Origin of the sequence: Pseudoalteromonas sp. L1, from assembly GCF_021728095.1 — a bacterium.
GTDB lineage: Bacteria > Pseudomonadota > Gammaproteobacteria > Enterobacterales > Alteromonadaceae > Pseudoalteromonas.
In genome coordinates, this window is the sequence record NZ_JAKKCT010000001.1 from 1 (window position 1) to 115,343 (window position 115,343).

The following is a 115,343-nucleotide window of genomic DNA, read 5'->3' on the forward strand; positions in this document are numbered from 1 at the left end:
TGCGGACATTAGGCACTTTACTAGCAATGGCTATCGCAATAGCATCGTTTGCATCTGTTTTTTGACCTTGTCTAAATGCTTTAACAAATAAAGGGTCAAGCAACATGACTTTATGACCAAAGGATTGTGCAGTACGTGCAAAATATTGAGCGCTTGCGCATGCTTCCATAGCAACAACTGACGGTTTTGTTTTAACTAATAACTCAAGCAATGCTTTGCGGTTGGTTTGTTTATTAAATTTAAGTTTATTACCTTGAAACTGCGCGACTTGAAAAATATTTTTTGCTAAATCAATAGCAATTAAATTAGACTGTGTCATGTATGGGCTCCTTAATTGGTAAAAGATTTTCTGCAATTTCTTTATACCGCACTCTCCCGTTTATGGGGAGGAGTCCATACATCTGCTACAAGATGGCGTAGTCACGATTTTATATCGCGTTTCGGGATTTGAATGCTCGTGGGGTAAACCCGCAGCTACGGGGCGTAGCTGCGATTTTATAGCGCGTTTAATAGGATTATTAAAAACGCTAAAGTTAGATTATAGCTGCCAGTTTAATGACATAGCATAACCGCGTGGTGCACCGTAGTAACCTTGCTCCCAGAACAAGCTGTGAAGGTATTTCTCATTGGTTACGTTGTTGATATTAAAGTTAACACTCACATTATCATTAATGTCATAGGTTGCCATCAGGTTTAGTAAGCCATAGGCATCTTGTTTTGTAACCGGTACCACACCTGAAGGTTGTGTCGGTTGCACACGTTGCGTGTCATCCTGCCATTGGTAATTTAAACCAAAAGTTAGGCCATCTATTTGAGGTACTTTCTGGGTTAAAGCAAGTTTAACTTGATTCTCTGGTGTGTAATCTTTTACTAATTCATCACCATCGATATTTACGTTACTATAGCTAAAGCTAGCACTAAGCGTGTCGTTGAGTCGGCCACTCATTTCTATTTCAAAACCGTCACTATTGATGCCATCTGCACCATAGTAGCGTGTGTCATCTGGTTGAGAACCAGGAACAGCGATAGCTAGGCCTTCTTGCTTAGCATCGAAATACGCAAAGGTGACGAATAAGTTGTCATCAAGTAATTGTGCTTTCAAGCCGATTTCGCTGCTTTTACCTGTGATTGGATCTAGGTAATCTCCGTTAATATCACGCTCTGTTTGTGGTACAAAAGTTTCTGTGTAGCTTGCATATGTAGAGAAACGTTCGTTAATGTCATACACTACACCGTAATAAGGTACAGTTTGATCACTGTCTTTATCTTTCGCTTTTCCATATGACTCGCCCTCAGTTTCCCAGTTTACATGGCTAACACCCGCTAAGAAACTCAGTGAGTCTGTGGCACGAATTCGTGTAGAAATATAAGCAGAACGCTGACGGCTTGTAATATCAGCACCTGTTAAACCATCATCAAATGTCGGTGTGGGTGCTGTGCCATCCCAACCACCTAGTTCAGGCATGCGAGGGAAGCCATTTTCATTATCATAAAGAGACATATCATCGTTATCCATATCCGCTTGATTTACACCAAACGATAGGTCGTGCTCCATGCCAAATAAATTAAACTTACCTGTTGCATAGATATCTAAAATATCGTGCTTATCTTTATGGTCATACTCGCTTGCGTAACCAATTAAGCCTAAACCTGTTTCTCTATCAGGTGTTTTATAGACATAAAAAAGCTCTGAATCTTGCTCATTTTCTAAGTGCGCATAGCTTGCTTTTAAGAACCAAGTATTCGTAATTGCTTGTTCAATTGATAAGAACAACTGCTCTGTTGTGTTGTTCCAGTAAGACCAGTCAGATGCTGTACTGGTTGATTCATCAAAATTAGTTGCCGAGCCATCGCTATAATAAAGAGGGAGTGCCCCCCATAATGGGCTATCTGCATCTTTTTTCTGGTTAACGTAGTTAGCCGTTACTACCGTGCTATCCGTTAACTGGCCTTCGTAAGCAAGGTAGTAAATTGTTTTATCTTGCTCATAGCGGTCAAGATAAGACTCTGCTTTATGTTTGGTAAATACAGCACGCACAGCGTGATTTTCATTTAGTGCAGTTGATGCATCAAGCTCTAAGCGTTTGCTATCCCAAGAGCCGTACGATACAGATGCATTGACTTGTGTTTGATAAGTTGGGCGTTTTAAAACCATATTAACAGTTGCAGATGGGTTACCAGCACCTGTCATTAAACCATTGGCGCCGCGGACAATTTCAACGCTATCGAAAATTGAAGTATCTAAAGTTCCCTGGATAGAGCCGTTGTCTTGTGGCATACCCATGCCGTTAACCTGAAAGTTTGTTATCTCAAAACCACGTGCTTTAAAGTAGGTACGGTCAGTTTCAATTTGCTCAACAGTGACACCTGGTGTACTTTCAAGGACTGAGTTCAGATCATCAAGTGAAAAGTCATTCATTAATGCACGAGATACAACAGAGATAGACTGGGGAGTTTCTTTTATTGTTAGCCCAAGTTTTGTTGCAGATTGCGCTTCTTCAGTGATGTAGTTTTTATGGTGCTGACCATAAACAGCTATTTTTTCAATAGGTTGTTCTTTTTCTTGTGCAGCGAAAGCGTGACCACTTAATAGTGCTGAAGTCACTAAGCTCAATTGTGAAAGGCGCAAAAATTTAGTTGATGACATGCAAATTCCCAAATAGTTCAATTCAGATTGTAAATTAATGCGTAATGTAATCTAAATGAAAATGGTTTGCAATTAGGTTTGTCGGTGTTGGCTTAAAATAAACAAAAAAAGCGGCCGAAGCCGCTTCAGGAAGTAAAACTGATTAGGGATTAAAAAACGTATTTTGCAGAGAACTGCAAACGATCCATATCGCCATCTGTGCCACTTTCTAGTTCACGCTCAGCATGTTTATATTCAACACCAAACGTAAGCTTTTTAACAGGTGAGTATAAGATATTTGCACTATAGCTTTGACTCGTTTCTGTAGGGTCGCCAGAGATTGCAAATAAGTCACTATTATTGTCAGCAGAGAAGAATGAATAAAGGAATGTTGAACGCCATTGGCTATTCCAATGTTGCTGATAGGCAATAAAGCCTGATGTTGAATCAATGGCATCAAGATCATCACCATCAAGCACGGCACCATGAGCAACATTTAACCCCACGTAGCGACCTAAGCCTGAACCCTGTGTAAGCATAAATTTAAGGTTGTTTTGACCAAAGTTTACTTTACCAGACGCGCTAATACCAAATGAAGACTCATCGGCATCAATACCATTCTTTTTATAGGTTAATTGGCGTGCAAGACCTGTCACAACTAACTCACCCCAGTCCGCTTTGTGAGTATAACGGGCTGTAAAATCAGGCATTGCGGCATCATCGGTTGCTACGCGAGCACCACCTTGAGTGGTAATGGTACTTTCAGGGTTTTCGATTGAAAAAGACCAACTACCCGTTGTGTACCTTGCCTGAGCTTGGCGAGCAAACACAGTACCTTCTGCTGGGCCAACAAAATCAAGGGTTTCTGGAAGAGCTCCTACGTTTTGGAAGTTCGACCATGCTTGACCGAATAACCAACCGTCATACGTGACATAGGCTTGTCGGATACGTGGTGCATATGAATTAGTAACGCGCTCATTACCACCTGGTGCAGATGCTAAAAAGTCGATCTCAATTTTTGTATTTATCGTTTTTCCGTTATCTAATTTGGTTGCGGTACCAAAGTTGAAGCGAGATTGGCGAGCATGCATATCAAAGACAGCATCATTGTCTGTATCAGGTCCAACAGGAGTCGTACTTGGCACGTAAAAATCGCGACCAACGCTTGAACCATCAGGGATACCTGATGAGTAATCACTCCACATTGCATCGAGTTTTACATAACCGCCATAGGTGATATCAGTATTACCTATGGTGGCTGCGTGTGCTGTGCCTGTCAGCGCACAAAGTACTGCTGATGCAGTTAATGTCTTCAGGGCTGTTACTTTTGTTGTTGTCATAATGTGTATTCCTGTCAAAGCTACTTGTATGTTGTTGTATCACTGTTGTTTAAGAAGTGATTTCTCTCAATTATCTATTGGTCTATTAGACTAAGGTGGTACTAATACTAAGTGAGCAACAAAGTTTGTTTAAATTAAGGTAGTTAGTCAGATGTATTAGTACATTGGACTTGATTATAGAAGGTGATTACGAAGTTTTTTGTTTATTGGTGAGATATACAACTAAGGTCTAATATTTTAAGTCGCTTTGCTGAGTGATCCTTGAAGTAAGCCTTTGGCAAGTAATTAACATGGAGACGACAACAATGTCACAAAGTATCTATCCAGTTCCAGCGCATATCAAGAATGCAGCACTCGTTGATAACGATAAATATAATACACTGTATAAGCAATCTATTGATGACCCAGAAGGATTCTGGCGAGAGCACGGTAAACGTCTTGATTGGTCGACCCCTTATAATAAAGTGAAGAACACGTCATTTGATAAAGGTCACATTAATATTCGTTGGTATGAAGACGGACAATTGAACGCCTCTTATAACTGTATCGACCGTCACCTTGCTAAAAATGCAAACAAAACAGCCCTAATTTGGGAAGGTGATAACCCTGAACAAAGCGAAAACATTAGCTATCAAAAGCTGCATGATGAAGTAGCAAAACTCGCCAATGGCCTTAAAAAGTTAGGTGTTTCTAAAGGTGATCGCGTCGCGATTTATATGCCAATGACTCCACAAGCTATTTATGCAATGCAAGCATGTGCGCGTATTGGTGCCATTCACTCTGTTGTATTTGGTGGTTTCTCTCCGTCAGCAATAGCTGATCGAATTAACGACTCAGGCGCTAAGGTTGTAATTACATCTGATGAAGGTCGTCGCGCAGGTAATTGTGTACCACTTAAAGCAAACGTTGATGAAGCTGTATCGCAAGATTCGGTAACCAGTGTTGAGCATGTCATCGTGCATCAATTAACAGGTGGCGACGTTGAGTGGAATAGCCATGATGTTTGGTGGCATGACCTAGTAGCGGATTTACCACCAGAGTGTGAACCTGAGCCAATGAATGCAGAAGATCCACTTTTCATTCTTTACACTTCAGGTTCAACGGGTCAACCTAAAGGGGTTGTTCATACCACAGGCGGTTACCTTGTGTATGCATCAATGACCCACGAGTACGTATTTGACTTAAAAGAAGATGATATCTTTTGGTGTAGTGCCGATGTGGGCTGGATCACAGGTCATAGCTACATTGCATATGGTCCATTAGTTAACGGTTGCACACAGGTTGTTTTTGAAGGTGTGCCGACTTACCCAACAGCGGGCCGTATGGGTGAAGTAATTGATAAACACAATGTTACTATTCTATACACTGCACCAACGGCTATTCGTGCTCTGATGGCGAAAGGCGACGAGCCAACGGCCACATCAAAACGTACCAGTTTACGTATTATGGGATCTGTTGGTGAGCCAATTAACCCTGAAGCGTGGGCGTGGTACTACGAGCATATTGGTAATGAAAATTGCCCAATCGTAGATACGTGGTGGCAGACCGAAACTGGCGGTATTATGATCACACCATTACCGGGTGCAACAGATATGAAGCCAGGTTCGGCGACGCGTCCATTCTTTGGAATTGCTCCTGCATTGTATGATGCCGAAGGTAATACGCTTGAAGGTGCAGTTGATGGTAACTTAGTTATTTTAGATAGCTGGCCTTCACAAGCGCGAACAGTTTATGGCGATCATGAACGTTTTGAGCAAACTTATTTCTCAGCATACCCAGGTGTGTATTTTACAGGTGATGGTTGTCGTCGAGACGAAGATGGTTACTACTGGATCACTGGTCGTGTTGATGACGTGCTTAACGTATCAGGCCACCGTCTAGGTACAGCTGAAATCGAAAGTGCATTAGTTGCTCACGAAGCAGTTGCCGAAGCGGCTGTTGTTGGCTATCCACATGACATCAAAGGTCAGGGTATTTACGTGTATATTACACCAAATGAAGGCGTGACTGTCAGTGATGAGTTAACAGCAGAGGTGCGTAACTGGGTTCGTAAAGAACTAAGCCCAATTGCATCACCAGATATGATCCAATGGTCGCCAGGCCTACCGAAAACACGTTCTGGTAAAATCATGCGTCGAATTCTACGTAAAATCGCGGCAAATGAGCATCAACAATTAGGTGATACTTCAACATTGGCCGATCCGAGTGTGGTTGATGAGTTAATCGAGAACAGATTAAATCGTTAAAAATGCGTTAAAAACTTGATTAGAAGTTGATTCTAAACGTAGTATATCGGCTGTCACTTAGAAATAGGTGTCAGCCGAATTTATTAGGAGTGAACCATGAGTCAGTTTTTAATAGCGGACGATCATCCGTTATTTCGTGAAGCGCTGAAAGGGGCATTGAGTGCTAAGTTCGCTGATTTAGAAGTGTTTGAATCGGAAAACTTTGATACCACATTGCAAGTGCTTAGCGAACAAGAAGATCTTGATATTCTACTGCTAGACCTTCACATGCCAGGTAATGGCGATTTATACGGCCTTATTCGTATTCGCGAAGACTATCCAAGCTTACCCATAGCTGTGGTATCAGGTAGTGAAGACATTAATATTGTTTCTAAAGTGATGGGATATGGTGCGATGGGGTTTATACCTAAATCATCGTCATCAGATGACATTGCAATAGCTATTAACCATATTCTTGAAGGGGATGTATGGTTACCCACAGAGCTTAAAGATAAAGTCGCCGCGGTTGATGGCGAAGACAAAGAAATAGCCGCTCAGGTGGCATCGTTAACGCCACAACAATATAAAGTGTTGCAGTACTTACACGAAGGCTTATTAAACAAACAAATCGCTTATGAATTACATATTTCTGAGGCCACGGTAAAAGCACATATCACCGCTATTTTCAGAAAACTTGGTGTATATAACCGTACTCAAGCGGTCCTTATTGCCTCAAAACTTCAACTTGATCCTATTGAGTCGAACTCGTAATTAGATAATAAAAATAATAAAGAGGCGGTTAGCCTCTTCATTAAAATAACTTAAGCAAATACCACGGTGCGATTACCGTTAATAAACAGTTTGTGCTCAGAGGCTAACTGTAAGGCTTTGCAAAAAACAGTTTTTTCTACATCTTTCCCCATTTTTGCCATCATTTCTGCGGTATCAGCATGACTAACATGGGTTATATCTTGCAAAATAATTGGCCCTTCATCGAGTTCATTATTAACAAAGTGAGCTGTTGCACCAATGATTTTTACGCCACGCTCAAAAGCCTGATGATAGGGTTTTGCACCGATAAATGCCGGTAAAAATGAGTGGTGGATATTGATTATTTTCCCTTCAAAGCGAGCGACAAACTCAGGGCTTAAAATTCGCATATATTTAGCAAGGCCAATAATATCAGGTTGGTAGCTGGCAATTAGGTCACCCACTTGCTGATCGTGCTCTGCACGGCTCAACCCTTCATGAGAAACAACATGAAATGGTACATCAAAACCGGCTGCCAAAGGGGCTAAGTCTGGATAGTTTGCGATAACGGCCAATACTTCAATATTCAAAGCTTTTTCAAATTGTTTGAGTAAAACACCACCCAAACAATGTGCTTCTTTAGTGGCAAGCAGTACAACTTTGGTTTTCTCGCTGCTATGCAGTGCAAGCTCAGCACCATCTGGAAGTAAGGTTGCAAGGCTAGGTAAAAAGTTATCTGACACAGTGCCACTTAACTCAGTACGCATAAAAAAGCGCTTGGCGTCTTTATCAACAAACTCATTATTACGTGTGATGTTTAAATTATGCTCATGACAAAGGCCTGTGATTTTGGCAATTAAGCCAACATCATCATCGCATTGCGTGGTTAAAATCGTGTTCATAGTCCTCATTCTAATCCCGTTTGTGTGGCCTTTATTATTTGCTAATTTTTAAGTGCTGCATAGCGCAATTTTAACTATCTAATAATTAATTTAAGAAAAGCCGAACTCTCTTTGCTGTATTACAAAGTGTAATGATTATTGGTTATTTGTGGAAAAGTGAAGTAGTTATTTTATAAGTGTGATTTTTTGTCCATAATTTTTATTAAATACGTAGCTTTGCACATCTTTCTATACGTTTTTTAACGGTTTGGTAAGTAACTGTAAATCAAGGTAATAGTTTGTAAAATATGAAATTTTCCTGATTTTTTCTAGTCCAAAGGGAGCATTAAAATAATAAGGAAAAACTTCATGAAAAGCACTTTGCTTAAAACAATAATGGCCTCTAGTCTCATCTGTGTACTTACTGCATGCTCAAGTGACGATAGTAGTGGCAGTGATAGTGGTTATGTACAACTTTATAATGGCTCATATAACAGCCCTTATACTCGCTTATTTGTAGATGATACCGAGCGATCGGGGACTAATTTTGGAGATGTATCAACCCGTCATAATTACAGCTCTGGTGAATATGAGTTGAGCTTTGAATATATTGATGCGAATGATAGTTACATCACAATTAATGAAGACACGATTAATATTAAAAATGACTATACTCAGTTAGTTGTTATGAATGGTGATTTTGCAGAGCCAACTTTTACTGAACTGAGTATTCCAACATCTGCCGATGAAGACGACTTTAATCTCGGCTTTTTCAATATTGTGGGTGAAGATAATTTATACGATGTTTATATTGCAACGGACGATGGTCTATTCGATACAGCTGAGCTCATTAGTACCTCGCCATATCTTACAGTACCGGAACTTTCGACCCTAGAGGAGGGCTACTACACACTTTATGTTACCTTGAGTGGCAGTACAGATGTCATTTTTGCCTCGCCTACAGTGTATTTTAATGATGAAGCCAGCTATGTTGCGATGATACGCCCAAGTTATGCGACTGAAGAGGATGGTATAACCCTTGATGTTGTAACAGCAAGTAACTCTGTTACTCAGCTTAATCACCAAGACGCCGAAGGTCAGCTGCGTTTTATAAATACAATTGATGACTACCCACAAACACAATTTAAGATAACGCGCGGAACAACAACCAACAACACAGAGGTTGTTGCAAGTGATCAGTATTCAAACTACATCAATATGTCACCTAATAGCTACAGTGTCGCTATGCTAGATGAGGCCGGAGATAAAATCGTTGATAACTTTTTACTGACTCTGGAACGCGAGCAAAGTGCTGTGGGCGTATTTTATAAAGATAAAGAGTACGGCCCGCGTATGATGACACTTGAAGAGAACTTAACTCCAAGTAGTTACAGCCATGCTGTGACAGTCGTGAATTTGATTGACAGTTACGCAGGGCAGAATATCGATGAGGTTGACGTGTATTTCACGCTCAATGGGGAAACAGTTGAAGGCACGAGTAATGTTATTGATGGTATCGATCAATATGATCAAGAAGAACAAGTCGTAGATAATGAGATTTACACCACCTATGTTGTATTTGAAGATAATGGGCAACAAATTGTTTTACTCCAACAAAGTGATATGGATTTTACCAAAGAAGGCAATTACATTTTGATTATAGAGCATGATGATGCCGCAGATTCAGGCTTTAAAATGACATTAGAGCGAACTGTCACCGAACAATCTTAACAGGTTTGACGCAGTACCTTCGTTGCTTTACTCACGGCAAATGTTTATTGTATAAATAATTAGAGCGTTTGCTTTATGGAAACAAGGATGATGTATGGATGAAGGTATTGCGTTAATAGTGTTACTGGTTGCAGTAATTCTGTTTGGATCAGTGGCGGGTATTGTTGCCCTGTTTCAGCTTTCAAATTTAAGAAAAGAAGTGATAGCGTTAAGGAAGACGATCACGTCAAAGTCGTATCAGCCGCATCTTGCTGATGAAGCTAAAGTATCAGCTCATGTTGAATCGCAATTAAGAGAGCATGCACAGCCTTCACCCACTAACACAGAGCCCGATTCAACCAATCTTGAACAGCCTAAAGTTGATTCTCATAATGTTAAACTCAGCGTTTCAAAACAGCCCAAGCCAGATTATCTTTCGCCAATTATTGCTCAATTTAAAGCCAATTGGTTAACTTGGGTAGGAGCTATAGCGCTGGCGTTTGGTGGGATTTTCCTTGCCCGTTATTCACTTGAAGCAGGTTTATTATCAGAGTCTATGCGGGTTATTTTAGGGGCCGTGTTTGGTGTAAGTTTAATTACAGTCGCCGAGGTGTTGCATCGAAAAGGGATTGTTTTTGAAGGGTTTAGTAACTATATACCTGCGGCACTTGCTAGTGGCGGCTTTATAAGCTGTTTTGCTTTAACTTTACTTGCTTATTCACATTACGGGTTATTACAGCCTTTACCTGCTTTTGGTATTTTGACCTTTGTATCTCTGGCTGCCAGTTGGATGGCATTAAGGTTTGGCCCACTGCTCGCAGTTATTGGCATAATTGGCGCCTATAGTGTACCGGTATGGGTAAGTACAGGAAGTAACGACTTTATTGCCTTACTGACCTATGTTGGTTTTGTTACTGTATCAGCCTCTTTAGTGGCTCATTATGTGAAACGCCATTGGTTATGGTATTTGCTATGGGCTGGCCACTTAGGTTGGTTTTGGTTAGCGGCTGTCACTGCATCAAGCCAATTTTTATGGTTTATTAATCTGTATGCAGCTTTGAGTATTCTACTATTGATTGCGATACCGCGTTTAGGGTTAAAGCTCAGGCAGGTAGAGCACCGCCCTTATCGCTTTACAAAAATGCTAGGGCAACTGCCAGATACTCCCTTACTGCTGGCAATTATGTCCCCTGTGCTTTTATTAATGAGCACTACCAATGCATTGCTTGTCTGGCAGCTTAGCACTTTGTTATTTGTTGTTTTATTACTATTTTTGATTTTAAAAAATAGTGTATGGGATAACTGGCTACTACTCGCTTTGGCATGTGTTGTAATGCTATTGATTGCACAAAATAACACCGTTGATTTTTCAGAGCAGCTTTTTGTCTTTAGGCAAAACTACGGGGCAGGGCTGTTTTTCAGTGCGTTGTTTTTAAGTTATGGGTGGTACTTTTCAAGCAAGTATCCAAAACGTTTAGGGTTTACATTAATAGCTTCACTATCAACCTTTGTAATTGTAGCAAGTTTATATTTAATTACCCCAGACCATGCTTTAATGAGCGCTTATCCGTTATGGTGTGTTGTGTTGTTAGCGGTCAGTGCGCTGTTATTTAAACTCTCAGTAAATAATAACCATCCTTTACAGGTATTCTGCTACTGGCTTGGTGCTAATGCTAATATTAGTTTAGCGCTAACTATGCTACTTGAAGGAAGTAGTTTAACTCTCGCATTAACGGTGCAAGTGTTATTGATTAGTTTTTATGTGAACAAGCACAGCATCACAATGCCAAGTTGGCCATTAAAAGCATTAGTTGCAGGTTTACTCGCGCGCTTGAGCGTAGCCCCTTGGTTAGTGGATTATAATGACACAAACCTGTTTGGTGTTCACTGGAGTCTCATTGTTTACCCTGTCAGTGCATGTTTGTTTTACTGGGCCGCAAGGTTTTGGCATCAACAGCCTCTTCGAGTATGGTTAGAAGGCGCCACTTTACATTGTATCGCTTTGTTTATAACGACTGAAACAAGTTATCAATTAGTGGGACGTTATCCTGATTTTGATAATTTATCGGTGTATGAACACATTCTACTTGCCTGTAACTGGGGCGTGTTAGGCTGTGTGTATTTATTGCGTTCGAGGTTTACTCAACATTTGGTAAGGCTTTATCAGGCTAGTGCGATTGTACTTTTAACACTAGCTGGTTTATTCGCATTAAAACTACTCACTGCGTTGAATCCTTTCTTTGAGCCTATAGACATAGGTCAGTGGCCAATTATTAACTGGTTATTACTGCTCTGGTTTGTGCCTGCATTAATAACCTTATGGGTTGCAAAGTTAATAAAGCCTATTAATACTAAATTGGTTAAGCCATTAATTTGCCTCGCAGGTGCTTTTCTTGCTCTTTATATTAATGCTGAAATACGTCACAGCTGGCAAGGTGAGCTTATTAATTTAGCGCAGTCGACCTCAGATGCCGAACTATACACATATTCGTTAATATGGTTATTGATAGGTGCATTAGTGGTGATTGCGGGGCACTTGCGCTCTATAGTTGATCTGCAAAAGCTTGGGCTAGGTTTACTGGTTTTAGTGGTGTTGAAGGTGTTCTTGATTGACATGGCAAATCTAACGGGGCTGCTAAGAGCGGTGTCATTTATTGGCTTAGGTATTTCATTGGTTGCACTAAGTTGGCTGTTTCAAAAATTTAAGGCAAAGCCACATGCTTTGCCTTAAATAGAGAGTAGGTTATGCACTGTGATTAAGCAGTGCTTTTAACTTCGCTGGTTTTACCGGTTTGCTGAGATAGTGGATGTTCTCAGCTTTTGCTTGTTGTTTAAGTGCTTCATCACGTACAGCGGTAATTAAGATTGCCGGAACAGGGCTTTGCCAAATTTCACGTAATGTTTTAATTAACGTAATGCCGTCACAGTCGTGACCAAGCTGATAATCCATCAGGATTACATCTGGGGCACGATGATCTTTAGCATATGCCATTATCGCGTTTACGTTATCGAATAATTGATAATTAGCTTGCCACTTTTGTAGAAGACTTGCCATCGCATTAAGGTTTTCAGGGTCATCATCTACCGCGACAATATTCATAGCAGAGCGGCTTTCCATACCTTTTTTCGGCGTTTGTTTTTGTTGTATAAATTGTTTCTCTCCATAAGGGACTTCAATACTAAAGCGGCTTCCTTTACCTAGGTTTGAGCTTACATCTAAGCGTAAAGACAGTAAGTCTGCCATTCTTTTTACCACGCCTAAGCCAAGACCGACCCCTTTATTGTCACCTGCTTCAATACGATAAAAGTCCTTGAAAATTTTTGCTTGTTCCAACTGTGATATGCCAGGGCCTGTATCCCATACTTCAATACGAAGATGATGTTTTCGTTTACGGCACGCAATTAATACTCTTCCTTTATCGGTGTACTTCACTGCATTGGAAACAAGGTTTTGAATAATACGGCGTAGGTAAGTTATGTCGCTATGTACAATGATCCCTGTAGAGCGTACTGTGAGTTTCAAACCTTTTTCGCTCGACATAATTGCGTACTCATTTTTAAGCGGAGCAAGAATATCGTCAATACTAAAATGGCGTGGAGTTGGCGTCATCGCACCTTGTTCTAACTTAGCTATTTCAAGTAATGCAGACATTAGGTGGACGGTTGAATCTAAACTTGCACCGAGTTTTTCAAAATTATTTAAGTTATTACTCGAGAGTGTTTTATCATCAATGGCTGCTAAATAAAGTCTAGCAGCATTAAGCGGTTGTAAAATATCGTGACTGGCCAGTGCCAAAAAGCGAGTTTTACTATCATTAGCTTGCTCAGCTTCTTTTTTAGCCAAAGTGAGTGCTTGCTCAGTTTGCACACGACTGTCAATTTGCGCTTGCAGATCTTTGTTAATCGTTCGAATTTCTTGCGTTCGTGCTTCGATACGGTTTTCAAGATCCATATTGACTTCCTCAAGAGCGTTTTGGGTTTCAATATGCGCTGTTATATCTGAAAAACTGGTCACAAACCCGCCATCAGGCAGTGGGTTACCTATCATCTCAAAGACTTGGCCATTACGACGATGACGAATAAAGTGATGTGGGCTGCCATTTTTAAGGTGTTGTACACGTTTTTCTACATGCCGTTCTATTTCGCCAGGGCCGCACTCTCCGCGTTCTGCGTTATAACGGATCACCTCTTCAATCGCTTGGCCTACTTCCAAAAAGCCTTCGGGGTAGTGAAACATTTCTGCGTAGCGCTTATTCCAAGCAACCAAGTTGAGCTCTTTATCAACAACTGAAATGCCATGACTGAGATTTTCAAGCGAGGTGAACAACAGGTTTTGATTAAATTGCAGTGCTTGCGTTGTTTCGTCAAAGAAATTGACGACCTCTTCAAACGCCATGCGCTTCCCTGAGGCGACAGTATGAATAAGTGCTTGTGCAGACGATGCGCCTAGTACGCCTGTTAAAGCGCGCTCACAATAGGCAATAAACTCTGGCTCTGGGTGAGCATTATTGTCATCAAGTTTATTGCTTAATGCAAAGTGCGCAAGTACCTGTTGACTGCGTTGAATACCTAAGAAGGTTTGTAATAGTACTTTAAAGTCGTACACCGTGGCTTTAACGTTCTTATTTAAGCGTCTTGCAAATACCGCTTGCTCTTTCGGGTTTACAAATGCAGCGGCTTGAATCTTATCTATTAAGCGCTCATCGGCACCCAGTGAAAAGCTAATGTAGCAGCCGATATTCGCAAATAATGCGATTAGCGTACCTCGGGTTATAAGTGTTTGCTGTAACTCGGCATCTAGGCTGTTACCCGCATCTAAAATAGGCAGCATTAAAAATAGAATCCAGCAAATAACACCTGCAAGTAAACCAGCATAAACACCATAAGCATGACCTTTACGCCAGTATAGACCGCCGACGATAGCAGGCAGTAATTGTGAAACCAGTGAAAAGGCAACCAACCCCATACTTGCTAGCGCTTTACCATGGCCAAACCATTGCTGGTAGAAATAAGATAAGATCAAAATGCCAGCAATAGTGAAGCGTCTCACAAGTAAAATCTGTGATTTATAACTACTTGTTATGAGGTTACGTTTAAACTTACGGCGCAACATTAAAGGTAAAACCACATCGTTTGAGATCATGGTACTTAAGGTCAGTGTAGCGACCACTATCATCGCTGTTGCAGCAGATAAACCGCCAATAAACACAAAGGTGGTTAAAAACGCATTTTCATGTATTAAAGGCAGTGCTAACACAAAGCTATCGGGTGAAAAGCCACTACCAATGCCTGGATGAATAGCCGCTGTCGCAATCGGAAAAATCATTGCCGCCGTTAAGAGTAAGTAAAGTGGAAACGCCCAACGAGCCGTATAAAGGTGACGTTTGTCTTGGTTATCAACGACGGTTACATGAAATTGCCTTGGCAAACAGATTATAGCGGCTGCGGCCATTAAAGACTGGCCAATAAAATTGAAGCTCAGAAAATCAAAGTTATGCCAATGCTGCCAAATAGAGCCTGTTAATTGCTCGGCTTGCAACGTACTTAAATTAAATAATGTGTATAAAGCAAGCCCCGCAACGGCAACTAAAGCCAGTAATTTCACCATAGATTCAAATGCAACTGCGAGCATCAGCCCTGAGCGATATTCGGTTACATCCACTTTTCGTGTGCCAAAAAAGATAGCAAACATTGCCATGATTAAGGTCGCCGACAGTGCCAGCATAGAACCCGAAATACGGCTGTCATTTTGCAATAATAAAAAGCTGCTACTAAGCGCTTTGAGTTGTAAAGCGATGTAAGGAATAGTCGCAAGTAAGGCTATGATAGTAACCATAATTGCAGTAGTTTGACGTTTGCCATAGCGGGCTGAAATAAAGTCGGCAATAGTGGTGATATTTTGTTTTTTACTGACTAAAACGAGTTTACGTAAAAAGCCCTGACCGAAGAAAAACAGCAGCGCAGGACCGATTAAAATAGGGAGGTAGTTCCAACTACTGGTAGCAGCTGTGCCCACTGAGCCGTAGTAAGTCCAAGATGTACAGTAAATCCCTAAAGAGAATGAGTATACAAAGGGGTGGTGGCTAATACGTTTTGCTAATGGAGTGGTTTTATCCCCCCAGTTAGCTAGCCAGAACAACACGCCAATGTAGGCGAGTGCAACAAAAATAAGCGCAGCTGTCATGTCTAAATTCAGTAATTATTGTAATAACTCTACCTTATCAGAATTATGAATAATTTCGATGTGTTGATTTTTTCTATATACAAAGTTTTATATTTAACTTATTGAAAAATATTGTCTTTAGTGTTTTTTTGTATTTTTATTAGACTAATGTCGCAGATCATTCGTTTTTGCTATTTTCAGTATTTCGCAGATTTATAATTACAGGTTAACTCTTTGTTAAATATTGCTTTTTACTGGTTGTTTACAAATGCGATTTTGCAGTTTACGTAAACGTAAACTGGTTGTTACGACTATGGTATCAATTCCATATTGCTGAACCCTTGCTAACTTAGTTTATGACAACTAATACCACTCATTACATTGGTAATGTATAAGGGGATAAAAATGGCTTTTAAAGATGAAGAACAAGCAAAAGCTTATTGGGCGGAAAATATTTCACTGCTATTTAAACTGTTAGCAGTGTGGTTTGTCGTCTCATTTGGTTTTGGCATTTTATTGGTAGATGTACTGAACGAAGTACGTTTTTTTGGGTTTAAACTCGGCTTCTGGTTCTCCCAGCAAGGCGCAATTTACACCTTTGTTGCTTTGATTTTTGTTTACGTTTTCAAAATGAATACGTTAGATAAAAAATACGGCGTAGACGAATAGGAGCTAAGCAATGGATGTTCAAACACTCACGTTTATTATTGTCGGTTTAAGCTTCGCGCTTTACATCGGCATTGCAATCTGGGCCCGTGCAGGGTCAACAAATGAATTCTATGTTGCTGGTGGCGGTGTTCCACCACTGGCCAATGGTATGGCAACGGCCGCTGACTGGATGAGTGCAGCATCGTTTATCTCAATGGCGGGTATCATCTCGTTTGCGGGTTATGATGGTGGTGTATATCTAATGGGTTGGACAGGCGGTTATGTACTTCTTGCTTTATGTCTTGCGCCTTACCTTCGTAAGTTTGGCAAGTTTACAGTGCCAGATTTCATTGGTGATCGTTATTACTCACAAGCAGCACGTATTGTGGCAATATTATGCGCTATCTTTATTTGCTTCACATACATTGCAGGTCAAATGCGTGGTGTAGGTGTGGTTTTCTCTCGCTTTTTAGAAGTTGATATTGAGACCGGTGTTTACATTGGCATGGTGATTGTTTTTTTCTACGCTGTATTAGGCGGGATGAAAGGCATTACATATACGCAAGTAGCGCAGTATTGTGTACTGGTATTTGCTTACCTTGTTCCAGCAATCTTCATTTCAATGATGATGACGGGTCACTTCTTCCCACAAACAGGGTTTGGTGCAACGCTTAGCGATGGCTCTGGACAGTTTGTACTTGATAAACTTGATGGGCTCAGTACTGAACTCGGCTTTGCGCAATATACCGAAGGCTCGAAGAGCATGATTGATGTATTCGCAATCACAGGTGCGTTAATGGTTGGTACTGCGGGTCTACCTCACGTAATTGTTCGTTTCTTTACTGTTCCTCGTGTGAAAGACACGCGTATCTCAGCGGCATGGACGCTTGTTTTCATTGCTATTGTTTATACAACGGCTCCTGCTGTTGCATCGTTTGCCCGTGTAAACATGATCGATACAATTAATGGTAAAGATGGAAGCGGTACAGAGTATGCTGAAGCGCCAGCGTGGGTTAAAAACTGGGAAAGAACAGGCCTTATTACCTTTAATGATAAAAATGGTGATGGCAAAATGTTCTACTCAGCAGGTAAGATTGATGATCCAAACAGCGCTAATGAAGTGAATGTTGACCGCGACATCATGGTACTTGCAAACCCTGAAATTGCAGACTTACCGGCATGGGTGATTGCATTAGTTGCAGCGGGTGGTATCGCAGCAGCGCTATCAACAACTGCAGGCTTACTATTGGTAATCTCGACCTCGGTATCCCATGACTTATTAAAACGTACCTTAAAACCAGATATTAGTGACAAACAAGAGCTCCTTGCAGCGCGATTAGCGGCAATGATAGCGATTGTGATCTCAGCTTACTTTGGTATTAACCCGCCAGGATTTGTGGCCTCGGTTGTTGCCTTTGCATTCGGCTTAGCAGCGGCGAGCTTCTTCCCAGCTATAATCATGGGTATCTTCTCTAAGAAGATGAATAAAGAAGGTGCAATTGCGGGTATGGTGACAGGGATTACTTTCACTGCGGCTTATATTATCTACTTCAAGTTCGTAAGCCCTGAGTTAAATGCGCCTGCACACTGGTTATTTGGTATCTCTCCTGAGGGGATTGGTCTAGTTGGTATGATTGTTAACTTTGTAGTGGCAGGTATCGTACTTAAACTAACGGCTGAAACGCCAGTTGAAATCCAAGAAATGGTTGAAGGTATTCGTAACCCGAAAGGTTCGAGCGCAGCACACGCGCACTAAAAATGCCATTTATAAGAACACACTCTTGAAGGTTAAAAGCCCGACTTAAGTCGGGCTTTTTATTTATTTAAAACGGGAGTAGTGTAGATATTGCCCCATCAAATAGCGAGAATGACCATGAATACCGAGCAACAGGAAGTCGCCCAATTTGTGATGCAGCAAACCCCCTTTAATCAGCTTGATATGGCTGCCTGCGAGTACTTTGTTAACCATCTCGATATTATTTACCTTACCCGTGAGAATCAAAATCAGTGGTTAAGCTCAGAAAATCCAAAGTTGTTTTTGATTCGCTCTGGTGATTACGATTTGGTTGATGCAAAAGGCGATGTGATTGCTAAGTTGGCAGCTGGCGATTACTTTGGCTTTCCCTCATTGCTAACAGGCGAGGCCATTCAAAATAGTATTTCTGTGCAAAAGGAAGGCATTGTCTACATGTTAGGCCAAGCGGCATTTGACTATTTGCGTCGTGAATACAAAGTATTTGAGCAATACTTTGTGCGAGCTCACAAGAATCGCCTGCTTTCATCTCACTATAAGAGTCAAAATGAGAGTTGGTCTGAAAAGAAAATAGCGGAGTTGATGAATCGAAAAGCAGTCATCTCAGCGCCTGATGCAAGCATTCGACAAATCGCTAAGAAAATGAAAAAACAGGGTGTCTCGTCGATTATGCTCACAGAAAATGAGCGTTTAGTGGGGGTCGTTACAGACAGAGACTTGCGTAATCGCGTATTAGCCGATGAGGTTGACCCACAAGAGTCTGTCAGCAGTATTATGACTGCTAAACCAAAGTTTATCTTTGAGAATAATCGGGTGTTTTCAGCGTTACACTTGATGCTCAAATACAATATCCATCATTTACCTGTGCTTGATGAGCACCATAAACCATTGGGTATGCTAACCAGCACTGATTTATTGCGCCAGCAAAAAAGTGACCCTGTGCAACTGATTGGTCGTATTTATAAAGCGCATAGTGTGGTTGACTTAAAACGCTACTCGCAAGAAATTCCGAGCTTATTAAAAGGTTTTTCGAATAATATCGATGATATTTCACTGATTGGTAAATTATTAAGTGGTTTAACCGATGCCTTGACCTCGCGCTTAATTCGTTTGTTTCAAGAAGATAATGGTGCTGCGCCAACCAGCTTTAGCTTTATTTGTTTTGGCTCGCAGGCCCGCGAAGAACAAACCCTGCATTCAGATCAAGACAATGGCTTACTGTTGCCTGATGGTTTAACTGAACAGCAGCAAGATTACTTCAGGCGTATGGGCGAATTTGTATGTGAGCAGTTGACTGAGTGCGGTATTAAACGTTGCCCAGGTAATATTATGGCGAGTAACCCACAGTGCAGAATGGGTATAAGTGCATGGACTGAAAAATTCTATAAATGGATTACCTCACCCACGCCAGAGGCCATGCTCAATTGCAAAATATTTTTTGATTTACGGTTTATTGAAGGCTCAACAACCTTATATGCAAGCTTCTGTGAACAATTAAAACGTATTTCTAAAAATGACTTATTCTATGCGGCTATGGCCAGTGATATTAAAAATACACCTGTACCAATCGGATTGTTTAATCAATTTAAGCTAGAAAAAGATGACAAGCAGCATAAATACCTTGATTTAAAAAAACGTGGTGTGGTGATCATCAACGACATAGTGCGTTTATATTCTCTCAAAGCAGGTATTCAGCGGGCTAATACGCAAGAGCGAATCGATGCCTTAATGAAGTTTGCATTACTCAACAAAAATGACTTGTATAACCTAAAAGATTGCTGGCGTTTTTTAACGCAGCTGCGCCTAGGCACGCAAATAAATGAAGAAGGCCTACCGAGTAACTGCATTAACCCGAATGCCTTAAACTCCCTAGAGCGTCACCAATTAAAAGAAGCGTTTTACTTGGTTAAACAAGCACAGCAAGCTGCTGCCTTTAAATTTGCTCGCGGAAGTTTATAGGAGATCACAATGGTAAAACGCTGGTTAAGTCGGTATTTAGCACGCAAGCAATTATTGGCGTCTAATGCCTATAAAGAACGCTACATTGTGATCGATATGGAATTAACAGGTCTTGACCCTCGCAAGCATGAAATCGTCTCTGTGGCGTGGGTGATGATAGAAGATCAATGTATTAAACTCAGCGGCGCTCAGCACTTAATAAATAAAGACGTGCAAAGTTTAGAGCAAAGCCCGATTTATCACGGTATTGCTAAGCAAGATATAGATACAGGCGAAAGCCTAGAAGTGATTGTGACTAACTTACATCAGTACTTTGATGACTGTATTTTAGTATTTCATAATGCGGCGTTGGATTGGGGGTTTTTAAAGCAAGCGTGTCGTAAGTTTGGTTTAAAGGCGAAAGCGCGTCTGATTCTTGATACCTTTGTGATTGAAAAAAAGCGCCTCCATAAACAAGGCCATGAAATTGGCCATGATGATTTAACACTTAGCGAATGTCGCAAACGTTACAACTTACCCCATTACAGCTCGCACCATGCCCTTACGGATGCCATGGCGACTGCCGAGTTATTCTTAGCGCAGTGCCATCAAATCAGTCGTGGCAAAGCACTGAAAGTAGGGGAGTTGGTTTGATTAGAAGGCGTTACTTGAAAAGGGTTAATCTTGAGGGAATTTTTGTTTTTTATGTAGAACACGCATGACACGTATTATGCCATCCTCGACCCAATAGGAAATAATCATCGAGATTTCAAGGATAATGAGCAGTCGCCCTTTGATGCCTGTACGCTCTACGCCCATCAAAGGCTGAGCTAATAAATTTTCTACCTTAGCTTCGATGAGCTCATCGGTTTTGTCTGCAGCACTTGGGTTAAAGTGATAAAGATAGTCGAAGATTTTTTCACGATCATTTAAAGATTCATCTTCCCATAGGATCATAGATTGCCTCTATTGCGTATTTTTTCTTTACGCTCAGCCATGCGGGATTTAGCAGTTTTGTTGTCGATAAAAGTACTTTCACCAGCCTCATATTTATCGAAAGCTTGATTTACTTGCTCTGTTAACCAAGCGTCGTGAGACAGCGATTTTCTTTGCTGTTCAGCTAATTGCTCTGTGAGCTCTCTACAAGCATCACTAAGTGTTTTACCTTGGCTTTGTGCCATTTGCTGAGCAAGTCGTTTAGTTTCTTCATCAACTCGAAATTGAATTCTGGTATCCATGCTAGACTCCTGATTTTTGTGTGTACAAATGTTAGCACTAGAGTGAGGGTTGGGCAACTAACTTACTTTTTAATTAGAGTTAAGGTGAGTGGTAATTTACTAACGAAGAAATTCTTTTTACTTGGCCCTCTTATAAACTCTTCAGGTCGATTACCAAAATTGTGCCATCTAGGGTTGTTAAAGTAGTTTTATTTACCTCGCCCTCTTATAAAAACTTCAAAGGTCGATTACCAAAACTGCGCCATCTAAAACATGCTAAGCAATTTTTATTTTTGCTGACCTCTTATAAAAACTTCAAAGGTCGATTACAATACCGCCATCTAAAAGGCAGCTGCCTTTATCTGCAAGCAACTAGAGTGGATTTTCTTCTTCATGGCAATCAAACTTGCAATTAACGGTTTTGGTCGGATTGGGCGCAACATCGTCCGTGCTTTGTACGAATCAGGGCTTGAAGATCAGATTAAAATTGTCGCTATAAATGAACTAGCCGACCCAAAGGGCATTGCCCATCTCCTTAAATACGATACATCTCATGGTCGTTTTTCATTTCCTGTTAATCTAGGTGAAGATACGCTAACAGTCGCTAATGATTCTATAGCACTGTTTGCTGAAGAAAACCCCGCTGAGTTGCCTTGGCAAACCCTTGATATTGATGTAGTGCTTGAATGCACAGGAGTATATCACTCACGAGAGCATGCTGAGCTACACATAAATGCCGGTGCAAAAAAAGTATTATTTTCGCAGCCAGCTGATGCCGATGTTGATGCCACCATAGTATATGGCATTAATGACGATGAATTAAAAGCAGAGCATACTATCGTTTCTAATGGCTCATGCACGACTAACTGTATTGTGCCAGTTATCAAAGTATTAGATGACGCATTTTCAATTGAATCTGGGGCAATTACGACCATTCATGCGTCGATGCATGACCAACAAGTGATTGATGCATATCATCATGATTTACGTCGTACACGCGCAGCTAGCCAGTCTATTATTCCGGTAGATACAAAACTTGCTCGCGGTATTGAGCGTATACTACCTAAGTTTCATAGTCGCTTTGAAGCCATTGCAGTGCGTGTGCCTACAATCAATGTGACGGCTATGGATTTGAGTGTTACCGTTAATTCTGATGTTGATTTAGCGGCTGTTAATCAAGCACTTAAACTGGCAGCTAAAGACCGTCTTGAAGGTATTTTAAGTTACACTGAAGAGCCTTTGGTGTCGGTAGATTTTAATCATGACCCACATTCTTGTATCATAGACGGCACACAGACACGTGTTAGTCATAAACGACTGATAAAGTTGTTGGTGTGGTGCGATAATGAGTGGGGTTTTGCAAATCGTATGCTCGATACTGCGCGTGCGATGGTGGCTATAAGTCAATAATTTATAAATATAATATTAGTATCGTTAACTAAGGAGAAGTCCATGTCGGTCATTAAAATGGCAGATTTAGATTTAAACGGCAAACGCGTGTTAATTCGTGAAGATTTAAATGTGCCTGTTAAAGAAGGTAAAGTGACCTCTGATGCACGTATCCGTGCAGCATTACCTACTATCAAATTAGCGTTAGAAAAAGGCGCTAAAGTAATGGTGATGTCACACCTTGGCCGCCCTACGGAAGGGGAATATGATGAAGCATTTTCACTTGCCCCAGTGGTCGATTATTTAAATGATGCCCTTGAGCAAACTGTGCGTCTTGAAAAAGACTACTTAGAAGGCGTAGACGTTGCTGATAATGAAGTGGTTGTTTTCGAAAACGTGCGTTTTAACGTGGGCGAAAAGAAAAATGACGAAGCACTGTCTAAAAAGCTCGCTGCATTATGTGATGTATACGTAATGGATGCATTTGGTACGGCTCACCGTGCGCAAGCATCTACTCACGGTGTGGGTTTATTTGCTGATGTTGCATGTGCAGGTCCACTACTTGCGGCAGAGCTAGATGCACTAGGTAAAGCGCTTGATAACCCAGCACGTCCTTTAGTGGCGATTGTAGGTGGTTCTAAAGTATCGACTAAGTTAACTGTACTTGATTCATTATCTACAGTCGTTGACCAGCTTGTAACGGGTGGCGGTATCGCTAATACCTTCATCGCAGCAGCAGGACATCCTGTAGGTAAATCTTTATTTGAAGCTGATTTAATTGATGAAGCAAACAAATTAAGTGCAGCGGCAAAAGCAAATAACGGTGAAATTCCGGTACCAACTGATGTTGTTGTTGGTAATGAGTTTTCAGAGTCAGCGGTTGCAACATTAAAAGATGTTAATGAAGTAACAGACGAAGATATGATCTTCGATATTGGTCCTGATACAGCAAAGCAGCTTGCAGATATTATTGCTAAAGCTGGCACTGTTGTGTGGAATGGCCCTGTTGGTGTATTTGAATTTGACCAATTTGGTAACGGCACTCGTGCTATTGCTGATGCGATTGCAAATTCAAATGCGTTCTCAATTGCGGGTGGCGGTGATACGCTTGCAGCAATTGATAAATACGGCATTGCCGATAAAGTATCTTATATTTCAACTGGTGGTGGTGCATTCCTTGAGTTTTTAGAAGGGAAAAAGCTGCCAGCGGTTGCTATGCTTGAAGAACGTGCTAAGTAATTAGTGCGAAGCCAGCATAATCAGTCGTCTGGTTATGCTGGTTAGCTGTTAATAAAATACCTCTCACCTTCATTTTATTTTCAGCTATAACGGTCAGCGATAGTAAATGCTGTGGCTTTCCGTGATGCAGTGATGCATCAAAAACTAACATATCCGTTCAAACTAGATAGTAGGAAACTACTGTCGATACAATTTGGAGAATACCAAATGGCTTTAATCAGTATGCGACAACTTCTTGATCATGCAGCTGAAAATGGTTACGGCGTTCCTGCGTTTAACGTTAACAACCAAGAGCAAATGCGTGCAATTATGGAAGCGGCTGATAAAACAAACAGCCCAGTAATTGTACAAGGTTCTGCTGGCGCACGTGCTTATGCCGGTGCCCCTTTCATTCGTCATATGATTTTAGCAGCCGTTGAAGAATGGCCTCATATTCCAGTTGTAATGCACCAAGATCACGGTACTTCACCAGGTGTTTGTCAGCGCTCAATTCAGTTAGGTTTTTCATCAGTGATGATGGATGGCTCATTAATGTCTGATGGTAAAACACCTTCAAGCTACGAATACAACGTTGATGTAACACGTCAAACAGTTGAAATGGCACATGCTTGCGGTGTGTCTGTGGAAGGCGAGCTAGGTGTTTTAGGCTCGCTTGAAACAGGTGAAGCAGGTGAAGAAGATGGCGTAGGTGCAGAAGGTAAACTTTCTACAGAGCAAATGCTAACTGATCCTGAAGAAGCGGCTGACTTCGTTCGTAAAACACATGTAGATGCACTTGCTATTGCATGTGGTACATCACATGGTGCGTATAAATTTACTCGTCCGCCTACAGACGATATTTTAGCGATTGATCGTATTAAAGAAATTCACGCGCGTATCCCAAATACTCACTTAGTAATGCATGGATCGTCTTCAGTGCCACAAGAGTGGTTAGAAGTTATTAACCAATACGGTGGCGAAATTCCTGAAACCTATGGCGTACCAGTAGAGCAGATCATCGAAGGTATTAAATACGGTGTTCGTAAAGTTAATATTGATACCGACCTTCGTTTAGCATCAACAGGTGCGATTCGTCGTCACTTAGCTTTAAACCCTGCTAACTTTGATCCACGTAAATACTTAGCTGAAGCAACCAAAGCTATGACAGAGATCTGTGTAGCGCGTTATGAGTCATTCGGTACTGCTGGACAAGCAAGTAAGATCAAAGCTATTTCTTTAGATGATATGCACCTTAAGTATTTATCAGGTGAGCTCGATCCAAAAATTAAGTAATTGATACTAATTGAATAAAGCCGGCTTCTATGCCGGCTTTTTATTGTCTTGATCAAGTTGGATCAGCGATTTACTTACTCAAGCTTGTTAGGATCAGCGTTTTACTAACCTTAAACTACACAGATCATTATTTTACTAGTTCAATACTGATCTCAGCCTGTTCTCTGCTCAGCTTTTAAACGAAATACTAAGAGCCTTAACATTAAATCAATAAGTTAGCCTGATATGTAAGTATAAAATTGATCTGAAACTGATCAACTTAGTAAAAACCTGATCCTGATCTGTTTCAGTTAGTAGATCAGTGATCTGAAATATTTATATTAAATATTTGCTTATATCTTGACCAATAACAGTTTATGTTCGATTTTTAAGTTACTGCTTAAATTAAGGATCGTCCTATGAACAAACCAGTCATTATGTTGTCGAGCTTTGCTATATGCTTATTTTCTTTTGATAGTGCAGCCGAGGCGATTGATATTTATGGCCGAGCCCATTTAGGTATTGCAAATAGTGACACAGGGGAGGGGAGTGACACTTCCGTTGAGAGTTACAGCTCTCGCATAGGAATTAAAGGAAGCGGTGATATTAGTGATGGTTTTAAAGCTATCTATAAGTTTGAGTTTGCTGTAAATGCCGCTGATCAAGATAGTGATGGCAAAACAGAAGAAAATATTACAGCACGTAATCAGTATGTCGGCTTGCAAGGGCGTTATGGACAAATAGTCGCAGGGCGTCACGATACCGCGCTAAAAGTATCACAGGGAAAAATCGATTTAATGAATGATTTTAATGGTGATGTAAAAGCCCTTTTTAATGGTGAAAACCGCCTTGGAGATGTACTTCATTACAACTCGCCTGTTGTTGGAAATATGCAATTTGTGGTCACCTATATTGCCGAAGATAACTCAAAGCAAAAAGATGAAACAGGCGTATCTGCAGCACTCATGTACGGCGACAGTAAATTTAAAAAGACACCTTTTTTCGTTAGTGTAGCCCACGACAGCAAAGTGGCAGGTTATGACACCACACGGTTTACTGCACAAGGTAAGTTAGGTGATTTCACGTTAGGTGGAATGTACCAACAAAGTGAAAAAATATCAGACTCTGATAGTGAAGATGGCTTTCTATTTAGCGCTTCCTATAAGCTAAATAAATATAAGTTACTAGCGCAATATCAAGATGCGGAAGGTGAGTTTGGTAAGTTAAAAGATTCAGGCACCGGTACGTCTATTGGTATTGAACGAAGTTTGTCAAAACAGGCAAGGATGTACATGTGGTATACGCAATTCTCACTAGATAATAACGCCGATCAAGACCATCTAGCTGTCACATTGAGGTATGACTTTTAGTTATTAAAGCTCATTTAAAGTTAAAAAATACAGATTTATACTTTGATTTTTTGGTACTTTTTGAATTACTCGTTAGACTTTCATAAAAATGTCATACTTAGTCATAATAATGAAACCAGTTCGCTAACGAAAGAGATAAATTGGAATGTCACGTAAAGTACTAGTCGTCGATGACGAAGCACCTATCAGAGAGATGCTGGTTTTTGTTTTAGAGCAAAATGGTTTTCAAGCAATTGAAGCAGAAGATTACGACTCTGCCATTGAAGCGATGGTTGAGCCATACCCTGATATGGTTTTATTAGATTGGATGTTACCAGGTGGGAGTGGTATTCAAATTGCTAAAAAATTCAAGCAAAACGAATATACGCGTCAAATCCCCATTATTATGCTGACAGCACGTGGAGAAGAAGAAGATAAAGTGCGTGGTCTTGAAGTGGGTGCTGACGATTATGTAACTAAACCATTTTCTCCTAAAGAGCTCATGGCGCGTATCAAAGCGGTTATTCGCCGAGTGTCTCCTACTTCTTTAGAAGAAGCCATTGAAGTACATGGTTTACGCCTCGACCCAATTTCACACCGCGTTACATCACAAGGGAGTGAATTAGATATGGGTCCGACTGAGTTTAGATTACTTCACTTTTTTATGACTCATCCAGAACGTGTTTACAGCCGTGAGCAATTACTTGATCATGTATGGGGAACAAATGTATATGTAGAAGACCGTACTGTTGATGTGCACATTCGTCGTTTACGCAAAGCGATTGCACCACTTGGACATGACCGTTTGGTGCAAACCGTTCGCGGTGCAGGCTATCGTTTTTCTAGTAAATTATAGTGCCTTAGCCGACAACAGTTAGCTAATTTACATACTTAAGGTTAAGTGAGTGTATGTATCGAGTAGTCAATAAACAGGCGTTAGCAAAACGCCTGTTTATGTATTTCTTACCCTTGTTATTAGTTGGCGTACTAGTTGGTGCGCCTTTTTTGCTTTTATTTTTAGGCTCTTTTGCACTACTAATTTGGCACTATCATCAATTATATCGCCTTAGCGATTGGCTCCTAAATCAACGTAGTTTTAACCCACCTGAAGGGGAGGGAGCGTGGGAGCAGGTCTTTGAAGGGATCTACCATTTACAACATCGTAATCGTAAAAAACGTAATGAGCTGGCTGATTTAATTCGTCGTTTTCGTGACGGGGCAGAAGCCGTTCCAGATGCAGTGGTGGTGTTACAAAAAGACCTTAGCATTATCTGGTGTAATCAATTGGCACTTAAGGTATTAGGTTTGCAGTGGCCAACCGATCACGGACAACGTTTAGATAATCTTATTCGCGATCCTAAATTTGCAAAGTACATGCATAAAGCGTGTTTTGATGAACCGCTCGAACTGGATGGTGGCCATAGCTATGATCAAACGCTAGAGTTTCGTGTTATGCCCTATGCAAGTTCACAGCTGATGATGGTGGTACGTGATGTCACCCGCTTAAAGCAACTTGAGCAGATGCGTAAAGATTTTGTGGCTAATGTGTCTCACGAATTGCGTACACCACTCACTGTTGTGACTGGTTATTTGGAAATGCTTGATGCTGACACATTACCGCCACCGGCTATGTGGGAAAAAGCACAAACAACCATGCTTGAACAATGTAAGCGTATGGATAGTTTGGTCAATCAATTACTTTCACTGTCGCGTATTGAAGGGGCGCGTCGTCAAGATAACGACAAGCCTGTGAATGTGCCGCAGTTACTTATCTATATTCAAACCGAAGCTAAGTCACTTAATCAAGACAAAGGCCATGAGCTCATATTTAATGTGGATGAAACTCTGGATATTAAAGGTGCTGAGGATGAGCTACGCAGCGCATTCTCAAACTTAGTTTTTAATGCTATTCACTATACCAAGCCTGGTGGGAAAATAGTGGTTAATTGGCAGCTAAAAAATAATCTGGCTGCGTTTAGTGTGACGGATAATGGTGATGGTATTGCCAGTGAACACATTAATCGTTTAACCGAACGGTTTTATCGTGTTGATAAGGCGCGTAGTCGTACGACTGGTGGCTCAGGCTTAGGTTTAGCCATTACAAAACACGTGCTTACACGTCACGATAGTCACCTAGATATTAAAAGTAAACTCGGTGAAGGTTCAACGTTTTCGTTTGCATTTGGCAGCGATAAAGTTGTTCGTTTGCTAGGCTCTTCAGAAAATAACTCAAAGTCATAAAAGTGTCATTTTAGGGTAATCTAACTGTCATCTTGTGTAATTAAAGTAGGTGGCAGTTAGGAAATGGGACGAACAAATCGGAGTAACCCCTATGAAATTCAAAAACCTCGTTGCCGCAATGGGTGTGGCTGTAACAACATTTGTATCAGCTCAAGCAGCTGCAGTTGATAAAGATATGCCTGAATACACTAAGACAAGTGGTATTTCGGGTAACTTCTCATCTGTAGGCTCTGACACACTTGCAAACATGATGACGTTCTGGGCTGAAGAGTACAAGCGCTTCTATCCAAACGTAAACATTCAAATTCAGGCTGCGGGTTCTTCAACTGCGCCTCCAGCACTGACTGAAGGTACAGCAAACTTTGGCCCAATGAGCCGTCGTATGAAGTCAAAAGAAATTGAAGCATTCGAAAAGCGTTACGGTTATAAGCCTACTGAAGTACGCGTAGCAATCGATGCCCTTGCTGTTTTTGTACACAAAGATAACCCTATTGAAGGTTTACGAATTGACCAAGTTGATGCGATTTTCTCTTCTACTCGTAAATGTGGTGCTGACGCACAAGCAAACCGTTGGAGTGATGTAGGTTTAACGGGTGACTGGGCTGCTAAAGACATCCAACTTTATGGTCGTAACTCAGTATCAGGTACTTACGGTTACTTCAAAAAGAAAGCACTGTGTAAAGGTGATTTCCGTAACAATGTGAATGAGCAACCAGGTTCTGCCTCTGTAGTACAATCAATTTCATCGTCACTAAACGCGATTGGTTATTCAGGTATCGGTTATAAAACATCAGGTGTACGTACAGTACCCTTGGCGAAAAAAGGGTCTAACTTTGTTGACGCAACCCTAGAAAACGTTGCTACTGGTAAATACCCATTATCTCGTTTCTTGTATGTTTATGTGAACAAGCACCCTAACAAGCCACTTGCACCTATTGATGCAGAGTTCTTAAAAATGGTTCTTTCTGTAGATGGTCAAAAAATTGTTGAGAAAGATGGTTATGTGCCACTTTCAGGCAAAATGGCAATGGCTGAACTTAAAAAGCTAGGCCTTCTGTAACAACCAACAGACATAGTAAAAAACCGCTCAGTGAGCGGTTTTTTTTCGTCTTCAGTTTAGAGCTTAGCGAGTAGTTTTGCTTTTAGCCGCTGTTGTGCGCGGCGAACTTGCTTACGCTTTTTACCTGAAGGTGCCTTAAAGCTTTGAATAGGCATGACCGTTGGTGACTCGTCAGGTAAAGCTGGCACATCAAAACTTGCCTGTGAGTCCTCAGGTAAGGCAATCTCTTGCTGATGAACACGCAGTGCTGCGAGAGTATCATCATCAATTACCTCGCTAGGGCAAAGGAAAATCCCCATTTTGCGCATTTTAACACCAAGACCTATACTGCTTGAGTATCGAACAATTGGTGCAGCTAAAATTAGACCGACTAAAATAGGCGATAACCACCAAAAGAAAGTCGGTGTGTAGTAATACGCAACACCGCCCCAAATAAACGCAGTAATCGTAGAGAATAATGTATAGCCAATTGCTTCTTTCCACGGCACCATACGTCCCTCACGTGGTTGTGCATCCCAGCTTACTTTTTTGCCAAGAAATACACACACTACAAAGTAGCTATGAAACACCATCATAAGTGGCGCGATGATAATGGCAAATACAGTTTCAATGAGTGCGCCAGCAACGAGTTTCATTGTGCCACCAAATGCTTTATTGCGGTGTACGAGTGTGACAATGATACCTAGTAGCTTCGGCAGTAACAGCAAACCAATTGTGATGAATAATAACGAGTCAATTAATTCAGTTTTTGCTATTTGCCATGTTGGGAAAAGCTGGTACGCATGGTTGAAATACACATCACTGTTTACAGCACGTGTTACCGCATCTAAGGTGCTTAATGCCAACATTGATAGCCAAATTAATGATGAAATATAGGCCGTAGCACCAAATAAAAAGTGCATTTTACTCATCAGCTTCAAGCCCGACTTAGGGAGCAGGCCTAAGTGTTGAATATTACCTTGTACCCAGCGTCTATCACGAATTGCGTAGTCTAAGATATTACTGGGTACTTCTTCGTAACTACCTTCAACGTCGCTTAGTAATAGCACATCCCAGCCACTGCGGTGTAACAGTGATGCCTCCACAAAGTCATGGCTTAAAATCTCACCGCCAAAAGGCGCATTACCTTTTAACACTGGAAGGCCACAGCATTGTGTAAAGGCTTCTACGCGAATAATCGCATTGTGTCCCCAGTAATTAGCTTGATTTGTTTGCCAAAAAGCAGACCCCGTCGCGAGCATTGGGCTATATAAGATTGATGCAAACTGTAAAAAGCGACCGAAAAAAGTATCTTGGCGAACCGGAATCGGAATCGTTTGGATAAGACCTGTGTTAGGGTTATTGATCATGCTTGATGTTAGCTCAAGCATACATTGACCCGTCATGATGCTGTCAGCATCAAGTACTATCATATGTTCGTATTGGCTACCCCAACGCTCACAAAAGTCAGTTAAGTTACCTACTTTACGATGCTTGTTATCTTCACGGCGACGATAAAATGTGTGTTTCGCTAAATCACCCAAGCGCGTTGTAAATGCATTCCATGCTTTTAGCTCATTGCGGGCAATGTCTGGATCTTGCGTATCGCTGAGTAAATAAAAATCGAAATGTGGCATTTGACCTGTTTTTTCAAGCGAGCGAAGGCTCACTTCAAAGCCTGCAATAACACGCTCTGTATCTTCATTATAAACAGGCATAACGATGGCTGTTTTCGTTTGGGCAATAGCATCAGCATTTACATCGATTGGTTTTTGACGTTTCAATGTTAATGGGTCAATGCGTAGAAGCTGTAAAATAAAGCCCATACAACCGCTACAAAAGGCAGTAACAATCCATGCAAAGGTTACAGAGAATAATGCTAATAATGCGTACTCAAGTAATGTCATGCCGTTTGAATTTAAAATATCGAACATGATCCACACGCCATACGCTGTTATGGCCAGTGCTAGGCACGTAAAAAGCCAAGCACGTGTCTTTTTAAACGGCATTGCAGTTGCAGTTAGTTTTTTACTATTGGACGTCATTTGGATACCAGACATAGCTCCATACCTCGCTAATTTCTTTGTCACGTAGTTTTAGCGATAAGCGCATATCAACGGGCTTATCTCCCTCAGGCGCCACCTTAAATGCTACGCGCCATCCTTGATTATTTGGTAATTGCTGCACTGTTTTATCGCTGATTTGGCCAGCTGAAATATTTAAATCAGCCATTAGAGCGAAGTTTGCAGACAATTGGTTAATATTTTCGCCACTAAAGTCGACGGTGAATTGGCGATGACTTTTAGGCGGTGGATTCTTCTCACCAGGTAATGCCGCGCTACCTATGCGGGTTCTTAGCACACTCGCTTTATCTTGCGTTGCAAGGGTTGCATTGAAGGTTGATAGCTTATAGCTGAAGCTTAAATTATCGCCAGCCTTCATAGCTTGCTCTGGTACCCAGTAGCTAACAATGTTGTCGTTAGTTTCGGTGTCTGTCGGAATTTCAACAAGCTCTACACGTCCTTTGCCCCAATCATTGATAGGTTCAATCCACATGCTAGGGCGATTGTGGTAGTGCGCCTCTGTGTCTAAGTAATTGTTAAAGTCACGGTCACGCTGCGCGAGTCCAAAGCCTTTCGGGCTATCATAACTAAAAGAGGTTACGCTCAGTTTTTTCGGATTATTAAGTGCACGCCATACCCATTGACCTTGTGCTGATTGCATTAATAAGCCATCTGAGTCATGAACTTCTGGGCGGTAGTCATCAAAGAACTTGGTACTGTTTTCACCGTGATAAAACATACTTGTAAGCGGTGCAATACCTAACTTTTTAATATCTTTACGAGCAAAAATTTGCATCTCGGTTTTTACTTCAGTATTGGTTGAAGGAGTAAGCTCAAAGCGATATGCTCCTGCAACTGAAGGGCTATCCAAAAGCGCATAAAGTACGATAGTCGTGTCCTCTGGCGCGGGTTTAACTAGCCAGAACTCTTTAAAAACAGGAAACTCTTCGCCTGAACTTAAGGCCGTATCAATCGCTAAGCCTCGCGCTGAAATACCGTATACCTGATGTGGGCCAACTAGACGAAAGTAAGATGCGCCTTGAAAAACAGCGACTTCATCTTTGTACTCATTGTTATTCAAAGGAAAGTGTAGGCGAAAACCGGCATGACCTAACTGCGCATTTTCTGTGGCTTTACTGATTTCTTGCTCTAAAGGGGCTGCCGTTGCGTCGTAGCGGTAATAATCCGTTTTAAATGGCAAGCTTTTAACTTCGGCATTTTTTTCTAGGGTATTGATCGCAACAGGTGATTTATATAAAAAACCTGGGTGAAATAATTGGATTTCATAAAGGCTTTCATCTTTCCAAATAGCTTGTTCAGTACGAAAACGAATTGCGCGATAATCTTGATAACCAATACTTGTTAAAGCTTCAAGTTCTAAATCTTTAGGTGCAACATAAGGCTCTGAAGCTAATTTTTTCGCACGTGCAGTGATAACTTCAAATAGCTTTTCTTGTGGGATAGTAATCATCGCAGGCTTTTGCTCAACAACCGCTTCCTCTGCTTTGGTTGCTTGTGGTTGAGTTTGTTCTTCAGTAGCGTATGCATTGCCTGCACAGATGGCTAATAATACGCCCAAGTAGGTCTTCTTTTTAAATGCACTGAAGAGCTTAATCTGGGTTTCTGGTTTCATTCTGTTTTCCTTTAGCCTTAAAATAATCACGTCGAGCTGTTGTAATTGCATTAATGTTCTCAGCAAAAAGCGGACCTAAAATAAACACTTGTTTATCAATGATTTTTTTGTTGGTACTGCTAATGTAAGAAGTAATTTTGGGATTAGTGGGAAATAATTACACTGTTAGCTAACCAGTTCGTCACTAATATGGATAAGTTTAATGAACGAAAGCTTGCTCTAATATGAATAGCTTAAAGGATGAGCAAAAATATGAACAAAATTAGCAGACGCTTAATTTGGGTTAAAAAATTGTAACCGAGGAAGTTTTTGAGAGTAAGACACTGATTGTAAAGGTAATCAGTGTCTAAAAAGGTGAGCTATTGTACATCACCAAGCTTTTCTGCATTCGCTTTACACTGATTGTAAGCTTCAATACATTTATTACTACATACTTTATGGACTAGTCCATCTGCGGTACTTTGTTGTTCACAACTGCTTTCACATTGATAATTCTGTTGTGCGCATTGTTGCATTTCTGGGTTTTCGATTTTATTTGAGCAAGCTGATAATAGCGTCAAAGCGAACAATGATGCTGTAATTGCAGGTAGTTTTTTCATGCTGATCCCTAGTATATTGTGTTCTTTTAAATCCATCTTACCCAGATTAAGCGTATTTAATCCAGCTCAACTTGCAAATTATCAATTAAACGCACTGTACCTAAATAGGCTGCTGCTAAAATAACGAGTTGTTTATCCTCGCTTGTTGCAGCTTTTAGCGTTGAGCGCTCGGCAATTGCATAGTAGTCAGGTTTTAACCCTGCTGCTTCAAGCTGTGCTTTTGCTTCTACCTCAAGTGTTGCGATGTCTACGCTGCCTTGTTTGAGTGCCGTTGCTGTATTATTTAACGTGGCAAACAGCACTTTTGCAGTGTCTTTTTGCTCATCAGATAAATAACCATTACGAGAGCTCATGGCAAGGCCTGAAATTTCACGGCATGTAGGAACGCCAATAATTTCAACGGGTATAGATAAATCACGCGTCATGGTTTTTATGACTTGCAGTTGTTGAAAGTCTTTTTCACCAAAGCAGGCAAAATCAGGTTGAACAAGGTTAAATAATTTAGTGACAACCGTTGCAACACCTTTAAAGTGTCCAGGGCGAGAGCCTCCACAATAGCCCATAGATACGCCTGGCACATCGACAAAGCTTTGTTCACCTAAGCCATTAGGATAAATGGTTTCCACAGATGGGGTGAAAACGATATCAGTATTTAAATCGGCTAACCCCTGCTTATCCGCACTTAGTGTTCTTGGGTAGTTATCAAGATCTTCGTTAGCGCCAAACTGCATTGGGTTAACAAAAATACTGACCACAACCTTATCAGCTAATGTTTTTGCTTTTTCAACTAGCGAAAAGTGGCCTTGGTGCAAGTTGCCCATAGTTGGCACAAGCGCAATGCTCAGGCCCGCTTGACGCCAAGCTTTGATCTGACTACGTAACGATTTAATTTCGGTGATTGACTGCATTTATTTAAACTCATGTTCGGTACTTGGGAAAGCACCACTTTTTACATCTTCACAATACTTTTGAACAGCTGCAGGCATATTGCCCGTCTCTAATAAGAAGTTTTTTGAAAACTTAGGAATGTAACCGGCTGAAATGCCTACTAAGTCGTGCATTACTAAGATTTGCCCGTCAGTTTTATTGCCTGCACCTATGCCGATGGTTGGAATGTTTAGTTCATCAGTAATACGCTTAGCCAGTTCACTCGGAATACACTCTAAAACGAGCAATTGCGCCCCCGCAGCTTCAAGCGCTTTTGCATCACTAACCATTTTATCTGCTTGAGATTGCTCACGACCTTGAATTTTAAAGCCGCCAAACACATGCACTGATTGCGGTGTTAAGCCTAAGTGACCACATACAGGAATGCCTTGCTGAGTCATGGCGCGAATGCTGTCATGCAACCATTCACCACCTTCAAGCTTAATCATATTTGCACCCGCACGCATTAGCTCAGCTGCGTTGTTACAAGCGTCTGTTGGGTTGGCATATGTCATAAACGGTAAATCAGCAATAACGAATAATTCGCGGCTGCCTGCACGCACACAACGGGTATGGTAGGCAATATCAGTATTGGTGACGGCAAGGGTGTCGTCGTTACCTTGTAATACCATACCCAGTGAATCACCCACTAAAATCACCTCGACGCCATTATCATGAAACAATTTGGCAAAACTGGCGTCGTAGGCTGTCAATGCCGTGATTTTTTGTTGTTCTTGTTTCATTTTATTAAGTGTAGAAACGGTAATTTTAGACATAATTTCCTCTGAGGCTTTGCCTTGGTTAATTACTGCTGAGGGAGTTGTTGTAAATCGTTTAAGGGCAACGTGTTTTTTATATCAGCAAGTGGTTGGCTATTTGGTAATAGCAATGTTGGCGCTATTTCTAATAGTGGATACACAACAAATTCTCGCTCTGTTAAGCCATAATGCGGCACAGTCAAACGAGGTGTATCAATTACTTGGTCGCCAAATAAAAGAATATCAATATCAAGAGTTCGCGGGCCCCAACGTTGCTCTTTTCGAACACGACCGTGCTTAAGTTCTATACTTTGTGTTAAATCGAGTAGTTGTTCTGGGGCTAGCTTTGTTTTTATGCATACTACAGCATTAACATAATCAGGCTGGTCTTGTGGACCCATAGGTTTACTCGCGTAATCATGAGAGGCACTTATAAACTCGATATCTGAGTGTGCTTTTAACTCAGTGATAGCGCGGTGTATTTGTTCTCGTGGTGCATTTAAGTTAGCACCTAAACCTAAGTAAACTTGATTCATCATTGCTCTGTTTTTTTCTTACGTGGACGGCGGCGACGTTTTGGACCACCTTGATGACCAAGCGCTTTGACCATTTCTTTTTGGCCATTAATGTCTTGTCCTAAATAGTTTGTCCACCAGTTAGCAAGCTCTTGAAGTTCAGTTTCACCTGCTTGAACACGTAATAGTAAAAAGTCATATGCAGCTTTAAAACGTGGTTGTTGAGTTAGTCGGTAAGCACGTTGTCCACCCCGTTTATCAAGGCGTTGTTGAATATGCCAAATATCGCGAGCACCGAGCGTGAAGCGTTTTGGTACAGCTACATGCTGGGCGTTTTCACTCAGTACTTTGTTCATCGCTTGTGCAAATGCATCATACTCTGACAGTTGATCGCGCTGTTGTAATTTTTTAGCAATGCTCAGTAATGGGAACCACAGCAAAGCTGCAAAAATAAAGGCCGGCGTGACTTTTTTATCTGCATTAATACGCTTATCGGTGTTTTTAAACATTTGCAGGATAAACGCATGTTCAAGGCCATTAGGATTGGCATCTAAGATTTTATCAAGTGCTGGAAACAGTGCTTTAAATAAACCATATTGGCGTAGCATAATGAAGTTTTCTTCAGCTTTGCCATTTAAGAATAGCTTGAGTGACTCTTCAAATAAACGCGCTGGTGGAATGTGGTCTAATAAATTAGCCAGTCCTGCAATAGGTTTTTCGGTTGCAGGCGCAATACTCATCCCTAATTTAGTGGCGAAGCGAACAGCGCGCAGCATACGTACAGGGTCTTCTCTGTAGCGTGTTTCTGGGTCGCCAATTAACTCAATTTGCTTCGCTTTAATTGCGCTAATGCCGTTGGCGTAATCATAAATACAAAAATCATTAATTGAGTAGTAGAGGGCATTGATAGAAAAGTCGCGGCGCTCGGCGTCTTCTTCAATGCTCCCGTACACATTATCACGCAGCAGTTGGCCATGTTCGCTTGATTGACTAATTTGATTTTTAACTTCGTCGGCTTCGTGGTGTCCACGCATGGTCGCGACTTCGATAATCTCACGACCAAATACTATATGCGCCAAACGGAAGCGTCGGCCAATCAGTCTGCAATTTCGAAACAGTTTTTTGATTTGCTCAGGTGTTGCATTGGTTACTACGTCAAAATCTTTTGGTTGTTGACCTAACAATATATCTCGAATACAACCACCTACAAGGTAAGCATCAAAGCCACCTTCTTTTAAGCGGTACAATACTTTGATTGCATTTGGGCTAAATTGTTTACGTGAAATCCCATGTTCACTACGTTCGATCACCAAAGGCAATTCGCTGGCTTGTACGGCATTGTGTGTGTCAGTGGCATTTGGGCCAATAATTTGCCGACAAAATTGAAAAAGCTTGGAAATAATAATCTGTCTCCTACGACATGGTCTTTGCAACTCATCAAGTATAGCGTTTGTTTTTTCACTTCGTCGGTGTGAGATTGACGTGTAATCAGTGTGTTTAAAATGGCGCTAAATTAAGGTGCTGATGAATCGCACACTTTGGGTCGCTATCATATACCAGCGTGGCATAAAAATTAAGTTACTCGACCTTTTAAATTGGCAATTTATTTTGTGATGGATTGAAATTTACTAAAAGATGAATGTGGATCCTCACTTACTTGAATCTCTTTTACTTTGGGAACACATTCAAGATGGTAGGCCGCAACAGCCCATTTTAGCATTTCTTCGACCGTTGCAGACAAAAGCGCAGCTTCGGGGTTTAAGCCTAAAAAGCGAAAGGCATCAAAAAGCGCAGGCTTAGGTGCTGTTTTTGAAATGGCAGGGGCATAATTTTGTTTTGATAATTTAAAGCCCGGCTTTGCCACTGCTAAGGGCAGGTGAGCGTATTGTGGTGCTGTTTGGTTAAGTTGTTTAAATAAACTAAGTTGTCGTGCCGTGGGTTCTAATAAGTCGGCACCACGCACAACATGACTAATATTTTGAGCAATATCATCGACCACAACAACTAGTTGATAAGCAAATAAACCGTCACTACGCTTGATAAGGTAATCTTCTTTGGCTAAAGCTTGGTCAACTTCTACCTTTCCCTGAATGAGATCGCTGTAGTGGCTAGTGGCAAATTGCTGGGATAATCGAAGTGCCGAATTTACGAAGGAATGACCTTTTAACTTACACTGGCCTTGGTATATACCACCCATTGCTTTAACTTGTTTGCGGGTACAATGGCAAGCATAAACTAAACCTTGAGCAATAAGTTGCTCCAAGACGGATTGATATTCTTGTAGGCGGTTAGTTTGGTAGATGACACGTTCATCCCAATGCAGACCATAAGCTTCTAATGTACGTAAAATATCATCACTAGCGCCAGGGACAACACGTGTTGTGTCAATATCTTCAATACGAACTAACCATTTACCCTGATTAACTTTCGCATCAAGAAAACTTCCCACAGCCGCTATTAATGAGCCAAAGTGTAAGGGCCCAGACGGGGATGGCGCAAAACGGCCACGATATATACGCGCTTGCGTATTAACGGCTGTGGTAGACATGGGTTAATTTAAAAATAATTAACCGCGGCCTGATTGTTTTTCTTTTATTTCTGCAAGTGTTTTGCAGTCAACACATAGATCAGCAGTTGGACGTGCTTCTAAACGACGAATGCCAATCTCGATACCACATGATTCACAGAAACCAAAGTCATCTTCTTTGATTAATTGAATTGTTTTTTCAATTTTCTTGATCAGTTTACGCTCACGGTCACGAGTACGAAGCTCTAATGAAAATTCTTCTTCTTGTGCAGCGCGATCAACTGGATCTGGAAAGTTAGCAGCTTCATCTTGCATGTGCGATTTAGTACGGTCTACTTCGTTACGTAAATCGTTACGCCAAGCTTCTAAAATTTTTTTGAAATGAGCACGTTGTGCATCATTCATATACTCTTCACCTGGCTGTTCCTGATACGGCTCTAACCCGGCCTGAGCCAATAACCCTAGTCTTTTTTGGTCTGGCATAACTTTCTCCTAAATCCTTAATATATTGCCCAGCGTTAGCCGGCGGCTATAAATAGCAGAAACGACAGGTTGAGGCAAATTTATTTTTAATTAATCCTGTGTGCCTAAACCAAGAAGTGAATGAAAAAGTAATTACTTGGTTTGATTAACGCTTGCTGCTAGTCAATTTTTTATAAACTTGCCTAGTAATATGGGCAAAAAAAAATAATACAACTTAAAAACTATGTTCGTTTAAAAACTTCTTTGGTGTTGTTTGATACCAGCGCTTAAATGCTCTTTGTAGCGCGCTTTGTTCTGAAAACCCTAACTTATTGCTGACTTCAAGCACTGAAAAACCTTGTAGTAGCATTTGTTTTGCGTGCTGCTTCCTTTGTATGTCAATTATTTTTGAAAAGCTTAATTGTTGGTGAGTTAAGTAACGTTGTAAGGTGCGCTTTTTAAAGCCAAGTTGATGTGCTGCTTGTTCAACTGTTGGAATATAGGGGAATTGGCTGGCGATAAATGCATTTAATTCGTTAATGTAATCAGTATGCGGGGTAACGTCACCTGCTTGAGAGAGTAAAATCTGCTCAAGCTCTGGGTTAGGAGACAGTAAAGGGCTGCTAAGAAGTTTCTCATCAAAAATCAGGCAGTTTATGGCAGCATTAAACTCGATAGGGCAATTAAAAGTATGTTGATAAGTTTGCATACACAAAGGTGAAGGAGGCTTTCTGGTAAGCTGTACCTTTTCGAGTGCAAGCTCTGCGTTTTGCTGGCAGCAATGCTTAGCAAAGGATAACCAGCTACTGAATAACTCATCAACCATGTAGTGATTTATTGTCTCTTTTGCATGCCAGCTAAGTCGGCATTGTTGGTTTTTATGTACTAATTCAATTTGGCCAATATTTCTCACTAAAGAATTTAGCTTTTGCGCGTGCTGTAGTGCTTTTTCAAGGTTTTGACTGACAAGTGCAACATGACCAAGTAATCCCCAATTTTGTGCCTTCAGAGATTGGCCAAATAACAGGCCAATATGCTCTTTACTAAGCTGAGTATCTGCAAAGCACATTAACGATTCATAGTCAGAAACAGGGAACCGATAGCAAGTATCATCTAAATAATGAGCTCGCCCTGCCAGTAATGAGTTTAGCTTTTCTGATTCAAGTCCTTGACGCTGAAGAAAATAGAACAACGAGCGAATTATTTGACTACTGACATAAAACATAGGATTTCATTTTTTATTATTAGAAATATTAAGCTGCATGAGTTGGCGCGCAAAGTCAATATATTGCGTAGAGAGTCAAGATTTAGTGAATTAATTAAGGCAAGCTGGTCAATGGATACAATAACCATAATAAGGATGCACAATGAAACTCCACCCTTTAGTATTCAGTATTGCCGCAGCATTACTCACTGTAGGTTGCAATTCTGATAGCAATAATGATGTTACAGAACCACCTGTCACGACAACCCCAGAACCTGAAGAGGTTGTAAAGGTGGCTATTCCGAACTTTGCCGAAAATAGTGTACTTGAGGCCAATATCCGTTGGACAAGTTACGGTGTGCCGCATATTACGGCAACAAACCTTGAGAGCTTGGCATTTGGTAGTGGCTATGCATATGCCAAAGATCATGCTTGTTTATTGATGGATCAAATCATTAAAACTCGCGGCGAACGTGCCAAATATTATGGCCCTGACCAAGTCGCAGGTAGCGGCGACTCTAAACACTTAATTTCTGATTTTGGTTACAAAGCATTAGGGGTTAATGAATACGCATTACAGCATTATGGTGAGCTGGATGAAACCAGCCGTGCTCACTTTGAGGGATTTGTGCAAGGCTTTAATAAATATGTCAATGACACTGGGGCTGCGAATCTAGCGCCTGAATGTGCGTCAGCACCTTGGGTGATAAGCTTAACCGCACAAGATATGCTGGCATATTCAATGGCAACTGTGCAGTTGGCAAGTTCAGCAAACTTTTTAGAGCTCGCATTTTTTGCAAATCCTGGTGACGGTGATGAGTATTTGCCTGTGCCAAGTAGCAATGCGCCAAGTGCTGTTTCCAGTTTGGTTAAAAATGTCAATCAACAAGCAAAGCAATTTAAATTAGACAAAAAATTTAAGCATTTAGGTTCTAATGGTTGGGGTTTGGGTAAAGAGATGATGGCCAATGGCAAAGGTGGATTATTAGCAAACCCTCACTTTCCCCATGAAGGAAATCTACGTTTTTGGCAGTCACATTTAACCGTACCCGGTGCAATGAATGTGATGGGAGGGAGTTTGCAGGGTATGCCGGGGGTGATTAATATCGGTTTTAATGAACATGTTGCATGGACACATACCTTCTCAACAGCACGTCACTTTTTAATTTATCAACTGGCATTAAATGAAGATGATCGTATGAGTTACCGTGTTGAAGATGAGCAGCATACGATAACCAGTAAAACAATTTCAGTTGAGGTTGCCATTGGCCCCAACACGACCATTGAGCTTCAAAAACCATTTTATTACAGCCACCATGGTTTGATGTTGGAAACACCCGCCGCTAATGGTTTAGGCTGGAATGATAGCCAAGCATTTACGATTAAAGATGCGAATGAATTTAACATGGATGTGGTTGCTCAGTGGTCTGCGCTTAATCAGGCGGTGAGTCTTGATGATATGAAAGAGTCGTTCGCTAAGTTTGATGGGGTGTCATTCAACAACACCATGGCGGCAGATAAAGCAGGGAATGTATTTTATGTGGATGACAGTACCGTTCTCAAATTAGATGACACAGCCAATTTAGCCATCCGTCTGCAACCTGAACTTGTGGCCTTAAGAGAATCAACTGGATTTGATTTAGTGCCTGGAAATATGAAGCTATTTGAAAGTCAGGGTAAGGTGCCATTTACCGAAGCTCCTCAGCTTACCCGCACCGACTATGTACAAAATTCAAATGATAGTTATTGGGTTACAAACCTAAACGAGCCACTTGTTGGCTTTGCGGCTCAGTATGGTGACGTTCATAAACCACTCTCATTACGTACGCGGATGGGTCTAAAACTATTGCAAGATGGAGGTGGCGAAGATGCGAAGTTCACTCTTGATGAATTAGAGCAAGCACTGATAGGCAACCGTATTTATTTAGGCGAACTTGTATTTGCAGATCTTGCTATGCAGTGTCAGGCACAAGGTGATGTACCTGTACAGATTACAAGCGATGTTGCGGTTGATGTAAGCCCTGCTTGCGATATTTTATCGAACTGGAATGGGGCTATGAATTTAGAGACTCAGGGGGCAGCATTAATTCGTGAATTTGCTCACTTGTTTAATCCGTCTGCTCATTTATACACTAATTTTGATGTTACAGACCCTGCAAATACTCCCCATACTTTACGCCAAGACAAAGTTGCATTAAAAGTATTGGCGCACGCGATGCTTAATTTACAGTCAAATGGTATCTCATTAACAGATACTTTAGCGGATTTGCAGTTCGTCGAAAAATCATTGGCTGGTGGTCATGCTTCGGGTGAACAATTGCCATGGGCTGGGCCGATGCATGTTGAAGGAGGGTTCAATGTCTTTCGGTTTGACAGAAGTAATCTAACTCGTTCTACATTAATTCCTTATGCAGACTATCAAACATTACCTGATGCAATAACGGGTAAGCCTTTGGCTTCTAATTTATCATCACAAGGTTACCCAGTGAACTATGGTTCAAGTTGGATGTTTGTGATGAACTTTACTGAAGATGGGCCGGTTGCAAAAGGATTACTGACTATGTCGCAAAGTTCTGACTCACGTTCAGAGCATTTTGATGATCAAAGTCGTTATTATTCACAAACGGCCAAGTTGAGGCCTCTATTTTACAAAGAGGCTGATATTGCACTTAACTTAATTGATGAAATAGATATTTCAATGACTAAGCAATAAATGGAATTTGCTCGGTCAGTGTAATAGCACTGGCCGAGATATCAGCTTTATAAGCATACACCTCAACACCGCAATCAATGGCTTGTGTTAATAACGAACAATACGTTTCATCAATATGCTTGGCACCACTGACTTGGCTAATTCCTTCGTGTAGCACAGCAAAAAGTAATACGGCGCGATGCCCTTGTTGCACCATTTCGATAAGTTCTCTGATATGTTTTTGGCCACGAACTGTTTGCGCATCGGGAAAATAGCCTTGTCCTGATTGAGGGTTATCTTCACTTAGTAATGTCACCGATTTTACTTCAACGTAGCAATTTGCTTTGTCATTAGCGGTGAGTAAAAAATCGATACGACTGTTCTCTTGCCCATATTTTACTTCAGCTTGAATTGTGCTGTAGTCGCAAAGCTCTTTTATTACATTATGTGTTAATGCTTCATGCACCACTTGATTGGCTATTGCGGTATTAACGCAAATTAACTGTCCGAAATGATTTTTAGTAAGCTGTAAAGAGTGTGGGTATTTTCGTTTTTTGTTATCACTGGTTGAGTAATAAGCGCTAAACCCAGACTCAGCACAACCAGTCATCTTTCCTGTATTGGCACAGTGAGCGGTAAATTGCTCGCCAGTTTCTAGCTCAAGATCCGCTAAAAAACGTTTATAGCGTTTGAGCAATTTAGCAGATTGTAAAGGTGGTAAAAAATGCATAATTTTGTTTTGATTAAACGCGTTCGTTCATTGTAAATGAATAGCGACATAGAATGCACCCTTAGTCTGTTTAGTAAAGGTTATTTATCGCAAGCGGTTGGGATGTCGCGTTCGCTGTAGTAAACTCGATAAACAATTTTCAGCGCAAAGAGTATTCTAACATGTCGGAAAAATTTTTAGTTCAACTTAGCGAGCAGGGTGCTGCCGCGCATTGGGGTGAAAAAGCCTCTCTTTCTTTTACTGAACAAGGCGCAACCGTTCATTTAACTGAGCAAGATACACTTAAAAACGTACAAAAAGCAGCGCGTACGTTAGCGAATCAAGGCTTAAAGAATGTTGCTCTAACGGGTGATGTTTGGTGCACTGAAACACAATGGGCTTTTTATCAAGGCTTTGTATCGCCAAAAAATTTAGATGCAGTTGAGTTTGCCGAAAACGCAAAAACAGATAGCAATGAACTGGCTGCATTAACAAAATCAGCGACATGGGCTCGCCAAATGATCAATGGTACTGCCGATGATATTTTTCCTGAAAGCTTGGCAGGTAAAGCGGCTGAGTTTATTCAGTCATTAGCGCCTGAGCACGTTAGTTACCAAATCATTAAAGGTGATGCACTTTTAGAACATCAATGGATAGGTATTCACGCTGTAGGTCGTGGTAGTGAGCGTCCACCTGTATTATTAGAGCTAGATTACAACCCAACGGGCGACGACAATGCCCCTGTTGATGCTGCTCTTGTGGGTAAAGGGATCACATTCGATTCGGGTGGTTATTCAATTAAAGCAAGCGAGGGCATGCTTGGTATGAAGTGCGATATGGGCGGTGCGGCGACGGTTACTGCTGGTTTAGCGCTTGCTATTAGTCGTGGTGTGAATAAACGCATTAAGCTGTTCTTATGTTGTGCTGAAAACTTAATTTCAGGTCATGCTTATAAATTAGGTGATATTCTTACTTATAAAAATGGCACAACAGTTGAAATTGTTAATACAGATGCTGAGGGGCGTTTAGTACTCGCTGATGGCTTAATGGCTGCGGGTGAAACTGGCGCACCATTAATCATTGATGCGGCAACGTTAACAGGGGCTGCACTTGTGGCTGTTGGTCAAGAGTACAATGCGTTATTTGGCCTTGATAAAGACTTTGTGCGTGAAGTACAAGATTTTGCAGAGCAAGAAATGGAAGCTGCATGGCCACTTCCTCTTGAAAAGTGGCACCAACAAAACTGCCCATCGCCTTATGCTGATACAGCAAATAGTCGCCCACAAAAAGGCGGCGGTTATGGCGGTGCGTCAAATGCTGCTGGCTTCTTATCGCGCTTTGTTCCTAACGATGGTAAAGGGTGGGTGCACATTGACCTTGCTGCAGCATTTAATATGGGCAGCACGAGTGAGTGGGCCGCGGGTGCTACAACGCAAGGTATGCGTACGGTTGCTAGAACGTTGCTTGAAAAAGCTTAATTGAGTACTACGCATAGTAAATTACCAAAAGCGCCTTTATTAGGCGCTTTTTTGTTTTTTAATGTGATTTACAAACTGATACAAGATTTTTGGCATCATTTAGTATAAAATCTCGCCCCACATTTTCTCATCAGGTGGTTAGTTTAAATTTCATTAACTACACTTGAATGATCAATTCACACTGGGGTCTCTATTTATGTCAGATAAGTGCTATATCACTGCGCAGCAGTTACTTGAAGATTCGTTTCGCGTTGCTGCAAAAGTTTATGAAGATGGTTTTCGTCCTGATTTCATCATTGGTATTTGGCGTGGTGGTGCTCCTATCGGTATCGCAGTACAAGAGTACTATGATTACAAAGGCATAGAGACAGATCATATTGCTGTGCGTACATCGTCTTATTACGGTATTAATCAGCAGTCAAAAGAAATTAAAGTACACGGTTTGCATTACATCATCGAAAATGCCAATGCAGATGATTCGTTGTTGATTGTTGATGATGTATTTGACTCTGGACGTAGTATTTTCGCTTTAAAAGAAAAACTTTCTGAATTAATGCGCTTGAATCTGCCACGCGATATTCGTGTTGCTTGCCCATATTACAAGCCTAAAAACTCAAAAGTAGATATGGTGCCTGAGTATTATATTCATGAGTCTGATGAGTGGTTAGTTTTCCCTCATGAGCTATCAGGTTTAACGCCAGATGAAATTATTGAAGGCAAGTCAGACTTAGCAAATATCCAAGACTTATTATTAAATAAGTAAATTGCTACTTAAATAAAGTGAGTATGTAGGCACATACTCACAATTGTGAAAAGCTATCAACATAGTTGCTTAGCTTTTCTATATCAACAACCTTAAGTCCTTGGTTGCTTCTTACTATCAATCCTTTTTCTACCAGCTCTGTCACTACGCGGCGATAAGCACGTTCAGTGGTTGCGAAGCGTTCAGCCTCTGCATTAACCGTAGGGTAGGCACGTAGCAGTGTTGGATTATTATTCTCAGCCCTTAATAAACAGTCTTTTGCTATGTTGTAACTCAGTGGCAATAGGAGTTTATCGAGATTAATTTTCTGATTCTCTTGAAACTTAGCGGCGATAGTTTGTGCTGTGTACAAGCTGAGTTCTGGCTTTTCTAGCAACAGTGAGCGCCAATGTTTTAGCTCGATTAAGTTATAACTTACATCGCTAAAGCAGGTCACGGTGTAAATACAAGGTAAGTTATTTAGTGCCTCGATCTCGCCAATTAAGGTGTTATTACAATCAAGCTGGCCGAGTAATAGTCTACGCCCATTACCCACGTCATAACTGAGCGACACCGTTCCGCTTCTGACTAACACGAGTTTAGACAGTGGTTGATCTTGATGGATCAGCACTTCTTTTTTTGCTTGTTGGTATCGACTTCCTGCAAAAGTAAGTAATTGCTCAACTAGATAACTTGAAAAATGATATTGAAACATTAACGCCGCTCTTCGGACAATTGTCCTATTTATTACACCTTAATGACGCTAGCATTAAGATTCTAAGAATTCACGCTAACTTGCTAGCGAGGCCATGCCTTGCTTGTACCTTCATTTCCCGTGTTAATGATTTTAAGCAAAGTATTTACTGTGCTTTAATAAGGTTTTTAGTAAGTTAGCTTTTTTATTTTCATTGTTAAAGTAGCAATGAGTAAGTCAAAAAAAATGACAAGCTCTAATGCTAACCTAAAGCCTAGGAGAGAACAATTGAGTTGGGAATATTTAGGCTATTTAGCGTCTGCCTTGTTGGTCGCTTCTTTAACAATGAGTGATGTGGTTAAGCTGCGTTGGTTTAATTTGGCTGGATGTATTGCATTTACTTGTTACGGTATAGCGATTGATGCCATTCCTGTTGCATTCACAAATGGACTTCTGACGTTTGTAAATATCTACCATATTATTAAATTAAAGCGTCAGTCATCGACTGACGCTAAATAGTGACCATTTAGTTTTCTTGTTGATATTTTAGTTCGCCACCAATCCATGTTTGCTTTACCTTGATGTCATGAATCTGTGATACCGGAACAGTAAAGTAGTCTTTGTTTATTAAAATAAAGTCAGCCCATTTACCTTGCTCTAAACTGCCTAATTTAAACTCTTGATGAGCAGCATAAGCGCCGCCTAAAGTGAACGCTCGTAAAGCTTCATCTCTCGATAATAGTTCTTTTGGTCGCCAACCACCTTTTGGTAACTGGTTGTGATCCATGCGAGTAATGGCTGAATATAAACCATCGAATGGGTCAGCTAGTTCTACAGGAAAGTCAGAACCCGCAGCCACAATTGAGCCTTGATCTAAAAATGTTTTCCAAGCATACGCACCGGTAAGCTGTTTATCGGTCAAGCGTTGTTCAGCCATATGCATATCAGACGTGGCATGCACAGGTTGCATTGAGGGAATGATTTTTAGTGATTTGAAGCGAACAATATCGTCGGGCGTAACAATCTGCGCATGCTCAATACGGTTACGTAATAAAATTCCCCCAGATTTTTTAAACACTTTTTCGTAGGCATCTAATACGATATGGTTCGCTTTATCACCAATAGCATGGGTATTCGCACTAAAACCATTTTCAAAACTTAAGGTGAAAAGCTGTTCGAGTTTTTGTTGTGTTTCAAGCATTAAGCCATGATAATTTTTACGATCAGCATATTCATCAATTAATGCAGCACCACGGCTCCCTAGCGCACCATCGGCGTATACTTTTACGCTTCTAATTGACATGTAGTCATGCATATCTTTATAGCGACCCGCTTTTAACATGGTGTCTAGTTTCGGGTCGCTTGCGCTTAACATAGCAACAATTCTCAGCGGTAGAGTGCCTTGCTCTGCACGTTCTTTGTAAACTTGCCACGTATCATAATCAATACCCGCATCGTGGGTTGATGTAATGCCTAAGCTAAGCAAATGTTTACCTGCATTATCTAAAGCAGTATTAATGCTAGCGTGGCTTGCTTTTGGTACATGCTGAGTTATTAGTGTTTCGGCTTTATCAATGAAGACACCTGAAGCTAGTCCTGAATCCAGTTTTAATATTTCACCACCGGCAGGAGAGCGAGTGTCTTTTTCGATACCAGCAAGTGCCATGGCTTTCGAATTAACCCACACTGCATGGCCATCAACTCGAGACAGTATCACAGGCTTATCTTTTACATAGCGGTCTAAGTCTGCTGCCGTAGGAAATTGTGCGCCTGGCCATTGCTCTTGGTTCCAGCCACGACCAATGATCCAGCCTTGTTTATCTTTCGCAAATTCTGCGAGCTTCTTTCCGACCTCATCAACTGATCGGGTATTTCTAACATCCAGTTGCGATAGGTTGTTACCAAGGCCAATAACATGGCCATGGGCATCAATAAGGCCGGGTAGCAAAGTCGCCTGCTCACCATCAAAGGCTGTTGCATCAGGATAGCTGGCTTTTAAGGAGTCATTACCTGTTTTAACCACCTTGCCATCTTTGATGACCAATGTTGAAAACTGTTTGGTATCCCCTTTATAGGTCGGTGTGTAGCCATTGACGTTATAGATAACCGTTGTGTTTGCAAAACAGGATAGTGATGCTGATGCGAGTAAGCCGATGATGAATTTCATAATTGTCTTGTTTTTATTGATTTATAAAAACAGTATCAGAGTTGTAATAAACTGCAACTACTTGAACAAAAATGACAGGGGAAGGGTGCTTGGCACACCCTTAATTTATTTGCTAGCGTAAACTTCAAACTCTGCGAGTGATAACTTGTTATCTTTGTCTTTATCGTAACTTTGAAAACGAGACCAAAGTGCTGGGTCTCGTGCTGATTCAGAGCGACTTAAGTAGCCGTCATCATTGCGATCAAGTTGTTTAAACTTCTCACCAATACTGCCAGAGGCTAAGCTCATAGTACTAAAAAGAAAACATGAAACTAAGCTGGTGATGGTTAATCTTGTCATTGTTTGTTAGCTCTTACTTGTTAAATAATTTTTAAACTCAAGGAGTGATATGCGCTTGTCATTATCTGTATCCCACTGACTTATACGCTTTTTAAGATGAGGCTGAGGCGTAAGTTCGTCAGGGCTTAAATAGCCATCTTTATTCTTGTCGAGATGATTAAAACGTTGTTTTACATCTAATGCAAAGCTATTAAAGCTAAAAGTCATAAGGATTAGTGAAATAACTGAGACTATTTTCATACTGCGCTCCTTGTTAGTGAAAGTGCTTGCCATAATTTAATTCCCAAAATTAAATCCGTTTACACACTCCCTCAGGGATTATGGCAAACACTTTAAGTCGTTAAAGTTTGAATTTCTCAAACTCTTGCTCTGATAAAACCTGATCGTCATTTTTATCTAGATCAGCAAATTGCTTCAGTAAGTCATCATGTTGTGTGGCTTCTGTAAGCGAAATTTCACCATCGGCATTCGTATCAAATTTAGCGAAACGTACGTCCATTTGTGATGCTAAAACGGTTGCGCTGATCACTAAAAACATCAGCGAGAAAGCGGCAATAAGTTGTTTCATTACAATCTCCTATTGAACAAACAATTGAAATTCTGAAAAAGAAATTTGGCCATCTTGATTCGTATCAATTTGTGAAAAGTTGTCGTGTAACAACGCGTCTTCCGATGCCTCTGATTCACTTAAAGTGCCGTTACTGTCTTTGTCCAGTTCTTTAAAAGAATCATTTAAGTTAAGGGCATACGTGGTTGTTGAAATACAACACACAACCGTCAGCATAGTAAGGGCCAATTTCTTCATTTTAATTCCTAAGAAAATTAATTATTTACTCTAATACAAAAACAATGCCAAAGTTAAAAGTTGTTGATTATCATGTTGTTATGTGTTTTTTAGCGTGTGTCGGTAGAAATTCTTACATGGTTTTGTGTCTTTTTTGCAACGGGAAAATAAATTTTTAAATTTAACCTTTTAAAATCAGTTGTTTAGTTTGTCTCCAAATTGCAACGATATTGATTTTTTAGTGAAAATAGTGCTGAATTTCAGATAAAATTCAGCCAGTGTATAACTTAACTCATAGATAATTTATACCTGTCACACCTTGAAGGAAACCTATGCAAAGGCAAGCTAGCAATAAGTTTAAACATCTACTCGATTGGCGTCCCAATTTAATCGGGCAATTTGTGTTTAGTACTCTTTTATCATTATTGCCTTTATCTTTGGTTGTGATCCTATTTTTAAATGCGCTCAACAAGCAGCTTGCTGTCACACAAAAAATAGTGAGCGATAACTACTTAGTAACCAAAACATTTAATAGTCTTAAGCAGGACCTAAATAGCCTTGAGAGAGCAACAAGGCAAAACTGGGTGTTGAAAAGTGAATCACTTGACACCTTAATTGCAAATAAATGGCAGTCATCTTTGCAAAGCATTGATGAACTAATTTTTTTGAGTCCCTCACCTGATTACGTTAACCAATGGCAGCAGCTAGCCGATGTGTTGAGTTTTGCTCAGCAACACTTGGTACATGAACAAAAACAAGATGGTGAGCTGTTTGCACCAGCCAGTAAACTGATTGCAGAGCAAACGGTGTGGCTACGTGATCAGAATGAATTACGCATCACGAAAAACCAACAACATTTAAAAACCTTACAAGCGTCATTTATAAATTGGCTATTGGCATTGATCCCTATTACTTTGCTGGTGAGTGGCGGGTTTTTATGGCGGATCAGTGGGCGTTTACGCGAATTGACATCTGTTATCGATAAACTGGGACAAGGTCATTGGCAACAAAATATTTCTGTTAAAGGTTCTTCTGAGCTTATTGAGTTAGGCAATAAGTTACAATGGGTACAAGCACAACTTCATATGCTTGAGCAGCAAAAAGATACATTCTTACGCCATGTTACACATGAATTAAAAACCCCATTGGCTTCTATGGTTGAAGGAACAGATCTCCTCGCTGATGAAATTGTGGGGCCTATCAATGCAGAGCAGCAAGCTGTATTAGAGCTTATTACACAAAGTATGGCGCGGTTACGCATTATGATTGAAAGCCTTTTAAATTATAATGCAATTCGCACCAGTAAGGAGAGCATCACCGAATTAGACTTTTCGGTGATGATGGGCAAAATAGAGCGACATTTTGAACATCGCCTCATAGCGCGAGATCAATCGTTGCTTTGGTTAAATGAATTACCTAGCCGCTCTCTTTATATTTCAACGGAATTATTAGAAATGATTTTAGTGCAGCTTATTTCCAACGCATTAAAATTTTCACCAGAAAAAGAAGCAGTTACCATTAAGGTGACATTTAAACACAGTAAGCTTATGGTGTCGGTGAGCGATCTTGGCATTGGTGTTGATGAATCCGAAAAAATGTCTATTTTTGGTGCATTTTATCAAGGTAAAAATGCCAAAAGCCAAGCTGAGATGGGCAGTGGCTTAGGACTTACTATTGTGAAAGAAACAGTTGAACAACTAAACGGTGAGCTAAAGCTCGAAGACAATGACCCCCATGGCTGCTGTTTTACCGTAATATTACCAATTCAATTAACCCAGGGAGTTAACTGATATGGGCTTAGCTAATAAAGCCAGTTTTATGATGATTGCTGCACTAATGCTCTCGGGCTGTTCGTTGCTAGAAACTAAGCCCGTAACAGAGCAAGCGCAGCAAGTAGTTAATAAAAAACATGTAACACCCGAAGAGGGAGAGCCTAATCCCAAGCCGCGTCCGAAAAGTGAGCCGATGTATCCACCTGCAAATATTGTTATTGCTTGGCATGCCCAGCAATGTGGAGGCTATAAGAGCACACATAAAAAAGTAAGTTATGTAGGTGAAAAAGAAATCAAAGCGTTGTTTAAATCACTGTGTTTAGAGAGCGAAGCAAATCCAGAAAAAACGTTGGCTTTACTAGACAAAACAGACCAAGCTTACTATTGGCCAGATGATATAAAGCAGTACCTTTGGCTTCAAAAGCAAAGTGTTAAGCAGCATTTAAAAGCGAAACAAGCAAAGCAAGCATTAACCGAAAAAATGGAAAAAACATTGTCGTCACTGGCTACGATTGAGCAGCAACTTCTTCTTCGCGAAGAGACTAAGGAGCAGTAAGTATGAATGAAGTAAGTAAACCTCGCGTGTTACTAGTGGATGATGACGCGAGTTTATTAAAGCTGTTAGCAATAAGAATCGAGTCTAAAGGCTATCAAGTGAGTACTGCTGAAAGTGGCATTGTGGCTCTTCAAGAGCTTAAAAATAAAACCTACGACGCGGTAATTACCGATTTAAGAATGGACGAAATGGACGGAATGGCGCTGCATCGTCAGTTGCAAAGCCGCTACCCATCTATGCCTGTCATTATGATGACAGCGCATGGTTCGATTCCAGATGCAGTCGAGGCGACAAAGCAGGGAATTTTTGCATTTATCACAAAGCCCGTTGATAAAGATGAGTTATTTGACAGCTTAGCAAAAGCAATAGAGATCCATGGAGTGCATGGCGAAGAAGCGCCAACTCAAACCAATATCGTGACGCGAAGCGGGGCGATGCTGCATTTACTTGAACAGGTTAAGCTACTAGGGCCGACACAGGTTAACGTACTCATATCTGGTGCCAGTGGCACAGGTAAAGAACTACTTGCGCAAGCGATCCATCAGCATAGTCACGTTAGTGACGGTCCATTCGTGGCGATTAACTGCGGTGCAGTACCCGGTGAGCTACTAGAGTCGGAATTATTCGGGCATAAAAAAGGCGCGTTTACAGGGGCTGTGAAAGATCATCAAGGTTTATTTCAGCAAGCACAAGGCGGCACACTGTTTTTAGATGAAATTGGTGATATGCCACTGAACTTACAAGTGAAGTTATTACGCGTATTACAAGAGAAAACGATTCGCCCTGTTGGCTTCCAAGAAGAAATTCCAATTGATGTCAGAGTTGTATCTGCCACCCATAAAAACCTTCCCGAAGCGATAAATAACCAACAATTTAGGGAAGATCTTTATTATCGATTGAACGTTGTTAATTTAAAGCTACCACCTCTGTGTGAACGCCGTGAAGATATAAGCTTGTTGGCACAGCATTTTGCAGGGCAGATAGCAAGGCGCATGAATCAAGACGAAAAACGCTTTGCAAGCGATGCGATGCATGCGCTAGTGAGGTATGATTGGCCAGGTAATATTCGCCAACTACAAAACGTGATTGAACAAGTTGTAGCCTTGACGCCAGGCGGAGTTATTTCTGCTCAACTGGTGGAGTCTGCACTCAATAGTAATGTAAGTATTGCGGAACCACTTTCGCTGAATGATGCGAAAAAAGAGTTTGAACGAGATTATCTAATCAATACCTTAAAGATGGCAGCCGGCAATGTCGCAGAGGCCGCTAAGCTTGCAAAACGGAACCGTTCAGATTTTTATAAGTTAATAAAAAAACACAACATTAATGTCGAAAACTTAATGTAGAGCTAGCATAAGGAAAATTCATGTCGCTTTTTTTAGTCTACCTTGGTGGACGTATTCAAGGTTGCCACATAGAAATGCATGATGTGCGATTTGTTGTGGGAACTACGATTGAACAAACATACTCAAAATTAAAAGCACAGTGGGTCGGTGATAAAAACAATGTGCACATGGATAGTTACATGCAAATCCAGCACATTGATGGATACAAGGTAGAGGTTGTTGAAGAAGCGCATTCACAACCTGAAAAACTATATTTTGTGAATCTAGGTGCCTATCGTGCTGATAGGTTGGCAGAGCAGCATGATTTTGCACTTTATGTTGCACGCAGCAGTGAAGAAGCTAAACAACGTGCAAAAGAGTCTTTACTTGCAGGGTTAAGCCACCTTCATAAGGATGATTTATACGATGTCGATGATTGTTTCGCGATTGACTTGCTCGATAGTAACTTATCAATCAAATTAACCCCAAGCGGACAATCACAAGCAATGAAACCGGATTGGTTTGGTTATCACGTTTTATAAACTAATCCTGATTATCGCTTTTACTAGCAATTTTAAAGGCGATAATCACTAGGCCAAATAAAGCAAAAGGCAATGCCGCAAGTAAATACTCTACTGTATGATTGTCTTGATAATTTGGCTGAAGTAAGAAGTGTCCTACGACACAAAGTAGAATAGCGACGAATAAAACAGGTAGTAAGATCAGTTCTTTTTTTGGAGAGTGTTTTTTCATAACAAAGCGTCACATTGCAAAGGTGCGCTATTGTAATGAGCTAAGATTGATTAGGTCAAATAACTTGGTGACTTATATTGCGCTGCATCAATTTTTTTATTGGCCGCTTTTTTTACTGGCTTTTTAGGTTTTACTGGTTTGTCGGCTGTATCATTACAATTATACAGTCCCATAATAAACTCTATTTCCTCGCGTTGTAATCCAGACTGCATGATACCCCCCTCAATGTCGAATTTGCCATTTATACGACAAATACTAAGCAGTTGAAGCTGAATTATCGGTGAATAATGCGTCATTAAACTGTAATCATATGTAACACAAATTTGCTTATTTAATAGGCAGCTCCACAGTAAACACAACACCCGTGCCATCATCTAAATTTTCAGCGGCTACTTTACCGTGATGGTAATCGCAAATAAGCCTTACAATATAAAGACCTAAGCCTAAGTGAGGCTGCTGTTGATGGTGCTGACTTCTCACCGAGACCATTGAGTCGAAAATGTGTTCAACTAAACCGTCAGGTAGCAGAGGTCCTTGGTTGCTAATTTTTAATAATGCATGTTGCTCTTGCTTGATTAAGCTAACGGAAATTGTGCTTTGTGGAGTTTTAAACTCAAGTGCATTGTTGATGAGCTTATCAAGCAATTGGGCAATAAACTCTGGTGCGCCACTGACATTTAACGGCTCTTTACAAAGCGACAAGGTAAATAGACTTTCACCGTAGGTTATTTGATAGCCTTGCATGCAGCCGGTGATCACCTTGGTCAGATCAAATTCTTCAGCTTCGGCGCTTTGAATACTTTGTTCAAGACGCGTTGCTTCGCTCATGGTGGTAATAATTTTACCCAACCGCTCAACCCCTTCACTGGCACGGTCGAGATATTTTTGACTTAGTTCAGATTGTGGCTGCATTTGTAAGTTTTCAAGTGATGAGCGAACAACAGCCACAGGCGTGCGTAGTTCATGGGAAAGTCGTGATGACATATTTTCTAAGTAATCAGTATAACCACTTAAACGACTAACAATATTGGCAAAGCTACGAGAAAGGTCACCAATTTCATCATTCGAATCGGCATAGGTTATTTTGCCGGTGATCCGCCCTTGGGCATCAATGGCTTGTTCGGCATTATCACGCAGGCGGCGAATACGGCTGGAAATTCGTGACGCAAAAAAGAACAGTGTCACAGTGCCAACAAGCATCACCGCTAAAATGACATTAAAGAGCTTCTCTAGCGACTTATTACGCAGAGTGCGCACGCCATTGGTGGTTTCTTCTGCGATTACTGCACCAATCACTTTATCTTGGATCCAAATAGGGTAGGCGGCAGATAAAATAACGGCTTTGTTATCTGGGGTTAAACGCCATGATGATGCGGGTTTACCATTTAAAGCACTGGCTATGTGAGTGCCTTGCATCGCGGCGACATCATGTAAGGTATCAATAAATTCATTTTCTGGGCGAGTTAATATTTTATAGTAAAGAGGATGCAAATAATCTTGCTCAAAGCGTTGCCACCACGTTGTTGCAGGCGCATCTTTAAGGCCATCTGCCCAAACGCCATCAGCATGATGAATTGAGCCTGATTGCGCAAGTACACGATGATGGTTATCTACGACCCATATTCGACTACCACTGTGACCCATGCCTTTCAAAATACGGTTAATTTCTGGTGACGGCACTAAAACTGAGCCGATATCATTGGGGTTTTGTAGGTTTGAGGTCGACATAAGCTGAGGCTCAGCTTTGCCTTCATCCCAATCTTCAATCGCAAAACCGAGCTTGTTACCTAACATCGAAAGCGGAAAACGCAGCTCTATGTTATACCCCGTGTCGGTGCTTTTAAAATAGCCTTGGATTTTAGTAACCGGCTCTTGTGTTATAGCATCAAAGGCATTGACCCAACCATCTTGACGAGCAGCTACCACATAACGTTTAAATTCACCTTCAGGTGTTTTTAACATGATCTGTAAGTGATCATTGCGGGTAAAGCTAAGCACATTTTTAGCACGATATACAAGGGAACTGTCTGCGACTTTAAACACCGCATAAAGGTAGTTTTCGTATTTGCCTACCATGTGATCAAAACTTAGATCACTATCTTGATGATCATTATTTAACCCCTGTAAGTAGCGCTTGTCGTAATGCCAAAATAAGCTTTGATAAGGCTGCCACTCCGACAGTTTGCCATCAAGTTGAATGGGGTTATTTAGGTTGTAAGCATATAAGTCTCGGCCTTTTACCACTTGATCTAAAAAGTTGGTTTGCGAGTCAAACAAAGCAGGGCGCTCATGTAATGCGGTGGCGAGTGCACGGGTAGTGCCCACTAAGGTTTTTTCTTGTCCTTGCCTTAAGAACTTTTCCATTTCCCAAACATATTCATAGCCAAGCCAAGGCAATAAAAATAAAAAGCAGGATAAGAAAATAAACTTAGTTCTAAGCCCCAAACGCAGCATTAAGCTTGCTCCCAGCGATAACCCATACCGTAAACGGTATCAATGCAGTCAAATGCATCATCTAAAGCAATAAACTTTTTACGAATGCGTTTTACGTGTGAGGTAATAGTACTGTCATCAACATAAATTTTCGCATCACTCATTAATTCGTTGCGGCTTTTTACATGGCCTGGACGCTGTGCAAGTGAATGTACCATCCAAAATTCTGTCACAGTTAAATCAACCAGTTGCTCTTGCCAAAAAACCTGCATGCGCTGGGTATCTAACTTTAACGGGCCGCGATGTAAAAGAGCGGTTTGATCAGCGGGTTGATCAAAGGCATCAAGGCGTCTAAACAATGCGCCAATGCGAGCAGCAAGATGCGCCATGCTGATGTCTTTGGTTAAGTAATCGTCGGCACCCATGCGCAGGCCACACACGGTATCAATTTCGCTATCGCGGGCGGTTAAAAATATAATCGGTAAGGTTTTAGAAAGGCTGCGTAGGGTTTGGCAAAGTAAAAAACCACCATCTACTTCATGGCCAAGGCCAATATCAACAATGGCTAAATCTGGTAAAGATTGATTAAATGCCAGTTCAGCACTGGCTCTGTCAGCAAAGCCTACAACCTGATAGCCCTGAGCGCTGAGCATTTCTGTGTAGTTTTCGCGGATTGCTGTTTCATCTTCAACGATTGCTATTTTCTTCATTGTTAATACTTACTTAAATTCTTTCTACAGCGAACTATACCTAATTTTTTGCCTTGCGTACTGGCAAAAATGCGATTGCCATTTTTCTGCCACAATTGCTCAGCAGTTTGCCTTTTTTGATCCCCTTTATTGCCATTTCGACTTGTTTTAATAGCTCCATACCAAGTTCGCAACACCAACCAATGTTGCCAAGCAATTAAGTACAAAAAGGATTAAACCATGAAAAAATTAATTATTGCCGCTGTCATTACCACTGCTTTATCAACAACACAGTATGCGGTTGCTGCAAATCAAACAAAGCAAGATACACCAAAAGAAACAGCGATAGGCCTTAGTGCTGGTGCCGTTGTTGGCGGCTTAGTAGGTGGTCCAATTGGCGCGTTTGTGGGGGCATTTGCTGGCGGCTTAATTGGTGAAAAAGAAGCGGCAGAAAACACCATTGATGAACAAGCTCACGCATTAGTCGTAATGAAAGAGCAAACCGCTGATTACCAACAAGTGATTGCTGATAACGCCGCCCTAAGTGAGCAGCTTGAACTATTAGCGGATGAAAAAGAGCAGTTATTGCAAGCCCAGCTTAATACTTTACTAGCCATGACGGTGCAGTTTAAAACTGGCTCTAGTGAAATTGCCCCGCACTTTGCTAATCAACTCGACAAAGTAGCTCAGTTACTGATTGCCCAGCCAAATCTGGCTATCGACTTAAATGGCTTTGCAGATCAGCGTGGTGATGAGTTGGCTAATTTAATGCTTTCAAAACAGCGTGTTAATGCTGTGCAAAGCTACTTAATTAAACAAGGCGTGCCGCATATCCGCTTAACCGCAACCGCCTTTGGTGAGCAGCAAAGTGTTGCTGATTCAAATAACTACGAAGACAACATCTTTGACCGCCGCGTAACATTGACGACGCGCCCTGTGACACAAAGTAGTTTGCGTACAGCGCAAAGTAACCACTAATTCATCGGTCGATGGAGTGACTAATTATGTTGAGTAAACGCACCAAAAGGCTCATGTATATGAGCCTTTTTATCCTGCTGTTAGGTTATGCTGTTAACCCTGTGTTCGCTGCTAATGCCAGTGCCGAACTGCGTTTTTATGATGACTCAAATAGCCAAGTGTCGTCGGGTTTATTAGTGAAAAACGATGTCACTATGACACTCACGGGGCTGATTAATCATGTTTTTGTTAAACAGCGTTATCAAAACCCGCATCCATTTGCTGTCAATGCTCGCTATGTGTTTCCGTTACCTTATGAAAGTGCTGTGCATGCCATGCAAATGCAAATAGGTGATCGCATTATCACAGGCAATATTGCCCTTAAGCAGCAGGCTGAACAGCAATTTGTACAAGCTCAAAAGCAGGGTAAACGCGCCGCTTTAGTGCGTCAGCAACGTGCTAATATTTTCTCTACTGATGTGGCAAATCTTGGAGCCGGTGAAGAAATTGAAATTACTTTGCAATACCAAGAGATCATCGGCTTTCGTGATGGTGTGTTTTCGTTGCGTTTTCCGACCACTATTACGCCGCGATACGAACCTTTAACGGCAGAATTACAGCAAAAAACGTATCTAGAAAAAAAAGACACAGAACAACAGAGTGAACCAGCGGCTAATAAAGCGCAAGTGGCATCAGCGTGGCTAAAACCTGTTTTTCACCATGCTAAAAGCCAAGAGTCTGATGCGAGCCTAAACCTTGCTATTTCGATGGATATTGGCCTAGAGCTTAGTTACATCAACGCCAACTTAGACGGTATGCAAGTCGATAACCCGAGTTTTGGCCGTTATCAATTATCGCTTAATCGTGACATTCCGATGGATAGAGACTTTGAGCTAACATTTAAGCCCCTTGATAAAGCTCACTCACAGGCTGCATTTTTTACCGAAACAGTCGCAGGGCAAGAGTATGGCTTATTAATGCTAGTGCCGCCAAGCGATCACTTTACCTCGCAAGCACGGCTGCCTCGCGAAATGGTGTTTGTTGTTGATACTTCAGGTTCAATGCATGGTCAATCTATGGAGCAGGCAAGGCAGGCCTTGTTTTATGCCTTATCGTTACTGGATGAAAACGACAGCTTTAATATCATAGGTTTTGATAACGAAGTCTCGCGATTAAGTGACACGCCGATGATTGCTAATGATTTTAATATTCGCCGCGCTGAGCGCTTTATTTATGGTTTACAAGCCGATGGTGGCACCGAAATCGCAAAAGCACTGACGCAGGTACTTGATGGTAAACAGCATGATGGCTTTGTACGCCAAGTGGTATTTTTAACCGATGGCAGTGTGGGTAACGAAACGCAGTTATTTAAGCAAATTCAATCTGACTTAGGTGATAGCAGGCTTTTTACTGTGGGTATTGGCAGTGCGCCTAATAGCTTTTTTATGACAAGAGCGGCTGATATTGGCCGTGGTACTTTCACTTTTATTAGTAGCACCAGCCAAGTACAGCCAAAAATGCAGCTGCTTTTTGATAAGCTGGCACATCCTGCTGTTACAGAGCTTGCTCTTGAAGGCAACAACGCTGCACTTGAATACTGGCCATCGCCATTACCTGACTTGTATTTTTCAGAGCCGGTTTTGGTTGCCATAAAGCTTGATGGCAGTCAGCACTTAACGTTAAAAGGGCAAACAAACTCAGGACCCATGACCATTAACTTAGCAACGGCCAATGCCGCAAACGGCGAAGGTATCGCTAGGCTCTGGGCAAGACAAAAAATTAAGTCACTACTGCTTTATAATGAAAAGGATGCGGTACGCGCAGAAGTTGAGACATTAGCACTTCTGCACCATTTACTTAGCCCTTTTACTGCCTTTATTGCGGTTGATAACTATGCGGGTAATGAGATTGCAGAGCGTTCAATGCAAGTACACAACAAACTACCTAACGGTATGACGCTACCGCAAACCGACGGACAAAGCCGCGTGTTTATGCTAGTCGGGCTACTATTACTCGCTTTTTCGTGGTTATGGCAATGGCGACGCTAAAAAAAGCGCTGCCAGTATGCAGCGCCTTACTTGGCATCGCATTGTTTGTGAATGGTGGATATATGCAGGCGAAAGCTTGGCTTGCTCAGGCGCTAATTGAGTCGGCTTGGCAGCAAGCTTTGCAAAGTCCTAATGAGCAAGTAAGGCCATGGTTTTACGCCGATGGTTATGTCACCGCACAGATAAATTGGCCAAGCCAGCAGCAAGAGTTAACAGTACTTGCTGGTGCGTCGGGGCGAAACCTTGCGTTTGCCCCTGGGCATTTTTTGCCAAGTGGAGAGCTTGGCAGCACAAAAGGGGTGTTGATTGCGGGCCATAACGACACCCACTTTGCATTTTTAAAACATGTCGCAGTAGGTGAACAATTCTCTATGCAGTTGCAAAATGGCCAGATTGAACACTATCAAGTTCGCAGCATTGATGTTATTCATCAAAGCGAACAGGGCTTTTTAGCGCAATCAGGCCTTTATTTATTAACCTGTTACCCTTTTGACTCGTTAGCGTCAGGCACTGAGTTTAGGCTATTGGTATCGGCTGATAAATTATCGTCGTCTACTTCAACTTTGAGCTCTTGATGACGTTGGCTAACAATAACACCTGCAAATACCACTGCAATACTCACCCATTGCCAAACAGTCAGCACCTCGCCTAGTAGAATGGCTGACAAAATTAACGCAAAAATTGGAATAAGATTAGAGTAGGCGGCAGCGGTTAACACCGACACTTTACTGATGGCGTAATTGTACATGCCATAGCCACCTAACGTGACACATGAGCCTAAATATAAAATGCTCAGTAGGGCACTTAAATCGTGCTGATTTTCGCTCGGTAGTTCGATGAAAAATAAAAAAGGCGCAAAGAACAAACTACCACTAAACCCTTGAATTGCAATTAAGGTAAGCGGCGAGTAACGAGCGACTAAGTGTTTTACACTCACGGTATAAAATGCCGCGCACACCATCGCCATCAATTCTAAAAAGTTACCAAGCAGAGGGTTAGGGGCTTGCTCAGTGCTTGGTGATAATAGCGTTAATAAAATACTGCCACCAATACATAAGGTAAAACCAACGACAATGGCTTTACTGATGTACTCTTTTAATATTAAGAACGCCAAAATAGCAACGATAATTGGTAAACAAGAGACAATAACCCCAGCTTGCGATGCTGACGTGTACTCTAGGGCATGCCCCTCAAATAAATAATAAAAGCAAGGCTCAGCCAGTGACATCCCAATTAAATACTTCCAGTCACCTTGTTTAAACTCAAAGCGGATCACATATCGCCATAAACATAAGCAAATCAGTAATGTGGTTAGCATTCTTAAAAAAATCACTAACACAGGGTCGTAAATATTGATTGCGTGCTTTAACGCAATGTAAGAGCTACCCCATAAAAAGGTCGCGATAATTAAGCATATACTGGCTGGCATAGGTGTCGATATTGAGTAAAAAACGAGAGCGTGATCCTAGCATGAATTTTTTTTACTTGTTCAAAAACTGTTAACTGGTATATATAAATTCCCTATTATTTATTACAGACTTTAAAACGCACATGCAAAGGCCACACGTCGTTGTTGTTAAGCTAGGTACGAGTGTATTGACTGGCGGTACAGACAAATTAGATAAAGCACACATGGTTGAACTTGTTCGCCAATGTTGCGAATTAAAAAAACAGGATTATCAGGTTGTTTTAGTATCAAGTGGCGCGGTTGCTGCTGGGCGTGAGCAACTAGTTACTCCCTGTGGCCGTTCTTTGATTGAAAAACAAATGCTGGCCGCAATTGGTCAAGGGCAGCTTATTCATATTTGGCAGAGCTTGTTTGCTTTATATGGTGTGAATGTTGGGCAAATGCTACTGACTCGCGCCGATGTAGAAGACCGTGAACGTTACTTAAATGCCCGCGATACCTTAAATGCGCTACTTGCGCATGATGTGGTGCCAATTATCAACGAGAATGATGCCGTGGCCACCGCCGAAATTAAAGTCGGTGATAACGATAACTTATCTGCTTTAGTCGCGATTTTAGCGAATGCAGAAAAGCTGTTACTGTTAACTGACCAAGAAGGGCTATTTACAGGCGATCCTCGCTCTGATGCCAATGCAACACTTATCAACGAAGTTGAGCATATTAATGATGAACTCAGAGAGCTTGCTGGTGGCAGTGGTACAACACTTGGTACCGGAGGTATGGCAACCAAGCTGCAAGCTGCCGATATTGCACGTCGCGCGGGTGTTGAGGTGATCATTGCCAAAGGTGCTGGTAAAAATGTGATTTTAAATTGCATGGCCGACAAGCTTCCTGGTACACGTTTTTTAAAGCTCACTGCACCAAAAGATGGCCGCAAAAAGTGGTTACTTGCAGGGCCTAAAAGTACGGGGCAATTAGTGATTGATGATGGTGCAAGCCTTGCGCTTAAAGAGCGTGGCGCGAGCTTACTAGCAAAAGGTGTAAAGACTGTGCGAGGACAGTTTGAGCGCGGTGATGTGATAGAAGTAGTGTCTAATCAAGGACAGTGTATTGCTAAAGGTCTTGTTAATTTTAATCACCAAGAAATTGATCAAATTAAAGGCTGCCATTCATCGCAAATTACTCAGTTGCTTGCATTTGCACCTAGCAGCGAAGTCATTCACAGAGATGATATGATTTTACTATAGTTTTTTAGTAATTTTTATAAAGTTAACTAGACTAAAGTTATAGTTAGTTTAGAGGGCTTTCTAAATGCCAGCAAACGCTTGCGGACATGACTGGATAATCTCAATAACGCAACAAGAAGAAGAGCCTGAACTTGATCAGGCGCTTATCAATGCGGTGACGGAGCTTGAAGAGTTTTCACGGTTCGCTATTTATGTGAACAAGTTATTCAAACCAGGGCTACCAGCTCGTTTACTTAACAAAGACTCAGTTATTGAAGAGTTAAATGAGCATGAAGTAAGTGAGTTAATAGAGAAAGTCAGTCGCAACAAAATTCGCATTAGCCGCAATTATGGGGTTATTTCTACCTATGTGCCTATTTACCATATAGGAAATGTGATGGGGGTGCTGGTGATAGAGTCTGAAAAAGAGCTTTCAGAGCGTTCAAGTATGTTAGCCATTTATATGCTAAATATCTATGCTAACCAATTGTCATTGCTACACAAGTCTAAATTAGATCCCCTTACTGAGTTATTAAATAGACAAACCTTTGATAAAAAGGTGATTGATATCGCAGCAGAAGCGACACTTGAGCCAAAAGATCATCAATACCATCCTCACTGGTATCTGGCGATGGTGGACATTGATCATTTTAAGCGTGTTAATGATAATTTTGGTCATGTTATTGGTGATGAAGTTATTTTACTGGTAGCCCAATTGCTTAAAAATAATTTTCGCATTGAAGACTATGTTTTTCGTTACGGTGGTGAGGAATTTACTGTTTTGTTTCAAGCGTCTGATGAAACTGATGCGCGCAATGCACTTAATCGTTTTCGTGCTTGTGTGGCAGAGTATCCTTTTCCTCAAGTTGGAAATCTAACCGTCAGTTGCGGTTTTTTACCTATTTGTGAGTTTGAAATGGTCGCAAGCCTTGTTCAAAAAGCAGATGTTGCACTATATCATTCTAAAAATAATGGTCGTAATCAGGTGACATCGTACGCTGAGCTTGGGATTCAAGATAGCAAACGCTCTGATGACTCAATAGAGCTTTTTTGAATCTGTTGTCGCGATTATTGCTGTGTTAAAATTGCCCACCATCAATTTTAATCAGTATGAGATTTTACATGAAGTTTGTTCGTTGGTTACTCGGTCGCATTATTTTATTCTTTGATTTTATTTTTACACCACGCAGTAAAAAACGTCCTGCGGCTGAGCAAGCTGCACTTGATTCAGTGACATCGCAATTTAAATTATACCAATTCAAAGCATGTCCTTTTTGCGTAAAAGTACGCCGTGCTATTAAGCGTCAAGGCCTAGCCATTGAAACCCGTGATGCGAAAGGTAACCAGCAATTTCGTCAAGAGTTACACGAGCAGGGTGGAAAAATTAAAGTACCTTGTTTACGTATTGAAGAAAACGGCCAAGTAACGTGGTTGTACGAATCAAACGATATCATTGCTTATTTAGATAAAGTCGCTGCGTAAAGCGGCTTTTCACTTCGATTATAGCCCGTGCTGTGCTAGCATTTGGGCAAATTTTTAATTGTCTTTTGAGAGATATAACCATGACAATTCGCACCCGTGTTGCTCCGTCGCCAACAGGTGACCCGCACCTAGGTACTGCATACATCGCATTATTTAACTACTGTTTTGCTAAGCAGCAAGGCGGTGAGTTTGTGTTACGTATTGAAGATACAGACCAAGTTCGTAGTACGCCAGAATCAGAGCAAGCTATTATGGATAGCTTACAATGGTTAGGCTTAAACTGGGATCATGGTCCAGATGTGGGCGGTGAGTTTGGTCCATACCGTCAATCTGAGCGTAGCGATTTATATAAGAAATTTGCGCATCAGTTAGTTGAACAGGGTAAAGCATTTTACTGTTTTGCAACCAGCGAAGAGCTAGACCAAATGCGTGAAGAGCAAATGGCCGAAGGCCTACGCCCTAAATACGATGGTCGTGGTTTAAATCTTTCTGAAGACGAAATCAAAGCGAATCTTGAAGCAGGTAAGCCTTACGTTATACGTATGAAGATCCCAAGTGAGGGCACGTTTAAGTTTAACGACTACTTACGTGGTGAAATTGAGATCCCATGGGAAAATGTAGACATGCAAGTGCTACTTAAAGCAGATGGCTTCCCAACTTACTTCCTTGCTAACGTTGTTGATGATCACCACATGCAAATTAGCCACATCTTCCGTGGTGAAGAGTGGATCAACTCAGCGCCTAAGCTTTTAAAATTATACGAAGACTTCGGTTGGGAAGCGCCTGTACTTGGCCACTTACCGTTACTTCGTAACCCTGATAAGTCAAAATTATCGAAGCGTAAAAACCCAACGTCAATCAATTACTATAAAGAAATGGGTTACCTACCAGAGGCGCTATTAAACTATCTAGGCCGTATGGGTTGGTCAATGCCAGATGAGCGTGAAAAGTTCACCTTAGCAGAGATGATTGAACACTTTGATATGAAACGTGTGTCGCTAGGTGGCCCAATTTTCGACGTGGATAAGCTTAGCTGGTTAAACGGTATGTGGATCCGTGAGAACTTATCTGACGAAGAACTAATGCAACGTTTTGTTGATTGGAAATTTAATACTGAGCTATTCGCTAAAGTATTACCAGAAGCAAAAACACGTATTAATACGCTTTCTGACATGGTTGACCTTGCGGGTCACTTTGTGGGTGGTATTCCAAGCTATGACCCTGCGCTATTAACAGCGGGTAAAGCGGGTGAAGATGCAACTCGTCAAGCATTACAGTTCTTTATCTGGCAACTAGAAGGCTTACGTAGCTGGGAGAAGTCAGAGATTTTTGCGATTGCAAAAGCGGTTGCAACTTTCCATGAATTGAAGATTAAAGACTTTCTTGAGCCAATCTTTGTGGCTATCACAGGGAAGACTTCATCAACATCAGTACTTGATGCGATGGAAATTTTAGGCTCTGACCTATCTCGTGCTCGCTTACGTGTTGCATTGGCGCATATTGGTGTATCGAAAAAGCAAGCGAAAAATATTGAGCGTGCTTATCGGGATTATCCGCAAGCATAGTTTTACTAGGTAATCTATTTTAAGCCGAGCATCGCTCGGCTTTTTTGTATCTAAATCAAACTTTCTTCTTTTTTTCATTGAAATATAATACTACTTGTTTAGTATTAAATATGAACAATTTATCACTTGTAGAAACAACTTAAGTAGCAGTATAAGGTGGCTGCAAGCGAGGATTTAAATAATTACTGGTTATTAAAATCAGTTTATTTTCAAGGAGAAAGTGATGTTTAAATATCTTGTGGTCTGTATGACCATACTGGCTTTTAGTCTACCCAGCTACGCCGCCGATAAGCCCAATATACTCGTTATTTGGGGGGATGATGTTGGTATGTGGAATATCAGTGCCTATCATCGCGGTATGATGGGAGGCAGTACCCCTAACATAGATAGCATTGCCAATGATGGCATGATATTTATGGATCACTACGCACAAGCCTCTTGCACCGCAGGGCGTGCAGCATTTATCACAGGTCAGTACCCGATGCGTACAGGACTTAGTACGGTAGGCCTTCCTGGTGCACCGCAAGGCTTGCAAAAGAAAGATCCAACACTTGCAACTATGCTTAAATCCAAAGGGTATGTAACAGGTCAATTTGGTAAAAACCATTTAGGTGACCTTGATGAGCACTTACCAACTAATCATGGCTTTGATGAGTTCTTTGGTATTTTGTATCACCTCAATGCTGGTGAATATGTTGAGCAGCAAGATTATCCGCAAGACGCTAAAACACAAGAGAAATTTGGTTTAAAAATGCGTGGTGTGATCCACTCAAAAGCGCTTGCTAATGGTAAGCAAGAAATTAAAGATCTAGGACAGTTTGGTAAAGAGCGTCAGCGCAACTTAGACCAAGAAGTACTTGTCGAATCAAAGCGTTTTATTCGTGATGCAGTCAAACAAGATAAGCCTTTCTTTGTTTGGCATAACACCACACGTATGCATTATCAAACTAACTTAAATAAAGCGTATGATGGTAAGACTGGCTATGGTTTATACGCTGATGGTATGGCCGAAATGGATGACGATGTGGGTGAATTACTTAACTTGCTTGATGAGTTAAAAGTCGCAGATAACACGATCGTGATGTTTTCGACTGATAATGGCGCGGCATCAAACTCTTGGCCTGATGGTGGTAACCAACCATTTCACGGTGAAAAAGGTGTTGGTGGCTGGGAAGGGGGCTTCAGAGTGCCTTTAGTTGTGAAGTGGCCTGGTCATATTCCAAAAGGTGTAAGCACCGGTGAGTTCATGACAATGGAAGATTGGATGCCTACAATTATGTCATGGGTGGGTGATAAAGATCTCAAAGCTAATTTATTGAAAGGCACCAAAATTAATGGTCAAAAGTACAAAGTGCATTTAGACGGTTTTGATCAAAGTGATATCTTACTAAATAACGGTAAAACAAAGCGTAAAGAGTTTTATTATTTCACCGAAACTACTTTCCATGGCATGCGTTATGGTGATTGGAAGCTTATTTTCACTGAGCAAAACCACTGGTTTAGATCAACACAAAATGCACTTACTTCTCCTTACATTATTAACTTAAAAATGGATCCATTTGAGCGTTTTATTGATGCTCGGGGTTATGATGAATGGGCTGAAAACCGTAGCTGGATTTTAGGCCCTGCGGGCAATCAAATTGCAGAGTTTGTGAAAACCTTTAAAGCTTTCCCACCAAGCCAAGAAAGTATGTCGGTACAGGTTGGAAGTGTCGCTGAAATGATTTCAAAACAAGCACTTAATCGTTAGTAATAGTTTAAAGTGTCGTTTACAGCTAAGAAGGGCCTACGGGCCCTTTTTGTATTTTTGGTAATATAAAATGTTGAAATAGCTATGTAGCAAAATGTACAAGGTATTTCATATTTTCTTTAGTGTGATAATTTCATTAACGGGTGTGTGAATAAGTCGCTCACCTTGAGCTAAAGAAATATACAAAGGTGTATTCAAACGTTATGATCGCAAGGGTAGAGGCGCTTTTTAGTCGCATTAATTGTTGCCATATAAATACATTTTGATACCAACAGGGTGAATAAAGTTGATAAAAAACTTACTTGGCATAGCATGTTGTTTAACCTCATTAGTCACATATGCGCAGACAGATTTAGAGCAACCTCACTACATCGAAAAATCTACCTTGAATGCCAGTATAACGCTTGGCTATGGTGGCATAGAAAACCCAGTCATCAATGCTGACAATATTACCTCACCTGTTTTACCAAGCTTGGCTTACTATGGAGAACATTGGTATTTTGATGATTTTTCAGTTGGCTACAGTCTATTAGAAACGCCTAGTTACTACCTTGATCTCTTTGGTCGTTTTAATGACGATGGTTTTTTCTTTGAGTTGGATGGCATCGACAAATTATTTGCGGTAAGTGCAGTCTCTAGTAAATCAGGCGGTAGGCCGAGTATCCCTTCAGCAACACCAATAAACCTGACGGCGATTGAGCGTGATTTGTCTTACATGGTGGGGTTATCTTCTGCTGTTCAGTTGTATGATGATGTGTGGCTGAACACGGCATTTGTGCAAGATGTAACTGATGTACACAATGGCCATGAGTTCTTTGTTAATGTGTATCGTAATTTCGAGATGCTTTTTGGACTGGCTAGCTTTGAAATAGGTGCTGTTTATAAAAATAGCGAGTTAATTGAGTATTATTATACAGTGGCAGCTGGGGAAAGTAAGACACGTCTGCCTCATTATAATTTAACCAGTGCTATTAATTACCATGTTAAAGCAAGTTATAGTTACCCAATAAACGAGAGTGTAAGCATTGATTTAAAACTTAAGCATACTTGGCTTGATAGTAATCTTGCCCACTCACAGATGGTAGACAAAGGGGGATATTTCTCAGGTTTTGCAGGAGTTACTTACCACTTTTAGGCCAAGTAATAGAGATAGCAGCTCCGCCAGTTGGGCCGTTATTATTTAAAGAAACCTTTCCTCCGTGCCAACTGACGATACGATAAACTATATATAATCCAAGACCATAACCACTGGCTAACTTATCACCTTCGCCTTGCTTAAAAGGCTCTATGAGTGCATCAGCGTTAACAGGTAAGCCTGGGCCGTCATCTATTACACGGATAACATAATAGCCTTGCTCACTTTTGCTTTGGATAGTAATCGTTTGTCTTGCATATTTTGTTGCATTTATAAGCAGGTTTTGTACTGCAATTGCCATAAAGCTGCTTTCGCAATATGCACTCGTTTCGTGCAGTTGGAGATCGAATGTGAACTCTTTATAGAGATCAAATTTACTCACTTCATAACTTATTAATTCATGAAGATTGGTTTTTTCTTGAGTAAAGACGCTTTGTTGATGCTCTAGTCGTGCAAATGAAAGATATTGCTCTAAACGCAGCTCAATTTCATCAATGTCTCGTTCAATTTGACTACTTTGTTCTAACTCTATGTCGGTGATTGAAAGTGCAAAGCGCATACGAGACAGAGGCGTACGAATTTCATGTGAAATAATGCGTGATAAATCATTATGCAGTTGTACAAACCGGTTTATTCGCTCTGACATATGAGTAAACGTATTAGCCAGTGGCGCTATTGAGGAGCTAGGCTTGATATCTAAAGTAATGGGGTGTGGTTTTTTACTAAAGCGGTAGGCTGCCTGTTGTAATAGGCTTAAGTCCCTAAACACAGGGCGTATAAAGACTAGGATCATTGCAGCTAATAAGCTGTAAAAAGCAAAAAAAGCCAACCAATCAGTTGAGCTTTGCGTCATTAGCTCGACAGGACCTATACGTTGAATACTCCCATTGTTGCTCTTTAAATAAATAAACTGCTGGTCGTTTTCTGTAACACTAATAATGCCATCTTTATTAAAAGCAATTTGCAAACTCTCTGGGAGTATTAATTCACTCACATTAAACGATTGAATGCGCGCGTCTTTATCTTGTGCAATTTGAGCCAGTTCATCTACGCTGATTTGTATACTCGGCGAATGCTCTGAAAAAAACTCATTGTATAATTGGCCAAATGCAAGCACCAAAGCGATTAGACTAACGGTAATGATCAGATAGAGCTTAAAGAATTGCTGTTTCATTTTTATGTTATATCCAAGCTATACCCTTTGCCGCGAACAGACTTAATATCAAGAGAGTTACTGTGTTGGTTGATAGTGTCTTTTAGTTTTTTTCGTAAGCGACTAATTTTTAAGTCTATAGCACGGTCTAAACCATCATATTCTCGGCCTATAACATGCTTAAAAAGGATTTCTCTGGAGACGGGTAACGGGCTGTTTTTTGCAAGATAGGCGATAATTTCAAACTCGCTTTCATTAAGGTTAAGTGCCGTACATTGGAAATAAATGTCCTTCTTAAGATTATCAATCCGCAAAGGACTATGTGTGTCAGAGTTATCACTTTGACCTACTGTGTGGGCAATAATTGTTTTAATCTTTGCTAATAAAAGCTCCGGTTTTATTGGCTTAATCAGGTAATCATAAGCGCCGAGATCAAGGCCTTTTATCTGAGATTGTACTGAGTCTAAAGCGGTTAAAAAAATCACAGGACAACTATACTTTTCTTTTAATTGAGTAATTAACTCAAAGCCATTCCCGTCAGGTAGCATGATATCGCAGATAATTAGAGAGGGTAGAAACGTGATCTCACCATTGTGATAAGCTTGAGCGGTGTTGAAAACATCAATTGTATAGCCGTGCTTTAATAAAAATTTTTGGATTAAGCTGGCTAGCTTAATATCATCTTCAATTAAAAAAATATGCTGCATCATAAACTCCAGCCAAAGCGTCGTTTTATACGGAAATCTTTAGCTTCATAACTTGCTATCGATAGAAGTTGTTGTTGAACAATTTTATTATTTAATGGGTTGATTAACTTTATTGTTAGTGGGTGCTCTGTTTTGATATTCAGCTTTTCAATGATCAAACTTGTTTGTGTGTAACACTGAGTGTGCTGTGGACGTTGTGTTATTTCTAAGCAAAGCTCACGGTATGGTGCAATTCTAAAGTGTATTTGTACTTTAAATTCACACATTTTTTGTTTTACATCAGTAATACACAAAACCGGTGATACCTTAAAAAAAGGAGCATCGATTTTTTGTGCCTGAGAGTTTGTTGATATTACTGATAAACATAAAAGCAGTGATATCCAACTTAATTGGTTGATCATTTAATCAAACCTTTCTCTTTTTGATGTGTTTGTGCAAAGTGATATAAACCATTAAATACTGTTTTTTCAGCCAAACTCAATGTATGAGCCCAATTACTTATGTTGTTATTTTAATTTGTAGCAGGGAGAGTGTGGTGAATACATAATAAAAAAGCATGTTTATCATACCTTATTTTAAACTTTTGCAACAAATTGACGCTTGTTATATATGACCTCACTTAAGGGGGATGTTGCTGTAAAAAATAGGGGATTGTTTTTTATAGAAAAATGAATATCAATTTATTCTTGGCTAGTAATTTATCATTAAATTACTTTGTGTGAAAATTGTTCATCAGTCTTTACTTGTTAACAGTTGTGTACAAAAAGATACAAAATACCCTTGGTTGTTTTTCAAGCATTCTTCGTAATCATTCATATACATTTTGCTCTCAAAAGTTGAATTATGAACAGATTCGACCTCTCAACATGTTTTTTCTGGTAGTATAGTCAGGTTATGAGTAGTTTAAGCAGTGAACAATTATGTTAAGTCCTTATTATCAGCAGCACGCTGATTACGTTTCTATCTCTCGTGAGCAGGGAAGTCGTTTTGCTAAGTCTGTAGCGGATGATTTCAATCCTCTTCACGACATCGATGCAAAAAAGTTTTGTGTACCCGGTGATCTTCTTTTTTCACTTGTATTAAACCAATACGGCATCAGTGAGAAAATGGAATTTACTTTTGCAGGCATGGTGGATGAAACATCGCAATTAACTTTTCCTGCTGGGGCTGATGAATTTGCCATTACTGATGGTGATAAAATCATGCTTAAAGTGAAGCGTGAAGGGGCTGTAAGCCAATGCGCTAAACTTACAAATAGTTTGATTAAGAACTATGTTGAGTTTTCAGGTGCCGCATTTCCGCATGTTATTATCCCATTAATGGCGAAACAAGATGTAATGATTAACCCTGCAAGACCTATGGTTATTTATGAATCAATGCTAATTAATCTAGAGCGTCTTGATATCGAAGAGCCAGAGCTTGAGTTTGTTGAACCTGATTTTACTTACACAGGCAAGCGCGGAAAAATTATCTTACGATTTAATTTACTAGAAAATGGTGAGAAAGTCGGCTCAGGTGAAAAACACATGGTTGTTTCTGGCATTCGCGAGTATTGCCAAGCAACGGTTGATGAATTAATTAGTTTTTATAATCAACGTAAAAGTACATTAAACCACGCTTAATAGTACTGTTTTAGATAAAAGGCGCATTTGCGCCTTTTTTGTTTGTGGCCATGTGCGTACAATACTCGTTTTATAGCCAATGTACTTCATATCATGTCAGTAGCGACTTTTTCAGAATTAAACCTTGCCCCCGAACTTTTAGAAGCTCTGCAAGCGGAAAATTATCAAACCCCAACTGCAATTCAAGCGCAGACAATCCCGCTTATTTTATCGGGCGCTGATGTGATGGGCAGTGCACAAACAGGAACAGGTAAAACAGCAGCGTTTGTGTTACCTCTGCTGCATAATTTGTTATCTGAAGAGACACTTCCTGACACGGTTAAAATACTTATTTTAACGCCTACTCGCGAGCTTGCTCAGCAAGTATTTGCAAGTGTAGAGCGCTATGCTGCGCATACTGAGATAAAAGCAGCACTTGCTTATGGCGGTGCCAGTATTGGGCCACAGATCAAAGCCATAAAAGGCGCACAGCTTGTGGTAGCAACACCTGGGCGCTTACTTGATCATGTGATTAAGGGCAGTATTAAGCTTTCAAACATTAATGCCTTGGTGTTTGATGAGGCTGATCGCATGCTTGATATGGGGTTCATCGACGAGATAAAACGTATCTTGCGACATGTGCCAAAAGCGCGTCAAACCTTACTTTTTTCAGCCACATTTGACGACAGCATTTTTAACCTTAGCAAACAGCTCTTAAATGACCCTAAGCTGGTTGAGGTGAATAAACGTAATTCCGCTGCGACAGAAGTAGAGCAAGTTGTTTATGCGGTTGATGAAGACCGTAAGCGTGAACTGGTGTCACATATGATAGGTATGAAAAACTGGCAACAAGTGCTGATATTTACCCGTACCAAACAAACCGCTGATTTACTTGCTAAAGAAATGTGCAAAGACGGCTTAAAAACCGAATCCATTCACGGTGATAAAAGCCAAGGCGCACGTGACAAGGCACTACAAAACTTTAAATCTGGCGCAACGCGTGTGCTTGTGGCAACAGACGTTGCTGCACGTGGTCTTGATATTGCCTCTTTAAGGTACGTGATAAACTATGAGCTGCCTTATGTTGCAGAGGATTATGTGCACCGAATTGGCCGCACAGGGCGAGCGGGTGAGAAAGGTTTTGCAATGTCGCTGGTGAGTATTGATGAACAATACCTGCTTGATGAGATTGATATTTTGCTCGATACACGCCTTACACCGCAATGGTTACCAGGTTATGAACCTGATTTAAGCAAAGAGCCGAAACAAATCAGAAAAAACACCAATAAAGCACGTCGTTCACGAGATAAAAAACGTATTTTAGGAAAAAAAAGTCCGAGACGTCGTTAAATTTGGCGTATATTTAAACTATCCACTGGTTAATTTGAGTGTGTAGTATGTTTGAAGCCAATAAATGTGCATTTCGTCAACCGGACAACCAGTTTTCGCTACAAAAGTGGCAAAAAACAATTGATTTAATGACAGAGCTATTTTCTGCCCCAGCTGGTTTTATCGTGCAAAAAAACAATGATGCGTATCGCATCATTGTGTCAAGCAAACAACAAGAAAACCCCTATGATGTGGGGGCAGAATCAAATGCTGACGATAATATCTTTTGCAAGCAAGTTTTGCGCGACTTAGCACCGCTTTATGTTCCTCATGTGAGTGAGGACAGTCAATGGCATGACAGTCCTTATAGTAAAGATGGCATTGAATCATATTTAGGTGTGCCAATTTGTTGGCCTAATGGAGAACCATTTGGCACATTTTGTGTGATGGATTTTGAACAAACTGATTATCAACCAAGCCTAATAGAACTCATAAAGCAACTCAGAGACATGGTTGAAGATGATTTAGCATTGTTAGATAGCTTCGCACAAATGCGTGAAATTGCCATGCTAGACCCATTAACGAATATTTATAACCGTCGCGCCTTGGACTTACTCTCGCAACATAAATTAAATCTAGCAGCTCGTCTAGGCTTTGAAGTATGCTGCTTATTTATTGATATTAATAACTTTAAACCGCTTAATGATAATTTTGGTCATGAGGTGGGAGACCAAGCTCTAATTAGCCTTGCTGACTCAATGAAAGGCACCTTACGAGAGGCTGATATTATCGGTCGACTAGGTGGTGATGAGTTTGTTGCCCTTCTTCAAGCAACGAGTGGTGATTGTATCGATACGATTATGAAAAAGCTTGAGACCAAGTTTAAGGCAAACCTGCAAAGTCAGGGCTTGCCAGAACTTAGCCTCAGTATCGGCTATGCGATGCTTACTCAACATAATGAAACATTTGCTGATCTTCTAAAACGTGCAGACGAAGATATGTATGAGAAAAAGCAAGCCTATAAACGTGATTAGGCTATTTGCTTCTCTGCCAGGTTTAATTCCATCGTTGCTTTAAGTAAACGGTAAAGATTGATAGATGCATCAATTTCTTCTTTACGGTTAGTTAAACTCTCAATATTTAAGCCAAGCGGTACATTTAAATGAGCGCAACTTTGCAATATTAGGTCGAGGTTTTCACGGCAAATACGTACAGACTCGCTCAGTGGGTTAGCGGAATCAAGCATGCGCCATTTTGTTGCCTCTGGTACAGATATCCCCAACCACTGCATAAACTCAAGTGTTTTCTCACCACCACAGGGTGTGAAAGTAAGAATGATTCGTTTCGGTGAAATGCCAAGTGCTTTACAGCTACGCGCATAACTGGTGATTAAGTCGATTGTAGCCTGTGCGTTATACACAGCTTGGGAGATAAAAAACTGACACCCTTGCTCAGTTTTTTCAAGCAGTCGCTCATGCTCATTGCGTTTGCTAGCATGACGCTCTGCTATGGTAACGCCACCTAAAAATATATCATTATCTTGTTTTTTAAGTGTTTTATAAGCATCTGGCAGGCTCAGTTTGATATCGCCATGAGATGATGGGCTACCAACTAACACTAAGTTTTTTAAATCAAAATCATTACGAGTTTCTGCTAGCCATTCGTTAAACTCAGCTTCACCGCGTTGAGCAACGCTTTTGTACGTAATAACATCTTGTTGAGATAAGTTACGTAACAAATGAGAGTACTCACGTGGATCGACGGTTTCTTTGAATGGAAATGGGCGTGGTTTTGCCGTACGACTACTTTCATCTTGAATGTCATAGATAATCACACCATCGTATTCAATTTCGTGTAAACGACCTAATAGCTTTTGCGCAATGGTTTCAAGCTGAGCTTTATCAGTGCCAGATTTAGGCGGTGTGGTACCAATAAGGTAAACACCTTGATTGGTGTCTTCAATTTTCTCTTGTAATGATAAAGCCATAATCCTCATTCCAGCTGTAGTTGCGTCTATGAGGATAATATAGCAGCCATTTAGACGTCTAGATAGATTTTTTTCGTGAAAGTTTTTCAATGACTATGAATTTTGCTCAACTTAAAAGGCCGTTGTTCGTAAAATTGACACACCTGTTTACATTAATTCTGCCTTCAACCCTCATATTTTCTGGTACTTTGGTGCATAATCAACGGTTAATAACTATGAGAAAAATAACTAACAAGGGAACATAATGAAATTTAGATTATTAGCAACAGCCGTTGCTGTCACGCTAGCGCTCGGCGGATGCGCAAGTAATTCACAGTCAACGATGGTTAAAGAAGTCGAGGTTGAGCAGTCAGTAAGCCAAGATGATAATCGTGTATTTAGCCAAGATTACCTATTAGAAGAGCTTGAAAACGGTCTTCGTGTAATGGTGGTAAAAACAGATTACCCAGATGTTGTGTCACTGCAAATTCCAGTATCGGTTGGTTCACGTAATGAGGTTGAAGCAGGTAAAACCGGTTTTGCACATTTCTTTGAGCATATGATGTTTAAAGGCTCTGAAAAATTCCCGCAAGATGTGTATTCAGATATTCTAAAAAACTCAGGTGTTGATAATCGCGCATACACAACCAATGATTACACTAACTACCACTTAAACTTCTCAAAAGAACATTTAGATAAAGTACTCGAAATTGAAGCGGATATTTTTCAAAACCTGACGTACAGCGAAGAGCAGTTCCGCACTGAAGCGCTTACCGTAAAAGGGGAATATCTAAAGAATAATGCCAGCCCAATTCGTAAGTTACTTTCTGCTGTTCGTAACGAAGCATTCGAAAAACATACGTATAAACACACCACCATGGGCTTTTTTGAAGACATTGAAGCTATGCCTGATCAAATGGCGTATGGTAAAGAGTTCTTCGCTAAGTTTTATAAACCTGAATATGTATCTTTAGTTATTGTTGGTGATGTTGATCCACAAGAAACCATAGCAATGGTGAAAAAGCACTGGGGCAACTGGGAAAAAGGCGATTACCAAGCTGATATTCCTGTTGAGCCAAAACAACAAGCAGCAAAATATGTGCATGAAAAAAATGATGGTTTACCAGGTCACTGGTTGCTTGTGTCTTACAAAGGCACAGCATGGGATCCAACTCAAAAAGACCGTGCAGCCCTTGATCTGATCTCACAGCTTTATTTCTCAAACAACTCGGCACTTTATCAAGAGCTTGTTGTTGATAAACAAATTGCCAGCCAAATGTTTACCTATAACCCTGATACTAAAGATCCTGGATTATTACATGTGTTTGTAAAGGTCGAAAACGAAGCGGACCTTGCAAAAGCCCGTGATGCGATTAACCGTACTTATGCACAAGCACGTACTGAATTAGTTGATGCACAAAAGTTAGCTGATTTAAAATCTAACTTAAAATACAGCTTTATTAATGGTCTTGATTCATCGCAGTCAATTGCCTCAACGCTTGCAAGCTACATGCACTTTGAGCGTGACCCTGAAGTGATAAACCAACTGTATGCAACTGCTGATAGCATCACTCCTGAGGATATCAAAGCGGTAGCAAACAAATATTTTGTTGATTCAAGCCGCACCACAGTGACAATGTCGGCGCTCGATAAAGTGGCAGGCTTTGATCACGAGGTTGACTTAAACGCGGCAGTGGCGAGTATTGAGCAAGCCCCAACAGAGCGTCATTTTAAAGTACTTGATAAAACAAATAGCTCGCCACTGGTTGATGTTAACTGGTTATTCAATACCGGTGCAGCGGCTGATCCACAAGGCAAAAAAGGCTTAGCGGCACTCACTGCTGCAATGCTAGCGCAAGGTGGCTCTGAAACGATGAGCTACAAAGATATTCAAAAAGCGTTATACCCACTGGCGGGAAGCTTTGGCTATCAAATCGATAAAGAGATGATTTCACTACGTGGTCGTGTGCATAAAGACAATGCTGCCAAGTGGTATGCACTTGTTAGCGATCAATTGTTAAATCCTGGCTTTAGAGAAGATGATTTCAAGCGTCTGAAAAAAGAGCTTATTGATAGCATTAAAGCGGGGTTGAAAGCGTCAAATGACGAAGAGTTAGGTAAAGAAGTGCTTTATCATCAGCTTTATAAAGGCCATCCATACGAAAGCTATAACTATGGTGATTTATCAGATCTTGAAGCGTTGACGCTTGACGATGTAAAAGCGTTTTATGCTAATCAGTTTACCCAATCTAAGCTAACTGTGGGTTTAATTGGTGCGATTCCGAGTGATGTTAAATCAACTATGCTGAAAGACTTAACATCGCTTCCACATGGTAAAGAAAGCCGCTTAACGATCCCAGATGCGCCAGTGCTAAAAGGGCATCATGCAACGATTGTTGAAAAATCAGCGCAATCTACCGCTGTGTCATTTGGTTTCCCTATCGATACAATTCGTAGCAGCGATGACTGGACCGCACTTTGGTTAGTGCGCTCTTACTTTGGTGAACACCGCAGCTCAAACAGCTTCTTGTATCAGCGTATTCGTCAAACCCGTGGTATGAACTATGGTGACTATGCATATATTGAGTACTTCCCGCGTGGTATGTTCCAAACTAAACCTGATGCTAACTTAGGTCGTTCAGAGCAAATTTTCCAAGTGTGGTTACGACCGCTTCGTTCTAATAACGATGCGCACTTTGCAACGCGTACGGCGCTGTTTGAGCTTGATAAGCTAATTAAAGAGGGTATTAGTAAAGAAGACTTTGAAGCGACGCGTAACTTCTTAATTAACTTTGTGCCACAAATGGTTGCAAGCCAAGATCGCCAATTAGGCTATGCGCTTGATAGTGAGTTCTATAACACAGAGAGCTTTGTTGACTATGTGCGCGGCAAGCTTGAAAAGCTAACCCTTGATGATGTGAATCGTGTTATTCGCGATAATCTGCAAACAGAGAATATCCACTATGTGTTTATTACTGGTGACGGCAAAGATATGCAAAAACGCTTAGCATCAGAGCAAACATCGCCTATGGTGTACAACGCTGAAAAACCAGCAGAGCTTGTAGCTGAAGATAAAGTGATTGCAGACTATAAACTTGCGATACCGACGAAAAATATTAAAGTGCTTGATGTCGAAAAAGTATTTCAATAATAACTAATCAATGCCCCTGTCTAGGGGCATTTTTTATGTTTAATAGCAAATAACGATGACACTCTGGTTATTAGATATAACCAGAACAAATAAACAACGGGTTAGTACATCTTGCTACAAATCCGTTAAACTTAAGTAATAGCAGTTAGGTACAACCAGAAAGGCAAAATTATGCGTCATGAAATTTGGCAAAAGCTTCGCGAAGAAGCAAACGAAGTCGTTACTCGTGAACCTCTTTTAGCAAGTCACGTTTATTCGTGTGTGTTAAATCATGAGTGCTTGGGTTCGGCGCTGAGTTTTATTGTTGCTAATAAGTTGGCGGATGCAGTGGTTTCAGCATTCACAATTCGTGAATTGTTTGACCAGGCCTTTGTTAAGTGTGATTTGATGTTGACCCATGTCGCTCATGATATAAAAGCAGTAAAAGATCGTGACCCTGCCGCAGATAGCTACTTAACGGTGATACTTAACTTAAAAGGCTTTCATGCAATACAAGCACACCGACTTGCAAACTGTCTTTGGTTACAGAACCGAAAAGAACTTGCTCGCTTTATTCAAAGTAGAACTTCTGAAGTGTTTGGTGTTGATATTCACCCTGCTTGTAAAGTGGGTCATGGTATTATGTTTGACCATGCAACAGGGATTGTAATCGGTGAAACAGCGGTTATTGAAGATAATGTATCGATTCTTCAATCAGTTACTTTAGGTGGTACGGGCAACGAACAAGGTGATCGCCATCCTAAAATTCGTGCGGGTGTGTTGATTGGTGCCGGTGCGAAAGTGTTGGGTAACATTGAAGTAGGAGAGGGCGCACGCATAGGTGCAAACTCTGTGGTATTAAGCCCTGTTCCAGCACATACAACCGTTGTTGGAGTACCTGCTAAAGTGGTGGGTAAACCGAGCTGCCCTTGTCCAGCGGAAAGTATGAATCAAAACTTTCTGGATGACAGCACCACAAGCGCAAGCAATGCATCTCATACCAGTGCAATGCTGTAGTTCTTTATAATAAAGAGCAAAAGTACCTTGTCTAAATTAGCGTTTGGTTTGTCGATTGTAGCGTCATTTATTTGTGGCGCTATCATCATGTTTATGCTTCAAACTGCTAACACCGTTTTACCAACTTCAGAGCGGACGCAAATAAGTGTTATAGAGCCTGCTATTTCTGAGCAAGCAGCGCCAGTTGCACCTATTAGTGTGAGTGGAGTTCCTAATGTTGGGCATCAAACTTCACCTGAAGAATTAACTCAAGAAGCGCTTAAGCAGCAAATTGCTGAGCTTGAATTACAAGTCGAGAGCCAGCAGGCTGTGATTGCAAGTTATCGTACTAACGCACTTACATCCGATGAAATAGACTCCCACCTTGATAAGCTTTACACGCTTTTAGCACAGCAAGAACGCAATGAAGCATGGGCCTATCAAGTTGAAACAGCTATGAGTGACTTTTTAATTATGGCTGACTTACCTATACAGCCAAATGTTAGCATCTCTAAGTGTAAAAGTTCTGTTTGTCAGTTTAAGTTACAACGCCCAGATGACGTTGCAGTACTTCCTGAGCATTATTGGCGAAATATAACAGATGATTTAATGCTGCAAAGCTGGTGGAAACAGTTTAAATATACTTCCACCACATCGAGTGACGATGAGCTAGTCATCGTTGTAAGTACAGACTAATCAAACCACTTTTGATTGCAACTGGCCATCAGCCAATTCAGTGGTGAGCAATTCTCCGCTATTAACCTGTGACACTGATTTCACCACCTGACCTTGTTTGTTTTTAGTAATGCTATAACCACGTGCTAATACACTTAGTGGACTGACTGAATCTAAGCGGCTCGCCTGCAGTGATAGATGATTACGGGATGTTGTAAGTTGGTGCTGTATAGCTTGTGTTAAACGACCTTGAAGCTGTGTAAGCAAGTGCTCATAGCGAGTAAGTTGTTTTTCTGGTGAGCTTTGCATTAAACGAGGAGTAAGGTTGCCAAGTACTCGTTCATGGCGCTGAATTTTACTTTGCATAGCACGATGTAAAGCAAGGCTTAATTCATCCAGCTTTTGTGCCTGCTGATTGAGTTGATTTCGAGGGTGACAAAGTTGTAAGCGATGCTCAAATTGCGTCGCTGTAGTACGTTTAACTGCCAAAGCATGTTTAAAGGCATGATTTAAATGCCTAACAAGCTGATTTACTCTGCTATGTAACTCTTCACTATTTGGACTGACCAACTCGGCTGCTGCAGAAGGTGTGGCTGCGCGTATATCTGCAACATAGTCACTGATAGTGGTATCTACTTCATGGCCCACAGCACTGACAATAGGCAGGTTGCTGGCATAAATGGCGCGTGCCAGTAACTCATGGTTAAAACACCATAAATCTTCTAATGAACCTCCACCACGACCTAATATTAGTACATCTACTTCGTTACGTTGATTGGCGATGTTTATTTTTTCTATTAGCTGGCTGTGAGCATCAGCGCCTTGCACCATGGCCGGATAAATCACCACTTCAAGTTGGGGAGCACGGCGTTTCAAAACGGTTAAAATATCGCGAATGGCCGCACCTGTGGCTGAGGTAATTACGCCAACGCGATTGATATTTGTTGGCAATGGCTTTTTATAAGCCGAGCTAAACAGGCCTTCGGCGGCAAGGCGCATTTTAAGCGCATCGAACTCTTGTTTTAATAAGCCTTCACCAGCAGGTGCCATATGCTCAACAATCAGTTGATAATCACCACGCGGTTCATACAAAGATACACGGGCACGCACAGTGACTTGTGCGCCATTTGCTGGGCGAAATGTTTGGCCACGATTATTACCGCGCCACATAGCTGCTTTTACTTGTGCGCGATCGTCTTTTAATGTGAAATACCAATGTCCTGAAGCAGGCGCAATAAAGTTTGAAATTTCACCACTTAACACTAAAGAAGAAAAGCCGCGTTCTAGCACACTTCGGATCTCTTTATTAAGGCGTGATACGGTATAAATGTCTTGTGAATTACCCATTGCAGCTAAATTTAATCTCTTTGCCATAAACTAAGGCTACTTTATCATAAATAATTGCACAATTTTATTTACTCGGGTTTAGAACGCTGATAAAATTTGGCCGCAATTCCTTATACTCAGATCCACATGTGAGAAGTTGCCAATATGCTTAGAATTGCTAAAGAAGCTCTTACCTTTGACGACGTACTACTAGTACCAGGTCATTCTACTGTTTTGCCACACACGGCAAATATTTCAACTCGCTTAACGCGTGGTATCAATCTTAACTTGCCGCTAGTTTCAGCATCTATGGATACTGTAACTGAAGCACGCTTAGCGATTGCGCTAGCGCAAGAGGGCGGTTTAGGTTTCATCCACAAAAACATGACAATTGAAGAGCAAGCTAAAAACGTACGTAAAGTTAAAACGTACGAAGCGGGCATTGTTTCTTTCCCTGTTACTGTGACTGCGGATCTAACAATTGCTGATGCCATGGCATTAGCAGAAGATAAAGGTTTTTCAGGTTTCCCTGTAACCGACGCTGACAATAACCTTGTAGGTATTGTTACAAGCCGTGATATGCGTTTTGAAACGAAACTTGAGCAGCCTGTTTCTACAGTGATGACGAAAAAAGATTCGTTAGTAACTGTTAAAGAAGGTGCAGACCGTGATGAGATCTTAGGTCTAATGCACGAGCACCGTATCGAAAAAATTCTTGTTGTTGATGATGCATTTAAACTAAAAGGCATGATCACTGTAAAAGATTATCAAAAAGCGCAAGACAAGCCACACGCATGTAAAGATGAACAAGGTCGTCTTCGTGTAGGTGCCGCTGTTGGTGTTGGCGCAGGTACTGACGAGCGTATCGCAGCTCTTGTTGAAGCAGGTGTTGACGTATTACTTATCGATACATCACATGGTCACTCACAAGGTGTAATCGACCGTGTTGCTCAAACACGTCAAGCATATCCAGATCTACAAATCGTAGCAGGTAACGTTGCAACAGCTGAAGGTGCGATTGCCCTTGCTGATGCGGGTGTTGACGCTGTTAAGGTAGGTATTGGCCCAGGTTCTATCTGTACTACTCGTATCGTAACAGGTTGTGGTGTACCACAAATTACAGCGATTTCTGACGCAGTTGAAGGCTTAAAAGGCCGCGATATTCCTGTTATCGCTGACGGTGGTATTCGTTTCTCAGGTGACATCGTAAAAGCACTTGTTGCCGGTGCATCATGTGTAATGGTGGGTTCAATGTTAGCGGGTACTGAAGAAGCACCAGGTGAAGTTGAGCTATACCAAGGTCGTTACTACAAGTCTTACCGTGGTATGGGTAGCCTTGGCGCTATGAACCAAAAAGAAGGTTCATCAGACCGTTACTTCCAAAAATCGAACGAAGCAGACAAGCTTGTTCCTGAAGGTATCGAAGGCCGTGTTGCTTATAAAGGCCCTATCGCGACAATCATCCATCAACAAGTGGGCGGTCTTCGCAGTGCAATGGGCTTAACTGGCTGTGCAACAATTGAAGAGTTAAATACTAAACCTCAATTTGTTCGTGTTACTTCAGCTGGTATGGGTGAATCACATGTTCACGATGTGCAAATCACTAAAGAAGCGCCAAACTACCGCTTAGGTTAATAACCTTAAGGTATTGAAATTACAATGGGCTAGCTTTTGCTAGCCCTAATTTATTTATCATCTCCCTTTGGGAGAGCAGTTCCTGACTAACGAGATACTCCATGAGCAAAGACATTCACGATTCACGAATTCTCATTTTAGATTTTGGTTCGCAATACACACAGTTAATCGCACGTCGTATACGTGAGATTGGTGTTTACTGTGAGCTATGGGCATGGGATGTAACTGAAGAGCAAATCCGCGAATTTAATCCACAAGGTATTATTTTGTCGGGTGGCCCTGAGTCTACAACACTTGAAAACAGCCCACGTGCTCCTGAGTATGTATTTAACGCAGGCGTGCCAGTACTTGGTATTTGTTACGGCATGCAAACAATGGCAACGCAACTGGGTGGTAGTGTACACAGCTCTGATAAGAAAGAGTTTGGTTATGCGCAGGTTGAAAAAGTAGGTGATTGTGCGTTATTTGACGCTATCGAAGACCACATTACTGACGGTGGTGCAGGCGTACTTGACGTTTGGATGAGCCACGGCGATAAAGTGATGGAAGTACCAGAGACTTTCAAAACAACGGCTAAAACGTCAACATGCCCACATGCTGCAATGTCTTGGGAAGAAAAGCGTTTCTACGGCGTACAGTTCCACCCTGAAGTAACTCATACGCATCAAGGTCAACGTTTACTTGAGCGTTTTGCAATTGATATCTGTGGCTGTGAAAAGCTATGGACACCAGCTAAAATCATCGACGATGCGATTGAGCGTATTAAGGAAACTGTAGGTGATGACGAAGTTATCTTAGGTTTATCAGGTGGTGTTGATTCATCTGTTGTAGCCATGCTTATTCACCGTGCAATTGGCGACAAGCTGACGTGTGTATTCGTTGATAACGGTCTTCTTCGTTTAAACGAAGGTCAGCAAGTTATGGACATGTTTGGCAACAAGTTCGGTCTAAACATTGTTAAAGTAGATGCTGAAGAACAGTTCTTAGCAGATCTTGCTGGTAAACACGACCCTGAAGATAAGCGTAAAGCAATTGGTCATACTTTTATTAAAGTATTCGATGAGCAAGCTAAGAAGCTGAAAAGCGCTAAATGGTTAGGTCAAGGTACTATCTACCCAGATGTTATCGAATCTGCTGCATCAGCAACAGGTAAAGCACACGTAATCAAGTCTCACCACAACGTAGGTGGTTTACCAGACGACATGGAAATGGGTCTTGTTGAGCCGTTACGTGAGCTATTCAAAGATGAAGTACGTAAAATTGGTCTTGAGCTTGGCCTACCTTACGACATGCTTTACCGTCACCCATTCCCAGGTCCTGGTTTAGGTGTTCGTGTACTTGGTGAAATCAAGAAAGAGTACTGTGACTTACTACGTCGCGCAGATGCTATCTTCATTGAAGAGCTACACAAAGCAGAGCTTTACCACAAAGTAAGTCAAGCCTTCACTGTATTCTTACCAGTTAAATCGGTAGGTGTAATGGGTGATGCGCGTAAATACGACTGGGTTGTATCACTACGTTGTGTAGAAACAATCGACTTTATGACGGCACGTTGGTCACACCTACCTTATGAGTTCTTAGGTGTGGTTTCTAACCGTATCATCAACGAAATCGATGGTATTTCACGTGTTGTTTACGATATTTCAGGTAAGCCACCGGCAACAATCGAGTGGGAATAATTCACTTTAAGCTAGTCACTTGTACTGAATATTTATAAAGACACAAAAGCCCGCTTTTATAAGCGGGTTTTTTGTTATTTAGTCGTTATCATTTGGTATAACACTCTAGTCCTTGCATATAGAGTTGACTGAGCTCTTCTGCGGATATACTTGGTGCATTTGTGGCCGAATTAGATGATTGTTGAAAGATATGCTGAGCGATTAGTCTACCCATGTTTTGGGCGCTGGAGGTTTTATGAATACGAGTTTCATAAAACTTCTTCAAAATAATCTTGAGGCTAAATTCGGTCTTAAATAATTGAGCTAGGTGCCAAGCATCTTCAAGTGCTTGGCTAGCACCTTGCCCCGATGTGGGTAAGGAAGCATGTGCAGCATCTCCGATAATAATGAGATTCTCCTTGTGCCAATAGGGAAGTGGGTCAATATCATGTACAAATATGCGTTTTAAGCTGCGTGGATTATAACTATTGAGTACCTGTTGAACTTTTTTGGGCCAATCTTGAAAACGCTCATGCATTTCTTCAAACCACTGCTCCATTGGTTTCGTTTTATCAAGGTTACTAGGCCATGCAGCAGCCCAGTAACAATGTTGGTTTGCTACAGGTACTATACCAAAGCGTTCATTATTATCTCTAAAGTCATGAATTGTCTGCTCAAAAGGAGTCAGATCAATTTCACTGGTGCCTATTACATTAATGAAGCCTTGGTATTTAGTTGGCATAGGCACTTTATATAGATACTCTCGAGCTTTCGATTGCATTCGTCCATCACATCCCACCACAAGATCAAACTTATCTTTTAATTGCGCAATGTCTTGAGTATTGACGGCTTGGTTGAAGTGAATAGTGGCACCCAGTTTCTCTAGTCGCTCAGCAAGTATCTTTATTAAGTCACGACGTAATATGCTAATAGTTGAAAAGCCACACAGAGAGTTTAGTGTTTGAATATTAAACTCACTTTGCTGAATAGCTTGTTTGTCGTAATGTCGCATAGCAACTGGTTGACCACCATGCTGGCTGAAATCATCTATTAAACCTAGCCGCTCAAGCACAAAGGTCGCATTAGGCCATAACGTAACACCGGCACCGATTGTAGAAAAGCTGTTGTTTTTTTCGAATAAGGTAACCTTGATACCTTGTTTTCTTGCAAATATCGCTAACGCAAGGCCAGCAATACCTGCACCTATAATGGCTATATGTTTAATTGAACTCATTTAAATCTTCCCAGTTTTTAAGAAAAAAATGATTATCACTGGTCCAATAGATAGGATAAATATGGTAATTTTGGTTTGTAAATCCCATTTTTTGAGATAGTTTTGCTAAACAATATTGAATTACAGTGGCTCCTTAGCTTCCAGAAAGTATTTGAACAATTAAGTTTTAAGCGGGCCGCAGAGCTGTGCCAAATTCCCAAATCAAATGTGAGCCGTCATGTTGCACTTTTAGAACAAGCGTTGAATGTACGGTTATTGGAACGTACAACACGAAAAATGGTTGCGACAGAAGCGGGAGAACTTCTTTACCAAAACTTAACTCCGCTGCTTGTTGCGATGGGGGATGTTTTACAAGAAACCTATCAAAATAGTGATTTAGTTTCAGGGCATTTAAAAGTCATTACACCTGATTTACCGTTTTTGGCAGAGGCTATGGCTGAGTTTTGTTATAAACACCCTAACATTCAGTTAAGTTGTGATACTCAGCTTAATCCTGAAGAGGGGCTATTAGAAGGGTTTGATGTAGTGATACGTTTTGGACGAGGCCCTGTGGAGGACTCTGGATGGGTTGCAAAAGAGCTAGTGCGTTGGCCAAGTTGTGTCGTAGCTTCTCCTCATTTACTAGATAAACACCCTAAACCAAATTCAACGACTGAACTTGGTAAGCTTCCTTGTATTACAAGCTTATCAGTCTTACAAGGAATGCCATGGAAATTCAAACAAGCAGGCACAGTTAATGTTGCATCCCGTTACAAAGTAAATAGTGGGCATATGGCAAAGTCTGCTGCACTTAAAGGGGTAGGTTTTGCGATACTTCCTTATGATGCGTGCAGACAAGAGTTAGAAGAAGGGCTGTTAACTAAAATAGATTCCTTAGCAGATGAGCCTGAAGATTTGGTTTTGTATGCTTTTTATTCTGGGCGTAGATATCCTTTCAAAAAAGTAAAAGCATTTCTTGAGTATCTTCAACTTGTTATTCAGCAACATTATCTTTCAAGCGAATGAAGCGCTTTAAATTATTATAATTGTGTTTGGCTCTTTTAGTTTCTGCAGTAGCTTGGGTATGTTTAAAAAGAGCTTTGTTAGCCTGCTAATTCGCCGTTTTGTTTATTTTGGAAGCAATTGAACTGCAAACCGTGTTTTTTTACTTTACCTTTATAAAAAGCTCTATATAATTCATCGTCATTGCAGGGGCGTAGTTCCAATTGGTAGAACAGCGGTCTCCAAAACCGACGGTTGGGAGTTCGAATCTCTCCGCCCCTGCCATTTCTTCCTACTTTACTTTAATCGCAAATCTTCTTATATTACTTGCTCTTAATCATGATTGAGTTGTTATGAACCCAAGTTACGCTGCGATATTTTCTGTACAACCTTTAGAATTAAATCAACACTTTCAAACTGTGTCTGACGCTTCGCTTGAACACATACCTACGCCTCAACAAACGCCTATAACGCTGCCGTTACAGCTTCATCAAGATCTTGAAAAAGCGCTGTCTCCTTTAGTAATAACGCAAATTGTTAAGGCTACCAGTATAAGTTGGCAAGAGGGCTGTTTAAGCTTGCCAAGCGATAAGCTTACTAGTGAGCAGAAAAAGCAACTTTGGTCTTTAATTGGTGAACAACTTGATAAACTTTAAATCTGTTGATGCAAACGATATTGCACAGCTAATGGTCATTGAAAATGCCTGTCATAGTCATCCGTGGACAGAAAAAACCATGTTATCGTGTTTAGCGGGTCGTTATTTTAATTTGGCTGCTTTTCAAGGCGATGACATGCTGGGTTTCTATATTGGTGAGAAGGCAGGCCCTGATTATACCTTGATGGATATTTGTGTTGCGCCTAAATACCAAGGGCAGGGGATAGCAAGGCAATTACTAACGGCGTTTATTGAATATGGTGAACAGCATGAAGCTGAGAACCTATTTTTGGAAGTACGCGAATCTAACAATCGTGCAATTACTTTATATGAACGTGCGGGCTTCTCACATATGTCAGTGCGAAAAAATTACTACCCAACTGCAACAGGCAATGAAGACGCTATTTTAATGGGGTTAACGCTGAGCTTTTAAGCCCATTAAGCGGCGTTTTCAAGTGCACTAATAAGTGATTCATAGCTTGCATCAACCTGCTCAGTATCATTACTACGTAGCGCGCTTTCAAGTTGCCCTGCGGTTTTATGAATAGCTTCAAAGCCAAAACATCCCGCACTGCCTTTTAAGCTGTGTGCTAATGAGCGCAGTTTTTCCCATTCCTTAGCACGATAAAGCTGAATAACTTGACTCAAATAGTCTGGTAATTTTGAACGATAGTTTTCGTTAATTTGTTGGAATTTCTCACTTTTTAGTAAGTTTTCCCACTTATTCTGGCTGTCTTTTTCTATATTTAAATAACTTACTAAAACTTGTTCTAGGGCACTTTTGTCAATGGGTTTTGCCAAAGCTTCGTTGCAGCCAGCTTTGATATACCTGTCAACATCGGTTTTCATTACATTGGCTGTTAACGCGATGATAGGGCCATCATAGGCTGCGTGTCGAAGCATTTGGGTCGCTTCTAAGCCACCCATCACAGGCATTTGCATATCCATTATAATTAGTTGGTAGTCATTAACTAATGCCATTTCTACAGCTTCTGCGCCATTTTTGGCTATATCAGGCTCAAGCCCCCATGTCTGTAATAATAGCTTGATCAGTAACTGGTTATCGGGATTATCTTCAGCAACCAAAATACTGGCATCAAAGTTATTTTCAGCAAATGATAAGAGTAAATCTTTTCCAGGCGACAGCTGTTTACTATCATAAATAAAGGCGTCATCCTGTAATTGCTTAGCGTTTAGGTGGCAAGCTACTTGAATTGTGAAGCAACTTCCATTGCCAGGTTCACTAACAAGATGGACATCACCTCCTAATAATTGCGCTAAATTCTTTGAAATACATAACCCAAGTCCTGTACCACCAAAGCGGCGAGTTGTGGTGGCATCGGCTTGTTCGAATGGCTTAAATACCCTTTCAACTTCACGCTCAGACATGCCAATACCGGTATCTTTAATTGCAAACTCTAAGAATTGTTTGCTGCTGTTATAGCAAATACTAATAGAGATAGAGCCTTGTTCGGTAAATTTCACTGCATTACTAGCAATATTGATCAAAATTTGTTTTAAACGAGTGGTGTCGCTGTTGATGATTTTGGGGATAGGTAAACTGTAATCGATATCAAATTGCAGTTGTTTTTCATTTGCCAGAGGGCGAATAATTGAGTCTATGTCATGTACAAGCTGCACAACGTGACAAGGACTACACTCTACGGCCAGTTTTTCGGCTTCAATTTTAGACAAGTCGAGAATATTATTAATCAGTTCAAGTAGGTGTTTTGAATTACGTAAAATGGTGCTTAAGTGCTGCTCATCATTGACTGCATTTTTATTATGTAAAAGTTGCTCTGTAAAACCCATAATTGCGGTGAGTGGTGTACGAATTTCATGACTCATATTAGCTAAAAAGCGGCTTTTTAATTGGTTTGCTTGTTCAGCTTGCGCAATGGCCACCTCAAGCTTGCTGTTCATAGCTTCAAGGGCTTTTGTACGGCTTTCTACCTTTTCTTCTAAGTGATGTTTGTATTCTTCAAGCTCATCTTGATAATGACGAATTTGATTCACCATGTGGTTAAAGTCGTTGAAAAGCACGCCGACTTCATCGTTTGTATGGGCTGGCAAATACACGGATAAATCGCCATCCCCAACACGGTGGCTCGCTTCACCAAGTAACTCAACAGGGGTGAGGAGTAAGTTGCGAACAACAATATAAATAAGAATGGGTAAAGCGATCACTGAAATAATGACAATTAAAGCTGTGATCAGGCTAATCGCTTTGCCAGACTGGTAGAGAAGGTTTTTAGGTGTGGTTGATACAAAGTAATCACCATCAGTCATTTGTACTGCGTAAATAATACGCTCTTCTTTATCAATGCTAGAAAGTTCAATACTGGCAAGTTTGCCATAGTCAGCAAGACTCTTAATTTGCTCTAGCTCATATTCACTTAAATAACTACCCCGTAAATCATAGTCAGAGCTAAAAAGAATTTGCCCTTTAGTGGTTAAAAACAAATTTAAGGTGTTATTAAAAGGCGCTTCTAGAATGCTGGTGTTTAAAATCGAGGGCTCAACATGTACAACAATAAAGCCTAGTTGCTGCGGGCGTTTCAAATAATAGTCTATGTTGTAAATTGGATGCACAAAATACAGGCTGGTGGAGCCATCCTCTTTTGGGATCATAAACTGTTGTTGTCGTAAGTTTGACTGCTGTACTTGTTTAAAAAATGGGTACTCTTTTGGAGCGGGTGTTAATTGACTCGAATAGAAGGCATCACTTGTCCCATCTGGCGCTAAGTAGTTAATACTTACAATATCAGGATAGGCCTCCGAATAGCTTGCAAATACATTCATTAACTCACCCAAATGTTCAATATATTGGGTTTTTGAGTCTGTATCGCGAGCTAAAAAATCAGCAAGCACAGGGGATGTTGATAAAAGTCGGGTGATCGAGTGGAAGGAGTCAATATAGTTAAATATTTTTTGTTGTTGTTGCTCAACAAAGCGGCTGACAATAAGTTCAGCTTGTTTTTTTGTGGAGTTAGTTACATTGGTCAGCGTAAACCCGCCTAAAAATAACAAAGGTAAGATCACAAGCGGCGTGATATACCATAATAATCGAATGCTGAGTTTACTGGTTTTCATGACCTAACTTTATTTCCCTCCGTGTAATTTACCAATAGTATGCGTTACAACTTGATTACACAAGCTTAGAAAAAGATGAACAACTAAAACAACAAAAAGGTTGAATAATTACTTACAATCGCTGCTTTTTTGGCTAAGACAAACAGGGTATAATGCCCGCAATTCTATTTTATTTTTACAGTGTGCACTGCTTACTTTTTATGGAGTGAGTATCAGTGGCACTTTGTTCTGACTAAAAGCGGCTTACATGTCTAATTTAACTACCGAAATTAATAAACGACGCACCTTTGCGATCATCTCGCACCCAGATGCGGGTAAAACCACTATTACAGAAAAAGTTCTGTTATTCGGACAAGCGATTCAAAAAGCCGGTACCGTAAAAGGCCGTGGCTCAAACCAGCACGCAAAATCAGACTGGATGGAAATGGAAAAAGAACGTGGTATCTCGGTAACTACGTCTGTTATGCAATTTCCTTACAATGAGCGTCTAGTTAATTTACTTGATACTCCAGGACACGAAGACTTCTCTGAAGATACTTACCGTACATTGACTGCGGTTGACTCATGTCTAATGGTCATCGACGCAGCGAAAGGTGTTGAGGATCGTACTCGTAAATTAATGGAAGTAACACGCTTACGTACCACACCTATCGTAACTTTTATGAATAAGTGTGACCGTGATATTCGTGACCCAATGGAGTTATTAGACGAAGTTGAAACTGAGCTAAACATTGCCTGTGCGCCGGTAACTTGGCCTATTGGTTGTGGTAAAGAGTTTAAAGGTGTGTACCACATTCACCGTGAAGAAACGATTTTGTACAGCACAGGTCAAGGCCACACAATTCAAGAAGTGCGCGTTATTAAAGGTTTAGATAACCCTGAGCTTGATACTGCGATTGGTAGCGAACTTGCTGAGCAGCTTCGTGAAGAGCTAGAGCTTGTCATTGGTGCATCACACGAATTTGATTTAGATCTGTTCTTAGCTGGCGAATTATCACCAGTCTACTTTGGTACAGCACTTGGTAACTTTGGTGTTGACCATGTTCTTGATGGCTTAACTGAGTGGGCTCCTGCGCCATTACCACGTGAAACAGAAGACCGCCAAGTTGCGGCAACAGAAGATAACTTCTCTGGTTTCGTATTTAAAATCCAAGCGAACATGGACCCTAAACACCGTGACCGTATCGCCTTTATGCGTATTGTATCTGGCAAATATAGCCAAGGTATGAAGATGAACCATGTGCGTATTGGTAAGCAAGTGAGTATTTCTGATGCGGTAACCTTCATGGCCGGTGACCGTGAGCGAGCGCAAGATGCTTACGCAGGTGACATCATTGGTTTACATAACCACGGTACAATTCAAATTGGTGATACCTTCACGCAAGGTGAAAAAATGAAGTTTGGTGGTATTCCTAACTTCGCACCAGAATTATTCCGTCGTATTCGCTTAAAAGATCCATTAAAACAAAAGCAATTATTAAAAGGCTTAGTTCAGCTATCTGAAGAAGGTGCTGTGCAAGTATTCAGACCGCTTATCAATAACGACCTTATCGTAGGTGCGGTCGGTGTACTACAGTTTGATGTGGTTGTTGCGCGCTTAAAAGCAGAATACAACGTTGATGCGATTTACGAAGGTGTGAGTGTTAACACTGCACGTTGGGTAAGCTCAGACGATACCAAAAAGCTTGAAGAGTTTAAGCGTAAGTGCGAAAGCAACTTAGCGCTTGATGGTGGCGATAACCTTACTTATATCGCGCCAAGCCGTGTAAACCTAAACTTGTCGATGGAACGCTATCCAGATATCAAGTTTAACCATACGCGCGAAAACTAATACGCTAAGTCTGCTTCAAATTTAAGTGCCCGTACCGCGGGCCATAAAGGTAAAAATTACAATGAATATTCGTACTCTTTTAATCGACAAAGCAATTGCTGCTATGGTTGCAGCCGGGTTACCTGAAGACACTAATCCAGCGGTAACACAAAGCACACGTCCACAGTTTGGTGATTACCAAATCAATGGCGCAATGGGCGCGGCTAAAAAATTAAAATCAAACCCGCGTGAACTTGCACAAAAAATTATCGATAACCTAGACCTTGCTGATATCGCAGAAAAAACTGAAATCGCGGGCCCTGGTTTTATCAATATTCACCTAAAGCCTGAGTTTTTATCAGCTAGCTTAAAAGCAGCAAACGAAGACGAAAAGCTAGCAGTTGCGCCTCATGCAACAGCGCAAAAAGTGGTTGTTGATTACTCATCACCTAACCTTGCTAAAGAAATGCACGTAGGCCACTTACGTTCAACCATCATTGGTGATGCAGTTGTTCGTGCTCTTGAGTTCCGTGGTGATGAAGTTGTTCGTCAAAACCACATGGGTGACTGGGGTACTCAGTTTGGTATGTTAATCGCGCACTTAGAAGATCAAATCAATCAAGGTGTAGATTTAGAGTCTGTAGCGCTGGCCGATCTTGAAACCTTCTACCGTGATGCGAAAAAACGCTTTGATGATGAAGAAGGGTTTGCCGACAAAGCCCGTAATTACGTTGTTAAATTACAAAGCGGCGACGCACACTGCGAAAAGTTGTGGAAGTTATTCATTGCCACTTCTGTAAAGCACTCTGAGGAAGTTTATAAGCGTCTAAACGTAACACTTACGCAAGATGACATCATGGCCGAAAGTGCTTACAACAGCGAACTTGCAAACATCATAGCACTATTAAAAGACAAAAACATTGCCGTTGAGTCTGACGGTGCGCAAGTGGTGTTCTTAGACGAGCTTGCTAACAAAGACGGCGAGCCTTCAGTATTTATCGTACAGAAATCAGGTGGTGGTTTCTTATATGCGACAACTGACTTAGCTGCTTGTGATTACCGCTCAAATAAACTGGGTGCGGATCGCATCTTAATCTTTGTAGATGCACGTCAAAGCTTACACTTCAATCAAGTTGAGCTAACAGCACGTAAAGCAGGTTTATTACGTGATGAAACAAGTTATGAATTCTGCCCATTCGGCACCATGATGGGTGAAGATGGTAAGCCATTCAAAACTCGTACTGGCGGTACCGTTAAACTTGCTGACTTACTTGAAGAGTCTATCACTCGTGCCGCAGCTAAGCTTGCTGAGCGTGAGTCAGACTTAAGCGACGAAGAGCGTAGCGAAATTGCCCGTAAAGTAGGTATTGGCGCAGTGAAATATGCGGATCTCTCTAAGCATCGTACTAGCGACTATATCTTCAACTGGGACACTATGCTGAGCTTTGAAGGTGCGACAGCGCCTTACCTACAATATGCATACACACGTGTTCGCAGTATTTTCCGTAAGTCAGGTATCGATGCAGCGTCATTAACAGCCGACGTTGCAATCAACGAGCCACAAGAAAAAGCGCTGGCGCTTAAACTGCTTCAGTTAGAAGAAGTACTTGATCTAATGATCAGCGAAGCGACACCGCACGTATTATGTGGATACCTATACGAACTAGCAAGCCTATACATGACGTTCTACGAAGCATGCCCAGTTCTAAAAGAAGGCGTAGAGCCAAGTGTTCGTGACAGCCGTTTAGTACTGTGTAATTTGGTTGCGAAGACACTGCACTCAGGGTTGGATCTGTTAGGTATCGAAGTCATGGAGCAAATGTAATCTGCTTCGTGTAGTTCGCTTTAGCTGCGTTAATGAGTTTATTTAGCCTAAGTCACATACAAAACACGTATGCTCCTTGGCATAAATAAACTCATTGCCTTGCTAGCACTCCTACACTTGCAGGAGGCTTAAGTACTCAACGATAAGTCGGTTTTCCGTCTTGTCTTAGGCTAAACTACTTAGGTGAATTCTGCTTCGTGTAGTGCGCTTTGAAAGTACTCTTCCACTTACAGATGATGTGCAGCGTAGGTTGGGTAGAGCTAAGCGAAACCCAACAAAATTGACAGCTCAATAACCTTGATTAATCTTTAGCTGATAGCGATAGAGGGAATTTTATGAAACTTGAAGATATTCGCCGTGAATATTTACAGGATGGTTTATCTGAAGAGATGCTTGATGCATCTCCAATCAAGCAGTTTGAAAAATGGCTTGAGCAAGCTGTTGCAACTAATTTGCCTGATCCTACGGCGATGGTCGTTGCAACGGTTGATGAACATGGTCAGCCTTCGCAGCGTATCGTGCTGTTAAAGCATCTTGATGAAAATGGCTTTGTGTTTTTTACCAATACCGGCTCGCGCAAAGCGCAGGAGCTTAAAGGTAATAACAAAATTTCTCTGCACTTTCCGTGGCACCATATGGAGCGACAAGTCATTGTTTACGGTGAGGCTAAACCCTTACCAACAACGGCTGTGGCGAAGTACTTTTTATCGCGTCCAAAAGAAAGCCAGTTAGCTGCATGGGCATCAGAGCAAAGTCGTCCTGTTTCATCACGCAAGGTGTTGATGGAAACATTCGCGAAAATGAAGCAAAAGTTCTCTGAGGGTGAAATTCCACTCCCCGATTTTTGGGGAGGCTACTGTGTTGAGCCGACTAAAATCGAATTTTGGCAAGGCGGTGCACATCGCTTACACGACCGCTTTATGTATCAACGCCAAGCCGATGGCAGTTGGCAGTTTGGTCGTTTAAATCCTTAAATGCGTTTTATTGATTCCCACTGCCACCTTGATTTTAGCGAATTTGATGAGACTCGCACAGAGCTTATCAAAGCATGCAAGCAAGTGGGGATCGAGCATTTTATTGTGCCGGGTGTGAGCTTGGCACAATCTACAAAACTATTCTCTTTTGCTCAATCAGAGCCAAGTATTTCAGTTGCTCTAGGCTTGCACCCTTATTTTTTACCTGATCACCAAACTCATCACCTTGCTGAATTAGAGCAGCTAGCAAAAGCCCATTTAGGGCAATTTATCGCCATTGGTGAGTGTGGCCTAGATCGTAGTATTGATGACCTTAATAAACAAACGCAGCTTTTTGAAGGACAAATAGAGCTTGCCAACCAACTTGCTTTACCACTGATTGTGCATCACAGACAAAGTCATGATTTAATTGCTCGCTCATTTAAGCGCTGTAAACCCAAATACGGTGGTGTTATTCATGCCTTTTCAGGCTCTGAACAACAAGCCCAGAGTTATATAAAACAAGGGTTTAAGTTGGGGGTCGGTGGTGTGATAAGTTACCCGCGAGCGGGTAAAACTCGTAAAGTTATAAGCGCAATTGAGCCACAGTATTTAGTGCTTGAAACCGACTCACCATCAATGCCGCTAGCTGGTTTTCAAGGGCTGGTTAATACACCACTTAAAGTGCGTGATGTATTCACGTACTTATGCGAACTTAAAGGTATAACGGGCGATGCACAAGAAGAGTTTGCTCAGGCACTTTATGAATCTTGCTCCGCACTTTTTCGCATATAACGATTGACTTGCCAGCGTTTTACCCCTCGGCCAAGTTGCCAAGTAAAAATACAAGTAATTACTAGCATAAGAAGCACTTGGCGGCCTAAATCATGAAAGCTGCTGTGGCTTGTCGCTATTGAAGCTTGTGTTAAATAAGTAATAGCAACAAAGCCAATAGGGCGCTCGTCATCACTTATCACAGGTTCTACGAAAGGGGTTTTTAAGCGGCTAATGCCAGGTGTTGAATCTGGCAGTAAGCCAAAGGTGTGATGGCTTTGCCAGTTATCACTTGCGGCTATTTGTATCCCTTGTTGATCATAAATCGTTGCTGCTAAAACAAACTCATCTTCAGCTATGTTATTGCACAGCATATTTAGCGCAGGCTTATTCTTCTCCTGTAGAGGGGTCTGAGCATTGAGAGCCATAAATTTAGTTAGGCTGATAGCGGTGCTATTTGAGCTGTCATAAAGTAGTTGATGAGACTGAAAACTACTATTAACCGCAACCCAACTTAAAAGCACAAAACATGCGGCCGCTAAGCTTAATCGCACAAGTCGTTGGCGATAGCTGGCGGAAAAAGGAGGCTTAAGATGGTTATTTTTCATAGTCACCGAATGCGCTGCTGACAGCTTTTATGATTGATGATACAACTAAGTCTGTATAATAACCTTATTAGTTAATTGATTACGAGTAGCAAATACGCGTTTAATCACAGACATAAGTCTAATTGGAGCCACTATGTCACAGCTTAGCTTAGCTGCAACCAGTTCAGCAAATTTAGCCGAAGAAATAATACTAAATTGCTGGTATGAAATTAAAAATAATCATCTTATTCAAACCAATTTACTACCTAAAGCAAATCATGGCGTAGCAAGTGTTGCATTTGGTTGTGACTTCTCAGCGGCTAAGTTGCTTAATCTTGTAGAGTTTTTGTCGCAACATGGTTTTAGTAATCTATCTATTTGTTGCTACCAGCCTACAGAAACATTGTTACCAGCATGGTGCCTATACAGTGATTCACAAAAGCCATTGAGTCCTTTGTTATTGCAAGCGTTTTCTGCTGAGCAAGGTTATCAGTTAGTGCAACTTACAAACCCTGCTAACGTGAATGAAGCAGGGCTTTTATTAATGGATATGGACTCTACAGCGATTACGATTGAGTGCATTGATGAAATAGCACGTTTAGCTGATGTGTACGATGATGTTGCAGCTGTAACTGCGCAAGCGATGGCTGGTCAACTTGACTTTACACAAAGCTTAAATCAACGAGTAGCAAAGCTTGCAGGTATCGATGTAGCGTTAATCAATGAGCTAAAACTAAATCTACCTCTGATGCCTGGCATTACCGAATTGTGCCAGTATCTAAAAGCGCACAATTGGCACCTTGCTATTGCTTCTGGCGGTTTTGTACCATTTGCAGAACACGTTCAATCACTTATTGGTCTTGATGAAGTACACGCAAATACACTCGAATTTAAAGATAACCGCCTGACAGGTAAAGTAACCGGAACGATTGTTGACGCCGAGCAAAAAGCACGCGTTCTTGAGCAAATTCAACAGAGACTCGGGCTTGATAACCGTCAAACCGTTGCCATGGGTGACGGCGCTAATGATTTAAAAATGATGGCTAAAGCAGGGCTTGGTGTTGCTGTTCATGGTAAACCTAAAGTAGTTGAACAGGCAGATACAGCTATCAATGAAGGTTCTCTGTTACAAGTTGCATATCTACTTGCAATCCCATTAGATTACACGCTTTAACCATATTTTTTTACGCTTATTCATTTCAGTTTTGAGTACCTCATCAATATCAAAATGAGTAAGCGCTTCATCCGTAATGTCAATTACATCACCAACCCCTGCAACAGCCCAGAGTGCTTCTTCAAGGTCTTTTGCTTTATGTAGCGCATACTGGCTTACATATTTAAGCTCATTTGATAAATAGTCTATATCTGGGCGGCCGGTGCGAGACACATATAAACGAAAGATAAACACTAAATCATTTTTGAGTGCTTTTTTTATAAACAAGGTTTGTGGCTGATAGTCATCTTCACTAATACAGCGGCTGGTTATTGCTTCGTTGATTGTTGCTTTACGTGGATCAAAACGTACAAATAAAGTAAATGGTAAAGGCGGATCTTGGCGACTACGATCTTTAATCAGTGGTGTGATCACCTCTGTGATCTGATCGGTAGATAAAAAGCCATCGATCTGAGTTTGCTCATTTAGCAGGGCAAAGTTTTGTAAAAGTATATGTAATGGCGTCGGATATAAGCCAAGCCCGATCGCGCCAGCTTTAAAATGAGCGGCTTCTTTATGGAAGTACAACGGAAGCTGGCAAACACTTTTAGTCACCATGTTTCTTAGTGCTGTAGAAAGCCCTGGAATTTTTGGGGACTCTTCACAGGCGTGCAACTTATCTTTATTGTTTTCAATTAGAGCCGTAAAAAATTGAATGCCCATATGGGGTAAGTCAGTAAGACGGTGTACTTTTAAGTTAACTGTTGTTAGTGATTTGCTTATCGCCATCACTTCATAAGCAAGGCTTGATAAGTCATGTTTTTTAGTTATTTTTTGTAAATCGGGAAGGCCTAACTTAATTATATCGCCTTTTTTAAACTCAACAGGGTTATCACACTCAATTTGTAGGCCCATGACCGATAGATCACGAGTGTAGCCTGAAATTAATTTGTCATTATGAGCAACAGAGACCGCTGTTTTATATAAATAGCGTTTATGAGCGCGTAAATTGACGTACTCAAGTGCGACAGGTGTAAGTGGTGGCGGTGTTTTATGTTTAGTATGACCAAACTGCTTTAATTGATTCACTAAGCGCTTGTCGAATGTACGTTGCTGGTAAGTGTGTTGCTCATACTTCGAACCAACAGCGGTTAGAATCAATAAGTACTTAACATCTTTAATAAGTCCCTGAACTCTAGGGCTTGGTGGCTTATTTAGCTTTTCGATATCCTTACCTGCACTACTCGGTAAAGATAGCGGAATATATGAATCTTCAGGGTGGCTTGGCATTAATTGTAACTTAAAGCATTGCCAGCTCTCTTTTTGACTACCAAAACCAAAAAATAAATTGCGAATTTCAGGTTGGCTATCAAGTTCCGTTCGTGTGGCTGAGTAATAATAAATCTTTCCAGCGACCACATGCGTAAAGGTATACAGGTACTCCTCTTTTACCGCATCGGTAGTGCTTAACAGATGACCTATGCGCTGTTGGTTTATAATGCTATATAAGCATGACAGCTTACGTTCATCACAAAAATAACGATGTATAAACGCATTATTTTCGGTTGTTAATGCTAAAGTGGGGTATAACTTATTACCTTGTAAGCTTAAAAAAGTGTAAAGCGAGGTAACACGCGGGATATAGTATTGTTCATAGCCTTTCGAAACAACTGCATCCAAGGTGTTATCGAGGTTAATCTTGTAGCGGCGCTTATTGCCGTGAATAAAGCTTTTTAGAAAGCTATCGAATTGTTCATTATTCTCAATAAAGGTGCGTTTTAAGCGAACATGATTGTACTCACGCGACACTTGCTCTACAGCAACAACTTCGTATTGAATGCCGTTTTTTAAACCTAACTCAAAGTCTTGTTCAAGCCCAACTAAGCGTAAACCAATTAATTGTCCCTTGGTGACTTTGTATTTAGGTGAGAGCTTGATTTTTGCGCCGCTTAGGGAGATGTCTGAAGTTGAAGCCGATATTTTGCCGCTCTTATCTAGCTCAACAGTAATTTTTATTGAGTAGTTCATGCGCTCTTCACGACGACTTTCATAAGAGGCAAATTTGATTACTTTGGCAGGTAAGTCGCCGTTATCTTCGATTGAAGAGGTATTTTCGTTTGCTTTTTTTTGCATTACTCTGTGGTTATTTTCGGTGTTCATAACCGCTTCGTATACAGCAAGCGTGTAACCACCGTGGCGTTTAATTGCGTCTTCAAACACCTCAATGGCCATGTCGTCCATAAAATGCTGTTTGCCTTCGTGTTCGTATGGCCTAACTTGACCGGTAACTTGACCTCGTAAATCAATAAAACGAGCCACAGGCTGAGATAAACGTGACATTTCCATTTTGATCAAAAACTGCTCTGGCTTTGTTAAGCTAGCTGTCTTTGATTTAAATAGTTTGTCGAACTGGGGAGTGCCTAAATGTGCCTTGAGTTCTTCAACAAGGTCTTCATATTTAAGCAGTATGTCTTCAGCCATTTATAAAACCATCACCGTCAATCGAAAAAAGTAGGTATACTAGCAGGCAACCACAGTGTTAAAACGCCTTGCGAACCACTTTTTATTTCATTAGTTATTGTTATAGGTATTCGCCAAATAAATGGCAAGCACTGTAAAACTTTATTTGTAAGCAAAAACTATGCCCTAAAATATAGCGTTATTACGCAGTTTAGCGAATAAAGCCTTAAGGGAATTGATTTGAGGTACGTCCGTTGTGTGTCGTCACTAGAGATGCCGACATCTTAAATCGTTAGTTCTGTTATCTATTGTACATTTAAATACATCACAAATCAGCGACCAAAATAGGTAAAGCTCAATGGCAAAATCAGCAAAAATCGAATTTGTCTGCACTGAGTGCGGCATGAACTATCAGCGTTGGCAGGGGCAATGTAAATGCGGTGCTTGGAATACACTGGCAGAATTTAAACCCTCAGCAGGGCAATCTAAACAGGCTGCAAGTCGCGCTGCGGTGGCAGGCTATGCGGGAGGCGCTGGTGGCGGTTCCAAAAAAATTAATGAGGTAGAAACAGCGGAAGCTGAAAAACGTCTGACTGAAATAGGCGAACTTGATCGCGTGCTTAGTGGCGGTGTAACGACAGGTTCGGTGAATATTATTTCTGGTGATCCAGGGGCAGGTAAAACGACCTTGTTGTCCGATTTAATTGCGCGTATGTCAAAATTAATGCCTTCTTTGTACTGTACTGCTGAAGAATCATTATCGCAGTTTAAAAATCGAGTTAATCGCTTGCGTTTGGATTATAACCAAGATGAGCTTTACTTACTCTCTGAAACCAGTGTTGAAGCAATTATCGAAGAGCTTGATAAAAATAAAATTAAGTTTGCTGTTATTGACTCAATTCAAGCTGTGGTAACTGAAACAGCAAACGGCAGCCCAGGTTCACCATCGCAAGTAAAAAGCGCAGCACAAGCGTTAACACAATACTGTAAGCAACATGACGTGACTATGTTTATCATTGCTCATGTTAATAAAAACAATGAAATAGCGGGTCCGCAAACGTTAGTGCATATTGTTGATGCACTGCTGCATATAGACACTAACGACGGACAAATACGTACCTTACGTGCCAACAAAAACCGTTTTGGTGATATTGATACGGTGGGTATTTTCAGAATGTGTGAGCGCGGTATGCTCAGTGTTGATAATCCAAGTGAGATATTTTTATCGGGTTCAAGCACTGAGTCGCCAGGTTCAGCAATCACCTGTATTCGCAAGGGGAACCGTAACCTCCTTCTAGAAATTCAATGTTTAACAACAGAAACTGAAGCAGAGTTTCCACAACGTGTTTGCGTTGGATTGAATATGAATCGAATTAAAATGCTGACAGGTATTTTACGCAAACATACAAAAACGAAAATTTTCCATGATACTTTTTTCAATATTGTTGGCGGTTTAAAGATAGATGAGTCAGAGACTTGTATTGACCTTGCCTTAGTCACGGCACTGTTAAGCAGCCTCAATGAATTTGTTGTGCCTAGGACAACTTGCATCATGGGGGAACTGAGCTTAAACGGTGATGTCAGACCAATAGATAGTGGCGTGCCGCGAGTAAAAGAGGCTGCACAGCATGGTTTTACAGAGATATTTATTCCATATCGAAACTACCATAAATCAATGGAAGGTTTAGGAGCAAAAATTACACCAGTGAAAACGGTGCATGAGCTCTTGTCATTAATTAATTAGTGACAATTTGATAAGCTAGGGCAGTGTTGAACCTTTAAGCTCAACACTCTCAAGAAATTAGCACCAACTTAAAGGAAATAAAATGAAGAAGTTAGTAATTGCAGTTGCTGTCGCAGCTGTTGCAGGTGGCGCATATTATGCGAACTACACAGCAACACAGGAAGTGAAAAAAGTGGTTGATCAGCAAATCGCTGCACTTTCAGCTCAAAGTGGTGTTGAGGTGATGTATGACGATATTTCAGCGAGTGTATTTAGTAACAGTGTGCAGCTATCTGGCATCAAAGTGCAAAGTGTTGAAGGGGATGAGCAAGTTGCCAGTATTGATACCATTGAAGTGACAGGCTATGAGGAAGATGCCATTCCTCCACACACTGGGTTTGTAATGACTAACTTTCGCTTTAGCGATTCTTTCTTAACGCAACTGCCACAAAGTGCCAATAGTAAACTAGCCTCTACGAGCTACAATGTAAACTCATCGCTTGATTACAATAAAGACTCAGGTGATAGTGACTTTGCACTGAAAGTAACCGCAGCAGATGTAGCTGATGTTACGTTTAATTTAGGATTAGCCAAGTCTACCCCTTTGATGGAAGCATCACTTGCTATTAGCCAACAACAAAAAGCCTCTGGCGGTGCACAACCAACCCTTGAGCAGCAGCTTCAGCAGCAGTCAAAAATGATGGCTGCTATGTCAGAGTTAGAGCCGCGTAGCGTTGAATTTGCGATTGAAAACGAAGGGGAATTAAAAGCGGTAGTAGAAAGCTTTTTAGAAGCGCAAGGTATGACACATGAGCAATTTCAGCAAATGGTCACAATGCAGCTGCAACAGGCCCCTGTTAGCGCAGATTTAGCGACAGCGATTACTAATTTTGCCAATGGTTTATCTTCATTATCTTTGTCTGCAAGTTTACCTGAGGGAAAAACGATGCTAGAAATTAACCAACAAATCATGAGCCTAGCTGGTCAACCAGAAGAACTTGCTAAATTTATTAATTTAGACGCTAAAGGAGAATAAGTAACTAACGTTAAGTTACTTATTCTTCTAGAAAATGGCCTTAAAGGTTAGCTGTATTAGACTGGCTAACTTTAAGGTTGTTTTTCACACGGTTAACTCCTTGACTGTGCTCTAAAAACTTTTGTGCTAATGCGCGTTTAAAGCCCGTTTCCGTGGAGCCATATAATTCAATCGTATCGCCGTTAACAATAACTTGTAGGTTCTCGATAGAAAAATTAGGATTACTCATCAGCTTTTGAAGAGCTAATTGCTGAAGTCGAGGCTGAGCCGATGTGCTAGTAGTTAATACACTGGTATTAGCGCTAACTTGTGTTGCGCATGCAAGTAAAAAAATACAACAAAATGATGTAAGTACTACTGTTAGTTTGAAACGGTTCATACGATTCCCTCGTGAATGATGAGCATATGCTGAACCAGTTACAATTTTTATTCCAAGATGTAATGCATTGATTTTAAAAAGTAATATATTGTTTATAGTTTTTTCAGTAAAAAAACTATGAATTAATTACACACTAGTTAGTAAAAATGGCAGCAAAAAGTACACACAAAAATGCCGTGACAAGCACGGCATTTTTTAGTTATTACAGCATCTACGAAGGTTATTTTTTCTTTTTCGCTTTTACCTTTGCTTTCTTTTTAGCCTTCATCTTTATAGGATCCTTTTTCTTTTTCGACGGGATCTTTGCTTCTTTGTGTTGTGGCTCTAATCCTTTAATAACACGACGCTTTAACTTTTGTTCAATATAGCGTTCAACCTTGCCCAAAATAGCAACGTCATGTGCTTCTACAAATGAAATTGCTGTGCCTTTTTTACCTGCACGACCGGTACGGCCAATTCGGTGCACATACACATCTGCTGTACGGGGCATATCAAAGTTAATTACATGGCTAATATCAGCTACATCAATACCACGCGCCGCTACGTCAGTTGCAACTAAAATTTTGTTGCGACCAGAATGGAAGTTTTCCATTGCTTTCATGCGTTTATCTTGTGGCATTTCACCACGTAGCCAAGCAACACGAAGCCCTTCGTTATTTAGAGCGCCAATCAGAGTTTCAAGGCGCTCACGTGTTTTTACAAAGACAATGGCTTTTTGCAGATCGTCACTGTTAAGCGTATCAATGAGCATCTTTAATTTGTGATTATAATCATCTGCTAAGTGCACCCATTGATGAATTTTGCCTTTTTCTTTGCGTGACGATTCTGCTTCGAGTAGTGCAGGATCATTCAAAATGCGCTCGGCAAATAACTCAACGCTGTCGCCTTCTAATGTGGCAGAGAATAAGAAGCACTGACGACGATTACGCGCTTCATCACAGATACGTAGCATTTCTTTGCGAAAGCCCATATCAAGCATGCGATCCGCTTCATCGAGAATAAGCATTTCGACGTTTTCAGCGTGGAAGTTCTCAGTTTCGAGATATTCCATTAAGCGACCTGGTGTCGCAATAAGAATGTCGTTATTGCTTTCAAAAATCTCTTTATGTGTCCCGTAGTTAATACCGCCCGTTACAACACCTATTTTTAAGTGCGTTTGTGCAGCTAGCAGTTCACATTGCTCATGAATTTGATAAGCAAGTTCACGAGTGGGGGTCATGATCAGCACCCGTGCAAAACCTGGATCGCGACGTGGGAAGTCAAGCAAGTATTGAATTGCAGGAATCAAAAACGCGGCTGTTTTACCCGTACCAGTAGGGGCAGATGCCAAAATATCACGACCTTGTAGTGCTTCAGGGATCGCTTGTTGTTGAATACTTGTTGGCGTATCAAAACCCATTTTATTGATGGCATTTAACAGCTTGTTATCGATATCAAATTCAGAAAATTGCATAGAGTGACATAAATAGAGGACAATTAGACTTGATTATACTAGCTATCAGCACTGTGGTGAATGAAAAGGTGAAAAAATGTCAGGCTTTGTGTTTAAACAATTTACAGTTGAGCAAACTCGTTCTGCGATGAAGGTTTCGACAGATGGTATTTTATTAGGTGCTTGGGCTGAATTGGCAAATGCAAAATCCCTTCTCGATATAGGTACAGGAACGGGGTTGCTTGCTTTGATGGCAAAACAGCGTGCTCCAAAGGCGAAAGTGGTGGCAATCGAAGTAGATGTTGAGGCGTGTATTGACGCTAAGTTTAACTTTGCAAATAGTCCTTGGCCTGAGATTTGTTTACATCATGGTGCCATACAGTCTTTTCAATCAACACAGCCCTTTGATGTAATTATTACTAACCCTCCGTATTTTAATGCGAGTCTAAAAGGGGACAATGAAGCACGTAATACGGCGCGTCATACAGATGGTCTTGGTTTTTCTGAGTTAATTGAGTGTTGTACTGAGTTAAGTCACGCCAACACCTTACTCAATGTAATTTTACCCTGCAAAGAGGCATCTTCTTTTATTGAACAAGCTAAGTGTAAAGGCTGGAACTTGGCGCGTATGTGTAATGTACGAACCACATTAAGAAAACCACCTAGCCGAAGTTTAATGTTATTTTCTTTACAGCCTGAGGTTTGTCAGACAAGTTCTTTGACTATTCATGCTGCAGAAGGCGGCTATAGTGATGAGTATGTTTCTTTGTGTAAGGATTTCTATTTAAAAATGTAACTATCTAAAAATAGAGTGTTTACTCAAGCCTTGCTATAGTGGTGGCGTTTTAAAATTATAAGAGCTGTTTATGTTACGTTTATCTATAACTTTAAGTGCATTACTTTTCTCTCAATATACTTTTGCTGCGTTGAGTCCTGTGGGACTTTGGAAAACAATAAATGAAGAGACAAACGAAGCAAAATCACTGGTACGCATTAGCGAACAAAATGGCGTATTAACAGGAAAAGTAGAAAAAATTCTCAATCCAGCAAAGCAGGATGCTATTTGTGAAGAATGCGATGGTGATAAAAAAAACCAACCAATTCTTGGCATGACAATAATTGAAGGTGCAACCGATGCGGGAGATGGAAGCTGGCAAGATGGTGAAATTCTTGACCCGAATAGCGGTAAGACCTATACCTTAAAACTAACGCCACAAGAGCAAGGTCAAGTACTTGAAGTTCGCGGTTATATTGCTTTTTTCTACCGTAACCAGTATTGGCAGCGTGTAGAGTAAATAAGAGAAAAGCCAAGCAATGCTTGGCTTAATATGCGTGAGTTTTACAAGCTTTCGCTGTACTCAGTCATGACTTGCTCAACCCACGAGGCAATGCGTTCATCGCTCAGTTCATATTGACTGTCTTCATCAAGTGCTAAGCCAACAAACTGTTTGCCATCTTCAGTGAGTGCTTTTGAAGCTTCGAATTCATAACTGTCATCATTTGGCCACTTACCTAATAAAGTGATCGCTTGGTCACAAATTTCATCGTGTAACATACCGAGCGCATCTTGAAACCACTGGCCGTAACCTTGTTGATCGCCCATACCAAACAGAGCCACGGTTTTACCATTTAGGTTAACATCTTTAATGTCGTCCCAGATTGATTCCCAATCTTCCTGTAATTCACCGAAGTCCCACGTTGAAATGCCGAAAATAACAAAATCGAATTGCTCAGCATTTTTTAATGGCTCATCTTTGATATTGTGAAGACTCACTATGTCTTGGCCGATAATATCGCGAATTTTTTCAGCTGCTATTTCTGTGTAGCAGGTTGTAGAACCATAAAATAAACCAATCTGCATCGTATTTATCACTGTGTATTTGCCTGATATGATAGGCGCAAGTTTACCGTAAGGTATAATCAATTGATACCTTGATAAGGATGAGAGTACGCGTGGCTGATCATAATTTTCCCGCAGAGAAAGTGTTAATGTCGCCTAATAATGCCGAACATTTAGAGTTATTTTTAGATACGCTGTATCTCGAACAAGGCGTTAGTGAGAATACGCTGGCTGCGTATCGAAGTGACCTTGAAAAGTTTTGTCAATTTTTAAAAGATAAAGATCTTCTAGCTGTGAGTAATGAAGATATTGAAGCGTATTTAGCATATCGCGTTGATTTGGGGCTTAAATCACGCAGTACCGCGCGTAGTATTAGTGCACTTAAACGTTTTTATCAGTATTTTGTTCGCGAAAAAGCGATAGCTGATTCGCCGATGGTCAATATTGCTCAGCCAAAAGCAGGGCAGTCATTACCTAAAACGCTGTCTGAAGCCGAGGTTGAAGCACTCCTTGGTGCTCCTGATATCGAAGATCCAATGGGGCTTCGCGATAAGGCCATGCTTGAGCTTTTATATGCAACAGGACTTCGTGTTACAGAGCTGGTGGGGCTTCGAATGGAGCAGATTAACTTGCGTCAAGCTGTGGTGTTTGTAAAAGGTAAAGGTAATAAAGAACGTTTAGTTCCTCTAGGTGAAGAAGCCATGTATTGGCTTGAACAGTTTTTAAAAGTGGGTCGTTCGTATATGATTAAGCATGCCACTGATTTTGTGTTTCCATCTAAACGTGGAATCGGCATGACACGACAAACCTTTTGGCATCGTATTAAACACTATGCTATTTTGGCATCAGTTGAATCGCCATTATCACCACATACGCTGCGTCATGCGTTTGCAACGCATTTGCTTAATCATGGAGCTGATTTGAGGGTGGTACAAATGATGTTAGGTCATAGTGACTTATCAACAACCCAAATTTATACCCATGTAGCCAATGAGAGATTGAAGTCGGTACACGAGCAACATCACCCACGTGCGTAGTGCAAGATTTTTAAAGATGTACCGGTCTATACTAGAAATGATCAGGATATAGGATAGTTATGAAAAAGTTAGTTTTAGCCACGGCATTGCTTGGCACAAGTCTTAATGTGATTGCCAATGGTGTATCGACCACCGACGCTGCAGATGCGCCTATCATCGCTAAATTTGCCGAATTAGGTGTAACCGTAAAGCAAGTAAATCCAAGCCCTGTCGCTGGTCTTAAAGAACTGATTACAGATAAAGGGGTACTTTACGCAAGCCCTGATGGTCAATTTTTAATGCAAGGTACATTAATCGATCTAGAAAATCGCGTAAACCTAACAGAACATGCATTAAGCGATGTACGTAAAGCCGGTATTGCTGAGTATGAAGATTCAATGATCGTTTACAAAGCAAAGAATGAGAAACACTCAATTACCGTATTTACTGATATCACCTGTGGTTACTGTCGTAAATTACACCGTGAATTAGATGACTTTTTAGATGCAGGTATCACAGTTAAATACCTTGCTTTCCCACGTGGTGGTTTACGTGGAAAAGGCTACCAAGATTTAATGAATGTATGGTGTGCAAAAGATCCTGCTGAAGCGCTTACAGAAGCCAAAGCGGGTGCAGATGTTGCCGCTGTTGAAGGGTGCAGTGCGCCAATAGCAGAGCATTACCAATTAGGTCAAAGCTTTGGTATGTCGGGTACGCCGGCTATTATTTTAGAAGATGGTACGATGATCCCTGGTTATCAATCAGCTGCGCAAATCAGCCAAGCACTTGATGCATTGCCAAAAACATCTTCATAATCTTTTTATAAAAAGGCCTATTTAGGTAGGCCTTTAATCCGCTTTAAGCTAAGAAAGTAATACGTCCAACATGGAAAAAATAATCCAAGTTCGCCCTCGTGTTGATGACTCATATCTTCCACATCACTTACATCCTGTTATCAAGCAAATTTATGCCTCTCGTCAGGTTCAAGATGCCAAAGAATTAGATAATAGTGCAGCAACATTACATGACTTTAAGCTGTTTAAAGACATAGACAGAGCTGTGTTGTTATTACAAGACGCGCTGGCATCACAAAGCCGTGTGCTAATAGTGGGTGACTTTGATGCCGACGGTGCAACGAGCACCGCAACCTTGATGCAAGGTTTGGCTATGTTTGGTTTACAGAACCTTGACTATTTAGTGCCGGACAGATTTAGCCTTGGTTATGGTTTGAGCCCTGCACTTGCTGAGCAAATCGTGACAATGCAGCCTGAGCTGGTGATTACCGTCGATAATGGTATCTCCTGTATTGATGGCATTGCTACTGTAAAGCAAGCAGGTATTAAAGTGCTGGTCACTGATCATCACTTGCAAGGTGAGGCATTACCAAATGCCGATGCGATAGTGAACCCTAATCGCCATGACTGCTCTTTCCCATCAAAATCCATTGCTGGGGTTGGCGTGGCGTTCTATTTATTGATTGCACTGCGCAGCCATTTACGTGAACAAGGGTATTTTCAGCATAATCCAATGCCTAATTTGGCCGAATTACTTGATATTGTTGCTCTTGGCACTGTAGCTGATGTAGTTGCGCTTGATGCCAATAACCGCACCTTAGTGCATCAAGGTTTAGCACGTATTCGAAGTGGTAAAACACGCCCTGGGATCAGTGCGTTAATCGAAGTGGCAAATCGCAATGCAGCTCGTTTAAGTGCCAGTGACTTTGGCTTTTCATTGGCGCCACGCTTAAATGCAGCAGGGCGTTTAGATGATATGAGTTTAGGCATAGCCTGTTTATTATCAACCGATATAAATCAAGCACGCCGTATTGCCGGCGAGCTTGATAGCCTTAACCATGAGCGCCGTGAAATAGAGCAGGGCATGCAAACTGAAGCACAAGCCGTACTTGACCGTTTAGCGTTTAAAACTGAGTCAGTGCCGGATGCCATTTGTTTATACCAAGCCGATTGGCACCAAGGTGTGATAGGCATATTGGCAGGGCGCTTAAAAGAGAAGTATCACCGTCCTACGGTTATTTTTGCAGCTGGCGATAACGGCGAAATAAAAGGCTCTTGCCGCTCTATTGAAGGGCTGCATATGCGTGACTTACTAGAGCGAGTAAATACACTCTATCCGCATTTGATCAGTAAATTTGGTGGTCATGCTATGGCGGCGGGGCTGAGTATCAATGAGCAATGCTTTAATGAATTTAAAGCGGTGTTTGAGAAAATGGTGACCGACACACTGACTGATGAGCATAAACAAAGCATTTTGCTAACCGACGGTGAACTGCCCAATGACTGCTTTTCGATGGAGTTCGCCAATCAGCTAAAAAATGCAGGACCTTGGGGGCAGCAATTTCCAGAACCTGTGTTTGAACATGTTTTCGAAGTAATACAGCAGCGTATTGTCGGTGAAAAGCACTTAAAACTGGTTTTAAAGCATCAATCAGGGCGCTTAGTTGACGGTATTGCATTTGGTGTTGACGTACGAGCATGGCCAGACACTGAAGTGAGATACGTCAAAGCTGCTTATCAGCTCGATATAAATGAATTCCGTGGCAAATTTTCGTTACAACTGATTATTCGAGAGCTACAAAAAGTGACATAAAAATATCGTCTTTATCGGCATAAAAGGCTAATAAAACGCTCGGTTTTTTGTTAAAATCGGGCGTTTTTAATATTTGTAGATAATTTACCGTAATTATTGTCGTAAGCTGTGCGCGGTAAATCAGCCATTTTGGAGTAATGTACATGTTTGAAGTGAATCCTGTGATTAACCAAATCAAGGAAATTCGCGAACGTACTGAACTGCTTCGGGGGTACCTTTGACTACCCTCTTAAGAAAGAGCGGTTAGAAGAAGTTAACGCAGAACTTGAAGATTCAGCAGTATGGAACGAGCCAGAGCGTGCGCAAGCGTTAGGCCGTGAAAAGTCATCACTAGAAGCTATCGTTGAGACCATTGATAATCTCGTTACGGGCACAGACGATGTTGAAGGTTTAGTTGAACTTGCAGTGGAAGCTGAAGACGAAGAAACTTTCCAAGAAGCTGAAGCTGAACTTGAAGATTTAAATGCACAACTTGAAAAGCTTGAGTTTCGTCGTATGTTCTCTGGCGAGCAAGATCAAAACGATGCTTATCTTGATTTACAATCAGGCTCAGGCGGTACTGAAGCACAAGACTGGTGTAACATGTTACTGCGTATGTATTTACGTTGGGGTGAAGCAAAAGGCTTTAAAGTTGAACTTGTTGAAGCAACTGATGGTGATGTGGCTGGTATCAAGGGCGCAACTGTGCGCTTCGTTGGCGAATATGCATACGGTTGGTTACGTACAGAAACAGGTGTTCACCGTTTAGTGCGTAAGAGCCCGTTCGACTCAAGTGGTCGTCGTCATACCTCGTTTGCATCGGCATTCGTTTACCCAGAAATCGACGATAATATCGAAATTGATATTAATCCGGCTGACCTACGTATTGACGTTTACCGTGCATCTGGTGCCGGTGGTCAGCACGTAAATACCACTGAATCAGCGGTACGTATTACTCACGTGCCAACCAATACGGTTGTTCAGTGCCAAAATGAGCGTTCACAGCACAAGAATAAAGATCAAGCAATGAAACAGCTAAAAGCGAAATTGTTTGAACTTGAGCTACAAAAGCAAAATGCAGAGAAACAAAGCCAAGAAGATGCAAAGTCAGACATTGGCTGGGGTAGTCAAATTCGTTCATACGTGCTTGATGACTCGCGCATTAAAGACTTACGTACAGGCGTTGAAAATCGTAATACTCAAGCGGTTCTTGACGGCGACTTAGATAAATTTATTGAAGCCAGCCTTAAATCTGGCCTATAACCACCAAGCTAAAAAAGAGCTAAAAAATGACTGATCAAATCCAAGACGAAAATAAGTTAATCGCTGAGCGTCGTGGCAAATTAGACGCAATCCGCGAAAATTGCCCTGCCAACGGTCATCCAAACCAATTCCGTCGTGAACATTACACGGCTGATTTGCAAGCTGAGTTTGGTGATAAATCGAAAGAAGAATTAGTTGCTGAGCAGCACGTTGTATCAGTAGCGGGTCGTATTCTTGCGAAACGTGGTCCTTTCCTTGCACTGCAAGACATGAAAGGCCAAATTCAAGCGTACGCGTCAAAAGACGTACAAAAAGAATTAAAAGCAAAATACGGTCAACTTGATATCGGTGACATCATCGGTGTTAAAGGCGCACTTAATAAGTCAGGTAAAGGTGACCTATACGTAGAAATGACAGAGTACGAGCTACTTACTAAGTCATTACGTCCATTACCAGAGAAATTCCATGGTTTATCTGACCAAGAAACTAAATACCGTCAACGTTATGTTGACTTAATCACTAACGATGCGACGCGTGAAACATTCCGTATTCGCTCAAAAGTTGTTGAAGGTATCCGTCGTTTCTTAGCAGAGCGTGACTTCATGGAAGTTGAAACACCGATGCTACAAGTGATCCCAGGTGGTGCGTCTGCACGTCCATTCGTAACACATCACAATGCACTTGATATCGACATGTACTTACGTATTGCACCAGAGCTTTACTTAAAACGTTTAGTTGTGGGTGGTTTTGAACGTGTATTCGAAATTAACCGTAACTTCCGTAACGAAGGTTTATCAACGCGTCATAACCCAGAATTCACAATGATCGAATTCTACCAAGCATACGCTGATTACATTGACCTGATGAACATCACAGAAGACATGCTACGCACTGTTGCGACAGACGTACTTGGCTCACCTATTGTTGTAAACACAACGAAAGATGAAAACGGTGAAGTGGTAGACTCAGTAGAGTATGATTTTGGGAAGCCTTTTGCACGCCTAACAATGAGCGAAGCTATTCTTAAGTACAACCCAGACTTTGATGCGGCTGTATTTAATGACCCTGAAAACCATTTTGAAGAACTTAAAGCGTACGCGAAGCAAGTACACGTTAAAGTGCCAGAAAACTGCGTATGGGGTCCAGGTAAGTTCTTATGTGAAATTTTTGAAGAGACAGCTGAGCACAAGTTAATTCAACCGACTTTCATTACCGCTTACCCGTGGGAAGTATCTCCACTTGCGCGTCGTAACGATGAAAACCCGTTTGTAACTGACCGTTTCGAATTCTTCGTTGGTGGTCGTGAATTAGCCAATGGTTTCTCTGAGCTTAACGATGCACAAGACCAAGCTGAGCGTTTCTCGCGTCAAGTTGAAGAGAAAGACGCTGGTGATGATGAAGCAATGCACTACGACGAAGATTACATTCGTGCGTTAGAGTACGGCTTACCGCCAACAGCGGGTGAGGGCATTGGTATCGATCGTCTAGTGATGTTATTTACTGACTCACCAACAATTAAAGACGTGATTTTATTCCCACACATGCGTCCTCAAGCTGATTAATCAGCTAATGTCTTTAAAACGCCGCTTTTAAGCGGCGTTTTGTTATCAGAAAATTCTGAAATTTTCCACTTATCCCCTTACATTCTTTTTTTAATTAGCTGATCTAAAAAGAGTTACTGAATTGCTATTTTTTCATAGTAACTTAGTTTTAACTTTTTATTCTAAAGTGTAATTGTAATAGTGTTATTTTTAACCTGGTTATGAGAAAATTGCGCGATTATCATCCAATGCGTAAATGGACTTTATAATAATGAAAAAGAAGCCTTCGCAGTTGCCTACTGAAGCAAGTAAAAGCGATCACCAGCGTGATGCATTTTATCGTGCGTGTATTGCTGAATTTCAACAATTGGGTTATCAAGATCAATATCTCGCAGAAATGACTGATGAGCTAATTCCTTTAACAGGCTTGGATATATTGACTAATAAGGAAAAACCAGCGAAAGACTGAGCAAAAAATTGTCTGTTTTTTGTTGTTATGACCATTCTGTGACCATCTACACTATTTTCCTTGAAAAGTGTTTGACATATTGCCTGAAATCTTTATTATACGCCCCACAAGATGGAGAGGTGGCCGAGTGGCCGAAGGCGCTCCCCTGCTAAGGGAGTATAGGGTTTGTAGCTCTATCGAGGGTTCGAATCCCTCCTTCTCCACCATTTTTCCTAAAATGGCATGTCTTGAAAGTAATATGTGTGGACGCGTAGCTCAGCTGGATAGAGTACCTGGCTACGAACCAGGCGGTCGGAGGTTCGAATCCTCCCGCGTCCGCCACTTTTTACTTTAACTCTTGCTAAGAGAATAAATTAGCAATGTTCAAATGTGCGTGTGGACGCGTAGCTCAGCTGGATAGAGTACCTGGCTACGAACCAGGCGGTCGGAGGTTCGAATCCTCCCGCGTCCGCCATATTTGAAACTCACATCGAGTATAAAGATAAAATCATTGCAAGATTATAAAATGCAACTTGCGGACGCGTAGCTCAGCTGGATAGAGTACCTGGCTACGAACCAGGCGGTCGGAGGTTCGAATCCTCCCGCGTCCGCCACTTTCTCTTAGAAAGTGACATAAACCGACAAGAAGTCGGTTTTTTTGTGTCTTTAAGGCACAGTCAATGCAAGACTTAAACATGCAGAACATAATGCGGACGCGTAGCTCAGCTGGATAGAGTACCTGGCTACGAACCAGGCGGTCGGAGGTTCGAATCCTCCCGCGTCCGCCACTTTTCTCTCAAGTAGAGTTAAAGTGAATAAACCGACGAAAGTCGGTTTTTTTGTGCCTGCAATTCGCGAACAACATGCTTCCACACCACAAATTAAACTCCCAACTCAAAATACAAAAAATGTACCCCGCAGGCGTGAAACTTGTTTCACGCGCATTAAGGTGGTGTCGCCATAAATAACGACCGCTCTATACGTAGTTATAAAACGTATAGAGCCTGTATTAAGATTATTAAAACAATAAACTTAGATTAAGTCTCACTGTACGAGGTTCAATAGGGTGAAAGTGGTTATCTTCTATGCCTTCTGCGGGCTCTCCCGCTAAGCGTGAAGCATAGTAATAATCGATATCATGGTCGTTACTATCGAAAAGATTGAGTAGCTCTAAGCCCACTTTCCAATGAGTTTGTTGGTAGCTAACAAGACCATTTACGACCGTA

At 41.1% G+C, this 115,343-nt stretch carries 100 protein-coding genes and 6 tRNA genes (1 of these 106 running past the window's edge); 64 read left to right on the forward strand and 42 right to left on the reverse strand.

Annotated elements, in window-relative coordinates; all coding sequences use genetic code 11:
• The 3 genes from L3V38_RS00005 to L3V38_RS00015 all read right to left on the reverse strand — a co-directional run.
• Window positions 1-319, reverse strand: a 319-nt coding sequence (locus L3V38_RS00005) for a transposase (RefSeq protein ID WP_346729893.1), incomplete at its 3' end; no start/stop codon positions are given.
• Between the two features lie 219 nt (window positions 320-538).
• Complete coding sequence (locus L3V38_RS00010; protein WP_237117998.1) at window positions 539-2,647, reverse strand: TonB-dependent siderophore receptor; 2,109 nt, start codon at window positions 2,645-2,647, stop codon at window positions 539-541.
• Window positions 2,648-2,796: 149 nt separating this feature from the next.
• Complete coding sequence (locus L3V38_RS00015; protein WP_130149547.1) at window positions 2,797-3,966, reverse strand: DcaP family trimeric outer membrane transporter; 1,170 nt, start codon at window positions 3,964-3,966, stop codon at window positions 2,797-2,799.
• 305 nt (window positions 3,967-4,271) lie between these two features.
• Between L3V38_RS00015 and acs the strand changes: the two genes are divergently transcribed.
• Entirely contained in the window at window positions 4,272-6,212 is a 1,941-nt protein-coding gene (acs, locus tag L3V38_RS00020) for an acetate--CoA ligase (RefSeq protein ID WP_130149548.1), read from the forward strand.
• 96 nt (window positions 6,213-6,308) lie between these two features.
• Window positions 6,309-6,962 carry a response regulator transcription factor gene (locus L3V38_RS00025; protein ID WP_130149549.1) on the forward strand — a complete coding sequence of 218 codons (654 nt, stop codon included), beginning with the start codon at window positions 6,309-6,311 and terminating at the stop codon, window positions 6,960-6,962.
• 50 nt (window positions 6,963-7,012) lie between these two features.
• Here L3V38_RS00025 and purU read toward each other — a convergent pair whose 3' ends face one another.
• A complete protein-coding gene (purU, locus tag L3V38_RS00030; protein ID WP_062568809.1) occupies window positions 7,013-7,843 on the reverse strand; it encodes a formyltetrahydrofolate deformylase in 831 nt (276 codons plus the stop codon).
• A gap of 348 nt (window positions 7,844-8,191) precedes the next feature.
• On the opposite strand from purU, the gene L3V38_RS00035 reads away from it, so the two are divergent.
• Entirely contained in the window at window positions 8,192-9,553 is a 1,362-nt protein-coding gene (locus tag L3V38_RS00035) for a hypothetical protein (RefSeq protein ID WP_237117999.1), read from the forward strand.
• Window positions 9,554-9,647: 94 nt separating this feature from the next.
• The gene (locus L3V38_RS00040) at window positions 9,648-12,263 is read left to right on the forward strand and encodes a DUF2339 domain-containing protein (protein WP_237118000.1); all 2,616 of its coding nucleotides are present in this window, start codon (window positions 9,648-9,650) and stop codon (window positions 12,261-12,263) included.
• Window positions 12,264-12,275: 12 nt separating this feature from the next.
• On the opposite strand, the gene L3V38_RS00045 is transcribed toward L3V38_RS00040, so the two are convergent.
• Window positions 12,276-15,716, reverse strand: coding sequence for a PAS-domain containing protein (locus L3V38_RS00045; protein WP_237118001.1), 3,441 nt, complete (start codon window positions 15,714-15,716; stop codon window positions 12,276-12,278).
• Between the two features lie 384 nt (window positions 15,717-16,100).
• Here L3V38_RS00045 and L3V38_RS00050 point away from each other — a divergent pair, with 384 nt between their 5' ends.
• The 4 genes from L3V38_RS00050 to L3V38_RS00065 all read left to right on the forward strand — a co-directional run bounded on the left by L3V38_RS00050 (window position 16,101) and on the right by L3V38_RS00065 (window position 20,688).
• On the forward strand, window positions 16,101-16,364 hold the full coding sequence (locus L3V38_RS00050) for a DUF4212 domain-containing protein (RefSeq protein WP_004586074.1): 264 nt from the start codon (window positions 16,101-16,103) through the stop codon (window positions 16,362-16,364).
• A 10-nt stretch (window positions 16,365-16,374) separates the two neighbouring features.
• Window positions 16,375-18,099, forward strand: coding sequence for a sodium:solute symporter family protein (locus tag L3V38_RS00055; protein WP_130149553.1), 1,725 nt, complete (start codon window positions 16,375-16,377; stop codon window positions 18,097-18,099).
• Window positions 18,100-18,216: 117 nt separating this feature from the next.
• Entirely contained in the window at window positions 18,217-20,055 is a 1,839-nt protein-coding gene (locus tag L3V38_RS00060) for a DUF294 nucleotidyltransferase-like domain-containing protein (protein WP_237118002.1), read from the forward strand.
• A 9-nt stretch (window positions 20,056-20,064) separates the two neighbouring features.
• Window positions 20,065-20,688 (forward strand): 3'-5' exonuclease, encoded by a 624-nt coding sequence (locus L3V38_RS00065; protein WP_237118003.1) that lies wholly within the window; start codon window positions 20,065-20,067, stop codon window positions 20,686-20,688.
• A 24-nt stretch (window positions 20,689-20,712) separates the two neighbouring features.
• On the opposite strand, the gene L3V38_RS00070 is transcribed toward L3V38_RS00065, so the two are convergent.
• Together L3V38_RS00070 and L3V38_RS00075 are read right to left on the reverse strand one after the other, a co-directional pair.
• Entirely contained in the window at window positions 20,713-20,991 is a 279-nt protein-coding gene (locus L3V38_RS00070; protein WP_130149556.1) for a type II toxin-antitoxin system RelE/ParE family toxin, read from the reverse strand.
• Window positions 20,988-21,272, reverse strand: coding sequence for a DUF1778 domain-containing protein (locus tag L3V38_RS00075; RefSeq protein ID WP_237118004.1), 285 nt, complete (start codon window positions 21,270-21,272; stop codon window positions 20,988-20,990). The genes L3V38_RS00070 and L3V38_RS00075 overlap by 4 nt, the downstream gene beginning before the upstream one ends.
• A gap of 372 nt (window positions 21,273-21,644) precedes the next feature.
• On the opposite strand from L3V38_RS00075, the gene epd reads away from it, so the two are divergent.
• From epd to L3V38_RS00110, 7 genes are all read left to right on the forward strand, one after another.
• On the forward strand, window positions 21,645-22,661 hold the full coding sequence (gene epd, locus L3V38_RS00080; RefSeq protein WP_130149557.1) for an erythrose-4-phosphate dehydrogenase: 1,017 nt from the start codon (window positions 21,645-21,647) through the stop codon (window positions 22,659-22,661).
• Between the two features lie 42 nt (window positions 22,662-22,703).
• Entirely contained in the window at window positions 22,704-23,879 is a 1,176-nt protein-coding gene (locus L3V38_RS00085) for a phosphoglycerate kinase (protein WP_130149558.1), read from the forward strand.
• 207 nt (window positions 23,880-24,086) lie between these two features.
• A complete protein-coding gene (fba, locus tag L3V38_RS00090) occupies window positions 24,087-25,151 on the forward strand; it encodes a class II fructose-bisphosphate aldolase (protein WP_062569512.1) in 1,065 nt (354 codons plus the stop codon).
• 398 nt (window positions 25,152-25,549) lie between these two features.
• Window positions 25,550-26,500 carry a porin gene (locus tag L3V38_RS00095; protein WP_130149559.1) on the forward strand — a complete coding sequence of 317 codons (951 nt, stop codon included), beginning with the start codon at window positions 25,550-25,552 and terminating at the stop codon, window positions 26,498-26,500.
• A gap of 145 nt (window positions 26,501-26,645) precedes the next feature.
• Entirely contained in the window at window positions 26,646-27,335 is a 690-nt protein-coding gene (gene phoB, locus L3V38_RS00100) for a phosphate regulon transcriptional regulator PhoB (protein ID WP_130149560.1), read from the forward strand.
• Window positions 27,336-27,388: 53 nt separating this feature from the next.
• Window positions 27,389-28,720: a phosphate regulon sensor histidine kinase PhoR gene (gene phoR / locus L3V38_RS00105; RefSeq protein WP_237118005.1), complete on the forward strand. Its 1,332-nt coding sequence runs from the start codon at window positions 27,389-27,391 to the stop codon at window positions 28,718-28,720.
• Window positions 28,721-28,811: 91 nt separating this feature from the next.
• Window positions 28,812-29,780, forward strand: a complete 969-nt coding sequence (locus L3V38_RS00110) for a phosphate ABC transporter substrate-binding protein PstS family protein (protein WP_130149561.1) — start codon at window positions 28,812-28,814, stop codon at window positions 29,778-29,780.
• Window positions 29,781-29,836: 56 nt separating this feature from the next.
• Here L3V38_RS00110 and mdoH read toward each other — a convergent pair whose 3' ends face one another.
• The 10 genes from mdoH to L3V38_RS00160 form a co-directional block, all read right to left on the reverse strand.
• Complete coding sequence (gene mdoH / locus L3V38_RS00115) at window positions 29,837-31,819, reverse strand: glucans biosynthesis glucosyltransferase MdoH (RefSeq protein ID WP_237118006.1); 1,983 nt, start codon at window positions 31,817-31,819, stop codon at window positions 29,837-29,839.
• A complete protein-coding gene (locus L3V38_RS00120) occupies window positions 31,791-33,455 on the reverse strand; it encodes a glucan biosynthesis protein G (protein WP_237118007.1) in 1,665 nt (554 codons plus the stop codon). The genes mdoH and L3V38_RS00120 overlap by 29 nt, the downstream gene beginning before the upstream one ends.
• A gap of 359 nt (window positions 33,456-33,814) precedes the next feature.
• The gene (locus L3V38_RS00125; RefSeq protein WP_130149564.1) at window positions 33,815-34,054 is read right to left on the reverse strand and encodes a hypothetical protein; all 240 of its coding nucleotides are present in this window, start codon (window positions 34,052-34,054) and stop codon (window positions 33,815-33,817) included.
• Window positions 34,055-34,110: 56 nt separating this feature from the next.
• Window positions 34,111-34,962, reverse strand: coding sequence for a pantoate--beta-alanine ligase (panC, locus tag L3V38_RS00130; protein ID WP_130149565.1), 852 nt, complete (start codon window positions 34,960-34,962; stop codon window positions 34,111-34,113).
• Complete coding sequence (panB, locus tag L3V38_RS00135) at window positions 34,963-35,757, reverse strand: 3-methyl-2-oxobutanoate hydroxymethyltransferase (protein WP_130149566.1); 795 nt, start codon at window positions 35,755-35,757, stop codon at window positions 34,963-34,965.
• Window positions 35,758-35,786: 29 nt separating this feature from the next.
• The gene (gene folK, locus L3V38_RS00140) at window positions 35,787-36,275 is read right to left on the reverse strand and encodes a 2-amino-4-hydroxy-6-hydroxymethyldihydropteridine diphosphokinase (RefSeq protein WP_130149644.1); all 489 of its coding nucleotides are present in this window, start codon (window positions 36,273-36,275) and stop codon (window positions 35,787-35,789) included.
• On the reverse strand, window positions 36,275-37,564 hold the full coding sequence (pcnB, locus tag L3V38_RS00145) for a polynucleotide adenylyltransferase PcnB (RefSeq protein ID WP_130149567.1): 1,290 nt from the start codon (window positions 37,562-37,564) through the stop codon (window positions 36,275-36,277). The genes folK and pcnB overlap by 1 nt, the downstream gene beginning before the upstream one ends.
• Before the next feature lie 293 nt (window positions 37,565-37,857).
• Window positions 37,858-38,802: a tRNA glutamyl-Q(34) synthetase GluQRS gene (gluQRS, locus tag L3V38_RS00150; protein ID WP_237118008.1), complete on the reverse strand. Its 945-nt coding sequence runs from the start codon at window positions 38,800-38,802 to the stop codon at window positions 37,858-37,860.
• A gap of 18 nt (window positions 38,803-38,820) precedes the next feature.
• Entirely contained in the window at window positions 38,821-39,264 is a 444-nt protein-coding gene (gene dksA, locus L3V38_RS00155) for an RNA polymerase-binding protein DksA (protein ID WP_062569522.1), read from the reverse strand.
• A gap of 214 nt (window positions 39,265-39,478) precedes the next feature.
• The gene (locus tag L3V38_RS00160) at window positions 39,479-40,468 is read right to left on the reverse strand and encodes an AraC family transcriptional regulator (protein WP_237118009.1); all 990 of its coding nucleotides are present in this window, start codon (window positions 40,466-40,468) and stop codon (window positions 39,479-39,481) included.
• Between the two features lie 142 nt (window positions 40,469-40,610).
• On the opposite strand from L3V38_RS00160, the gene L3V38_RS00165 reads away from it, so the two are divergent.
• Complete coding sequence (locus L3V38_RS00165; protein WP_237118010.1) at window positions 40,611-43,160, forward strand: penicillin acylase family protein; 2,550 nt, start codon at window positions 40,611-40,613, stop codon at window positions 43,158-43,160.
• On the opposite strand, the gene sfsA is transcribed toward L3V38_RS00165, so the two are convergent.
• A complete protein-coding gene (sfsA, locus tag L3V38_RS00170; RefSeq protein ID WP_237118011.1) occupies window positions 43,150-43,869 on the reverse strand; it encodes a DNA/RNA nuclease SfsA in 720 nt (239 codons plus the stop codon). The genes L3V38_RS00165 and sfsA overlap by 11 nt on opposite strands.
• A 161-nt stretch (window positions 43,870-44,030) precedes the next feature.
• Here sfsA and pepB point away from each other — a divergent pair, with 161 nt between their 5' ends.
• Entirely contained in the window at window positions 44,031-45,326 is a 1,296-nt protein-coding gene (pepB, locus tag L3V38_RS00175) for an aminopeptidase PepB (RefSeq protein WP_193987735.1), read from the forward strand.
• 196 nt (window positions 45,327-45,522) lie between these two features.
• A complete protein-coding gene (locus L3V38_RS00180; protein WP_130149573.1) occupies window positions 45,523-46,089 on the forward strand; it encodes a phosphoribosyltransferase family protein in 567 nt (188 codons plus the stop codon).
• Between the two features lie 37 nt (window positions 46,090-46,126).
• Here the strand turns inward: L3V38_RS00180 and L3V38_RS00185 are convergent, their stop codons facing one another.
• Window positions 46,127-46,783: a Crp/Fnr family transcriptional regulator gene (locus L3V38_RS00185; protein WP_062569528.1), complete on the reverse strand. Its 657-nt coding sequence runs from the start codon at window positions 46,781-46,783 to the stop codon at window positions 46,127-46,129.
• A gap of 267 nt (window positions 46,784-47,050) precedes the next feature.
• Between L3V38_RS00185 and L3V38_RS00190 the strand changes: the two genes are divergently transcribed.
• Window positions 47,051-47,281, forward strand: a complete 231-nt coding sequence (locus L3V38_RS00190; RefSeq protein WP_062570023.1) for a YgjV family protein — start codon at window positions 47,051-47,053, stop codon at window positions 47,279-47,281.
• A 7-nt stretch (window positions 47,282-47,288) separates the two neighbouring features.
• Here the strand turns inward: L3V38_RS00190 and L3V38_RS00195 are convergent, their stop codons facing one another.
• From L3V38_RS00195 to L3V38_RS00215, 5 genes are all read right to left on the reverse strand, one after another.
• Window positions 47,289-48,929, reverse strand: coding sequence for an amidohydrolase (locus tag L3V38_RS00195; protein WP_237118012.1), 1,641 nt, complete (start codon window positions 48,927-48,929; stop codon window positions 47,289-47,291).
• 105 nt (window positions 48,930-49,034) lie between these two features.
• Window positions 49,035-49,268, reverse strand: a complete 234-nt coding sequence (locus L3V38_RS00200; RefSeq protein WP_062569530.1) for an EF-hand domain-containing protein — start codon at window positions 49,266-49,268, stop codon at window positions 49,035-49,037.
• 6 nt (window positions 49,269-49,274) lie between these two features.
• Window positions 49,275-49,508: an EF-hand domain-containing protein gene (locus L3V38_RS00205; RefSeq protein WP_130149575.1), complete on the reverse strand. Its 234-nt coding sequence runs from the start codon at window positions 49,506-49,508 to the stop codon at window positions 49,275-49,277.
• A 100-nt stretch (window positions 49,509-49,608) separates the two neighbouring features.
• Window positions 49,609-49,836 carry a hypothetical protein gene (locus tag L3V38_RS00210; protein WP_130149576.1) on the reverse strand — a complete coding sequence of 76 codons (228 nt, stop codon included), beginning with the start codon at window positions 49,834-49,836 and terminating at the stop codon, window positions 49,609-49,611.
• A gap of 9 nt (window positions 49,837-49,845) precedes the next feature.
• Entirely contained in the window at window positions 49,846-50,073 is a 228-nt protein-coding gene (locus L3V38_RS00215) for an EF-hand domain-containing protein (RefSeq protein WP_237118013.1), read from the reverse strand.
• A gap of 311 nt (window positions 50,074-50,384) precedes the next feature.
• On the opposite strand from L3V38_RS00215, the gene L3V38_RS00220 reads away from it, so the two are divergent.
• From L3V38_RS00220 to L3V38_RS00235, 4 genes are read left to right on the forward strand one after another with little or no spacing between them, the layout of a single operon-like run.
• Complete coding sequence (locus tag L3V38_RS00220) at window positions 50,385-51,842, forward strand: HAMP domain-containing sensor histidine kinase (RefSeq protein ID WP_237118014.1); 1,458 nt, start codon at window positions 50,385-50,387, stop codon at window positions 51,840-51,842.
• 1 nt (window position 51,843) lies between these two features.
• Window positions 51,844-52,380 carry a hypothetical protein gene (locus tag L3V38_RS00225; protein ID WP_237118015.1) on the forward strand — a complete coding sequence of 179 codons (537 nt, stop codon included), beginning with the start codon at window positions 51,844-51,846 and terminating at the stop codon, window positions 52,378-52,380.
• A 2-nt stretch (window positions 52,381-52,382) separates the two neighbouring features.
• Window positions 52,383-53,726 carry a sigma 54-interacting transcriptional regulator gene (locus L3V38_RS00230; RefSeq protein ID WP_237118016.1) on the forward strand — a complete coding sequence of 448 codons (1,344 nt, stop codon included), beginning with the start codon at window positions 52,383-52,385 and terminating at the stop codon, window positions 53,724-53,726.
• A 20-nt stretch (window positions 53,727-53,746) separates the two neighbouring features.
• Entirely contained in the window at window positions 53,747-54,247 is a 501-nt protein-coding gene (locus tag L3V38_RS00235) for a DUF1543 domain-containing protein (protein WP_237118017.1), read from the forward strand.
• Window position 54,248: 1 nt separating this feature from the next.
• Here L3V38_RS00235 and L3V38_RS00240 read toward each other — a convergent pair whose 3' ends face one another.
• The 4 genes from L3V38_RS00240 to pdsR form a co-directional block, all read right to left on the reverse strand.
• Window positions 54,249-54,458, reverse strand: a complete 210-nt coding sequence (locus tag L3V38_RS00240) for a hypothetical protein (protein ID WP_062569538.1) — start codon at window positions 54,456-54,458, stop codon at window positions 54,249-54,251.
• Window positions 54,459-54,508: 50 nt separating this feature from the next.
• A complete protein-coding gene (locus L3V38_RS00245) occupies window positions 54,509-54,670 on the reverse strand; it encodes a hypothetical protein (protein ID WP_157066206.1) in 162 nt (53 codons plus the stop codon).
• Window positions 54,671-54,785: 115 nt separating this feature from the next.
• Complete coding sequence (gene pdsS / locus L3V38_RS00250) at window positions 54,786-56,912, reverse strand: proteobacterial dedicated sortase system histidine kinase (protein WP_237118018.1); 2,127 nt, start codon at window positions 56,910-56,912, stop codon at window positions 54,786-54,788.
• Window positions 56,912-57,601 carry a proteobacterial dedicated sortase system response regulator gene (gene pdsR / locus L3V38_RS00255; protein WP_193987727.1) on the reverse strand — a complete coding sequence of 230 codons (690 nt, stop codon included), beginning with the start codon at window positions 57,599-57,601 and terminating at the stop codon, window positions 56,912-56,914. The genes pdsS and pdsR overlap by 1 nt, the downstream gene beginning before the upstream one ends.
• Window positions 57,602-57,820: 219 nt before the next feature.
• Between pdsR and pdsO the strand changes: the two genes are divergently transcribed.
• The 3 genes from pdsO to L3V38_RS00270 are packed head-to-tail and all read left to right on the forward strand — an operon-like array spanning window position 57,821 to window position 61,160.
• Window positions 57,821-58,558, forward strand: coding sequence for a sortase-associated OmpA-like protein PdsO (gene pdsO / locus L3V38_RS00260; protein WP_237118019.1), 738 nt, complete (start codon window positions 57,821-57,823; stop codon window positions 58,556-58,558).
• Between the two features lie 26 nt (window positions 58,559-58,584).
• Complete coding sequence (locus L3V38_RS00265) at window positions 58,585-60,585, forward strand: marine proteobacterial sortase target protein (protein WP_237118020.1); 2,001 nt, start codon at window positions 58,585-58,587, stop codon at window positions 60,583-60,585.
• Window positions 60,573-61,160 (forward strand): class GN sortase, encoded by a 588-nt coding sequence (locus L3V38_RS00270; RefSeq protein ID WP_237118021.1) that lies wholly within the window; start codon window positions 60,573-60,575, stop codon window positions 61,158-61,160. The genes L3V38_RS00265 and L3V38_RS00270 overlap by 13 nt, the downstream gene beginning before the upstream one ends.
• Here L3V38_RS00270 and L3V38_RS00275 read toward each other — a convergent pair.
• A complete protein-coding gene (locus tag L3V38_RS00275; protein ID WP_237118022.1) occupies window positions 61,067-62,014 on the reverse strand; it encodes a DMT family transporter in 948 nt (315 codons plus the stop codon). The two genes, L3V38_RS00270 and L3V38_RS00275, sit on opposite strands and share 94 nt — an antisense overlap.
• Window positions 62,015-62,136: 122 nt before the next feature.
• Between L3V38_RS00275 and proB the strand changes: the two genes are divergently transcribed.
• The 6 genes from proB (at window position 62,137) to L3V38_RS00305 (ending at window position 69,151) form a co-directional block, all read left to right on the forward strand.
• Window positions 62,137-63,240 carry a glutamate 5-kinase gene (gene proB / locus L3V38_RS00280; RefSeq protein ID WP_237118023.1) on the forward strand — a complete coding sequence of 368 codons (1,104 nt, stop codon included), beginning with the start codon at window positions 62,137-62,139 and terminating at the stop codon, window positions 63,238-63,240.
• Window positions 63,241-63,304: 64 nt separating this feature from the next.
• Window positions 63,305-64,273, forward strand: a complete 969-nt coding sequence (locus tag L3V38_RS00285) for a GGDEF domain-containing protein (RefSeq protein ID WP_130149587.1) — start codon at window positions 63,305-63,307, stop codon at window positions 64,271-64,273.
• Between the two features lie 68 nt (window positions 64,274-64,341).
• Window positions 64,342-64,701: a glutathione S-transferase N-terminal domain-containing protein gene (locus L3V38_RS00290; RefSeq protein ID WP_062569547.1), complete on the forward strand. Its 360-nt coding sequence runs from the start codon at window positions 64,342-64,344 to the stop codon at window positions 64,699-64,701.
• A gap of 80 nt (window positions 64,702-64,781) precedes the next feature.
• Window positions 64,782-66,266 (forward strand): glutamate--tRNA ligase, encoded by a 1,485-nt coding sequence (gene gltX, locus L3V38_RS00295; RefSeq protein WP_237118024.1) that lies wholly within the window; start codon window positions 64,782-64,784, stop codon window positions 66,264-66,266.
• Between the two features lie 223 nt (window positions 66,267-66,489).
• Complete coding sequence (locus tag L3V38_RS00300; protein WP_237118025.1) at window positions 66,490-68,016, forward strand: arylsulfatase; 1,527 nt, start codon at window positions 66,490-66,492, stop codon at window positions 68,014-68,016.
• Between the two features lie 286 nt (window positions 68,017-68,302).
• Window positions 68,303-69,151, forward strand: coding sequence for a MipA/OmpV family protein (locus tag L3V38_RS00305; protein ID WP_237118026.1), 849 nt, complete (start codon window positions 68,303-68,305; stop codon window positions 69,149-69,151).
• Here the strand turns inward: L3V38_RS00305 and L3V38_RS00310 are convergent.
• The 3 genes from L3V38_RS00310 to L3V38_RS00320 are packed head-to-tail and all read right to left on the reverse strand — an operon-like array spanning window position 69,135 to window position 71,412.
• Entirely contained in the window at window positions 69,135-70,325 is a 1,191-nt protein-coding gene (locus tag L3V38_RS00310) for an ATP-binding protein (protein ID WP_237118027.1), read from the reverse strand. The two genes, L3V38_RS00305 and L3V38_RS00310, sit on opposite strands and share 17 nt — an antisense overlap.
• A gap of 2 nt (window positions 70,326-70,327) precedes the next feature.
• The gene (locus tag L3V38_RS00315; protein ID WP_237118028.1) at window positions 70,328-71,014 is read right to left on the reverse strand and encodes a response regulator transcription factor; all 687 of its coding nucleotides are present in this window, start codon (window positions 71,012-71,014) and stop codon (window positions 70,328-70,330) included.
• Entirely contained in the window at window positions 71,011-71,412 is a 402-nt protein-coding gene (locus L3V38_RS00320; RefSeq protein WP_237118029.1) for a DUF3019 domain-containing protein, read from the reverse strand. The genes L3V38_RS00315 and L3V38_RS00320 overlap by 4 nt, the downstream gene beginning before the upstream one ends.
• A gap of 519 nt (window positions 71,413-71,931) precedes the next feature.
• On the opposite strand from L3V38_RS00320, the gene L3V38_RS00325 reads away from it, so the two are divergent.
• The 3 genes from L3V38_RS00325 (at window position 71,932) to L3V38_RS00335 (ending at window position 74,975) form a co-directional block, all read left to right on the forward strand.
• On the forward strand, window positions 71,932-72,633 hold the full coding sequence (locus tag L3V38_RS00325) for a DUF3581 domain-containing protein (protein WP_062569549.1): 702 nt from the start codon (window positions 71,932-71,934) through the stop codon (window positions 72,631-72,633).
• Window positions 72,634-72,726: 93 nt separating this feature from the next.
• Window positions 72,727-73,962 carry a DEAD/DEAH box helicase gene (locus L3V38_RS00330; protein WP_237118030.1) on the forward strand — a complete coding sequence of 412 codons (1,236 nt, stop codon included), beginning with the start codon at window positions 72,727-72,729 and terminating at the stop codon, window positions 73,960-73,962.
• 47 nt (window positions 73,963-74,009) lie between these two features.
• Complete coding sequence (locus L3V38_RS00335) at window positions 74,010-74,975, forward strand: sensor domain-containing diguanylate cyclase (protein WP_237118031.1); 966 nt, start codon at window positions 74,010-74,012, stop codon at window positions 74,973-74,975.
• Here the strand turns inward: L3V38_RS00335 and L3V38_RS00340 are convergent.
• The gene (locus L3V38_RS00340) at window positions 74,972-75,928 is read right to left on the reverse strand and encodes a hypothetical protein (RefSeq protein WP_130149596.1); all 957 of its coding nucleotides are present in this window, start codon (window positions 75,926-75,928) and stop codon (window positions 74,972-74,974) included. The genes L3V38_RS00335 and L3V38_RS00340 overlap by 4 nt on opposite strands.
• A 244-nt stretch (window positions 75,929-76,172) precedes the next feature.
• Between L3V38_RS00340 and L3V38_RS00345 the strand changes: the two genes are divergently transcribed.
• From L3V38_RS00345 to L3V38_RS00355, 3 genes are all read left to right on the forward strand, one after another.
• Window positions 76,173-79,058: a M16 family metallopeptidase gene (locus L3V38_RS00345; protein WP_237118032.1), complete on the forward strand. Its 2,886-nt coding sequence runs from the start codon at window positions 76,173-76,175 to the stop codon at window positions 79,056-79,058.
• 171 nt (window positions 79,059-79,229) lie between these two features.
• Window positions 79,230-80,054: a serine O-acetyltransferase gene (gene cysE / locus L3V38_RS00350; RefSeq protein ID WP_062569554.1), complete on the forward strand. Its 825-nt coding sequence runs from the start codon at window positions 79,230-79,232 to the stop codon at window positions 80,052-80,054.
• 27 nt (window positions 80,055-80,081) lie between these two features.
• Window positions 80,082-80,729 carry a hypothetical protein gene (locus L3V38_RS00355; protein ID WP_237118033.1) on the forward strand — a complete coding sequence of 216 codons (648 nt, stop codon included), beginning with the start codon at window positions 80,082-80,084 and terminating at the stop codon, window positions 80,727-80,729.
• Here L3V38_RS00355 and xseA read toward each other — a convergent pair whose 3' ends face one another.
• On the reverse strand, window positions 80,730-82,082 hold the full coding sequence (gene xseA, locus L3V38_RS00360; RefSeq protein WP_237118034.1) for an exodeoxyribonuclease VII large subunit: 1,353 nt from the start codon (window positions 82,080-82,082) through the stop codon (window positions 80,730-80,732).
• 117 nt (window positions 82,083-82,199) lie between these two features.
• Here xseA and guaB point away from each other — a divergent pair, with 117 nt between their 5' ends.
• Together guaB and guaA are read left to right on the forward strand one after the other, a co-directional pair.
• On the forward strand, window positions 82,200-83,669 hold the full coding sequence (gene guaB / locus L3V38_RS00365; protein WP_237118035.1) for an IMP dehydrogenase: 1,470 nt from the start codon (window positions 82,200-82,202) through the stop codon (window positions 83,667-83,669).
• 101 nt (window positions 83,670-83,770) lie between these two features.
• Window positions 83,771-85,348, forward strand: a complete 1,578-nt coding sequence (guaA, locus tag L3V38_RS00370; RefSeq protein WP_237118036.1) for a glutamine-hydrolyzing GMP synthase — start codon at window positions 83,771-83,773, stop codon at window positions 85,346-85,348.
• Window positions 85,349-85,436: 88 nt separating this feature from the next.
• On the opposite strand, the gene L3V38_RS00375 is transcribed toward guaA, so the two are convergent.
• Window positions 85,437-86,561, reverse strand: coding sequence for an NAD(P)/FAD-dependent oxidoreductase (locus L3V38_RS00375; protein WP_237118037.1), 1,125 nt, complete (start codon window positions 86,559-86,561; stop codon window positions 85,437-85,439).
• Between the two features lie 102 nt (window positions 86,562-86,663).
• On the opposite strand from L3V38_RS00375, the gene L3V38_RS00380 reads away from it, so the two are divergent.
• The 4 genes from L3V38_RS00380 to rimI all read left to right on the forward strand — a co-directional run bounded on the left by L3V38_RS00380 (window position 86,664) and on the right by rimI (window position 88,631).
• Window positions 86,664-87,566: a LysR family transcriptional regulator gene (locus L3V38_RS00380; protein ID WP_237118038.1), complete on the forward strand. Its 903-nt coding sequence runs from the start codon at window positions 86,664-86,666 to the stop codon at window positions 87,564-87,566.
• Window positions 87,567-87,750: 184 nt separating this feature from the next.
• Window positions 87,751-87,827: transfer RNA gene (locus L3V38_RS00385), tRNA-Trp, on the forward strand.
• A gap of 68 nt (window positions 87,828-87,895) precedes the next feature.
• Window positions 87,896-88,198 (forward strand): hypothetical protein, encoded by a 303-nt coding sequence (locus tag L3V38_RS00390; protein WP_130149607.1) that lies wholly within the window; start codon window positions 87,896-87,898, stop codon window positions 88,196-88,198.
• Complete coding sequence (rimI, locus tag L3V38_RS00395; RefSeq protein ID WP_237118039.1) at window positions 88,185-88,631, forward strand: ribosomal protein S18-alanine N-acetyltransferase; 447 nt, start codon at window positions 88,185-88,187, stop codon at window positions 88,629-88,631. Before L3V38_RS00390 ends, rimI begins: the two co-directional genes overlap by 14 nt.
• Window positions 88,632-88,636: 5 nt before the next feature.
• Here the strand turns inward: rimI and L3V38_RS00400 are convergent, their stop codons facing one another.
• Window positions 88,637-91,291, reverse strand: a complete 2,655-nt coding sequence (locus L3V38_RS00400) for a hybrid sensor histidine kinase/response regulator (RefSeq protein ID WP_237118040.1) — start codon at window positions 91,289-91,291, stop codon at window positions 88,637-88,639.
• A 247-nt stretch (window positions 91,292-91,538) separates the two neighbouring features.
• Between L3V38_RS00400 and prfC the strand changes: the two genes are divergently transcribed.
• From prfC to L3V38_RS00420, 4 genes are all read left to right on the forward strand, one after another.
• Window positions 91,539-93,122: a peptide chain release factor 3 gene (gene prfC, locus L3V38_RS00405; protein WP_054551232.1), complete on the forward strand. Its 1,584-nt coding sequence runs from the start codon at window positions 91,539-91,541 to the stop codon at window positions 93,120-93,122.
• 61 nt (window positions 93,123-93,183) lie between these two features.
• Window positions 93,184-94,926, forward strand: coding sequence for an arginine--tRNA ligase (gene argS / locus L3V38_RS00410; protein WP_054551233.1), 1,743 nt, complete (start codon window positions 93,184-93,186; stop codon window positions 94,924-94,926).
• 335 nt (window positions 94,927-95,261) lie between these two features.
• Window positions 95,262-95,900, forward strand: a complete 639-nt coding sequence (gene pdxH / locus L3V38_RS00415; RefSeq protein WP_062569566.1) for a pyridoxamine 5'-phosphate oxidase — start codon at window positions 95,262-95,264, stop codon at window positions 95,898-95,900.
• Window positions 95,901-96,674, forward strand: a complete 774-nt coding sequence (locus tag L3V38_RS00420; RefSeq protein WP_237118041.1) for a TatD family hydrolase — start codon at window positions 95,901-95,903, stop codon at window positions 96,672-96,674.
• On the opposite strand, the gene L3V38_RS00425 is transcribed toward L3V38_RS00420, so the two are convergent.
• Window positions 96,641-97,261, reverse strand: coding sequence for an AhpA/YtjB family protein (locus L3V38_RS00425; protein ID WP_237118042.1), 621 nt, complete (start codon window positions 97,259-97,261; stop codon window positions 96,641-96,643). The genes L3V38_RS00420 and L3V38_RS00425 overlap by 34 nt on opposite strands.
• A gap of 133 nt (window positions 97,262-97,394) precedes the next feature.
• Here L3V38_RS00425 and serB point away from each other — a divergent pair, with 133 nt between their 5' ends.
• Entirely contained in the window at window positions 97,395-98,414 is a 1,020-nt protein-coding gene (gene serB / locus L3V38_RS00430; RefSeq protein WP_130149614.1) for a phosphoserine phosphatase SerB, read from the forward strand.
• Here serB and L3V38_RS00435 read toward each other — a convergent pair.
• Window positions 98,397-100,874 carry a PilZ domain-containing protein gene (locus L3V38_RS00435; RefSeq protein ID WP_237118043.1) on the reverse strand — a complete coding sequence of 826 codons (2,478 nt, stop codon included), beginning with the start codon at window positions 100,872-100,874 and terminating at the stop codon, window positions 98,397-98,399. The genes serB and L3V38_RS00435 overlap by 18 nt on opposite strands.
• Before the next feature lie 337 nt (window positions 100,875-101,211).
• On the opposite strand from L3V38_RS00435, the gene radA reads away from it, so the two are divergent.
• Both radA and L3V38_RS00445 read left to right on the forward strand, forming a co-directional pair.
• Entirely contained in the window at window positions 101,212-102,597 is a 1,386-nt protein-coding gene (radA, locus tag L3V38_RS00440) for a DNA repair protein RadA (protein WP_130149616.1), read from the forward strand.
• 82 nt (window positions 102,598-102,679) lie between these two features.
• Entirely contained in the window at window positions 102,680-103,612 is a 933-nt protein-coding gene (locus L3V38_RS00445; protein WP_237118044.1) for a hypothetical protein, read from the forward strand.
• A gap of 40 nt (window positions 103,613-103,652) precedes the next feature.
• On the opposite strand, the gene L3V38_RS00450 is transcribed toward L3V38_RS00445, so the two are convergent.
• Both L3V38_RS00450 and srmB read right to left on the reverse strand, forming a co-directional pair.
• Window positions 103,653-103,991 carry a BON domain-containing protein gene (locus L3V38_RS00450; RefSeq protein WP_130149618.1) on the reverse strand — a complete coding sequence of 113 codons (339 nt, stop codon included), beginning with the start codon at window positions 103,989-103,991 and terminating at the stop codon, window positions 103,653-103,655.
• Window positions 103,992-104,211: 220 nt separating this feature from the next.
• Window positions 104,212-105,444 (reverse strand): ATP-dependent RNA helicase SrmB, encoded by a 1,233-nt coding sequence (srmB, locus tag L3V38_RS00455; RefSeq protein ID WP_130149619.1) that lies wholly within the window; start codon window positions 105,442-105,444, stop codon window positions 104,212-104,214.
• Between the two features lie 76 nt (window positions 105,445-105,520).
• Between srmB and L3V38_RS00460 the strand changes: the two genes are divergently transcribed.
• Window positions 105,521-106,219: a methyltransferase gene (locus L3V38_RS00460; protein ID WP_237118045.1), complete on the forward strand. Its 699-nt coding sequence runs from the start codon at window positions 105,521-105,523 to the stop codon at window positions 106,217-106,219.
• Window positions 106,220-106,289: 70 nt separating this feature from the next.
• Entirely contained in the window at window positions 106,290-106,718 is a 429-nt protein-coding gene (locus L3V38_RS00465; protein ID WP_130149621.1) for a DUF2147 domain-containing protein, read from the forward strand.
• Window positions 106,719-106,762: 44 nt separating this feature from the next.
• Here the strand turns inward: L3V38_RS00465 and fldB are convergent, their stop codons facing one another.
• On the reverse strand, window positions 106,763-107,284 hold the full coding sequence (gene fldB / locus L3V38_RS00470; RefSeq protein WP_130149648.1) for a flavodoxin FldB: 522 nt from the start codon (window positions 107,282-107,284) through the stop codon (window positions 106,763-106,765).
• 80 nt (window positions 107,285-107,364) lie between these two features.
• Between fldB and xerD the strand changes: the two genes are divergently transcribed.
• From xerD to L3V38_RS00525, 11 genes are all read left to right on the forward strand, one after another.
• Window positions 107,365-108,300 carry a site-specific tyrosine recombinase XerD gene (gene xerD, locus L3V38_RS00475; RefSeq protein ID WP_237118046.1) on the forward strand — a complete coding sequence of 312 codons (936 nt, stop codon included), beginning with the start codon at window positions 107,365-107,367 and terminating at the stop codon, window positions 108,298-108,300.
• A 59-nt stretch (window positions 108,301-108,359) separates the two neighbouring features.
• On the forward strand, window positions 108,360-109,094 hold the full coding sequence (gene dsbC, locus L3V38_RS00480; protein WP_130149623.1) for a bifunctional protein-disulfide isomerase/oxidoreductase DsbC: 735 nt from the start codon (window positions 108,360-108,362) through the stop codon (window positions 109,092-109,094).
• 70 nt (window positions 109,095-109,164) lie between these two features.
• Window positions 109,165-110,886, forward strand: coding sequence for a single-stranded-DNA-specific exonuclease RecJ (gene recJ, locus L3V38_RS00485; RefSeq protein ID WP_237118047.1), 1,722 nt, complete (start codon window positions 109,165-109,167; stop codon window positions 110,884-110,886).
• A 143-nt stretch (window positions 110,887-111,029) separates the two neighbouring features.
• Window positions 111,030-112,128, forward strand: a protein-coding gene (prfB, locus tag L3V38_RS00490) for a peptide chain release factor 2 (protein ID WP_130149625.1) whose coding sequence is annotated in 2 segments (ribosomal slippage) — window positions 111,030-111,104 and window positions 111,106-112,128 — 1,098 coding nt in all. Because the reading frame shifts where the segments join, the coding sequence is not laid out codon by codon here.
• 26 nt (window positions 112,129-112,154) lie between these two features.
• On the forward strand, window positions 112,155-113,690 hold the full coding sequence (gene lysS / locus L3V38_RS00495; RefSeq protein WP_130149626.1) for a lysine--tRNA ligase: 1,536 nt from the start codon (window positions 112,155-112,157) through the stop codon (window positions 113,688-113,690).
• Between the two features lie 250 nt (window positions 113,691-113,940).
• Window positions 113,941-114,138 (forward strand): hypothetical protein, encoded by a 198-nt coding sequence (locus L3V38_RS00500; protein WP_237118048.1) that lies wholly within the window; start codon window positions 113,941-113,943, stop codon window positions 114,136-114,138.
• Window positions 114,139-114,251: 113 nt separating this feature from the next.
• Window positions 114,252-114,344 (forward strand) — tRNA-Ser (locus tag L3V38_RS00505).
• 38 nt (window positions 114,345-114,382) lie between these two features.
• Window positions 114,383-114,459 (forward strand) — tRNA-Arg (locus tag L3V38_RS00510).
• Window positions 114,460-114,515: 56 nt separating this feature from the next.
• Window positions 114,516-114,592 (forward strand) — tRNA-Arg (locus tag L3V38_RS00515).
• A gap of 62 nt (window positions 114,593-114,654) precedes the next feature.
• Window positions 114,655-114,731: transfer RNA gene (locus L3V38_RS00520), tRNA-Arg, on the forward strand.
• A gap of 97 nt (window positions 114,732-114,828) precedes the next feature.
• Window positions 114,829-114,905, forward strand: a tRNA-Arg gene (locus L3V38_RS00525).
• A 230-nt stretch (window positions 114,906-115,135) separates the two neighbouring features.
• Here the strand turns inward: L3V38_RS00525 and L3V38_RS00530 are convergent.
• Window positions 115,136-115,343, reverse strand: the end of a protein-coding gene (locus L3V38_RS00530; protein WP_237118049.1) for a TonB-dependent receptor. Its footprint extends 1,808 nt past the window's final position; the window shows 208 of its 2,016 coding nt (coding positions 1,809-2,016); its start codon lies off the right edge, out of view; it ends in the stop codon at window positions 115,136-115,138.

Excerpts from the sequence above, each read along its gene's own strand:
- L3V38_RS00010 (WP_237117998.1), bottom strand. The coding sequence starts at position 2,647 with ATGTCATCAACTAAATTTTTGCGCCTTTCACAATTGAGCTTAGTGACT.
- L3V38_RS00015 (WP_130149547.1), bottom strand. The coding sequence starts at position 3,966 with ATGACAACAACAAAAGTAACAGCCCTGAAGACATTAACTGCATCAGCA.
- acs (WP_130149548.1), top strand. The coding sequence starts at position 4,272 with ATGTCACAAAGTATCTATCCAGTTCCAGCGCATATCAAGAATGCAGCA.
- L3V38_RS00025 (WP_130149549.1), top strand. The coding sequence starts at position 6,309 with ATGAGTCAGTTTTTAATAGCGGACGATCATCCGTTATTTCGTGAAGCG.
- purU (WP_062568809.1), bottom strand. The coding sequence starts at position 7,843 with ATGAACACGATTTTAACCACGCAATGCGATGATGATGTTGGCTTAATT.
- L3V38_RS00035 (WP_237117999.1), top strand. The coding sequence starts at position 8,192 with ATGAAAAGCACTTTGCTTAAAACAATAATGGCCTCTAGTCTCATCTGT.
- L3V38_RS00040 (WP_237118000.1), top strand. The coding sequence starts at position 9,648 with ATGGATGAAGGTATTGCGTTAATAGTGTTACTGGTTGCAGTAATTCTG.
- L3V38_RS00045 (WP_237118001.1), bottom strand. The coding sequence starts at position 15,716 with ATGACAGCTGCGCTTATTTTTGTTGCACTCGCCTACATTGGCGTGTTG.
- L3V38_RS00050 (WP_004586074.1), top strand. The coding sequence starts at position 16,101 with ATGGCTTTTAAAGATGAAGAACAAGCAAAAGCTTATTGGGCGGAAAAT.
- L3V38_RS00055 (WP_130149553.1), top strand. The coding sequence starts at position 16,375 with ATGGATGTTCAAACACTCACGTTTATTATTGTCGGTTTAAGCTTCGCG.
- L3V38_RS00060 (WP_237118002.1), top strand. The coding sequence starts at position 18,217 with ATGAATACCGAGCAACAGGAAGTCGCCCAATTTGTGATGCAGCAAACC.
- L3V38_RS00065 (WP_237118003.1), top strand. The coding sequence starts at position 20,065 with ATGGTAAAACGCTGGTTAAGTCGGTATTTAGCACGCAAGCAATTATTG.
- L3V38_RS00070 (WP_130149556.1), bottom strand. The coding sequence starts at position 20,991 with ATGATCCTATGGGAAGATGAATCTTTAAATGATCGTGAAAAAATCTTC.
- L3V38_RS00075 (WP_237118004.1), bottom strand. The coding sequence starts at position 21,272 with ATGGATACCAGAATTCAATTTCGAGTTGATGAAGAAACTAAACGACTT.
- epd (WP_130149557.1), top strand. The coding sequence starts at position 21,645 with ATGGCAATCAAACTTGCAATTAACGGTTTTGGTCGGATTGGGCGCAAC.
- L3V38_RS00085 (WP_130149558.1), top strand. The coding sequence starts at position 22,704 with ATGTCGGTCATTAAAATGGCAGATTTAGATTTAAACGGCAAACGCGTG.
- fba (WP_062569512.1), top strand. The coding sequence starts at position 24,087 with ATGGCTTTAATCAGTATGCGACAACTTCTTGATCATGCAGCTGAAAAT.
- L3V38_RS00095 (WP_130149559.1), top strand. The coding sequence starts at position 25,550 with ATGAACAAACCAGTCATTATGTTGTCGAGCTTTGCTATATGCTTATTT.
- phoB (WP_130149560.1), top strand. The coding sequence starts at position 26,646 with ATGTCACGTAAAGTACTAGTCGTCGATGACGAAGCACCTATCAGAGAG.
- phoR (WP_237118005.1), top strand. The coding sequence starts at position 27,389 with ATGTATCGAGTAGTCAATAAACAGGCGTTAGCAAAACGCCTGTTTATG.
- L3V38_RS00110 (WP_130149561.1), top strand. The coding sequence starts at position 28,812 with ATGAAATTCAAAAACCTCGTTGCCGCAATGGGTGTGGCTGTAACAACA.
- mdoH (WP_237118006.1), bottom strand. The coding sequence starts at position 31,819 with ATGTCTGGTATCCAAATGACGTCCAATAGTAAAAAACTAACTGCAACT.
- L3V38_RS00120 (WP_237118007.1), bottom strand. The coding sequence starts at position 33,455 with ATGAAACCAGAAACCCAGATTAAGCTCTTCAGTGCATTTAAAAAGAAG.
- L3V38_RS00125 (WP_130149564.1), bottom strand. The coding sequence starts at position 34,054 with ATGAAAAAACTACCTGCAATTACAGCATCATTGTTCGCTTTGACGCTA.
- panC (WP_130149565.1), bottom strand. The coding sequence starts at position 34,962 with ATGCAGTCAATCACCGAAATTAAATCGTTACGTAGTCAGATCAAAGCT.
- panB (WP_130149566.1), bottom strand. The coding sequence starts at position 35,757 with ATGTCTAAAATTACCGTTTCTACACTTAATAAAATGAAACAAGAACAA.
- folK (WP_130149644.1), bottom strand. The coding sequence starts at position 36,275 with ATGAATCAAGTTTACTTAGGTTTAGGTGCTAACTTAAATGCACCACGA.
- gluQRS (WP_237118008.1), bottom strand. The coding sequence starts at position 38,802 with ATGTCTACCACAGCCGTTAATACGCAAGCGCGTATATATCGTGGCCGT.
- dksA (WP_062569522.1), bottom strand. The coding sequence starts at position 39,264 with ATGCCAGACCAAAAAAGACTAGGGTTATTGGCTCAGGCCGGGTTAGAG.
- L3V38_RS00160 (WP_237118009.1), bottom strand. The coding sequence starts at position 40,468 with ATGTTTTATGTCAGTAGTCAAATAATTCGCTCGTTGTTCTATTTTCTT.
- L3V38_RS00165 (WP_237118010.1), top strand. The coding sequence starts at position 40,611 with ATGAAACTCCACCCTTTAGTATTCAGTATTGCCGCAGCATTACTCACT.
- sfsA (WP_237118011.1), bottom strand. The coding sequence starts at position 43,869 with ATGCATTTTTTACCACCTTTACAATCTGCTAAATTGCTCAAACGCTAT.
- pepB (WP_193987735.1), top strand. The coding sequence starts at position 44,031 with ATGTCGGAAAAATTTTTAGTTCAACTTAGCGAGCAGGGTGCTGCCGCG.
- L3V38_RS00180 (WP_130149573.1), top strand. The coding sequence starts at position 45,523 with ATGTCAGATAAGTGCTATATCACTGCGCAGCAGTTACTTGAAGATTCG.
- L3V38_RS00185 (WP_062569528.1), bottom strand. The coding sequence starts at position 46,783 with ATGTTTCAATATCATTTTTCAAGTTATCTAGTTGAGCAATTACTTACT.
- L3V38_RS00195 (WP_237118012.1), bottom strand. The coding sequence starts at position 48,929 with ATGAAATTCATCATCGGCTTACTCGCATCAGCATCACTATCCTGTTTT.
- L3V38_RS00200 (WP_062569530.1), bottom strand. The coding sequence starts at position 49,268 with ATGACAAGATTAACCATCACCAGCTTAGTTTCATGTTTTCTTTTTAGT.
- L3V38_RS00205 (WP_130149575.1), bottom strand. The coding sequence starts at position 49,508 with ATGAAAATAGTCTCAGTTATTTCACTAATCCTTATGACTTTTAGCTTT.
- L3V38_RS00210 (WP_130149576.1), bottom strand. The coding sequence starts at position 49,836 with ATGAAACAACTTATTGCCGCTTTCTCGCTGATGTTTTTAGTGATCAGC.
- L3V38_RS00215 (WP_237118013.1), bottom strand. The coding sequence starts at position 50,073 with ATGAAGAAATTGGCCCTTACTATGCTGACGGTTGTGTGTTGTATTTCA.
- L3V38_RS00220 (WP_237118014.1), top strand. The coding sequence starts at position 50,385 with ATGCAAAGGCAAGCTAGCAATAAGTTTAAACATCTACTCGATTGGCGT.
- L3V38_RS00225 (WP_237118015.1), top strand. The coding sequence starts at position 51,844 with ATGGGCTTAGCTAATAAAGCCAGTTTTATGATGATTGCTGCACTAATG.
- L3V38_RS00230 (WP_237118016.1), top strand. The coding sequence starts at position 52,383 with ATGAATGAAGTAAGTAAACCTCGCGTGTTACTAGTGGATGATGACGCG.
- L3V38_RS00235 (WP_237118017.1), top strand. The coding sequence starts at position 53,747 with ATGTCGCTTTTTTTAGTCTACCTTGGTGGACGTATTCAAGGTTGCCAC.
- L3V38_RS00240 (WP_062569538.1), bottom strand. The coding sequence starts at position 54,458 with ATGAAAAAACACTCTCCAAAAAAAGAACTGATCTTACTACCTGTTTTA.
- L3V38_RS00245 (WP_157066206.1), bottom strand. The coding sequence starts at position 54,670 with ATGCAGTCTGGATTACAACGCGAGGAAATAGAGTTTATTATGGGACTG.
- pdsS (WP_237118018.1), bottom strand. The coding sequence starts at position 56,912 with ATGCTGCGTTTGGGGCTTAGAACTAAGTTTATTTTCTTATCCTGCTTT.
- pdsR (WP_193987727.1), bottom strand. The coding sequence starts at position 57,601 with ATGAAGAAAATAGCAATCGTTGAAGATGAAACAGCAATCCGCGAAAAC.
- pdsO (WP_237118019.1), top strand. The coding sequence starts at position 57,821 with ATGAAAAAATTAATTATTGCCGCTGTCATTACCACTGCTTTATCAACA.
- L3V38_RS00265 (WP_237118020.1), top strand. The coding sequence starts at position 58,585 with ATGTTGAGTAAACGCACCAAAAGGCTCATGTATATGAGCCTTTTTATC.
- L3V38_RS00270 (WP_237118021.1), top strand. The coding sequence starts at position 60,573 with ATGGCGACGCTAAAAAAAGCGCTGCCAGTATGCAGCGCCTTACTTGGC.
- L3V38_RS00275 (WP_237118022.1), bottom strand. The coding sequence starts at position 62,014 with ATGCCAGCCAGTATATGCTTAATTATCGCGACCTTTTTATGGGGTAGC.
- proB (WP_237118023.1), top strand. The coding sequence starts at position 62,137 with ATGCAAAGGCCACACGTCGTTGTTGTTAAGCTAGGTACGAGTGTATTG.
- L3V38_RS00285 (WP_130149587.1), top strand. The coding sequence starts at position 63,305 with ATGCCAGCAAACGCTTGCGGACATGACTGGATAATCTCAATAACGCAA.
- L3V38_RS00290 (WP_062569547.1), top strand. The coding sequence starts at position 64,342 with ATGAAGTTTGTTCGTTGGTTACTCGGTCGCATTATTTTATTCTTTGAT.
- gltX (WP_237118024.1), top strand. The coding sequence starts at position 64,782 with ATGACAATTCGCACCCGTGTTGCTCCGTCGCCAACAGGTGACCCGCAC.
- L3V38_RS00300 (WP_237118025.1), top strand. The coding sequence starts at position 66,490 with ATGTTTAAATATCTTGTGGTCTGTATGACCATACTGGCTTTTAGTCTA.
- L3V38_RS00310 (WP_237118027.1), bottom strand. The coding sequence starts at position 70,325 with ATGAAACAGCAATTCTTTAAGCTCTATCTGATCATTACCGTTAGTCTA.
- L3V38_RS00315 (WP_237118028.1), bottom strand. The coding sequence starts at position 71,014 with ATGATGCAGCATATTTTTTTAATTGAAGATGATATTAAGCTAGCCAGC.
- L3V38_RS00320 (WP_237118029.1), bottom strand. The coding sequence starts at position 71,412 with ATGATCAACCAATTAAGTTGGATATCACTGCTTTTATGTTTATCAGTA.
- L3V38_RS00325 (WP_062569549.1), top strand. The coding sequence starts at position 71,932 with ATGTTAAGTCCTTATTATCAGCAGCACGCTGATTACGTTTCTATCTCT.
- L3V38_RS00330 (WP_237118030.1), top strand. The coding sequence starts at position 72,727 with ATGTCAGTAGCGACTTTTTCAGAATTAAACCTTGCCCCCGAACTTTTA.
- L3V38_RS00335 (WP_237118031.1), top strand. The coding sequence starts at position 74,010 with ATGTTTGAAGCCAATAAATGTGCATTTCGTCAACCGGACAACCAGTTT.
- L3V38_RS00340 (WP_130149596.1), bottom strand. The coding sequence starts at position 75,928 with ATGGCTTTATCATTACAAGAGAAAATTGAAGACACCAATCAAGGTGTT.
- L3V38_RS00345 (WP_237118032.1), top strand. The coding sequence starts at position 76,173 with ATGAAATTTAGATTATTAGCAACAGCCGTTGCTGTCACGCTAGCGCTC.
- cysE (WP_062569554.1), top strand. The coding sequence starts at position 79,230 with ATGCGTCATGAAATTTGGCAAAAGCTTCGCGAAGAAGCAAACGAAGTC.
- xseA (WP_237118034.1), bottom strand. The coding sequence starts at position 82,082 with ATGGCAAAGAGATTAAATTTAGCTGCAATGGGTAATTCACAAGACATT.
- guaB (WP_237118035.1), top strand. The coding sequence starts at position 82,200 with ATGCTTAGAATTGCTAAAGAAGCTCTTACCTTTGACGACGTACTACTA.
- guaA (WP_237118036.1), top strand. The coding sequence starts at position 83,771 with ATGAGCAAAGACATTCACGATTCACGAATTCTCATTTTAGATTTTGGT.
- L3V38_RS00375 (WP_237118037.1), bottom strand. The coding sequence starts at position 86,561 with ATGAGTTCAATTAAACATATAGCCATTATAGGTGCAGGTATTGCTGGC.
- L3V38_RS00390 (WP_130149607.1), top strand. The coding sequence starts at position 87,896 with ATGAACCCAAGTTACGCTGCGATATTTTCTGTACAACCTTTAGAATTA.
- L3V38_RS00400 (WP_237118040.1), bottom strand. The coding sequence starts at position 91,291 with ATGAAAACCAGTAAACTCAGCATTCGATTATTATGGTATATCACGCCG.
- prfC (WP_054551232.1), top strand. The coding sequence starts at position 91,539 with ATGTCTAATTTAACTACCGAAATTAATAAACGACGCACCTTTGCGATC.
- argS (WP_054551233.1), top strand. The coding sequence starts at position 93,184 with ATGAATATTCGTACTCTTTTAATCGACAAAGCAATTGCTGCTATGGTT.
- pdxH (WP_062569566.1), top strand. The coding sequence starts at position 95,262 with ATGAAACTTGAAGATATTCGCCGTGAATATTTACAGGATGGTTTATCT.
- L3V38_RS00420 (WP_237118041.1), top strand. The coding sequence starts at position 95,901 with ATGCGTTTTATTGATTCCCACTGCCACCTTGATTTTAGCGAATTTGAT.
- L3V38_RS00425 (WP_237118042.1), bottom strand. The coding sequence starts at position 97,261 with ATGAAAAATAACCATCTTAAGCCTCCTTTTTCCGCCAGCTATCGCCAA.
- serB (WP_130149614.1), top strand. The coding sequence starts at position 97,395 with ATGTCACAGCTTAGCTTAGCTGCAACCAGTTCAGCAAATTTAGCCGAA.
- L3V38_RS00435 (WP_237118043.1), bottom strand. The coding sequence starts at position 100,874 with ATGGCTGAAGACATACTGCTTAAATATGAAGACCTTGTTGAAGAACTC.
- radA (WP_130149616.1), top strand. The coding sequence starts at position 101,212 with ATGGCAAAATCAGCAAAAATCGAATTTGTCTGCACTGAGTGCGGCATG.
- L3V38_RS00445 (WP_237118044.1), top strand. The coding sequence starts at position 102,680 with ATGAAGAAGTTAGTAATTGCAGTTGCTGTCGCAGCTGTTGCAGGTGGC.
- L3V38_RS00450 (WP_130149618.1), bottom strand. The coding sequence starts at position 103,991 with ATGAACCGTTTCAAACTAACAGTAGTACTTACATCATTTTGTTGTATT.
- srmB (WP_130149619.1), bottom strand. The coding sequence starts at position 105,444 with ATGCAATTTTCTGAATTTGATATCGATAACAAGCTGTTAAATGCCATC.
- L3V38_RS00460 (WP_237118045.1), top strand. The coding sequence starts at position 105,521 with ATGTCAGGCTTTGTGTTTAAACAATTTACAGTTGAGCAAACTCGTTCT.
- L3V38_RS00465 (WP_130149621.1), top strand. The coding sequence starts at position 106,290 with ATGTTACGTTTATCTATAACTTTAAGTGCATTACTTTTCTCTCAATAT.
- fldB (WP_130149648.1), bottom strand. The coding sequence starts at position 107,284 with ATGCAGATTGGTTTATTTTATGGTTCTACAACCTGCTACACAGAAATA.
- xerD (WP_237118046.1), top strand. The coding sequence starts at position 107,365 with ATGAGAGTACGCGTGGCTGATCATAATTTTCCCGCAGAGAAAGTGTTA.
- dsbC (WP_130149623.1), top strand. The coding sequence starts at position 108,360 with ATGAAAAAGTTAGTTTTAGCCACGGCATTGCTTGGCACAAGTCTTAAT.
- recJ (WP_237118047.1), top strand. The coding sequence starts at position 109,165 with ATGGAAAAAATAATCCAAGTTCGCCCTCGTGTTGATGACTCATATCTT.
- lysS (WP_130149626.1), top strand. The coding sequence starts at position 112,155 with ATGACTGATCAAATCCAAGACGAAAATAAGTTAATCGCTGAGCGTCGT.
- L3V38_RS00500 (WP_237118048.1), top strand. The coding sequence starts at position 113,941 with ATGAAAAAGAAGCCTTCGCAGTTGCCTACTGAAGCAAGTAAAAGCGAT.